The following is a 115343-nucleotide window of genomic DNA, read 5'->3' on the forward strand; positions in this document are numbered from 1 at the left end:
GAAACCTACAGCAATGAAATCACAGGCAAAGCGTTACTAGAAACGCTTGAGCAAATTGCGGACAACCTATTCGACCCCGACCCTTACCTTCAATCTGGTGGCGATATGGTGCGTGTTGGTGGATTGGATTACACCATCGACCCAAGCAAAAAGCTTTACGAGCGCATTACTGATGCGCGTCTGGATAACGGTGAAAAAATCGAACCGGACAAAAGCTACAAACTCGCCGGCTGGGCAACGGTTAATCGCACCCCAGAAGGGCGTTTAATGTGGGATGTTGTGCGCGATTATATTCTGGCTGCAAAAGGTAAAGACGATAGGCTCAACTTACCTAAAATGAATCGCCCGAAGATCGTTGGGATGAACGACAATCCTGGTTTAGCTGACTATACAGGCGAAACAGGTTAATGGTGAAAGCGTCAATACAGTAACCGCTGTAACCACAACATCCGTTAAGTAGAAACAATCTGAACTTTTAAATTCTGTGCTAGTCTTTATAGTAATCCCTTTTGAGTTTACATAATGAGACTAGCTACAGTTTTTAATACCAAAAAGAAAGCGCTCTATACGTTTCTACTGAGTTTGATATTACTTTCAACTCAGGCTGCTCAGGCTTTACCTAAAGCTTTTGAAGCTGACTATTCAGTTGCCAAAGGCAGCATGAGTCTGGGTAATCTGAATGCGTCACTCCAGTATTCTGGCAATCGTTATATCTATTCAAAATCGACAAAAGCCACTGGTATTGCCGCTATGTTGACAGGAATTACGATCACCGAAAAAACAGATGGCCTATTTTCTGGGCAAACCATCGTGCCCCAAAATTATCTGTTCAATCAATCGCGTCGCAGTAAATCACGGATTGACAAAATACACTTCAATGGCAAAAGTGCCGTTGGTAGTTACAAAGATAATAAATTCAATCTGGCAGTACAACCGGGCATTCAAGATAGAGCTTCGTTGGAGTTAGTGTTAGCGAATGATATTGGCAGCAATAAGCAGCAGCTAAACTATACCGTTGTCGAACGTGGAAAAGTGAAGCAATACAACTTTCAGAAACTAGGCAATGAGCAAGTTCAAACACCAGCCGGAACCTTTAACACGGTTAAAGTAAAAGTGGTTAGAACCGGCAATAAACGAGAAACTGTTTTCTGGCTAGCAAAAGAAATCGATTTCGTACCGGTAAAAATACGCCATCGCGAGAAAGATGATGTCATCACAACCGTTATCAGAAGCTACAAAAAGATCTGATCGAACGACTAGGCACTTAATTTTTTAAGGCCTAGCCGACCTAAAATCATTTAAAAACAAGAATCTTCAAACTTCCGTTATTTCTCTTTGGGCGCTTGTTTTTCGCTATATTTGCCTACTTTCTATACAAAGTCCTAACAATTCTGTGACATTAGACACAGAATGCTTCATTTTCATATGACAAACTGTCTTTAAGCTTTCGCATTTAAAGAACAAAAAAGCACGGGGTTAATATTTAGGGAATTCTTATTAGGAAGACGATTCCCATTAACTATGGTGAGTAAAATGAAGAAACTTGCAGCAGCAGTATTATCCATTTCTTTCATGATCGCATCACAAGGCGCAATAGCCTGCGATGACAAAGCTTGTGAAAGAGCGTATCTATCATCAACGTCTCAATACATCTCAAACCATGGTCGACAGGCAAACACCGCACGCACCGAACGTGAAGCACATGCGTTAAATCGTGAGCGTCGTGATTATGCCGTACAAAGCCATTTGCATAGAGCGAAACAGTTCTTATCAAGTACTAAATAAGCCGTTTAAAAGGGCAAGTGATTAATTACTTTGCTCTAACTGTCTATGCAGAACATTTGAGAAAAACCGCCCCAAAGTGGGGGGGTGTATTTTGCGTTTAACGCATTAATGCCTATCGGATTTCGCGGGCCCTAATATTGCGGCCTTTCACTTTGCCATTCCTAAAGTGTTGCAATGCTTTTGCCGCCACACTTTTATCAATGGCGACGTAACTCATCGTATCAAAGATATTGATCTTACCGATCTGAGAGCCGTCTAAGCCCGCATCTTTGGTCAATGCACCCAGTAGATCACCTGGTCTGAGCTTGTTCTTTTTACCTGAGTCTAATTGCAAGGTGGTCATTGGTGCTACCAGACTAAAACTGATGTTGCGATTGAGCGATTCAACCTCTTCATTGACACATTCTGTTTCCAAGAAATCTTCAATCGCAATAATGCGCGATACTTCATCTTCAAGATAAATACTCAACGCCAAACCATTTTCGCCAGCGCGACCGGTACGACCGATACGATGCACGTAAATTTCAGGATCGTGTGGTAATTCATAATTGATAACTGCCCCGAGTGATTTAATATCCAGACCACGAGCTGCAACATCCGTCGCGACCAATACCGAACAACTGTTATTCGAAAAACGCACCAATACTTGATCACGTTCACGTTGCTCTAAATCACCGTGTAACGCCAGTGCATCAATATCGTGTTCTTGCAGGAATAATTCGATTTCTGCACATTGAATTTTGGTATGACAAAAAACCACTGTGTTTTGCGGAGCGTAGTGCTCCAATATTCCCAATAACGTATCTTTACGCTGATAAGGATTCGTTTTATAAAACACCTGCTGGATCACATCTGCTTCATGTTCAGCATCTACTTTTACCGTAATAGAATCCTTTTGGATCGAACGGCACATTTTTTTGATTGAATCGGGGAATGTTGCTGAGAACAACAGGGTTTGTCGACTTTCTGGGGTTTCTCTAACAATGTGATTGATCTCATCCTGAAAACCCATGTCCAGCATTCGGTCGGCTTCATCCAGTACCAGAGTTTCCAGCTGGGAAATATCCAGCGTTTGGCGGCTCAGGTGATCTTGAATTCGCCCTGGTGTGCCAACCACAATATGTGCGCCATGCTCTAAGGAATCAGCCTGAGGTCTTAGTTTGGTGCCACCGCACAGGGTAACAATTTTAATATTGGGAATACAACGCGCTAACGAACGTAACTCTTTCGCCACCTGATCAGCGAGCTCTCGCGTTGGGCAAAGCACCATAGATTGAACACCGAAAAAGCGCGGATTGATTTTATCCAGCAAGCCCAAACCAAATGCGGCGGTTTTACCGCTACCGGTTTTCGCCTGAACAATTAAATCTTTCTCATCCAGAATTTGCGGCAAGCTCGCCGCTTGCACTGGTGTCATGCCGACGTAACCTAGTGAATCCAGATTATCGAGTTGTGGCTGAGGGAGTTTGAGCGTTGCAAAGCTATTATCTGACATGGTATTTCTAATTCAAATCTTAAAAGAGCTATTAAAACACACCCCCCCACTTATACGAGGTTTTTTGATTAAAATCTTGTGACTTAATTCTCGTAAAAACAGGGGTATTTACTCGAGTACATCTCTCTACCTTCCTGTGTTGATAACTAAACGGTTCCTTTTTGCTAAACATTTCCTCTATCAGGAAAGCGTGATTCCCTTAGAGAGTTACCGGAGTAACAAAACCTTCAGGTTTTAGCGTCAGCACAGAACAGTTGACCTGGTCGAGTACTACTTCAGCCGTGTTGCCAATCAGAAAACCGGTAATTCCCGTTCGGCACACTGTACCCATGACCAGCAAGTCAATGTCGTCCGAGACTACTAACTCGGGTATACGCTCAACAGGATTTCCATCGACTAGGTGCATCTGAGGATTTAGTCCTGCGAAATCAACCTGTTTTAGCAAGTTATCAATGCGTTGATCATATTCACTTTCAAGGCGAGATATCAGCTCTTTTACATCTTCTTTTGTCATTCTGCGAACATAGCGCCTATCCATAGAATCCTTCACACCGATAATATGTAACTCAGCATTTTCTTTACGCGCCATATCGGCCGCCAATTGCAGGATTAGAGGATTAAGTGAGTCTTTCTTTACATCACTCTCTGTAGGATCAACCGCTGCGAGAATGCGTTTATACGGCTGCGGTTGATTTCGTTTAACCACCCACACAGGACAGGGACATTGGCGCATCAAATTCATAGAGGTCGTACCGAACAAACGCTTACGAATACCCTTATTTTCTTCTGTTGAAGTAATCACCAGATCATGCTGTTCACGCAATACCTGACGAATAATCTCCAGATATCGTATGCCTTCTATGACATGGATCGTAACGTCGATATCGTCATATTTAACCATTAAACCTTGTAGCCATTCACGACGTTCTTCAATAGCTGAAGCAAGTAATTGGGGTGCTAATGTTTCATTACGAAACAAACCCAAGGGTTCTTTCAATACCGAAAAAAGTGTCAGTTTTGACCCGTTTTTCTTAGCCAGAGTTATCGCTTTATCCAAAGCCACTGACCCCTTTACTTCCGAGTCTTCAGGCTGAATATCCAGAAGGATATTTTTAAATTGTTGCATGATATCGAACTCCTCTGTTTAAAGTACCCCAATCAATATTAGCACCAATAAAAAATGTTCTGCAGGCAAGTTCAGGCGTCTTCTGTTTATTCATAGGAAAGCTTGATAAACATCAACTCAGTGGATATTGAGCAGAAAATTCTGAAAATACCCTTCTCCATTTTTGGAGATATCCGTGAGGGTTTGCTTGCGGGAAGTGTCTTAACTCCGCCGCTAAAAAAGTCTTAAAAGCACCAAACCAGCCATAGCAAAACCGATACCTAATAACTCCAAAAATCGAAACGGTATGTGCAAGAAAAAGCGCGTATAGAGCAATACAACAACCAGGTTAAGCGCTGAGAGTGCCGAAACCATACCAGTGGGACCAGTTGCAAATGCCGTTAAAATAGCCACCATTCCGGCAATATTGGTTATTCCAACCAACATTCCGAGATTAAACGTTCGAACCGTAGACCAGGATAATTCCTCAGTATTCTGGTTACGGCTATGTCTATTGGCGAGCCAACTTAGTAAAAACAACAAACTCCCCACGCCAAACATTAATAGCAAGGTGACAAACATATCCGCCTCAACCCGTGTAGATTGTTTACCCATAATATCGTTTAAGCCAAAAAACAAGGCTGCAAGCAAGCCCCATTGAGCGCCTTTTAAGTCCGTTAGGCTTAAGTCATTAGAATAACGAATCAGATAAATGCCAACAAAGATAATGAAGAAAGACCATAACTGAATGGTCGTGAGGGTTTCATTCCACAGCAGGAAAGCCAATATAACCACAATTAACGGCGGCAGACCTGCTAACACACTCACAAGCGAAGCCTTACCAACGGCATAACCTTTATATAATGAGGCATTTGCCGAAAATGATAGAACCCCCATGCTGGCACCCACAAAAATATGACTAGTAGATATATCTAACGGCGCTTTTTGAAAAAGTAAAATAAAGATACTGACCAAAAAGCCCGTGAAAAATACACCGCATAACATCAAATTGCGGTTCATGGTCTTTTGCGAGGTCCATTGATATAAAACACCACGCAAACCAAAGCACAACGCCGATAATAGCGCGTAAAAAATCCAACTCATTGAAAATCTCCAGATCCGATCTATTCGCTGCAAACTATGATAAGAAATCTACCAAGGATTATCCCATGATCTATTTTTAATATGAGTGATCAGCTCGGGAATCCTTTACGACAGAACTACCACATCAAATCATCGGGCACTTCAAAGTCTGCGTACGGATCGTCCTCATCTTTTGTATTACTCTGATCTTTTGCCTTATCTTTAGAGGCATACTCATTCAATAACACGATTGATTCATTATCACGTTCGCTGATTTTTCTCGCAGCTTCAGCAGGGATCAAAAAGTAGTCTGCTTGCTCCTGATCACTATCGTCAGTATTTGCAGACTTCGCTATTTTAGCTATGGCGATAATTCCTCGTGAGATCAAAGTGTGATTCTCAGCAGAAACCAGCATGGTTTTAATTTTATTATTATCGGTAAAGTTATAAGTGAGTTCGCTATCTTCAGGTGCTTTTTTATCTAGCTTAGTAATCGCATTCATTTGAATCATCTGACGAATCTGTGCCTGCACTTCTTTCTGTTGTGCTTCCTGCTTGCGCTGTTCGTTTAATGCCTGGCTCTTTTTCTGCTCTTCAAGACGTGCTTTCTCCGCTAACTCAGCAGCGTCGTTTTTAAGCTCTGTGTTAGTTGCCTGACTTTGTTTCTTTGCTTTTTTCTTGGCAGTCTGGATATTCTTGGCTTCCTGCTTTTTGATTAAACCTGCGCCTAGAAGCTGATCTTGAAGTGAACCTTTCATGTTATTCCTGCAGTAATTGTTTATCCTAACGAATTTAGATTATGCCATTCTATAACGCGCCCGACAGCTATTTAGTTAATATTTCTCGACGTCTAAACCTAACAGCTGAGTAAAACCTTACATAAAAGTCTCTGCTAGCAGATATGAGAAAATCTCATAAAGAATACAATATTAAATCATTGGATAAAAAACTTATGGGAAGGCTTAATCATATAAAAACTCATAATCTGAGTTTTTATATAAATCATCTACTATCATCAGTAGGCACAATTATTACTAATTAAAATACCACTATAAGGAAAATGTAATATGTTAAATATAAAACATCTACTCCTAGCTGTTTGTGTCACAAGCAGTTTTGCCGCTACGACAATCTCTCACGCTAAAGATTTACGCTGGAAAATGCCAACCGCTTTTGCTACCAAGTTACCTGGACTAGGTTCGCCAGCGGCGTGGGTCACTGAAAAAATCAATGTGGCAAGTGATGGTTCACTTAAAATAAAATTATATGAGCCAAAAACACTCGTTCCACCTTTTGAGATTCTTCAGTCTGTTTCTGATGGTAAAGTAGGCGCAGGTTACACCTGGATTGGTTACGACCAAGGTAAAATTCCAGCTGTTCCTTTATTTGCTGCAGTTCCATTTGGCCTAAAGCCACCAGCATTTACAGGTTGGTACTACTATGGTGGTGGTCATGAAATGCTTCAGGAAATATACGCAAACAAGGGATTTAAAGTTTACGCACAATTGTGTGGAATCGTCGGTCCAGAAACAGCGGGCTGGTATAAAAAACCCATTGAGACTCTTGAAGACTATGATGGTATGAAAATTCGCTTTGCTGGTTTAGGCGGCAAGGTTCTCGAGAAACTAGGTGCGTCAGTTACTATGCTTCCTGCTGGTGAACTATTCCAGGCTTTAGAGAAAGGCACTATCGATGCTACTGAGTTTTCGATGCCTGCAATCGATCAGATTTTAGGCTTCAATAAAATCGTTAAAAACAACCTTTTCCCAGGTTGGCATCAACCATTTACTGCGCAATACATGTTAATCAACTTAGACGAGTGGAATAAAACAACTCCAGCTCAAAAAGCATTAATTGAATCAACTTGTACTGCTGGTGTTATGAGAGGCTTAGCTGAAGGCGAGTACAAAAATGGTGCCGTATTAGCTAAATTACAAGAAGAAGGTATCAACATAGGACAAATTCCTGATGATATCCTGAAAGAGTTGAAGAAAATTTCAGACTCGGTTTTAGCTGAGCAATCAGCTATAGATGCTGACTTCAAACGCGTTAATGATTCACAAAAAGCATTCCAGAAAGAATACATTCTTTGGGATGAGCGTGCATACCTTAACAATGAAATCTTGAAGTAACTTAGTAATCTTAAGTAAAAGGAAAGTGAGTGCCATGTGCACTCACTTTTTCGTAAAAGAAACCCAAATTCATACCCATTAACTATTTTTAACGCTTTAATTTTGAAGAGAGTGAAGCATGTCTATTCCAGCTCAAAATAATGAGAGTATCCCTTCCAGAGGCGACTTACCTCATACAAAAACATCAGCCCGTCTTGATAAGTTTGTAACCAAAATAGGAGAGTACAGCTCTTGGTTATGGGTCATAACGATTGGCTTTATTTTGTATTCTGTAATTTCGCGATACTTATTTGGCCAAGGCTCGGTTATGTTGGAGGAAATCCAATGGCACCTGGCAGGCGCAGCATGGCTTATAGGCTTATCTTATACACTCGTCGACAATGAACATGTACGTGTTGATGTTTTACATGAACGACTTTCACGCAGAACCCAGGCATGGATCGAAGTTTTTGGCATAACATTATTACTACTCCCTTTTTTATTCATCTCTCTAAATGAGATGATTCCTTATGTTTACAGCTCATACGAGCAGGGTGAGGTGTCAATCTCCCCCAATGGTCTGCCTTATCGCTGGCTAATTAAGCTGTTCTTACCATTAGCTATTGTCCTTTTGATAATCGCTTCATTCTCTAGATTACTAAGAGTTATAGCTCTTCTATCCAATAAAAAAGGTAAGAACTAATGGAAATCGATACTCTATTCGTCATTGGTATGTTTTCTACCTTTGGCCTACTACTGGCGACAGGCTTTCCTGTTGCGTGGGTACTGGCGGGCACGTCTGTAATCTGGACCATAATAGGCATCTATGCCGTAGAATCTTTTGGTGTGGATCTTTGGTTTGACTGGGGAAGCTCCCTTGGTCTTGTACCAGAAAGATTATGGTCGCTAGTCGGAAGTGAAACACTGGTCGCTCTGCCCATGTTTATATTTATGGGGATTATGCTGGACCAATCAGGTGTTGCCGAAAAGCTCATGAAAAACATGGTGAAGCTGTTTGGTAATGTAAGAGGTGGCTATGCAGTTACCGTAATTATTATCGGAGTATTACTGGCTGCCACTACGGGAATTATTGGTGCATCTGTTGTTTTATTAGGAATGCTATCTCTTCCCGTTATGCTTGAAAATGGCTACTCAAAAGAGTTAGCGGTTGGAACATGCTGTGCGACAGGCACACTGGGAATTTTAATTCCTCCATCAATTATGCTGGTTCTTATGGCTGATCGTTTGGCTACGCCTGACGCATCTGTTGGCAACCTGTTTATGGGCGCATTTTTCCCAGGAGTTATGCTGGGAGCCATGTATATAGCTTACGTGCTAATTATCTCTGCATTAAAGCCTGAAATTGCACCACTGCCCAAAAATCAGGAAAAAGTAAGTTTTAAAATTGTATGGGATGTAATTAAGGCAGTTTTACCTACTTTAGCTTTGATTCTATCTGTTTTAGGTTCAATCTTTGCCGGCATAGCGACACCTACTGAAGCATCAGGCGTAGGCGCATTTGGTGCAATGTTATTAGCGCTCTTTAACGGACGTCTAAGCCTTAAAGTACTAAAAGAAACGGCCTATCAAACCACGAAAACAACCTCATTCATATTCGCTATATTTGTTGGTGCAACTGCTTTTTCGATTGTATTACGTGGTTTAGGTGGCGACGAGGTAATCACTCGCACACTAACCGGGCTTCCCTTCGGCCCGGATGGCGTTTTGATCGTGATATTACTCACTGTTTTCATGCTTGGTTTCTTCCTCGACTGGGTGGAAATTACATTAATCGTGTTGCCTCTTGTTGCCCCTGTGGTTCAGGCACTAGGGTTTGACTTGGTCTGGTTCACCATATTGTTTGCTGTGTGCCTGCAAACGTCATTCCTTACTCCGCCGGTTGGATTCGCACTATTTTATATAAAGGGTGTTTGCCCACCGAATATCAGAGTAACCGATATTTATCGTGGTGTTGCCCCATTTATTCTTCTGCAACTTACTGGATTAGCCCTTATTTATTACTTCCCCGCAATTGTTACCTGGTTGCCAGAAGTTACTTACGGGGCAAAGTAAAAACATCTATCTATTTATTATTTAGCCAAACATCTTCTACAGCTGTCATAGCGGCCTCAATCGAGGGGTTGCTATGACAATCTTTACGGCAGATAAAGCATAGCCCTGCATCCAGAGAGACTTTGTCTGCAATAACAACTCCGTGGGCATGCGATGCGTCCAAAGCATTACTATGACGCGCCAAAGACAAACCAACCCCTGATAATACCAAGTTCATCATAGATTGCTCCAAGTCAACGCTCGCCACGATGTTTTGCCTTGCATCGATTGATGCAAACTTCTTGGATAATAGCTGGTTGTGTACGGAGTTCGGTGGCGTTCCAATCCAGGGGAGTTTTGCTAACTCTTCCCAATTCATTCCTTCTACACGACTCCGCCAACCGAGTGGTGCAATCACTCGATATGAAAACTCACGTAACTTAATTAGGTGATACTTATCACTCAAGTCGGCCAAGTCTGGAGGACCTAGTGTAAATGCCACATCCAGTTGATCATTTTTAACCAACTCAGCAACTGTTCCTGACATACCATGCGTAAGTTCCAGCATCAAAGCAGGATGTCGTTTAGTCAAAAGACTTAAATAATCCCCTAAACGAAGAAACTCAGGATCAAGAATAGTACCAAGACGTAGCCGCCCACTTACAGCATTATCAAGTCCAGCAGCCTCATTACTAAAATCATTTTCGGCCTGTAACGCACGCTCGGCAGCAGGCAATAATCGTTGACCTGCTTCAGTTAATCTCATCCCGTGAGGCGTCCGCTCGAACAACACTAGATTTAATTGTTCCTGTAATTTTTTTATCTGCAAACTCAAAGCTGACTGAGTTAAAAACAAACGCTTAGCTGCGCGAGTTAAATTCCCCTCACGAGCTACATATACGAATGCTTTAAAATTGTAAGTTTTCATTTAGATATAATCTTCCCTCATAACCTAAACAAGATTAAGTCATTAGACCTCATACAGCAAGTCACGTCTAATAAGGAAATAGAATATTAAATAACTAAAATCTTAATCTGGATATAAGCAATACTTAAATCAAAATACGATTTATAGGCCATCCAATTATTAGTGTTTTTTAATAACAACAAACTTTTTATACCCTGTTTACGGGGTAATTTTACTATTTACGCATGAACTGGATTAGAACCTATGACGAATATTGGCAAGTTTGATTATATTATTGCAGGCGGTGGAGCAGCAGGCTGCGTTCTGGCAAACCGCCTTTCAGCTGATCCTGACATCACTGTATTATTGTTAGAAGCAGGCAATGACGAAAAATGGATTTGGACCAAAATTCCTGTCGGTTATCTGTATTGTATAAATAATCCGCGCACGGACTGGTGTTTTAAAACCGAACCTGAAGCCGGATTAAATGGCCGCTCTATCATTTATGCACGCGGAAAAGGGTTAGGCGGTAGTACGCTGATTAATGCGATGTTGTACATACGTGGACAAGAACGTGATTACAATGAATGGGCGACTTTAACAGGGGATAGCAGTTGGTCGTGGGAACATTGCCTCCCTGTCTTTAAAGAAGTAGAAGATCATTGGCAAGGTGACAGCAAAAACCACAGTAAAGGTGGCGAGTGGCGAGTTGAACAGCAACGCTTATCATGGGAAGTTCTGGATCATTACACAACCGCAGCTCAGCAGGCTGGCATTCCTTTAAGCAGCGACTTTAATGGTGGAGACAATCTGGGTGTCAGCCAATTTGAAGTTAACCAAAAGAAAGGAACCCGCTGGAGTTCGGTACGCGGATTTCTTGACCCAATACGCTCTCGCCCTAACCTTAAAATCGTTACTGGGGCACTATCAGACAAACTTATTCTCGATGGAAAGCGTGTAACCGGGATCGAATATACTCAAGGCGGGGAGCAGTTCTCGGCTAGCTCACGTATTGAAACGATCCTATCTTCAGGTTCAATCGGTTCTCCTACGATTTTACAACGCTCAGGCATTGGCGACCCGAAAACGCTAACCGAACTGGGTATTCCTGTTGTGCATGAACTACCTGGCGTAGGTAACAATTTACAAGATCATCTGCAGCTTCGTACTGTATTTAAAGTAGAAGGAATTAAGACCCTCAACCAGACAGCTAATAGCTTATGGGGCAAAGCAATGATGGGATTAGAATACGCCTTATATCGACGTGGACCTTTAACCATGGCTCCAAGCCAACTAGGTTTATTTGCCTACTCAGACGAAAGCGTAGAAACACCCGACCTAGAGTTTCATGTACAACCGTTGTCTCTGGATAAGTTTGGCGACCCGTTACACAAATTCCCTGCGATTACTGCCAGCGTCCTCGATTTAAGACCTAAGTCTCGTGGCACTGTAACCATTTCAGATAGAAACCCAAACAGTGCGCCCAAAATTGCCCCAAATTACCTTTCTCATGAAGAAGACCAAATTAAAGCAACCAAGGCATTACGTTTAGCGAGAAAAATCTCAGAACAACCCGCATTAGAGCCCTATAAACCTAAGGAATACGTGCCGGGCGTAAGCTTTCAAACGGACGAAGAATTGGTACATGCAGCAGGTGATGTTGGTACCACAATTTTCCACCCTGTTGGAACCTGCAAAATGGGGAAAAAAGATGATCCAACCGCTGTAACAGATAGTCGTTTATGTGTTCTTGGAATGACCGGATTACGCGTGGTGGATGCATCTATTATGCCGACGATTACTTCAGGAAATACCAGCTCACCGACAATTATGATTGCTGAAAAAGGATCACGAATAATTCTGGAAGATAGAAAAAAGGCCTAAAAGCCTGATATTTCTTTAGATAATGGAGCCTTCAGGTTGTCAAATATGCAACCTGAAGGCTCGCTAAAGTAAGATAAGAAATGTGATAACTGTTTAAGATTTATTACTTAGCAAACAACTCAGATTCAATATTCTTAAACGCTTTAAACTCTAATGAATTACCCGAAGGGTCGGCAAAGAACATCGTACCTTGCTCCCCTACTTCTCCTTCGAAACGGATATAAGGTTCGATAATAAACCCATCGATAAACCCCTTAACCTTTTCAGCCAGCGCATGCCATTCATCAAACTCTAATACGACACCAAAATGCGGCACCGGCACACCGTGACCATCTACAGCATTATTCAATGCATTCACTTTTCCTTCTGGCCCTAATTCCTTATTGCAATGAACAACCAGCTGATGACCAAACATATTAAAATCAATCCAGTCTGCTGTGCTTCTGCCTTCTGGGAAGCCCATTTTTTTCCCGTAAAAATCACGTGCTTCTTCAATATCACGTACTTGAATGGCTAAATGAAAGGGCGTTAATGTCATGGTTAATCCTTACTAAATGTTGAATAACGATATTATAGAATAATCCCTTATTCTGTTTCCGACCAGACAAGAATTAAACTAAATAACGCGAACGTTTAAATGTAAATTAATGTTGCTGGAGTAATCACATACGTGAAATAAAACTACTGATGACTGTCACAATTATTAAGACACTTCCCGATACGCGAAGCACTTGATTCTTTTTACCTGTTAACAAAAAAATAATTATCAAGAGTACTCCCAAAGTTCCACTAATCAGGGTTATCCAATTAAACAATGTAAGATTCATCAAACTTTCTCCATACTAAATTTTAAGTGCTTCATTACTAAATAAGCTAAAAGAGCAGGTGTAAAACATACAGATCCCATCTGTAAGTAATTTACCCAGTCTTAAGACTGGTATCTCCCTTAACCTTTTCTAACGATGAAGGCTTGGCTTTATAAAACACAATGACATTCCCCAAAAGTGCTAGCACCAAGCCGATGATTGCAATTGGCGTAAAAGTATAACCTTCAACAAAGGCAGAAATTGTCAGTGCAACTATGGGAAATAATACCGTGGTATAGGCCGTTTTGTTTGCGCCTATTCGTGCAATCAAGCTTAGGTAAACAGCAAACGCAAGAATACTACCGAGCAAGACTAAAAACGCAAAGGACCATAAATATTCAGGACTAAAATCAAAACTAAATCCTCCTACGCGCACCAGGCTAATCACAAACATGATAATTGAACCGTACAACATTCCCCACGCCGTCGTAGTAGACATTGCCAGTTTATGTTTATTGTGGCGTACCGTTATCATGTTTCCTGAGGAGAATAAAAAGGTACCAGTAACAGCAAATGCGACACCTAGTAATCTAGAATGAGACTCATTGGATTGCATGCTTACGAAGTCTGGATAAAACAGTAAGGTTATGCCTATAACGCCTATAATCGCACCGATGACTGTATTTCTACTTGGCTTGAATTTGTGCCACATAAGGTTGTTTAACACATTGAAAATTGTCGCCATGGAAAAGATCACCGACAACAAGCCGCTTTCGACATCCAAAGTGCTGGCAATATAGAAAAAGTAGAAATTAAGACAAAATAAACAGGCACCTTGAAGCATGCAAAAGAAGTGATCAGCAAGTTTTAAAGGCTGTAAACGCTTAGTCAGTAGCAAGAAAATAAACATGATTACAGCTGCCGTAAAAAAACGATAGAACACCGAATTTTCAACGGGTACAACACCTGTCTGAAACGTAATGGCGATCCAGGTTGTACCCCAAACGACTACGATAAGTAGGTAAAATAGTGCGGTGATCATAACTTCTATCTCATTTCATCTTCTATTAAATCAGCATTTACAGAAGCGCCAAAGAAACGAAGTATAGGAGCCTTAAATTGATCTGGCATTATTTATTTGGCTGAAACCAATATTCTTTAAACGACCAGCACTCCCTGAGTTTTACTTACAGATATTGTCGCGCTGACACCTGCACTAAAATCAAGATAGTCATTTTCAAGGCCATCTGAAAAGATCACACCATTCTCCGCCATCTTAGAGGTGAGAACTAACGGCTTCTTCTGATCCACTCTACCGAATACCAAATCGGTTTGAGATTGCTGACTAGGGAATGGCTCCCGAACGGTGTAATACAAATACTCACTATCCCATTCAAAACCGTTGGCGATCTTTTTTTGCACCGGTCTGCCTGCAATTCCTGAAGCGCCTGCGATTAAACTTTTAAACCAACCCGTCGAACCTAGACCAGTGCTGATGATAACTCCACTGGAACTGTGGCTTTCTTTTTTGCCATTCCATTCCACATCATAACGTGCTGAAGTGTGCGATTTAGGGCCAACAAACAAATCATTAACCGCTAATAAACTGTCGCCCAAATTTGTTGTTGCTTCAGCCATAGTGATAGTTTTGAAATTCATCTTCTTTGCTAAAACATCAGCTAAAACTAACGGTAAATCCCCAGCAGTAAATGGCAATAACACACCATCAAAGCTCTGCGGAGAGGGATTGATAGCTATCACTGATTGACCTGTAAGGTATTTTAACGTGTTTGCTACCAATCCATCTTGGCCAAGTACAACCACAATGTCATCTCGAGAAAATTTATAGGTGGGTAAGTACGAACGATCTAACTGCTGCACCCTGCCCGATGCTTTTAAAAAACTAAGCACTTGTTTATGCACGGTATGAAACAAACCATCTTCCACCTCATACTGCTCAAAGGATTCGCCTAAATGCTCAATGTAAAACTTAGCTTGCCCTAAGGTGCCGTACTTCTGTTTCAACTCGTGCAAACGAGTGTGACGGGTTACCAATATTAATTTTCTGTCAGTTTCCATTGTGATCACCTCTTTCTTTTAAATAAGCTATTTGCTATTTGATAAGTGACTGCAATAACTCTGGCGAAATATTCAAGTTGCCCACCTTATTGCCTTCCTGAGTCAAGTTTTCAAACGATTGAGCGATTAACTGTGCTGGCGCCATCTTGCTCATTGCCAATGCTTTCAACACTTCAGCAGGAACCGAATCATAAGCTTTAAGCTGCTTTTCGATGCTGTAGGCAGACGTATCTGCCTTCGCTTTCTCATTGCCCGTTTCAAGCTCTATCAAACTTTGACGCTGCTCTTCTTCGGCGATGGCGGCTTGCATGTTTTCTTCATTTAACACATTACGTTTTTTCATCACCGCACGCTCAGCTTCGATTTTCGTTTCCTGAATCTCCTGCTCTTTGCGCTGCATCGCGACTTCTGTTTCGAGCTCCGATTCCTTTACTCGCTTTTCCTGGTCAATACTGGCTAAGCGACGTTCGTAAATCGCATCATCCGCTTCTTTCAATAATTGCTCACGAATCTCAGCTTCTAAGGCTTTTTCAGTTTCAGGTGTCGGCGAAATGGCGACGATCGATACATCGACAATGGTCACGCCTAAATCAGCCAGTGCTTTATTGCTTTGTAAGGCCGTATCAAGCTCTTTCACCAACTTCGGCGCCATGCTTAATGACGCTTTCAATTGTTGCTGCTGGATATTATCCCTAAGCAACACCTGCACGCTTCTCAACACACGCTCATCCAGTTTTTGCGGATCTTCTGACAAGTATTTACCTTTCTTATCGATAGTGAAGTTAAGCATTTTCGATACCGCTTCGGCGTCAGAAATACGATAAGTCACCTGCCCTTGCACCGTTACTTTCTGGAAATCTTCCGATTGCAAACGAAACGCAAACGGCAATTCCTTGCTGGTTACAGGTACGGCAACCAGTGATGTTTTTGGGCCGAAATAATAAAAGCTCATACCGACACCCTGTTTAACTGCTCGACCTTTTTGATACTGAATCAAGTGAGTTGAAGGGTCTGATTTTATGTAGTTAATTCCAAACATGATTGACCTCCTGTTAAATGAAAAATAGATTAATTGTCTCAGAGACATTTAATGCTTAGATAGATAATTGTCCTTGAGACACTAATTGTCAAATGTTTTTTTTAACTTTTTTAATTATTTGCTTTTTAAACAACGACTTGCTATTTTGTCTTTACGACAAATAAACTCGTTTTTATAAGATTTATCCAAAATCTATGACAAAAGAAAACTTCAAATCCCCCTTACTTACCGTTGATAGTGTGTTATTCACCATTAAAGATAACTCGCTGAAAATTCTATTGTTAAAGCGGAAGAATTCACCATTTCAAAATAGCTGGGCGCTACCGGGTGGGTTTATCGATGTGGATAAAGATAATTCTGCAGAAGACACGGCAAGTCGTAAATTAACGGATAAAACCGGCGTGACACCCCCCTACTTAGAGCAATTAAATACGTTTTCATCCAAGAGTAGAGACCCGCGAGGCTGGAGTGCTTCAATCGCCTATTTTGCGTTGATAGCACATGAAGAAACTAATTTAGATGTAACACCTAAAAACGATGAAAATGCGCAATGGGTGGATGTTGAAAACCTGCTGGATGAAACGGCTGATTACCAGCCGTTAGCCTTTGATCACCAGCAGATCTTTCAATTCGCATTGGAACGCTTAAAGCAAAAGGCGCTGTATTCGATGCTACCCGTGTTTTGTTTACCCAAGGAATTCACACTTGGTGAATATCACACATTGATTGAAATAATTCTGGGAAAGTCCATTCAGAAAAAAACCTTATATCGCCGCTTTGAAGCTTCGAATATGTTCGAAGAAACCGGAGAAACAGTAGCAACAGGCGCAAGAGCAGCAATGTTATACCGATTAAAAGAAGATGCGGAACTGGTGAATTTTGAAAGAAATTTAGGTTAATCGATCACACATTTATCTAACGCATCAAACAGAAACAAACTGAAAAAACAATTCACTCTATAATTATTTCATACCCACCCCCCTACTTTGGAGGGCTTTTTTTAAGCGATGATTTACTCTGAAAAGTGATTGGCTAAATATTCACTGAACGCCTCATATATTGTTTCTGCTATTTTCTAATATGCAGCTCAAATAGTATTTTCACACTACGTATTTGTAACAATTCAACTACGTTTATCTACGGATTATCTAAACAACTGAATCCGAGTATCTTCATATCTCGATAAAACGAACAATGAGGAAATTGAAAATGACTAGTATAAATATCGGAATTAATGAAGAAGGCAGATTGAAAATAGCCGAAGGCTTAAAAAAACTTTTAGCTGATTCATACACCCTTTATTTACAAACCCATAACTTCCATTGGAATGTAACAGGCATGCAGTTTCGCGAATTACATTTGATGTTTGAAGAGCAGTATACTGAATTAGCGACTGCGGTCGATGATGTTGCAGAGCGTATTCGTACTCTGGATGTTCCTGCTCCCGGAACTTATATTGAGTTCTCAAGATTAAGTTCTATTGCCGAAGTTGAAGGCGTGCCAAGCTCTATGGAAATGGTTGAATTATTAACCAAAGGTCACGAACAAGTGATCAAAACCTGTCGAGAAGTATTGAAGATTGCTCAAGAGTTTGAAGATGAATCTACAGCGTCTTTGGTTTCTGATCGCATGGTCATTCATGAAAAAACAGCATGGATGCTAAGAGCAACAACTAAAAATTAATCAACAAACCAAGATAACTTAGGACAATGCAGGACGGGTGAGAGGCAAATAAAATGCTTAGAAATATCAAACTGAGCCTATGGGGTTTTCTCATTGGATTGAGCGGTTTGTGGATACTGGCAAATTTGTCTCTCCCGGAAGCGCTGAACTTCAAATCCATCCGCGATCTGTTTATTCAGTACTCTGGTGTTATCGCCATGGGCGCTATGAGTATCGCGATGATTTTAGCCCTGCGTCCGGTTTGGCTAGAACCCTGGTTGGGTGGGCTGGATAAATCCTATCGCTTGCACAAGTGGCTGGGTATTTCCGCACTCACCGGTTCGGTTTTACATTGGCTTGCCAAAAATGTGCCTCACTGGGCGATTGATCTGGGTTTGATGGAACGTGGCGCACGTGGACCACGACCAGATCCCGCTACATTAAGCGCAGCTCAGCAATTCTTTAATGAGCTGCGCAAACCCGCTGAATTTGTTGGTGAATGGGTTTTCTATGCGGTGGTGCTTCTGATCGCGCTCGCATTAATTAAACGCTTTCCTTATCGACTCTTCGCCAAAACCCATAAGCTGCTTGCTGTTGCTTATTTAGCGTTAGTATTCCACACAATCGTGCTATTGGACTTTGCTGCGTGGACCAAACCACTAGGCATTTTTATGGGACTTTTATTATTGGCAGGTACGGTGTCGGCGGTTTTAGTTCTGACAAATCAAATAGGCAAGAAGCGACAGGTAGAAGGGACAATAGAAACGCAACTCCACTTCCCTGAAATGAAGGTACTTGAAACATCCATTCTGCTGAAAGACGGCTGGAAAGGTCACAAAAGTGGGCAATTCGCTTTTGTTAATTTTGATGCCAAAGAAGGACAACACCCTTTCACCATTGCCTCTGCATGGAACGCGAAAGATCCTCATATTACTTTCATCACCAAGGGATTAGGCGATTACACTGATTTACTTCCTGAACAATTACACAGCGGCAATAAGGTAAATGTTGAAGGCCCTTATGGTTGTTTTACATTCGACGATAATAAAAAACGCCAGATCTGGATTGGCGGTGGCATTGGCATCACGCCCTTTATCGCTCGTATGAAACAGCTCGCTCAACATCCAGGCGGACAAGCCATTGATCTTTTTCACAGCGCGACAGAATTAGCACCCGAGGCGCTGGAAAAGCTAACCGCAGATGCCGCGGCGGCGAATGTAACATTGCATGTGATGATCGACAGTCGTGACGGTTTTCTAACCGGAGAAAAAATACGAAATGCTGTTCCCGAATGGCAGTCAGCCAGTTTCTGGTTCTGCGGTCCTGCGGGATTCGGCTCAGTATTACGTAAAGATATGTCGGCTAATGGTTTGCCCAAAGGTGCTTTTCATCAAGAATTATTCAATATGCGCTAGGTAGACGCACATCGCCAACAACGGAAAAAATGATAGCGGCTAAAACCGCTATTATTGCGCGATCAAGCAATGCTTAGAGAATTCTCTGCCCCCACTACTTTTACACAATTTTACATAGCAGCCATATTTTCTTTTACTTTAGTCTTCTAAACTTATTGTATAAAAACTGAAAGTTCTTCAAAGGCAATAGACACACTATGAAATCACATATTATGACAAAGTACTCATCTACTGGTGCAATCAGATTCGCGACAACGGTGGCGATGATGACAGCAATTACAGCTGCGATGTTTGTATCCGCATCAGCAACAGCAGAGCAACCAAGCTTTACAACCGGTGTTGCCACTCAAACCAATGCGGGTCTAATTGATTGTGGAGATAGGTCTCGAGTTAGTGCCGTAGGCGAAATAAAATCTGAAGATGGAAAAACCTGGACTGTTCCCGCTGACACCCAATTTACAACGGCAACAAAAGCCACAGACCTATACAACGAATGTGGTGGCAAAAAATTAGACTCTCTGGCAGATTTGGACTTATCAACAGTACCGGTAGTTGATGCAAGTGGGAATGGCGCTGGTAAGGAAATATTCACCGCCTACATATTCCCCGATAACTATTTTGAGCTATACATCAATGGCGTTTTAATTGCTGTCGATCCCGTTCCATTTACACCGTTCAATGCCAATGTAGTGAGATTCAAAGCCGACTACCCATTCAACATCTCCGTAAAAATGGTGGATTGGGAAGAGACCCTTGGACTAGGCATGGAAAGTAATCGTGGCACAAAATTTCACGCCGGTGATGGAGGTTTCGTCGCACACTTTCAAGATGCTGATGGTAAAACGGTTGCACTTACTGACAGTAGCTGGAAAGCACAAACCTATTACACCGCTCCTATTGTAAATAGAAAATGTTTAGTGATAAACGGTGAAGTAAGAGACAGTTCTGCGTGTAATCAACAATCGGTTACCAGCTTTGAAACTGCTTCGGCAGCGCATTGGGCTATTCCTGAAAACTGGATGAAAACAGACTTTGACGACAGTGCATGGCCTGCCGCTTCAATCTTTAGCAACGACACAGTAGGTGTAGATAATAAAAAATCCTATACCAATTTCACTGAAATTTTTGACACAAAAGGTGCTGATGCAGAATTTATATGGTCATCAAACCTGGTGCTGGATAATCTGGTATTGCTTCGAAAAACAGTAAAATAAATTCAATAGAAGAGACCCAAATCATGCGCAATAATATTTTATTCTCAGTGACTATTCTCATTCTAATGGTTAACACTGGTATTTCTGCACAAGACAATTCAACCTATGAAAACCCAATCAAAGCCAATGAAAATGACAAACAACGCCCGCCTAAAAAGCCTGATGTCCAACTAAACGTTCCTAGCGTAAGTGAGAGCATAAACAGCGAAGCTTGCTCACGCATTAAAGCATCAGTGGCGACAGCTGGTTTTAAAGATGTCACGGTAACGTGTGATAAAACTTACGCCTATGTGCAATCAGACACTTATCCCGATCATAGCTTGATGAATGGAATCACCGGAACCAATGAACAAATTCCTGTGCCAGCGCTAAATTATGCAGCCCCGATTCTATTACACCCTGAAATATCTGACACCAAAACAAGTATTGATGCTGCTTTAGGCGTGGCGATTAACGGTGTGCCAATCTACGATTATTCAGCGCAAGGTGAGATTGATTTACACGGTTACGATGCGACTAAAGATACAACAAAACTTGGTCAGCTTGATGAATGTGGTGGCCATGCCGGTCGCGGTGATGATTATCACTATCACGCTAAACCCACTTGCATGATTGATTCAATGGAGAATGTCACCGACGCAACAATCATCGGCTGGGGTTACGATGGCTTCCCATTATATGGTGATGCAAACCCAGACGGTTCAGCCATTACAAAAGGTGACCTGGACGTATGCAATGGCCAAGCAGATAAGCAATTCGGCTATCGCTATCACACCTCAGTTGAAGCGCCCTATATTATCCAATGTTTAGTGGGAAAAGTAGATACCAGCATTTTACCCAGAGTCGCGCCATTAAAAGGTGCTGCAGCGCGAGCAGACTTAAGACCACCTAGAGAAGGTGTCGAAAACCTTAAACATGTTAAAAAAGAAGACGGTACTCGCACGCTCAATTACACCTACAAAGGTACTGAGTATTACACGCGCTTCAAGCCTTCAGAAACCAAGGCGAATTGTTATGATTTTGAGCAAAAAACGATTAGTAATAACGGTGCAGTTGAATCAGGTACCTACTGTCGTTAATGGGTAAATTATTAGAAAGTTAAATAAGTCCTAGGGGGATTCGTAATGCCACCCCCTACTTACAACCGTTTTTTCATATTGTTTGCACATTTGATGCTTACTATTCGATTATTATTAAACAGCGTTTATTACGAGTTTGGCTGTAAACATATATTAATTAACAGTATTTAAATAACAGAGTTAATTAACAGAATATTGACTATTGCAGGTCGTTGATTGGTAGCTTCTAAGTTAAAAATTAAAATAAGGAAACGGTTAGAAATAAGATTTACTCTCAAAAAAACTTACTAAATGATTTTTAGAATAAACTCAGGGCACTTTTCTTGTACAATCCTGTCTCATCCTATAATTTCATTTATCATTTATTCATCATTAACCGGATTAAACTAGATTTAAGTAAGAACTATATTATGTCGAATATACTAAACACAGAATTTCAACAAGTAAGAACTGGAAACTCCAACTCCTTACGCACATTAATCAGCCGTACATTAACGATTGCTTTTCTCGCGGTGTTTTTACAGGGCTGCGAACTTGATGATGGCACTGATAGCGATGATGATGAGCAAACCGTTGTTTATAGCACTGACGGTGGAACAGATACTCTGGATAATGACGACAAATATGAATTGATTTTAAGAGCTGATAGCACTTATTTGATTCTGGAAGATAATCTCACCGAAATTAGTATTCAAGGTGATGATAACTACCTTGTGATAGACAGTGATACCAGCATTGCTTCAATAAGCATAAACGGTGATGACAACATCATTACTGTCGAAGATGATGTCAACTTAACCGTGGATCAACTGACTATTCAAGGCAATGGTAATTCTGTGACCGTTTACGATATCGGTACTTATACCGAAACAAGCGATACCGATGAAGCTGATAACCTGGCATGTGAAGTCAGCCAGAATGGCGCTTGTTTGTAAGTCATTACACTCACATTTAATATAAAAAACCGAGCGTGTCTCGGTTTTTTATTGCCTGTAAATTATACAGAAACAACTATCTCCACAAAAGTTACGTAACTTTACATTCGCTACAAACCTTTCACATTACTTCCATAATGCTTCCATTTTCTGGTTTTAAAGTACCTTCCATGTTTCGAAGAGAAGCAATTTATTAAATTTTATACGTAAGCATTCTTTTCAATATTTTAGCTTTTGATAGCAAGGTATTGATAACGAAAAAATGATTACGTAACGCTAATTAAATAACAAGGGTTACAAAAAAGTAACCATAGGAAAACAAGATGAAAATGAAAACCAAAATTATATATTCACTCTCAACCGTGGTTTTAGCAGGTATGGTTTTTAATGCTCAAGCTACTGATTTTAATTACAACTTCATAGAAGGTTCTTACGAAAATTACGATCTGGATGGTACTGATGCCGATGCAGGCAAACTTTCTGGATCTTATGAATTAACACCAAACATTAATATCATTGGTGATTACGCTGCGGGCAACATTGATAGTTCTAACAACTCTGCGGGTGACTCTGAGCTCGATTTTCAGAACTCAGCCATTGGTTTTGAATACCACGCCCCAATTGCTCCAAAAACGGATATCACTACCAACATTAAATACATCAATCAGGACATTGATACGCTAGACGATGATGATGGTTACGGCGTTGGTGTGGGTGTCAGACATAAGGTTACTGACAAAGTAGAACTCGATGCAAATCTGGACTACTACGACATAGATAATAGCGATGACACTAGATTGAAAGTCGGTGCACGTTACTACTTCAACAAATCGATTTCTGCTGGCATAGGTTATTCCGCGTCACAAGAAGATACAGACACTATCTCCGGCAATATTCGTTGGGGTTTTTAAACAGATAAATAAAAAATCTCTCTCCTTACGGTTCATAGGCCTTCCTTCCTATTGGACCCTTCCACACCTACTGATTTATCAGTAGGTGTTTTTTTTCGTTAAACAAACACCACTTTATTTCTATTCTTAAAAAAGTGCCTGTAAGTGGGGAGGTGCCTTTTATTTTTTGATGACCTTAGTCACATTCTTCTCATTTGCCTAACAAACATAAAACAAACATAAAACAAACATAAAACAAGAATAACACAGCATTCAACGGTCACTTTATTAGCTGTTTGGCGTCTTTATTTGCATAAAACCATACGCACATCAATAACCCTAGCATCGACTATTGATATGGTTAGTTTTCCTTATCAAACAGGTAAAACAAAGCATCACTTTTTACATAATTTTACATTTTGCTGAAACATATTTGCATAGTTCGAGAATAAAATTCGCCTATGCAATGCAGGAAAACAACCCAGCATAAAATTACCGTAAAAAAATCGTAAGTAGGTAGGAAATGAATCTAAGAAAATCTACATCGATGATAGCCGTCATCATAACAATTCTATCATTGAGCGCATGTTCTTCTGAGCGTTTACTCAATGCCAATAATAAAAATACAGCATCCGGCAGCAGTGTACACACACCTGAGCAAAAACGTTCACCTGTGCTATCAACCTGGTGGCAAAAATTTAACGACCCGTTAATGACGTCTCTGATTGAAGAAGCCTTGCAAGCTAACCCCGACATTAAAACGGCACAAGCCAGTTTACGTTCAGCAAGAGCTCAAACCGTTATCGCCAGATCGAGTCTATTACCGACCTTATCAGCGAGTGGTTCTGCGGGCCGGGTTAGCAGCGAACAAAGTTATGGCGCAGGTCTTGATGCCAGCTGGGAGTTAGATTTTTTTGGTAGCAACCGCTTTGCCAGCAATGCGGCAGAAGCAAACTTAAAAGCCTCTCAGGCAAGCCTTGAAGATGTAAAAACATCGCTAGCCGCAGAAGTTGCCAGTGCTTATGTTAATTTACGCCTCGCGCAGGCGCAGCTTGAAGTATCAAAACAAAGTCTGGCGTCACGTGCTGAAACATCTCATTTAATTACGCTAAAGCAACAGTCTGGTCTTGCCAGCGGCTTGGAAGAAGAACAGGCCAAACTCAGTCTTGGTCAGGTGAAAGCAGAAATCCCCGCTTTGGAAAACAGCATCATAAGTTCTCAGCATGCCTTAGCACTGTTGCTTGGCAAAGAACCTGAGGCGATTAAATCGCGCCTCACCAGTATTAAGCCGATTCCATCAGCAAACCTTAAACTTGCAACTAAAATACCAGCGAATACGATTCGTCAGCGCCCTGATGTGCGCGCTGCTGAATATCTGGTTACCGCTGCTGAGTTGCATGTTGGCGAAGCAAAAGCAAACCTATACCCCAGTTTCAACCTGACAGGTTCACTCGACTACAGCAGTAGCAAACTGTCTGATTTATTCGACCCTTCAAATATTGCCAGATCGCTTCTGGCTTCGATTAGCGCTCCGTTGTTTAACGGAGGCAGCTTAAAACAACAGGTCGTGGTGCAAGATGCAGAGCGTGAACAAGCTGTCGCCACTTATCAAAAAACACTATTAACCGCCCTGCAAGATGTTGCTAATGCCTTTGCCAGTTTGCAATCACTCGCCAAACAAACCCCGATTTTGCAAAACAATATAAAACTGGCGCGTAACACAGAGCGTTTGTCGAACTTAAGTTATAACGCCGGTACCGATGACTTTCAGAATGTACTGGAAGCACAACGAACCGTATTAACTTCACAGCAGAGCCTACTTACTGCTCAGGCAGAGCAAAGCTTATCCCTAATTAGTCTTTACAAAGCCGTTGGCGGCACATGGTAGGAGATACCAAAAATGAAAAACAGAGAAACAATAACAACTCCTTCTATAACTGATATCGTGAATCAGAACACGAGCAATAAACGCTCTTCCTGGAAAAAATGGCTGCTCACCCTGATAGTACTCACAGTAGTCGGCGCATTGGCCTGGAACTATGTGAATCAAAGCAGCTCTCCTAAACAAGCGGTTTATCAAACGGTGAGTGTTAACCGAGGTGATCTGACGGTAAGTGTTACGGCAACCGGAAATCTGGAACCCGTCAATCAGGTTGATATCGGTACGGAATTATCGGGAACCGTAGAAAAGGTTTTTGTCGATAATAATGACGTGGTTAAAAAAGGTCAGGAGCTGGCGCGCTTAGATACAGATCAACTCGAGGACACCATTGCCAAAAATCAAGCAGCGCTTAAGTCTGCTGAATCTAAAGTCGCTCAGGCAAAAGCACAAATAACGCAAGCTGCGGCTAATGTTCTGCAAGCGACCGCAAGCGTTAGCCAAACCGAGGCTAATGCCTTACAGGCCAATGCGCTCGTCGAACAAGCCAAAGCTACGACACTGGAAGCTCGCACCCACCTCAATCGATTGCAACAACTGAATAAAAGCAGTAACGGTAAACTCCCTGCCAAAGGCGATCTTGATACTGCCATAGCGAGCTGGAAACGCGCACTCGCAGCAGAGAATGCGGCAAAAGCCAGTGCGGAGTCTGCCAAAGCCAATATAAGCGGCACCAAAGCCAGTGCAGAATCCATAAAAGCCGAACGATTAAATGCACAAGCTAATTTAGAATCAGCAGAAGCGGGCGTATTAGAAGCCAAAGCAACATTACGCTCTTCACAGACCAATCTTCAAAAAGCGATTATTACCTCGCCTATTGATGGCGTGGTGTTAGATCGCGCGGTTGAGCCCGGGCAAACTGTTGCTGCATCGCTCTCAGCGCCGACGTTATTCACGCTGGCTGAAGATCTATCAAAAATGGAACTCGAAGTCAGTGTCGATGAAGCGGATGTGGGTCAGGTAAAAGAAGGGCAAGTAGCCAATTTCACGGTTGATGCATGGCCCGGACGAAATTATCCAGCAGAGATTACCCGTGTCAGTCTAGGTTCAACCCTTACCGATAATGTCGTATCTTACCTTACCGAATTAGCTGTGACTAATACCGACTTAACCTTAAGACCTGGCATGACTGCAACGGCAACCATCATTACCCAATCACGTAAAAATGCGATGCTAATCCCTAATACTGCTTTGCGTTTCAAACCAGACACACAGACTAACGGCTCAGCAAGTGAAAAAAGAGGGGCAAAATCTTCTTCCGATGGTGGCATTCTCTCCAAACTAATGCCCGGCCCACGCTTTCCTCGTCAACAGAAGAGAAAAGGCACTGAAGAAACTACAACGCTGCAAAAGTCTGAACAAACCATCTGGATTCTGGAAGGCGGAGCACCTAAACCGATTAAGATTAAAACCGGTATTACTGACGGCAAAAATACCGAAGTTGTTGCAGGTGACTTAACCCCAGATATGCAAATAATCACAGCCAGTAGCGAGGCGAGCAAATGAGTGCTTTGATTGAACTGAGCAATGTCACCAAAACCTTTGGCCATGGGCAAGCGAGTTTTCAGGCGCTACGTGGGGTCGATTTACAAGTCGAGGAAGGTGACTTTATTGCCATTATGGGACCGAGTGGTTCGGGCAAATCTACCGCGATGAATATAATCGGCTGTCTGGATGTTCCAACCAGTGGCGAATACCTGTTTCAAGGCGCTCACGTTGAATTGCTCGACCGCAATCAGCGTGCATTGCTCAGACGACACTATCTCGGTTTTGTTTTTCAGGGGTTCAATCTACTTGCCCGAACTTCAGCAAAAGAAAACATCGAACTGCCTCTATTGTACCGTGGTGAATCCGCCGCTGTACGCCATAAAATGTCCACGGCTGCATTGGAGCAAGTTGGTCTAACAGGCTGGGGACATCATACGTCAGGAGAATTATCTGGCGGTCAACAGCAACGTGTTGCAATCGCGCGTGCCATCGTCACCAACCCGACGTTATTACTCGCCGATGAACCAACGGGTAATCTGGATACCACCCGCAGTCACGAAATTATGCAATTACTGCGGTCACTCAATGAAGACAAAGGGATCACAGTCCTCATGGTGACTCATGAGCCAGATATGGCAGAGTATGCAAAACGCTCGATTGAATTTGTAGATGGCAAGGTAGAAAGTGACACAAAAAATCCAGCACTCGATCGCGCTGGAATAACAACGGAGTCAAAGGATGACCAAATAGATCAAACAGATGTAATACAAGGAGACTTCAATGCTGTGGAGTAGCTTTTTATTAGCCATCAAAGGAATTCGTCGTAATCTGATGCGCTCATTCCTCACCATTCTCGGTGTTGTGATTGGCGTCGCCGCAGTAATTACCATGGTAACGCTGGGTAATGGAGCGACTCAGGCGGTCAAAGATCAAGTTTCCAGTCTTGGCAGCAATCTATTGATGATTCGACCCGGAACACGCATGAGGGGCCCCCGCGGAGATGGTACTCCTGACTTCAAACTCGATGACGTAAAAGCTATACGCGAACAGATTTCCGGACTGGCTGCTGTGGCTCCCCAAGTGAATAAATCAGAAACAGTAGTCGCGATGGCAAACAACTGGTCAACCTCCGTAACAGGCAGCAATAATGACTTTTTTACTGCTGGGAGCTGGAGTATTGCCGAAGGGAGAAAGTTTACCGATGCCGAAGAAACAGCAGGACAAGCAGTCTGTGTGATTGGCAGTACTATTCGCCGAGAGCTTTTTGGAACATCAGAAGTTTTGGGCGAAAACATAAGGGTTAAGAATTTTTCCTGTCAAATCATCGGTGTCCTGAAAAGCAAAGGTACCTCGAATATGGGTCAGGATAATGATGATATTGTCCTAATGCCAATCAGCACCGTGCAAAGACGTATAGCAGGTAACCGCGACGTATCAGGCATTCTGGTATCTGTTGAAAATGAAAGTGACATAACTCGGGTACAAACCCAGTTGACTCAACTGATGCGTGAGCGCCGCCATCTAACCGATAAAGAAGAAGATAATTTCAACATACTGGATACGCGGATGATTGCGGAAACACTTTCTGGCACTACTCAGGTGATGACAATGCTTTTAAGTGCAGTGGCTTCAGTGAGTTTACTCGTCGGCGGCATTGGCATCATGAATATCATGCTGGTCTCAGTTACCGAACGTACTCGTGAGATTGGTATTCGACTTGCAATCGGCGCGCTGGAAAAAGAAGTCTTGCTGCAATTCTTGATAGAGGCTGTGGTACTCGCAGGACTTGGCGGTATTATTGGCATTATTCTTGCGACGATTACATCGATAATATTATCTCAGGTTATGGGGGTTCCCTATACCTTCAATGTGATGATCAATCTGGTTTCATTTATATTTTCTGCGGGCATAGGCGTATTGTTTGGTTTTGTTCCGGCGCGTAAAGCGGCGCGCCTTAATCCTATCGATGCATTACGCCACGAATAAATACAGCTTTCACATTTATTCCTTTATTCATCCCTATTTCTGCCTCAATTGTTTTTCATAATTTGTCCTCTCTAACAATGATCCAGAAAAATTTTGAGGAAGCAAATATGTATAAAAAAATAGTCGCATCATCGCTATTAACGATTCTAGGAACGGTAGCATTATCAACTGCCAATGCTGCCGAACGACAAGGCCCTCCAGGTGGTGGAAAACCACCTGCAGAAGCATTTGAAGCTTGTGCAGATAAAAGTGCTTCTGATAGCTGTTCTTTTAGTGGAAAAAAAGGTGATGTCACTGGCACCTGCATAACGCCACCACGTGGTGAAGAGGAATTAGTCTGTGCACCTGAAGGCGGACGCCCACCACAATAAAAACTGATATGCCTAGCTAGAATAAAAAAACCTTCAAGGACTCTCTCCTTCTTGAAGGTTTTTTTATGAGCGATGTAAAGTGGCCCAACCCTTCTCGTCCTCTCACACTAGTGCTATCACGCTAGCCCTGGAAAACTTGCTATCACCTGACACTATGAGCGATAAAAACATGCAAAACACAATCATCAGAAAAGCACATTTCACTAAATCTGCGGCAACGCTTATTAGTCGAACTCTGGCAATCACTTTCCTCGCTTTGTTTTTACAAGCCTGCGAGTTAGATGACGGCACTGACAGTTATGATGATGACGTAACCATCGTTTATAGCACCGATGATGGCACCGACACACTCGATAATGATGACGTTTATGAATTGTTGTTAAGAGCAGATGGAGCCTATCTAATTCTAGAAGATAACCTTTCCACGATTACGATTCAGGGCGATGGTAATTATCTGGTCATAGATAGTGATACCAGTATTGATGAAATCAGTATTACAGGCGATGACAATATTATTACCACTGAGGACGATGTTGACTTAACCATTGACCTGTTAAATATCATCGGTAATGGCAACTCGGTGACTGCATTTGAAATAACCACCTACAACCAGACCAGTGATGCCGATGACTCAGAGAACCTTGCCTGTGAAGTCAGCGATAATGGCTTTTGTTTATAAGGCACGCTAAGCAGGTTTATAAAAAAACAGCCCATAAGTAGGGGGGTGCCTTAAGCATTCATCGGTATTCAAAAAGATACTCTTATCTTTACAAATCCCCCTTATTTCTTGCACATTCATCGCCTAAACTGCTTGTGCAAAGAATAATTGCATGTTTCATATTTTTTGCACATTCCTGACTTATATTGCCGTTTCAAATGACAATAACAGTAAAAAGGAAACAATATGCGCTACTTATCTATTCTAGCAATCGCACTTTTTTTAAGTGCTTGCGGAGGGTCTTCTTCCAGCAGCTCAGATGCAACTGACAGCACCGATACGACCGACACATCCGATACCACAGAAACCAGCGAAACCACGAATACCGCACCTGTAGCTAATGCCGGCGTTGACCAAAGTGTCAATACGGGCACAACAGTAAGCCTGGATGGCAGCGCTAGTTCTGATGCCGACGGTGATACGTTGACATACAACTGGGCGATTATTACTTACCCCGTAAACAGTGCCGTTGCACTCGATTCTTTCACTAGTGAGAATCCTACATTCACTGCTGATACTGATGGCAGCTACACCTTTGAGCTTGCAGTGAGTGACGGCTCTGAAACAAGCACGGACCAGGTTATAATCACAGCGAGCACCGTGGATGTATCGGGTACCAGTTCTACAAATGGCATCGAGTGTGCTTATAGTTACAGCGAATTTAATGATTCAGCGTCTGTAAACACCACCAGCACATCAGATTGGACATGTTCTGATACCACCCGAGATTTAGTCGCTAACGGTATTCCTGATCATGAAGTAGGTACATTCCCGAATACTGGCAATCCCAATACAATCTCAGAACAAGATGTATCTGCTAGCTTCACGTTAACACCCGTTGAGACCGACACTGTTACCGAACTTGGCGGTCCATCTGGCCCTCAAGGTTATGTCCTTAATGGCGTTAAAATAGATTCGAGCACTGCAGGTTCTTGTGATGATTCGGGCGATTCGTGTAGCTTAATCGACAATAGTGGTAATTGGAGCATTGAAGCATTAGGTCAAGATAGCTTTGACTTCGGAACGGACGATAACAACGCCCACGTCCAGCCAGATGGGGCTTATCACTATCACGGCATGCCAGAAGGATTCATCGAGCAACAAGGTGGCGATGCAAGCAAAATGACATTGATTGCCTGGGCATCTGATGGCTTTCCGATTTATGCGCGATACGGTTATAGCGTTGCCACTGACGCGAGCTCTGCGTTGACGAATATGACAGGCAGTTATCAGTTATCGACCACAGTAAGTGATTCTAGACCATCTACAGATACCTATGCCTTAGGCACATTTAGACAGGACTGGGAATATGTTGAAGATTCAGGTGATCTGGATGAGTGTAACGGACGCTTTGGTGTGACTCCTGAGTTTCCTAACGGCATTTACCATTACTATGCGACAGATACCTATCCTTACTTTCAACGTTGTGTGAAAGGCGAAATTGAAAGCGCTGGTGGCCCTCCTGCTGGCGGACCTCCTCAGTAATTGTTACCGAGGAAAGCGAACTTAAAATGACTCAGCAACGTTTTTATAAAAGCCTAATGCATTGGGCAAAAACTCTGCTTTCAAGTCTCGTGATAAGTGCGGCCATTGTGCCGCACGTATCTGCACACTTGATGGTGGCTCAGCGAGGCACTTTGAATTTCAAAGGCAATAGCGCCTTTATGGTGCTTTCACTGCCCGTTTCCGGCTTTAGTAATGCCGACGATGATGGTGATGGAAAAATGTCAGCCGCAGAATTCAGCAAACATCGCCTTGATATTATCGACACTGTGAATAAAAACGTAATGATGTCAGATAACGAAGGTCAGAAACCGCTTCGAGGTTTGATGCTTACGCCTGTTGAATCGCATACAGACGCGAATGCACCAAGCGATCAATTAATTATTATGGGACGTTTTGCGCTATCGAAAAACACCGACAAGCAACAAGCTATGATGACACCTAATCTCAATGAGCTTAAATTTTTGGTGAATATATTCGGCAAAAAAGAGAGCGAAAAAATCTTCACCATTTCTACCAAAAGAAAGTTAAAAACGGACGAAAAGGTCCAACAATACAAGATAGAGTTAACACCTGAAACCCCTGAGAAAAAGTTATTTGCTGCCCTTTAAACAGTACGTAAAAAAACACATCCAGTGCACAATAATAAAAAAACTGCCTGTAAGTAGGGGGGTGCCATTAAACTGGATCAAAAAGCTCTATCAATGAGCTCTATCAATGAGCTCTATCAATGAGCTCTATCAATGAGCTCTATCAATGAGCTCTATCAAAAACCTGCCTGAATAACGTTTCTAGATTCTCAATGTTGCAGATATAATTCGCACTTCAAAAAACAAAACAATTTTCAAAATGAAAAACTTAGTCAAAATTTGGGATTCTCCTACACGCCTTTTCCATTGGTTACTGGTGATTCTTTTTGGATTTATGTGGTATAGCGGCGAAACGGGTAACTATCTCGACCTTCACATGAAATCAGGCATGCTGATTTTGTCGTTGATTTTATTTCGACTCATTTGGGGGTTTATCGGCAGTACTAGTTCTCGCTTTAGTAATTTCATCTCCCCTGTTGGCGCAATTAAGCATGCGCTAACGCTGTTCAAACGAGACCCTGAAGTCAATGCAGGGCATAACCCGCTGGGTGGATTAATGGTGATTGCGATGCTGGTAATGTTGGCCTTACAAGCCGGAGTTGGCCTATTCAGCAGTGATCTGGTCCTTACTGAAGGTCCATTATTCAATTTAGTTGATGAAGAAACCGCCGAAGAAATGACAGATTATCATTACCTGGGTTTTGAAATTTTATTGTATTTAACGGGACTTCACGTTGCCGCTATTGTGTTTTATCGAATAGTTAAGCGCACCAATTTAGTAAAACCCATGATCACCGGAAAAGCTGACTGGCCACAAGATCAGGCTAAACCAAAGCTCATGTTTAAGAACCCTCTTATCGCACTGCTTGTATTGATAGTGTCGATTGCCACTGTCTTTGGCGGCGTTACTTACTTGAGTGGTCTTTAATTTATCGCTTGTTTATCATTAGTCATATATACATCATCAGGTAAGCGATCAGGTACAAAAAAACCTGACAGCAACACTATCAGGCTCTTCTAAACGCATGACTTAATCGATTACTTAAGCGATGTTATTTTTTCTTTGCGCGGTAGCTTTTATGGCACTGCTTACAGTCATCTGCCACTTTAAGAAAAGCTGGCTTGATAGCCGCCATATCGCCTGACTTAGCTTGTGTTGCGAGTGCAGCAGTATTGTCAGCAAACATCTTGATGCCTGCATCGAACTTATCTTTTTCTTCCCAGATTTTCTTCTTCGCACGCGATCCTTTTACCGTACCTTCAACTTCGAAACCATTTTGTGCAAGCACTGCAAGTGATGCTAGAGCATCTGCATTTTTTGAGAATGTATCTTTATTGTAATCAGACTTTCCCTTGATCATGTCGCCCATTGGGCCGAAATGATAACCAATCATACCGAATACATTATGGCGGTATTTTGCTGCTTGTCCTTCTGGTGATTTATCTTTTTTATCACCGTGAGCAGTTGCTGTAAAAGCGACAGCGGAGGTTAAAGCGATAGTTAGCAATATTCTTGATAGTTTCATTGGATGCCCTCTTATTTAATTAAAAATGGGTTTATTATTTAATTTATCTATCACTTAATTCAAGAGAATAATTGTAAATTTTTGTAATAAAGTAAAATACAGAAACATATCTTGTTCATTTAATCTAAAAAAACGCCCCTAAGTAGGGGGGTGCCTTACAGAATATTGACCTTTATTTTGTCTGTAACATTACAATTTTTTTGTAACTTTCATATTTCTTGCACATTACCCGATTACAATTTTTGTAAAACTATAAGCACAACCAGATTTTACGGGGACACCAGGCATCAACGCTGAATAAATTTGCGGCGATTCATTTGCCGCCGATTTTATAAAGCAATTTCATTCACTCAGAGGAGTAACAAGAAAGATGAATACTAAAGTAGTTATAGCATCATTATTTTTAACAGCATTTAGCAGTAACGTTTTTGCATTTGAAGCAAAATTTGCGGATGCTACATGGGACGGGGTTAAAGTTCCTGACGGTCAACAATGCCAGAAGTTTGGCGGTAAGAGCCCGACAACACCAAAATTGATTATCAGTAAAATACCTGCTGACACTAGCTCTATCGTTTTAGAGTACAGCGATCGTGACTCTGAAAAGATGAATAATGGTGGTCATGGAAGAATGAGTTACACACTGGCTACTGCTGTTACAGAAGTGGAGATTCCTTCCATTCCGGGTCATTCGTTTGATATTCCATCTACCTTTAAAGTGATTGAAGCGCAACGTAGTCCAGGTTGGGATACCGCGGGTGCTTATATGCCACCATGTTCTGGCGGAAAAGGGCATGCTTATTATGTCACCATTAAAGCGATTACTGATGATCAGGTGACTGCGACTACAACGCTCGAAATGGGCAAGTATTAAGCCAAATCCAACAACGACTTATGCACTAACTAAATACGCACTAACAATATCGCACTAAAGAATAATTAACTTGTTTTAGGGGCCTCCTGTTTACATCTAGATACAACTAGAAAAAGCGGACAGGTCCCTAGACAACAATTCAAGTAAACCTCTTGATCCAAAACGCAGTTATCGTGCTTTGTAAAACAACAATAAACCGTAACATGCTACTCTTAACCAATGCTAATCTTAACCAATGACACTCTCGCTACACATCACACGCTCTTCTACCCAGTTACTTTTACCGATAGCTTTTCTGCCAAGATACCAGCAGACAACGTGGACGAATTAGCGTGACTTTTAAGCTTTGGCATAAATTGGTATTAACGATCGTCTGTATTACCGGGATAGTGTTAATTCTGGCGATCTTTCTTTCCAATCAAAGTGTCAAATCCGGCTTTTTGGCGTATTTAAACGATGTTGAAGAACGTCGATCAGATAGTTTCTCCGTGGTTTTATTAAGGCAATACCATAAACACGGAAACTGGGATTTTATAAAAGGAAACAGGAGACTTTGGGAACGTTCTTTTTATCAATCACGTGATATCAATGTTCGTAAAGAAGAAGCACAACCAGTACTTGATGTTAATATCATAGGAAAAAGGGCAAAAGAAAGTGAAGGTCCTGCAGAACGCCCCGAAGGCAGGCGCCCCCCTCCGGGAAAATTTCCACCTCCTCCGCGTAAAAAACATCTTGAAGCTATTGGAAACCCTCCTCCATTATTCATCGAGGACAATGAGTTTCGCTCAGAACAACCTAGATCAGTGAGCAGAGGAGCAACGAAGCCACCGCCAAAGTCGATGGCTCTATTGGATGCCAATAAATCATTCCTGGTGGGTGGAACACAGGCATCGGAAAACGCTACCTTAAAACCACTAAAATTTAGTGGCAAAGTGGTGGGATATATTCGCTCTGAACCATTTAATGAAATTACTGATGAATTAGATCAACAGTTTGTACAACACCAAAATCAAGCATTCATTAAAATTTCGCTATGGGCATTGGCTATCGTATTAATCGGAGCCGGTTTATTTGCCGCTTACTTACGTTCGCGTATCAATAAAATCGGCGATCAGGCTGGTTTATTAACATCTGGCGACTACCGTTGCCAAAGCATAGATAAAAGCCAGGACGAATTAGGGCAGCTGAGTAAAAAACTGAATATTCTGGGCGAGACACTCGAAGAAAACCGCTCTTCCAGAAGACGCTGGATTTCGGATATTTCACACGAACTAAGAACACCAGTCACCGTGTTAAAAGGCGAAATAGAAGCGATACAGGATAAGGTTCGTGAACTAACGCCATCATCCATCGATTCTTTGCATCAGGAAGTGTTGCGCCTAAGCCGGTTGATCAGCGATTTGAATGAGCTATCGTTATCAGACCTTGGCGCATTGAGCTACCACAAAGAAACCTTGAACATTGTAGAACTGGTGGAAGATATTATTACCCAGCATCAGCACCAGTTTGATGAAAAGAACATCAGCGTTACTTTTAACAGTTCAAATGAAAATATCGAGATTGATGGTGATGGCCAAAGACTGGAGCAGCTATTTGCGAATCTGGCAAACAACAGCCAGCACTATACCTGTACGTCTGGACAGCTAGAAATTAACATTAAAAAACAAGCCGACAGTGTCATAATAGAATGGTCTGATTCTGAGCCAGGTGTCAGCGATGAAGAGCTAGGGCGATTATTCGAACGTCTTTATCGTGTTGAAGCTTCCCGAAACAGAAATGCAGGCGGCTCTGGTTTAGGCTTATCAATTGCCCAGAACATTGTGGCGGCTCACGATGGTAACATCGAAGCGAAACACTCTCCGCTAGGTGGTATTTCGTTTGTAATAACATTCCCTATAAATCGTCATTAACTTTTCAAGAAGATCAAACATGTCTGAAAAACTGCCAATTTTAATCGTTGAAGATGAAATCAAAATCGCTGAATTACTCAGAGATTATTGTACCGAGGCGGGTTTTGAAACCAAAATGATTCATAACGGCCGCGAAGCACAAGAATGGCTTGAGAATAATGAGCCCAGAATGATTCTGTTAGATTTAATGCTGCCAGAAGTTGATGGCATCAGCATTTGTCGCGACTTCCGACGACAGTCTAATAACCCGATTATTATGATCACCGCGAAGGTTGAAGAGATTGATCGCTTAATCGGTTTGGAACTGGGCGCGGATGATTATATTTGCAAGCCGTTTAGCCCGCGTGAAGTAGTTGCCCGCATTAAATCTGTGTTCAGACGTACCGATACTCTGGAGCACAATACGAAAGGCCAGTTAACACTCAATGACAAAAGCTATCAGATTATTTATGAAAACCTTAAAGTTGATTTAACCGCTGTTGAATTCAAATTATTTCAGGTGATGTATCAGCATCCGGGACAGATCTTTTCGCGCGATCAATTAATGTCTAAAGCCTATAACGATGACAGAATAGTCACTGATAGAACGGTTGATAGCCATATTAAAAAGCTACGAAAAAAACTCACTGCGTTAGCGATTGAAGAAGAAATTATTCATTCCGTTTATGGCGTGGGTTACCGTTATCAAAAACCGCATTAATCTCTGATTACCATCTTAGCCACCCCCCTACTTATAGCGACATTTTTTAAGATACGGCTACAAGCTGATAGAAATCAATTTATTTTTGACAAAAAAAATCCCCACACCACGATGAACATGGTGTGGGGATTTCTGTAGCTAAAATCAGGCTAGATCATAACGATCCGCATTCATTACCTTGGTCCATGCTGCAACAAAGTCATTCACAAACTTTTCTTTGTTGTCATCTTGCGCATAAACTTCAGCGTACGAACGAAGGATTGAATTAGAACCGAACACAAGATCTACACGTGTTGCCGTCCACTTCGCTGTATCAGTGGCACGATCGCGAATCTCATACGAGTTGCTACCTGTAGGAATCCATGAGTAATTCATATCCGTGAGGTTAACGAAGAAATCATTGGTCAACGCGCCTTCACGATCTGTGAACACACCGTGCTTGCTATCACCATGGTTGGTACCGATAACGCGCATGCCACCCACAAGTACAGTCATTTCAGGAGCAGTTAAGCCCATCAACTGAGTGCGATCGAGCATCAGCTCTTCAGCGTTAACCACATAATCGGCTTTCAACCAGTTACGGTAACCATCGTGGATAGGTTCTAAAACATCAAACGCATCGACATCGGTCATTTCAGCTGTCGCATCACCACGCCCAGCTGCGAAAGGTACGGTTACATCAACACCCGCCGCTTTGGCAGACTGTTCAACACCTACGTTACCTGCAAGCACGATCACATCAGCAATACTTGCGCCACTTTCTGCCGCAATACCTTCTAAAACAGACAGTACCTTGGCTAAGCGTGCTGGCTCATTACCTTCCCAGTCTTTTTGTGGATCAAGCCTGATACGAGCACCGTTAGCGCCACCACGGTTGTCTGAGCCACGGAAAGTTCTCGCGCTATACCATGCGGTCGAAACCATCTCGCTAACACTCAAACCACTGGCTGCGATTTTCGCTTTAACCGCTTCAACATCGTAGTTAGTGCTGCCTGCAGGAACAGGGTCTTGCCAAATCAATTCTTCTTGAGGTACATCTGGACCGATATAACGATCTTTTGGACCTAGGTCACGATGAGTTAATTTAAACCAGGCGCGGGCAAACACTTCTGAGAAATAAGCAGGGTCGTTGTAGAATTTTTCTGAGATTTTACGATACTCAGGGTCCATCTTCATCGCCATGTCAGCATCAGTCATGATTGGGTTATGACGTGTTGACATATCTTCAACATCAACCGGCTTATCTTCTTCTTTAATATTGATCGGTTCCCACTGCCATGCACCTGCCGGGCTTTTCTTTAGTTCCCATTCGTAGTTAAGCAATAGTTGGAAGTAGCCGTTATCCCACTGCGTAGGATTTGTCGTCCATGCACCTTCGATACCGCTAGAGACAGTGTCACGACCAATACCGCGCTTGGTCTTATTCAACCAACCAAAGCCCTGATCTTCTAGTTCTGCACCTTCTGGTGACTCTCCTAGTATCTCAGCATCACCATTACCGTGACATTTACCGACTGTGTGACCACCGGCGGTTAACGCGACTGTTTCTTCATCATTCATTGCCATACGTTCGAATGTAACGCGTACATCGTGAGCCGTTTTTAATGGATCTGGGTTGCCATCTACACCTTCAGGATTTACGTAGATGAGTCCCATCATTACTGCCGCCAATGGATTCTCTAAATCGCGTTCACCAGAATAACGAGAACCTTCACTGCCGCTTGGCGCTAACCATTCTTTTTCAGAACCCCAGTAAATATCTTTTTCTGGATGCCAGATATCTTCACGTCCAAAAGCAAAACCAAAGGTCTTCAAGCCCATAGATTCATAAGCAATAGTGCCCGCGTAAGCGATTAAATCTGCCCAGCTCAATTTATTGCCGTATTTCTTTTTGATAGGCCAAAGGATACGACGTGCTTTATCCAGATTTACATTGTCAGGCCAGGAGTTTAATGGTGCGAAACGCTGGTTGCCGGTTGATGCTCCACCACGACCGTCAGAAATACGATAAGTACCTGCCGCATGCCAGGACATACGAATCATTAGTCCACCATAGTGACCCCAATCTGCTGGCCACCATGCCTGACTATCTGTCATTAGTGCATGCATATCTTTCTTCAGTGCTTCGACATCAAGACTTTTCACTGCTTCGCGGTAATCGAAATCAGCACCCATTGGATTCGTCTTTTTATCGTGCTGGTGTAGGATGTCCAGGTTTAGGGCTTTTGGCCACCATTCCATAATAGAATTACTTGTTTCTGTTGCGCCACCGTGCATTACGGGACATTTACCTTGTGACATTTTACGTCTCCTGTTCCTTGAATTAAAAAGTTGTTTTATTAACAACGTGGGTTACATAGTTGAATATTTAATACGCACTGTAAAACAGTATTTCTGCATGATAACGATAGTTTTTAGCTATCGATGTATAAATATAATTGTAAAAAATAGATTAACACATCACTAAAACAACGTATTTGGAGCCTTTAATTCGCACTAAGAAAAGCGTGCTGGATACAGTGTCGATCGAGCCATCAACACAACAAGAAATAACCACCAAACCACTGATTAATAATCTATTTATTATTTTAAAAATGAACTAAGAAGCTTTTGAAACGTAGTTGTCATAGACCTCATTTTCATGAATAAATGAGCAGATAATTAGCATTCTATTTTTTGTGTTGATAAGAGAGTCTTTTATTTCTAGAAAAAGGGATTAAGCACAAATTAAATCACCAATAAAAATAAATGGTTTACGACTTAACAGGCAATTAAAGGGGCAGATACTTGGAGATAAGTTGTGGAAGCGAGTTATTTTTCAGTAAAACCGTATTTCTTTTTCCTTATTATTTTCACATTTATTACTCATTTATCGATCAATATCTTTTCTCAACATCAAATAAATATAAGGAGTAGAAACATGAAGCCCATCATATCCATGTGTTTAATCGCGTTACTCGCGACAACCTCTGTTTATGCCGATATATCGGATGGAACAGAAAATAAAAAAGGCCCCAGACAACCCGATATTGATCAAGTTGTTTCTAGTTTGCAATTAGAAGATTCCAAGGCGCAACAGTTAAAAATGTTACTGGAAAGCCATCAGCAAGAAATGAAAACATTGCGTGAGCAGAGCGAACAAATTCGTGAGATACACCGAAATATTAGAGAACAGCATCAAAAGGCATTGCTGGCTTTATTAGGTTATGAAAACCTGTATAAATTTGAAGAGACAATGAGTGAATATCGCCCTATGCGCGGAAAGAGATAACCGTTAAATGTAAATACTATTGCTTAGCTAAGCATCAAGCTGACAACTGAAAAAACCCCGAAAAGTGGAGGGGTGTATTTCGCCCTCCCCCCTGCTTCCGTAAAAGTCGGTTTACAACATTTACCTTTATACTTTTTATGCTGACTGCTTTTTAAGTGCTACAGCATTCATGCAATAGCGTAAACCACTCGGCTTTGGTCCATCTGGAAAGACATGACCGAGATGCGCATCACAAGTACTACACGTGGTTTCTACACGACTCATTCCATGCGAATTATCTTCGATATAATTAATCACATTGTCTTCTAATGGCAGTGTAAATGAAGGCCATCCGGTACCCGACTCAAACTTTTCATTCGCATCGAATAATAAAGTGCCACAGCAAACACAGCCGTAAAGGCCCTCTTCAAAAAGGCTACACATATCAGAACTGTTTGGCATTTCAGTACCGTGTTTACGCGTGATACGAAACTCTTCATCGCTAAGCACTGATTTCCATTCTTCTTCAGTTTTTTCGACTCGTTTGGCCGGCTTTAAATTACCCTCACGGGCATATTTCAAAACATCATTCCAGTTCAACATACTGTTTTCCTCTTAACTTTTTCTGTTTGTGATAGATTAGAAATTCATCTGATCTAACCTAAGCTTATACGCTAAACACGCCTGCTAATATGACCTTAAACATTAGGTACCGCAGAACGTTTGCAGCACAACCTCTTCAGGTTTCGGCGGTAACATATAGTTTTCCTTGCCCTCTTGAAACTCAAAAGGGTTTTGTAACACCTCGTGCAATTCATTAAACACGCTAAAATCGTTATTGTCTTCAGCCGCTCTTATCGCTGCTTCGACTTGATGATTACGTGGAATGTAAACCGGATTAACACTTTGCATCAGCGCTTGTTGCTCTGCGGCTGTTGTGTCTTCCTGCTTTAGGCGATATAACCACTTCTTTGCCCACGCATCAAAATCATCTTGGTTTTCAAACAAGTTACGCGCATTGTCCAAATTTTCAAGGTCTTGTGAGAGATGATAAAAAGTCAGCGTGAAATCTGCTTTACCGCTTTGCATAACATCCAGCAATCGTGCAATTAAGGCATGATCGTCTGCATTCGTTTGTTGTGCTTTAGCTATTTCAACAAGGTTTTCTTCAATCTCTTCTTGTGTAGGAGTTTGTGCCGGCTTATCCGAAGCACTTTGAGGAGAGCCTTCAGCAGCAGCTTTTGCAGCGCCTTCAGCTGAAGCTTTCTTAAGCTTTTGTTCCATGATTTTTTCAGGGGTTAACAAAAACTCTGTGGTCTGCAAACCCAGCTTTTGACGCATTTCATTTAGCCAATAGTGTTTGTAGATAGCTTCATACTCATTCAAAACTTCCTGTGCAAACAGCACCACCACTTCTTCTGGTTTACCTTGTTCTGGCGTGACATATTCGGCAAATAACGGCAGTAACGTTTCGGCAAATCGAATTAAATTCCATTGACCAATTTGTGGCTGGTTTTTATACGCATAACGACCTTGCTGATCTATGGAACTGTATACGCGGCTATGCGAAAACTCATCCATAAATGCGCATGGTCCATAATCAATGGTTTCGCCCGCAATCGACATATTGTCGGTATTCATCACGCCATGAATGAAACCGAGTGACATCCATTTAGCGATTAATTTAGCCTGCGCATTCACAACCTCTTTCAAGAAAGCAACATAAGGCTTTTTCACTTCTTGCTCAGAGCCATCAGCTGCAGAAGATCCATTAGCCGGAGAAAACCCTCTCTTAGCTTGCGGGTAGTGACGTCCAATCTCATACGCTGCGAGTTTTTTCAAATCATCAATATTTCCTTGGCTTGCAAAATACTGGAACGTGCCGACGCGCACATAACCGGTGGCAACACGTGTCAGGATTCCTCCAGGCTTCGGCATCTCACGCATCACTTTTTCACCGGTGGTGACAGCCGCGAGTGCACGTGTCGTCGGCACACCGAGTTTATGCATGGCTTCGCAGAGCAAGTATTCGCGGATCACAGGGCCCAGTGCCGAACGACCATCGCCACCGCGCGACCAAGGTGTTTTTCCCGAACCTTTCAGTTGAATGTCGTGACGAATTCCATCTTTGTCTTTTACTTCACCCAGTAAAATCGCGCGGCCATCTCCAAGTTGCGGAGAAAAACCACCAAATTGATGCCCTGAATAGGCCATTGCAATGGGCTCTGCCCCTTCTGGAATCTTATTACCGGAAAAGAATTCAACCGCTTCTGCTTCATCAGCAAACAAGCCAGTCACACCAAGTTGTTCTGCCAGTTCGTGATTAAATTTTATCAAGCCTGGTTGTTCAACAGGGTCTGGATGTGTGTTGCTGTAAAAGCTCTGTGGTAGCTTGGCGTAGCTATTATTAAAATCGACTTTCGACATTCTTTACCTTTCTTCGTATGTAATAAAAAGACCGTTGCTCGAAAGTATGGCCTCAATTGATGATTGAATATAGAGCAATGCTGTCATCCTGAAAAAAGCCCTGAAAGTGGGGGGGTGTATTTTCCAGTTAGCTTTATCTGATGACCCGCTCTTATAACGGGAAGTTCACTTCCCGTTTTTGAATGATAGGATCTTTTTGTTTTGTTAAATGCAAAAAGAATTAATACAGTACTAGCGGTTTTGTATCGGGTATCACTTAACTTCGATATAGACTTCTTTTCGGTCCCAGTTTTCAGTACCGTGAACTTTTATACGGATGATATAAGCTCCAGCTGGCAAACGATTATCGGTCGCGTAGTTTTTTGAAGACACAACACCCGAGCCATCAACAAATACATCTTTAGATTTTGACAATCGCGCAACGGTAGATTTTCTCTGACCTTCCAGTGCGATGAAAGAGACTTGAGGTTTACCTTTAATGGTGCCGATGGTATTTGCTGATCGTGCATTTTCTCTCACACGAACAACTATTCCACCGTCTACTTTACCCGTCAGTTGCCAGCGAACATTGTCATAACGAATGTAGTTTTTCATCTTTGGCTTTGATGCTTTGTTCTTTAATGGAACAACATTCAATCCGCTGATTGCCGCATCGAAGAAATAGCCAGAATAGTAATTGGCAACCGACTCTTTTTTAGCAGATGCGTTATTTGTACCGTCGCCTTTGGTCTCGACGCTTCCACAAGCGACAAGACCCAAAGACAATGCAAGACCTAGCGTTAAATTTATCGCCGCTTTCATTATTTAACCGCAGCTGTCACACAAATTTCTACAAGGATTTCTTCGCGCGCCATTAAGGCCTGAACACACGCTCTTGCTGGTTTTTCTCCATCAGCAACCCATGCATCCCAGATTTCATTCATCGCTACAAAATCTTTCATGTCTTTGATGAAAATGGTCGTTGATAAAATGTGATTCTTATCGCTACCTGCTTCTGCAAGTAATGCATCAATTTTGTTTAAGCAACTTGTTGTTTGCTCTTGAATGCCTACCGTTACATCATCTGCAACCTGGCCTGAAAGATAGATATTGCTGTTATTGTTAATAACGATTTTGCTCATTCTATCGGTAGATTGTTTACGTACTATGCTCATTCTTTTTCATGCTCCATAATTATTCATTGCGGCGTGTTGTAGACAACAACACAAACGCAAGTCAGATAAAAAAGTAAGGGTAGCGCAATCTTGAGATATTTGCTGATTTAAAACCGACAAATTATGAATCGTAAAAAGTCGGTTTAGTGCAATTGTTAACTATATTTTGACGTAGGGGAGTTTAAACTAAAAGTCACCCCCCTACTTTGGGGGCTTTTTTTGTGATACCACTATAAACAGTGAATATCTAACTCACTGAAATTGATATTAATCTTCAACCATCTGAGTCAAAACAATCGGATCGTTCTCCAGCGTTCTATGCACTGGGCATTTGTCTGCAATTTCGATCATCTTCTGTTTTTGTTCGTCTGTTAAATCACCTTTAAAACTGATAAAACGCGTGATGCGGTCGACTTTACCCTTACGGCCTTCGCATTCCTCGCAGTCTTCCGCGTTAATTTTTTCATGCTTTAAACGAACCGTGATGTCATCCAGTGGTAGTTTTTTGAAGTTAGCGTACATGCGAATCGTCATCGAGGTACATGAACCCAGACTCATGAGCAACAAATCATACGGTGCAGGACCTTGATTGGTGCCGCCGACGCTGATTGGTTCATCGCTCAAGAATTGATGACTATCGCTGTATAAACCACGTAAGAATTTCTTATTCTTCTCGGTTACAACTACTTCGCCATGCTCTACTTTTGGTGCGGTTCCTTGTGATGCTTCAAACTCGGCTGAATCTATTTCCAGATAGCGACTCGCCCATGCAGCTAGGGTCAAACCTACGTATTCCGAATCGTGGCGATTACTCAATAAGTGATCCGCATTATCCAGCGATATAAAACTCTTTGGATGTTTAGCAGCGCGATAGATCTTTGCTGCTTCGTCAATTGATACGATAGTATCAACAGGCGAATGAAAAATTAGCAAAGGACGTTTCAAATTAGCAATATGATCGGAAGAAGCATTCTCGTTTAAATCATCGAGTAATTGCTTTTTGATATTGAATTCTTGTACACCAATTTTTACGCGCGCTTCACCTTTTGCTTCCAGTTCTGGCACTGCATTTAAAAACAGGTGCTGAACATGATCTGCCGTGGCAGGTGAGCCAATCGTTGCAATCGCTTTAACCAGCGGTAATTGATGTGCTGCACTAAGTACGGCTGCACCACCTAAACTATGCCCTATCAATAAACTAGGTGCCTGGTATTCGTCTTCCAGCATTTTTGCGGCAGCCAACAAGTCATCGACATTAGACGAGAAGTTGGTATTGGCAAAATCACCATCACTATTTCCCAGTCCGGTGAAATCGAAACGAAACACCGCAATGCCTTTGGCTGCTAATGAGCGACTAATCCGCGATGCGGCGGCGACATCTTTACTACACGTAAAACAATGGGCGAATATCGCATAACGTAGCGCTTGTTGATTTGAATCTGGCGTTTCTAATAATCCAGCAAGGGTTTCACCCTGCTTATTTTTAAATTCTACTTTTGTACGTGCCATTGGTTTTTCCTGTTGTGTTTTATTGTGCTTTAACTACGTCTGACTTTTGTTAATAGAGGCATGTTGCAGAGGCATGATTAAAAATAAACGAATTAACTTCTTATTTTCCTCTTTTCCTGGTTCTTTTTTTTAGGCTCTTTTTTAACTCTGGCCACCCCCCTACTTTGGGGGCATTTTTCTTCATTTTAAATGTTAGGGAATTAATTACCCCGAATCGCCACTCTATGAATAGACCATCGATGCTTTCTCCCTCATTTTCCACTAGCAGGAATTAATTAGGGTTTTTATTGTCGTTTTTAACCTAAATTACCACTTTATTGTTTTTGCAGGATTCATTTCCCACCTGAATATTGAAAATAAACTTCTGTTTATAATATTTTCTCTGCAATCTTTTTTACCATTATTTTGAATATAACATTATTTCATCATGCCTGCGTTTATCGCCGTTTCAAGCCTGTTCTTACAGATACTCGTGCGGTTAATATCTTGCTCTAATCTCTCACCGCTCGTCATCAAACATTCAGATTTGCATCTACTCACAATTCTTCTGCGTTAATTAGGACAACTCAAATTTAAATAGGAAACAACATAATGAACACATTTGCACACTGGTTTATCCGCATACCATTTGCGGCTACTTTTATTTTTCATGGCGCTGGTAAATTTGCCAACCTATCAGGTTCTGCCGAAATGATGGGCATGCCCGTTTTTCTTCTAGCGTTAGTTGCTATTGCAGAAGTTTTAGCAGGTGTAGGCGCCATTGTAGGAGGCGTAGCAAGTTTTCCAAAGAAAGATTTAGTAACACGTCTGGCTGGTTTAGCAGCGGCTCCTGTGATGCTTGGCGCAATCTTCATGGTCCATTTCCCACGCTTCTCTTTTGTCGCGACGGAAGAGTTCCCAATGGGTGGCTTTGAATTCCAGTTATTACTGTTAGGTGTTGCAATTAACTTTATCCTTACGGGCAATAAAGAAAGTGCAGATAAATAAGTCTGCACTTGATCAAATGATTGATTATTTCATTGATTAAATGAAATAACAGAAATCTCCATTTCCATGTTTTGGGCCAGTTTTTACTGGCTCTTTTTTTGCTTAAAATAATCAAAACGCCAACTCATTTTCAATAAAATCGCTTCGTAATGGCATTCAAAAAGACTCATTTATTCATATTTAATTTGACAAATACAATACTTCATTACTATAGTTCGATATATGTCGAACTATAGTAATGATATTCATAAACGCGCCGAAATGTTTAAAGCTTTGGGCAATCCACATCGTCTGGCTATTTTTCAACGCCTATCGACCTGCTGTGTTCCGGGAACAATATGCTCGGTCGAAGATGCGATTCGTTTTACCGTGGGAGAACTGGGCGAAGATTTAGAAATAGCGCCTTCGACCGTCTCTCATCATCTCAAAGAATTGCTCCGTGCAGGCTTAATCCAGTCACGGCGCAATGGTAAAAACATCGAATGCTGGATTGAACCGCAACTGCTTGATCAGCTCTCCGATTTTTTTAAAGTGAATAGTGATATTCAACAGATGACTTGAAGCGCCATGATAAAAACTGGCTCGCTTGAAGAACAACTTACTCAATAATGTTTTGAATAGCATATCGAATAATGTCTCGAACGAACGAACGATCAAACGAACAACAAAAGGTGAAACCATGAGTGAAAATGAAAATTGCTGTGCTCCAAGCTGTTGTGATGAAACACAGCCTGACACTGCGGCAAAAAATAATACTTTCCGCGAAAATGTCCGTGAAAAATACGCAAAGGTTGCCAACGCAGTCACCGAAGATGATTGCGATGCACCAGCAGCGAGTTGTTGTGGAACCTCCGATGATGAAGCCATAAACACCCTAATCTCAACCCGCCTAGGTTATTCACAGGCTGAACTTAATGCCGTCCCTTCTGGTGCTGATATGGGACTAGGTTGTGGTAATCCGCAGGCGATTGCCGCACTGAAAGCTGGCGAGACGGTTGTCGACCTTGGTTCTGGCGGTGGTTTCGATTGTTTTCTGGCATCACCCGCAGTCGGCGAGACGGGGCACGTGATCGGCATCGATATGACACCCGATATGATCAGCAAAGCACGCAATAATGCCAACACGGGTAAATTCAGCAATGTTGAATTTCGCCTGGGTGAAATCGAACACCTGCCAGTTGCCGATAATAGTGTTGATGTGATTATCTCTAACTGCGTGATCAATCTCTCACCCGACAAAGGTCAGGTCTTCAAAGAAGCGTATCGTATTTTAAAAACAGGCGGCAGACTTGCCATATCTGATGTTGTCGCAACGATTGAACTACCAGAAGAAATGCGTAACGACCCACTATTAATAGCAGGCTGTATGGGCAATGCCGCACTTATTGATGATCTAACGAATGATTTAGAAGCAGCAGGCTTTAGGGATATTGCGATACAACCAAAAGATTCCTCTAAGGAATTTATTCAGGACTGGGCACCGGGAATTGGTGTGGAAAATTATGTGGTTGCGGCAACCATTGAGGCGGTTAAAGTTTAACCCCCTCCTACTTAAATGAGTTCTCGCTTTGTTTTTTAAAGCGCTATAACGAATTTATGCCAGAGCTTAGTTATAGCTCGACTGAAAGGAGCCCCTAGAATATAGCGTGTATAAGGGCACTTTTTTCAATGTTTATTCCTATGATAAAAAGAGGCAGACTTACTAACTGCCTCTTTTTAATTGTTCTCTTATAAACTGAGTAAGGATCAATTACTGAACCCAAGCAGGCAATACTGGCATATCGTCTTGGTCTGGTGGGTTTTCAGCACCATTGGCTTTCAAGTTATTGGAAAGCTTTGTCAATAACCCAGCTTCACCTGCGGCAACTGCTATTTCATTAAACGTAGCTTCACCCACACCATTAAATCTTCCATCATCAGCAAAGTCATCTGCCAATAATAAGAGCTTGGTAGCATCGCCATCAATGGCTAGAAAGGCACCTGAAAATAACAACAAGTTTGCATTATCTTCGCTAAAGCCTCCTTCGCCACCTAAAACGCTTAGTTCTTCAGCACCGCGATCGATATCATCGGTTACTCGTTTTAAACCGAAGACTTCTCTCAGGTCAGTTTGCGCTCTACTCCATGCGTTATACATACTTCTGCCGTCTCGAAGCCTTTCGAAGATTCGCGCCGCGGCCAAATGTGTGAATAGGTTGATATTCGCTTTATCGTTAAAACTGTCTTTTTCTGTTATCGCATCTAAAGCTAGCGCTTCATCGCTATGACTGCCTGTGTATTCATTAAAATAGCGACCAGAAACTCTCAGTTCAATCCAGCCGTTTGATACATTTTTAAACGAAAACCTTCCTTGATCATCGGAAACTTGTCTATCATCTTCATCGTAACCATCACGATACCCTTCATAATCAAGACTGTATAAATAAACCGTCGCCCCTTCTTTGAACGGACCTTTTTGCGCCGACCCTGCCATTCTATCGGTTAAATTACAGGCTGAAATCGAAACAGCTAAACCGAGAATACAGAGTGTTCGAATAAACATAGTCATATCCCTTATCTAAAATGATGTGAGTAAAAGTGAGCCGGTTAGAATCAATCGACAATAGCCTATATTTAAAAACAACTATTCAAAATAACGTCTGTTAAAAATAGCTTCTATAAAAACTTCACTCTAACAAATATTAGATGGAAAACTACCAACAGTCTAGGAAAGGGCTTCAATGAGCGTAGTAGAATCAGGCAGATGCAAGCTTCAAAAAGCTGATCAACACACTTAAAAATCAGCGAAAATCATATATTATTATGATTCTTAACTCATCCTAAACGGGCAAACCAATGAAGTGTTACAACCACCATAATCATGATGCCGTTGGCGTATGCAAAAGCTGTCTTAAAGGCATTTGCACAGAGTGCGCCACCGATATTGGTGGCGGCATTACTTGCTCTGATGAATGCGCGACCAATGCAAAAGATTCGATAGCCTTACTCAAGAGCACCGTTGCATCGCAAAAAGATTTTAAAAAGGGAGGTGGCTATGTCGCCCCTATTTTCTTTTTACTCATGGGTCTTGGTTTTATTGGCTTCTCATTATACAAAGAAGGCTTTGGTGAGTTTGGGTACCTGTTTGGAGGTCTATTCACCTTATTCGGCATCGCTATCGCTTTTCTGAATTATCGTCACGTCAAAAGGCAACGATAATATTCGCACACTTAATGGCAACAGACCGAACCATTTCTAACTAGCTCTTTTGACTTTCGTTTTTTTTCAACAGCCTTGTCACTCTTTGTGCTAATTGTGTTTATTGCCTTAACAGTATGACTAGAGGCATTTGCGGTTGTTGCCGTTAGCTTTGCAAACACTCTCTGTAGCAGGCTGTTTTTTCTTGGTTCGACACCTTTAGCTTGCTGCTCCAAAATCTGCCTATCGTTTTCGCGTATTTCCGAAAGCGTTGGCTGACGACCATTCCGTATCGGCATTCCAACAAAGCCGGATAAGTGATTCACTTGTCTTTCAAACTTTCTCTGATATTGTTGATTATTGTTTTTCATTTTAGATATTCTCCTCATTGTGCCTTACTTAATGTTTGGCTTTTCGTTGCCATGTGAGAATAATCAAGGAATACAGTGCGCTTAACAAACGATTAGATCTAAGCTATACTTTAGAAATTCTATTGCGAAAAGGATTGAGAACACCGAAATCATGCGTCGTCTTCCGCCACTCAATTCAATTCGAGCCTTTGAAGCCACCGCGCGTCATTTAAGTTTTTCAAAAGCCGCTGAAGAGCTCAACGTCACCCCTGGCGCGGTTAGCCAGCAAGTTAAAGTGCTGGAAGATTATCTAAATATCAAACTTTTCAAACGCAGAAATCGACTGATACTGTTGACCGATGAAGCGCAAATCTGCCTGCCTTTACTGACACAAGGCTTAGATAATATGGCGCACGCCATCGATTTAATTCGTAAACAAAACGACGATAAGCCGCTAACTATTACGGCATCTCCGACATTTACTTCGCGCTGGTTAATGCCGCGACTGAGCAGCTTTCAGCACGAATTTCCCGATATAGATGTGAGAATTGATGCCAGTAATGATCTTGCTGATTTGATTAATGACGATATTGATGTCGGAATCCGTTTTGGCACTGGAGAATACCCGGGACTAGAAGCAGACTATCTGTTCTCCCAGAGCGTAATCGCTGTCTGCAACCCTGAACTCCTAAAAAGAAAAGACAAACTGAAAACCCCTGAAGACCTCAAACACCATACACTGCTGCATGCGCATGGCGATTATTTCTTCATCGACAACACGCATGTAGATTGGGAAATGTGGTTTGCTACCGTTGGTGCCAAAGGAATAGACGGCCGTCATGGCCTGCATTTTTCACAACATAATCTCTTAGTGGAAGCTGCTATCCGCGGACAAGGCGTTGCTCTGGTTGGTGATGTGGTGGTCAATGACGAGCTAAAAACCGGGCAATTAGTAAAACTTTTTGAAGATACCGACATCCCACTTAAATTTTCTTATTATCTGATTTACCCCAACGTTAAATCTAATTTGCCGCGTGTGAAAATATTTAGGCAATGGCTGTTAGATGAAGTAAAAAAAGTAAGGCGCAAATAACGCTTTTGTAAATCCTCTAGCAACTGTTTTTCCATCAATAAAAGTGATTAGCAACATACTACGCTACTTTCCTTACGCCAGAGGCGCCTTACACAGCATAATCTATTGCAAAAAGTATTATTATTTAATTTTAAGCCTAATAAACTCAATATATACGGTTTTTTATACTTATTTTTAAAATTCTTACAGAGTTTTAGAAAATCTTTACTATAGTTTTATTCAATGTACTGTCTTGCGCATTTTAATAGATAGTATTTTCGACTAATTTAAAAACCACAGTGATTACTTCTGTATTAATTCTACAGTTGTATTCGTTTTCACCCTACACAAAAAACTAAAGGCTGTTATTTATGAAAACACTCAATCGATATCTCATAGGGATATTTTTAACAATACTATCATTCGGAGCATTTGCTGCTGAAGAAGAACCAAGCTCATTCAGTGCATTGCTTACTGGAGTCAGTAGTGGGGTTGATACATTTTTTAACGATTATTTAGGTTGGTTTGTTAATCTTATTTTCTATAGTTTACCTGTCGCAGGCACCAAGTTCCCATTAATCGTTGGCTGGTTATTTATCGCAGCGATCATTTTCACCTTCTATTTCGGTTTTGTTCAATTTAGACGCTCTGGTTTAGCGCTAGGGATTGTAAGCGGCAAGTATTCTGACCCTAACGCAAAGGAAGATGGTGAGGTTTCTCACTTTCAGGCCTTAACAACGGCACTATCTGGTACGGTTGGTCTGGGTAACATCGCTGGTGTTGGTGTCGCGGTCGCTATTGGTGGACCTGGCGCTACGTTCTGGATGATTATGTGTGGCCTGTTAGGAATGGCTTCTAAATTCTTTGAATGTACTTTGGGGGTTAAATACAGAACCATCTTACCGTCAGGTGCAGTATCTGGTGGACCCATGTACTACTTGCGCGACGCCATGGCTGAGAGAGGCTTCGGCGGCTTGGGTAAAGTACTGGCAATCGGCTTTGCGCTGATGTGTATCCTTGGTTCGTTTGGTGGCGGTAACATGTTCCAGGCTAATCAGGCACACGCAATGTTAACGTATGCGTTTGATGTTCCACCTGAGTACGGAATTATCACAGGTGTGGTACTTGCTGCATTAGTATTCTCTGTAATCGTGGGTGGTATGCCTTCAATTGCATCAGTGACTGAGAAAGTAGTTCCTTACATGGCTGCGCTTTATCTTGGTATGGGTATCATCGTCATTCTAATGAACCTTGATCAAATCGGTGCGGCATTCTCTGCAATATTCGAAGGCGCATTTACCGGTGCTGGTGTTGTCGGTGGTGTTCTTGGTGCGTTAATACAAGGTTTGAAACGTGCTACATTCTCTAACGAAGCGGGTATTGGTTCTGCGGCAATTGCTCACTCTGCGGTTAAGACAAAAGAGCCAATTACAGAAGGCTTGGTTGCGACGCTTGAGCCTTTCATCGATACCGTTGTTATTTGTACAATGACTGCATTAGTCATCACAATCGCAGGCTTAAACGTTGCTCCATTTGATGGCGCTGGTTTAACCGGTGTTCAATTAACTGCTGCTTCGTTCTCAGACTCGGTTGGTATCTTTAAATACTTCCTTGCTCTTGCAGTAATCATGTTTGCATTCTCAACAATGATTTCATGGTCTTACTACGGTCTTAAAGCCTGGACTTACCTTTTTGGTGAAGGCAAATCAATGGAAATGATTTTCAAACTAATCTTCTGTATGTTTGTAATCGTTGGTGCAACTATCCAGTTTGGTGCAGTAATCGACTTCTCTGATGCGGCAATATTTGCAATGTCTATCTTCAACATCATCGGTCTTTACTTCTTAATGCCGATTGTTAAAGAAGAATTAGCGTCTTTTGTAGCACGTGTAAAATCAGGTGAAATCAAGAAGTACAAGTAATCGAGACTTATTAATAAGCATTAATAAATATTGATTCATGTAAAATTAAAGCCCACTTCGGTGGGCTTTTTTTTGAGCTTAAATTGATCTTCAACTGAGCTATAACTGGGTTTCAATATACAAACGAATCAAGAATTAGCTAATTAGGAGGAGTAACTAAAATGAAGATAAAAGATACGCCTATAGACCTGAATAAAGCCATATTACAGAAAGGCCCAAAATTCAGGTCTCACACCGTTATATTTCAAAACAATGTTGCTGACCTTAAGCCGACGATGAGTTCATTGGCGTTTTGTCTTGTGTATATTGTGGTTGGCTTGTTTTTATTGGCCCTTGCCGCCATCGTTTACCACAACAAAAAACAACTCGACTTTACGCTTTTCCTTGGAGGTGTGGGTATAGCTATTTTGACGTTTGGCATCACCTTAGTCATGCCGTTTGTCAAACAGGTTACTTTTGATAAAAACACAGGCTCTTACAAAAACAATATCGACCGTAAGGTAAAACTTGAAAATATTATCTCACTTCAGATACTGAATAAAATGGTTACAAGTAAGCATGGCTTAAGTTACCCATGCTATGAACTCAATATGCTAACCAAAAATGGACGTCGAATTAACGTACTTAACCACAACGATATAGACCAGTTATTAAGTGACGCTGAAAAACTGGCTGAATTCTTATCCGTGGAACTCATCGACTTACGACATGAAATAATTCTGTAACCTACTGAAAAATGCACTGGGAGAATGTGCACCATATTCTATGAATACCCAAGGTAAAAATGCATACTCCCAAGGTATCAGATTAAATCAAAATAACATCAGGAATTAAATGACAAACCGTCAATCGAACATCATTTTTTATAGCATTATCTCGATAATAATTTACGCAATAATCATCAGCTATACCAATCCGGAATTTTTCGATAACTTCTCAAAAAGCAAAGAAGAAATTGCCATCAATGAGGCGATGAAAAATGGAGAGCATAAAAAAGCGCTGACCATCTACCAGCAATTGGTCGATGAAAAAATAAGTGATGGCGAAGAAAACACCGCTGAAACAGCCAGCATCTATGAAGATATGGCAGACCTTTACTACAAACTAGGAAACGCCGCGGAAGAAAAAAATTATTATCTGAAATCTTTAGCGATCAAAAAAAAGCTGAAGAAAAATGACATGTTTGGCTTTGCCAAAACCTATTTTAAATTGGGGCTGATTGCTGAAGAGGAAAAGCAATACGACCAGGCGCAACAATATTTCGAGCTATCCTTGTCAAAAAGACTCGGAAAAAAAGACAATGAAGAAGCGCAGGATGAACGTGAAGACAAAGGCATGATTAACGGCATGCATGAATCCCGCCTCAGCTATATCAGGCTGAATAACGAAGTGACTATCGATACATTTAAAAAATTAGGCGCGATACATAATGTCAAAAAAGAATACGCTCTGGCTAAGCAATATTATGAAAAAGCCTTAGCCGCCAGCAAAATCACGCATGGGGAAGATGCACCTGAAACTGCAGAAATAATGGATCTGCTAAATAAGATAGAACAGTAACTAAAAAAAACAAAGTCACCCCCTACTTGAATGAGCTCTTCGTTTTGTTTTTTAAAACGTTAGAGCAAATTTATACCAAAGCTTAGTTATAGCTCGACTAAAAGGAGATACTATAACTTAGCGTGTATTCAGGCACTTTTTAAAAAAAGCCCTGTAAGTAGGGGGGTGACTTTATGGTTACTAGTGGCTACTAGTGCTTATTAACCGAGATTTACATTTAACTCAATGATCATCCAGCATCTAGATTAAACGTAATACCTGCCCAACCACCAAGCGGTTTAAATTTCTATTGTTAATACGATTCAATCTTGCAAGTCTTTGAACACTCACACCTGTTTTATACGAAATTTGAATCAATGTATCACCAGGGCGAACCGAATAGGCAATCTGCTTGCTCACACGTTTCTGGTTATAGCGCTTGTTACGATTGTCATAACGAACACGCTGTTGGTAACGGTTGTATTGCTTATTAAATCTTTTAACGTGCTGAAAACGTTTGGTTTTCACATGTTTATTGGCAACAGGCTGTCTAAAGCTCGTTTTGGTAACAACCACTTTTCTAGTCGGCGTGTTTTTTACGACCACTCTTTTCGTTATCGTTTTGTTATGTGCATATTTCTTATGCTTAACCTTTTGGACTTTGCTTTTATTAACCTGACGTTCGAAACTATTATGATTTCTATCGCCATCTGCAAATGCGTTACCGGTGAAGGCTAAAGCCATAACTGAAAGTGTGGTTGCTAATGTTAATTTAATGTTTTTCATGATCCTCATCCTTAAAATAGTTATTAAAATAATTAAAACAGTAACCGTTTGAAGTTGTTTTCAATCGATGAGTAAAGTTTGCATCAGGCAAATGAAAATTTGGGTAGCGACCACGTAAAGAAATGTAAATGAATGTCTACTTTTGTTGAAGCTGAATGGCAAAGTCGACGAAAAATGAAGCGCGGCAAATCTAAAGACGCATCATGTCTTCGTTTCTACATGATAAAAAAAGTGCCCCAAAGGTGGGGGGTGGCTTTGGGCTTTGGGCTTTGAAATTTGGGATTTGTAATCATTAATAGTGATTAACCATTATTTAGAGTTTTTCATAACATTCCAGAACGGCTTCCCACTCGTTCTTTATCATCCAGAAGCTGCGACGATTCATCCAGCGTCGAAAACGATTGGGGCGCTTCGCTGACAAAATTGCATTAACCACCCATTTCTCATCAAAACCGGCCCACTCTCCCGCGACTGAATGCAAGTTCGCAATACAAACGGGAAACACTTCGAACATCAGGATATCGTTTATTTCATCCAGCGAATAGCCGGACTCATGCATTCTCCGTGCGATAAAGGCCAAATCATGTTGTTGCAGTTGTGTATCCAGAAATAAATCAGACAGAGCCACCCACAGTGGCTTTCTAATCGTTAATGTAGCGCTATCGAATCTCATAGTGATACGAATTATACATGGGTAAATTCACCTAAAACTAATCTCGAACCAGGCTCAAAATAAGCCCGCTTTTTCAATGATTTCTAATTTAGCCTAAGACTTTCATGTTTCTGTAATATTTTTTTCCTATAATCCCTATGTTACGCAATAACTTTTATCTTTAAATTAAGACCTAACAAATAAAAAGGAAATTTATGAAAAGCCTAAAACTAAAAAAGATACTTCTTACATTACCCCTTATCAGTGCAACATTATTTGCAGGAACTTCTACCTACGCAGAAGAATTAAGACTTCTAACATGGGGCGGATACGCGCCAGATGAAGTGATCAAACTGTTTAAAGAAGAAACAGGCATCGATGTAAAAGTTACCAAATCAAACAACGAAGACATGATCTCAAAGCTTCGTGCTACTGGCGGTTCTGGATTCGACCTAGCGCAACCAAGTCAGGACCGTGTAACAGGCGCACAAGAAAATCATGATATTTACAAGCCAATGGATTTATCAAAGATAAATGGTGGTTTATTCATCACTTCAATGTTAGATGCAACCAAGGCAAACACCACGTTTAAAGACAACGTTTACAGTGTGCCGCACATTTGGGGTACTAGCGGATTAGTGGTAAACACTAAAACGGCAGGCATGGTTAAAGATTACACCGACCTTTGTAGCAAAGACTTAATGGGCAAAGTGTCTTACCGTTTAAAGCGTCCAACGCTAATCGGTTTTGCATTCGCAATGGGCTTAGACCCTTTCGCAGCGTACGCTGACAAAGAAAAATACACAGAACTCATGTCAAAAGTTGAAGCGAAACTGGTTGAATGTAAGCCAGTTGTTAAAACGTACTGGACAGGTGGCGACGCACTCTTAAACCTACTACGTTCAGGTGAAGTAACAGCGGCGATGGCTTGGGATACAGGCGGATGGAAGCTAAACAAAGAAAACAAAGACATCACTTTTGTTGCACCTAAATCTGGCGCTCTAGGCTGGATTGATACCTTCACACTTCCACGTAAAGGCAAGAATGACGAAGCGGCTTACAAATGGATCAACTTTGTAATGAAGCCAGAAATCGCGGCTAAAATCACTGCAGTTGCGGGTAACTTCACTGCATCTAAAGGTGCTGATGAATTTGCTGATGACGTACTAAAAGCACAATTCCAGGATAGCTTCCCACAAGCAGCACTGGATAATGTTAAATGGTACCCACCAGTGCCAGCAGGCCTTGAAGAAATAGAAGGTAAAGTTCTGGATCGCGTTAAAGCGGCAAAGTAACAGTTAAAAAAACGTCAGAAATAATTCTCTAAATTATTTCTTTATACAGGACGAATCGCCTCTCTCAGGTTTATACTGAGAGGGGTATTTTTTATTTCTGAGCCAATCGATGACACAAAACGTAACTGCGAAAAATTCAAACAATAGCACCATAATTGACCTGGAAACCCGCAATGTAAATAAGCATTACGGTGACTTTACAGCTGTCGATGACGTTAGCCTAAAAATCGAAAAAGGCTCCTTCTTCTCTATTCTTGGTCCATCAGGTTGCGGCAAAACCACCCTGCTTCGGATGATTGCCGGATTTGACGAGCCAGACTCTGGCGACATACTTATTCAAGGCAGTTCGGTACTCGGCGTTCCAGCGAATAAACGACCTGCCAATATGGTGTTTCAACACCTTGCACTATTCCCGATGATGTCCGTGGCGGATAACGTCGCATATGGTTTAAAACAGCGTAAGGTTGCCTCTGCCGAAATCAATAAACGCGTCAAAAATGCACTCGAAAGCGTGGATCTTGGCGATTCAGGAAAAAAGAAAATCTCACAGCTATCAGGCGGTCAAAAGCAACGTATCGCCATCGCTCGCTGTCTGGTTCTCGAACCCAAATTACTCTTGCTTGATGAGCCACTCGGTGCGCTCGACCTGAAACTGCGCGAGCACATGAAAGTCGAACTCAAGCAAATGCAAAGCCGTGTCGGCACTACCTTTATCTATATCACCCACGACCAGTCAGAAGCACTGGTGATGTCGAATAAAGTCGCGGTGATGAACAACGGCGCCTTCGAACAGGTCGGCACACCTTCTGATTTGTACTATCACCCAGAAACCTCCTTTGTTGCAGGCTTTGTTGGCGATGCGAATAAATGGCAAGCCAAAGTCACCCAAGTCGATAACGTCAGTTGCACCACCCAGGTTGCTAATGGCCCTGCGCTACGCGGGAAGATCAACGGCACGGCACCTATTGCAGTGGGCGAAAAAGTTGATGTGTTTGTACGTCCCGAAGCTATCAAAATCGTCCAGAATGGGCAAACAGCCGATCCAAACGAAAACAGCCTGCAATGCACAGTCGTCGACCTACTCTTTAACGGCGCAAATAGCACGGCACTACTGGTCGACGTTGCTTCTGGTAAAGAGCTGCACGTCGCTTTACCTCAAACCGGTGAATTTATAGGTTTACAGAAGGGAGAAGCCCTCACGATTTCCTGGTCTCAAGACCAGACTCATTGCTTTTCGAGTAAATCTTTACATCCCAGGGCTGATACGTGAAGCAACACACTTCCATATTCTTCTGGTTGTTATTAGCGCCTTTCGCGTTATGGCTAATACTGCTGGTTATCATTCCGCACATCGATATGCTTGGCATCGCGCTGCGCGAGCAAACAGCCCCCAGAGAATACGCTTTCAGCTTTAAAAACTTTATCGAATTCTTTACCGAACCGCTGTATTGGCGCACCTTTATGCGCACCGCGGTTATGTCGATACTGGCAACCGCACTCACGCTTTTAATCGCATTTCCCGTCTCCTACTACATCGCTAAAATGTTACGTGGCAGATCGAAATCATTCCTGTTTTTACTCTGCCTGATTCCATTCTGGGTGAGTGAATTAGTACGTACTTACGGCTGGATGATTCTACTGCGCGAAACCGGTGTTATCAGTAATGCGCTGCAGTGGGCAGGCTTGGTGTCTGGCCCTGTTGAATTACTCTATAACGACGCCGCAATTATGGTTGGGCTGGTTTATACCTCGATGCTGTTCATGGTGGTGCCGCTAGTGACCGTTTTGGAAAGCCTGGACGATGACATCATCGAAGCCAGTTACGACCTTGGCGGCAATATGTGGACGACCATGCGCCAAATCGTTATCCCGCACGCGATGCCTGGTATCGTTTCTGGTTGTATCATCGTGTTTATGATGACCTTGGGTAACTACCTCACACCGAATTTGCTTGGTGGTAAGGATAGCCTGTGGTTTACCGAACAAATTTACACCCAGTTTATTACTCGCTTTAACTGGGAGCTTGGCTCAGCCTTCGGTATTTTGCTGTTATTGCTGTCCTCATTGATTGTCTGGCTTGGGCTTAAACTCAGCAGACAAACGCTAACGAGTACCATGACATGAGAATGTTTTTAATCGAGACAAGAAGGACATGATACCGTCAATCTCACAGCCCGCCTCGCTTCGCTGGACGTATCGCGCGTATATATTGTTATTCTATATATTCCTGATTGCGCCATTAGCTGTGGTCGCCACCTTTGCCTTCAATGACTCGCTATTCCCATCGCTACCGTGGAATGGTTTTACTCTTGACTGGTTTACCAGCGATACGCCCCAACGTTTAGGCGTGTTTAGCGATTCGGCGATGCTCGAAAGTGTCGGCGTTTCTGCCTTTATTGCCTTCTGGGTAACTACCTTGTCGATCTTTGTCGCCACCACCAATGCGTTTCTGTTTGAACACTACGACTTCCGTTTCAAAGAATTTCTCTACATGCTGATGCTATTGCCGCTGGTTATTCCGGGCGTAATTTTAGGCATCTCGATACTTATCTCATCCAACTCCATGGCGAATTATATGGATGAAGTATTTAACCTCGAAGTTGAATTCTTAAGGCCAGGTTTAGTACTGGTAATACTTGGACAATTCGCTTTCATTACCACCATTGCCACGATGGTAATCGGCGCGCGCTTGCGCAAAATGGATCGTTCATTAGAAGAAGCTGCTTACAACCTTGGCGCGACTAAAACGTCGGTGTTACGAACCATCACACTGCCCTATTTAAGACCGGCAATGATCGGCGCAGGCATCGTTGCTTTTCTCATGAGTTTCGAAAACTTCAACACCACGTTGATGCTGACAAGTTCCGATTCGCCACTTACCATCACCATGTTCGATCGCCTACGCGAAGGCTCTACACCTGAGCTGAATGCGGTCTCGTTATTGTTAATGATCGTTTCCGGAGTACTGGCACTGATTAGTGTGTTTGTGCAGAAGAAGGAAGATAGTTAGCTATTTTCAAATAACAGCTAAAAAAAGTGCCTCAAAGGTGGGGGGTGCCTTTACAAAGCACCATGATCTTTTAGTAACTGCTGTATCTCTTCGGCCATCTTCGAATAGCCTGCTTCATTGAAGTGGACGCTGTCTGATTTAAATTTGGGTTTGCGAATTAATGACGAGATAATTTCAGCTTCGAGCGGTACTCGATGCTCTTCTGCCAGCTCGGAATATAATGGCGCAGCATCTGAGAATAATTGTTTTTTCGGCACGCCGACTAATACCACTTGAATCCCTTCTGCTTTGGCTAAATTGATCATCGCAGATAGGTTTTTCTTGGTTTCTGAAAGGCTCTTATTACGTAAAATATCATTGCCACCTTCCAGCAGAATCATCAGTTCTGGATTGGTTTTTTCGATCACTGCTGCCAAACGCGCCAAGCCATCTGCGGTTACTTCGCCGGATATTCCGGCATTGACTACCTGCCTACCGGTAAGTCTGGCTAAAACGCTAGGATAGCTATTCTCGGGTTTTACGCCAACACCCGAAGTTAGGCTATCGCCGAAAGCGAGAATAACGCCCGACTCTGACACCCTGCTGAGCAATTTTTCACTGCCACATGCCTGCAATAGTAACGTTACAAACAATAACGCAAAGATACTGACCCATGATCTTTTCAGATCGACGCTTTTTGAAATGAGAATTCTGTTTAGCATCGTTCAAGTATGAAACATCGTTGGTTTAAAAGAAAACCGAACCGACAAACGCAGCAAGGCATTTACCCGTTTTTTACCTGTTTTTTTTACTTGCCTTTCACCCCTTATCGCTCAATATTTACTTTCGTAATCACACATAAATAACAGGCAAAAAAACACCCCCAAAGTGTGGGGGTGCCTTATAAAACGTTGATGAAATTATTGTAATTCCAGATTCAGTTTTTTAGTCTTCTCAAGTGTATTTTTAACGGCTGTTTTATCAACCGTCGTCTCAGCCACATTAACGTTAGCTTTTTTTGCGCTCATTGACAGACTGCTACCCACTGAAGTTTGACTTGCCTGGTTCGTCGCAGTCCTGTTACCAGGGCCAAAATCAACACCCTCACTGTACTGGCTAGCCTTATCAGTCTCTGTCGTTTTGCTCACGCCATTCTGCAGAAGCTCACTATATTGAGTACTCTTATCCGCAAATGCTACGCCAGCAAAAGACAAAGCCAATACCGATAGTGTTCTCGCTAATTTTAATTTTACGTTTTTCATAGTCATTATCCTCTATTTAACATGATGGCTTTAAGCCGTTTTAAAGTCTCTGTTGAGACCATGAAAATAGTTTGACGAAGTAACATGCAAAAAATAAGCATCAAATGAGTAAAGAACAGGATGTGCCAACACGCAAAAAAACACCCCCAAAGTGTGGGGGTGCCTTTTAGCTATTAATACGTCAGCTATTGATAATTAAGCATCTTGTGAATTATGAAAGTCTTAAAATCTGGCCGATACGAATATTATTGATATTCCAGTTCGTAATACGGTTCAGTTGTGCCAGTTTATTCACGCTAACGCCTGTTTTTAAAGAGATTCGGTACAAGGTATCACCTGAGCGAACTTTGTAAGAATGCGTCTTTACCGTTCTATTTACGTTTCTGTGCACATTAGTTTTAACAACTTTTTTAGTATTGTAGCGATTCTTCGACACATACTGCGATTTTGCGGGCTTCTTCACGATATTCTTGGTGACGACTACCTTCTTCGGCGTTGCTTTTTTCACCGTCACTTTTTTTACTGTGACTTTTTTAGCCGCCATATTTTTAGCATGAAAAGTTTTATTGGTGACTTTTTTATTACTGCTCTGCTTTTTATTAAAAGACACTTTATCTTGTTGCTTCTGATTGTTGTATCGCTTGCCATTATCAGCAGATGCTGCACTAGCAAATGTTAAAGCCAATACCGAAAGTGTTGTCGCTAATGTTAGTTTTACGTTTTTCATGATATCCATCCTTTAGTTAATTATTAGGTGTTAATCCGTTTGCTGTGTTTGTTCAAACGATGGATGTAGTTTGCATCAGCTAAATGCAAACTTGGGTATAGACAAAGTAAAGAAGTGTAAAGTGGTGTAGCGCTAGTGTTGCAGGCACACTGAAATGTGCAAATTTAACCCTATTCTGCTGAATTTGCTTACACTGTTGATAATTATTGCTGAATGATGCTGATTGATATTAATTGATACTAGAGAGAAGTAAGCGCTAAAAAAGTGCTTATAAGTAGGGGGGTGTGTTTGCAATGTTTAAATAACACGTTTTACTCACCATACAAGCGATCAAGGCAGTGAATAATTATTGCGTTATTATCCACTGCTTTAAAAGTACGAGCGTAACCGCCAATGAATGACGGTTACGCTGCACCATCTCCCAATCGCAACCTAGTTATAGCAACGCGTCTTTCAACTTGGCAAAATCTAATTGCTCTAGGTATTCCTTTAGCACGGCATCGTCTTCTAGCTGTCTTCCCTTCAGGGTTATGAGTATTTGACCAGCAAGCACTAAGGTAATTTCTGATCTATTCTTTTCCGTTTTAATCATGCCTTTGGCTTTTTTATAACGAAACGGTTTGGTATTTTGTTGGCCCGCCATCATTGCAGGATTTTTAAGCATCATCGTCATCATGCCCATCATGGGTGAATTCGCCATGACCTCGACAATCACGTTTTCTCTATTACGCGTAAACTCACTTTTCATGCCGGTGCCGCCGCCCATTCCACCCAGCATCGTCATCGCCGCTGCGTTATTATTTTTTTGCTCTCTCTCCTTCCAGCCGTCCAGAGGTTTTGGCATCAGCTGTTGAATTTCCGCCTGATAAAGTTGCTGTACCTGAGCCGTCACAAACTTTAACTCCTCAACTGCCGACTTATAATCTTTCTCGTTATACGCTTCCAAAGCCACCGTTATTTGATCAGAAACTTCATCCGCGAAAACAGGCGCACTCAGCATTGACAGGGTTGATGCCAGTGACACCAATGCGGAAACTTTCAATAACTTTATGAATTTCATTTCGACTCCTAACGTTTCAGTAAGCAGATATTATTGAAACATTTAAAGCCGTCAAAATCTGTGAAGAAAATCACATTTATCAAATATCGATGAGAAAGCTCATTATAGAAAGTCCCATTTTATAAATGTCTCGTTATAGAAACGCACAACATATAAAAACCGCTGATCGAAAGTGAACGAAAGTGAACAATGTAGCGCTGACACTCAAGTCATTAATCTATAAAATGCAGTAAATTCTCTATCACACCACTCAAAAGTATGGACCAACAAACACACGTTATTGCCGACCAGCAGGCTTATGAAATCAACTTGCGTTCGACGCCCTGTGACCCTGAAAAAGGACATGACATAAGCGCAAAGGATTTGATCAACAAAGCCTTGTTGTTTGCCGAACTTTCCATGATTGCTTATCTAAAGCCCGAAGAGACCGAAAAAGCAGCGTTGCGTCTTGGGTTTACCCGAACCACTTTCTACAACAACGACGGCTCCCAAGCCTACTCATTTGCCAACGATCAGGACATCGTGATCGCCTTTCGTGGCACCGAACCCAACGAATGGAATGATATAAAAGCCGATATCGATGCAACCAAAGCATTGGCGGAAACCGTTGGGCACGTACACCGTGGCTTTAAAAAAGAAGTGGATGATGTGTGGCCGCTATTAGAAAAAATGCTGATCTCACACAAACAAAATCTGGATAAAAAACTCTGGTTTACCGGCCATTCACTGGGTGGCGCGATGGCATCTATTTGTGCGGGTCGTTGCTTGTTGTCGCATATCGATACACGACCAGAACAAGTACATACCTTCGGTAGCCCGCGAGTCGGCACAAAACGCTATATAAACCACGCTAAAGTCGATTATTACCGCTGGGTAAACAACAACGACATTGTGACGCGCACGCCACCTGTGTGGCTCGGTTATCGTCATGCGGGTAAAGAAATGTATCTTGATGCACAGGGAAGACTAAAAGAATTAAACGCGGTACAGCGCAAAGCTGACCTGTGGAAAGGTTTTGTGACAGGTTTAAAGAATAAACAGATTGATCACTTCAGCGATCACCTGATAGATAACTACGTTGACTATATTTACCAAGAGACCTTATAAGCAAATAAAGTCTGGTTAACACAGCATGCTTAAATAAACGTATTAATTAGCACGAAGCTTTTCGTCTACCTGACGTTTTAACAATTCCAGTTCAATTGTATTGCGCTGCGATTGTTTTATTTTCTCTTCGAGTAATGCTGAGGTTTGCTGCAAATCTTTACCGGCTAATGAAGATGGCATTGTAGAAGTAGAAGTAGAAGTAGAAGTAGAAGTAGAAGCAGACTTAGCTTCAACGACCGAACTTGGTTTTTTCGCCTCCAAAGCATCGTATGAACCCTTGTTACCGCTAAATAATCCCGGACCCTGCATCATTGAATCTGCTGGTAATAATTCAGGAGAGTCAAAACTAGAAGACAAATTAGAAGACAAACTAGAAGGCGAACTCGAACAAGCAATCGTCAATATTGATAGTGACGCAATGCTAAGCAACTTCATCGACAGAGTCAGAGTAGCAGTCTTAGTCGATCTATCAATCGCGCCAGCATAATGTTTTACTTTCATTTCGAATCCTTGTGAATAAATAAGGGAGGCTCTTGCCTATTGTCTTTGTAAACTACTGTAATTAAGGATGTTGACTAACAGAGAGTTAATTTTCGGGGTTAACTCAGGTATTTATAAACCATGCAACGTTCAGTAATTTATACAATAAACAAAAGCCTCGCAGCTTTTATAAGCTCTACTTAGAACTTAACTCGTGAACCAATAGAGAACAGGTTCTTGTCTTCTACGCCATCAGCATCAATCTGAGCATTTTCATAATCAGCAAATAACTCAACACCTTGTTTCAGATGATAAACGTACGCAAGGTTAATACGTTCAGCTTCCACATTGGATGCAACTTGATCTTCAGTAAGGGTGTAAGACACAGACAGGTTATGTGCGCCAAGCTTTTGACCAATTTTGATGTAAGCACTCGTTGGATCTAACGGAGAATCATTAAGGTATTGCTCACCATAGGCACCGGTAATGTTAAAACCGTTAGATGCAAGGTAAGAGGCAGACAAACCCAATTGCTGGAAATCATCAGCATCATCAGTAACATAACCGATTGCCGCGCCCACTTTAGAACCACCCGCTAGTTTCTGGCTATAACGAGCCGCGATTTCACCTTTATCTGTTCCCGCACTCACTGCAAAACCAACAGGACCAAAGTTTAAAGAATCATAGCGAATACGATCGTTACGGCTTAAACCGTCAAAGTTATCAAATGCCTGACCGTTAGAAACAACCGCGTTACCTGCAGAATCAACAAAACTGATGCCATCGTACAAATCCTGACCTGAGTAATCAGCAATCGTAGTACCAGAAAAATCGACCTCAGAAGTACCGTTTGCAGCGCCATCGCCCTGACCAAGACTCAACTTACCAAAACCACCCTGGAAATATAATTCACGCTTACGTGATCTAAACGCAGAACTGGAATCCGAATCATTAATATCAACCTGATCAGAAGCATTGTCCTGATATTGTGTTTCAATGTTGAAACCAACCGTAATACCAGCAACCGCATCGGTCTCGCCGGTTATACGAAAACGTGTTCCGCTGTTCGTGTTGTCAGTGAATAAAACATCATCATCCACGCCGTTATCAGCAAAGGTTAACGCACGACTCACTTGACCAGAAATCTTCACCTCAGACTTGGCAAAAGCATGAGGAGCAATTGCAAAAGAACCAATGAGCAATGCGCCCGTTGTCATTTTTATACTTTGTTTGATTACCATAATATTTATCCTTAATTTCAGGCCTACCCCGCTGGAATCCTGATTTTATTTAATCCAAAAACCGCTTTTGAACGTAAAGAACAGATATTCAATACACAGCGCTTTAAGAAATTTGATACGCACGAATACTTCTCGAAAACAACACTTGCCAAAGGAGTTCAGCGGCAAATTGAGTATTTGCGATCTACGATAAATATAATAATCACTACGTTTTTTTTGATAAGTAGGCGAAAAGGGAACACGATGTTCGGAGTTACAGACCAATGAAAAATGATCACTTATCTTCATTAAAAAACCTGGCAATGTTTGCCTTGGTTGTTGATGAAGGTAATTTTAGTCGTGCCGCTAAATCCCTAGGGATCAGCCGATCACGCGTGAGTGAGCAGGTAGCATCACTAGAAGAAAGTTTAAACAGACGATTATTTCACCGAACGACACGCAGCTTAACCTTGACGGAAGATGGCAAATCTCTCTATCCGCACGCTGCCAACCTACTCAAAGAACTGGGCGATATTGATGAACTACTCAATCAGGACCAACTATCAGGATTAATTCGAGTGACCGCCACGGTAGATTTTGCGGGTCAATGGTTGCTACCCGCCTTGCAGGAATTCAATGTGATTTATCCAGAGATAAAATTCGATATCATAATTTCGAACAAAAGCCTGGATTTGATAGAAGATCAGATAGATCTCGCGCTAAGAATAGGCAAACTAAAAGATGAATCGTTTATAGCCAGACCGCTATTCGAGCAAGAATTAATCGTTGCCGCCAACCCGGAATATATAGAAAAATACGGTCCATTTAATTCAATTGACGACCTCAAAAAAGCCACCTGGTTATTACTGCCGCAACTCCATGAAAAAAACCAAGTCACCTTAATCAATGGCGATAAAAACATCACCTTCAAACCCGATAATTACCACATCACAGACTCACCCGACCTATGCCGAAAAATGGTTGAAAACGGAATGGGCATAGGAATCGTATTACCAATAATGGTAAAAAACGAATCAAAGCAATACTTTCAACGCCTATGTCCTGAATGGCACAGCGGTAATATGAATTTTTCATTGATATACCCTTCACGCCGCCAGGTTTCATTACGCACACGAACGCTGATTGATTATCTAATGAAAAGGCCTGTTGGGTGTTTGAATAGCTTTGCTGGGTGTTGAATAAATTGCCTAGAAAGTAAGTTGAAAAGCGACTTTTACATTCATTTAATTGGCTTGAACCCACCCCCCACCTTTGGGGCACTTTTCCTGATGGGTTAAACCAAAGCTATTATTTTTAGTAGGCCGGATAAACAGTGCGCAATCCGACACACGCGTGAAGTTACCTAGGATAAATACCAAAGTGTGTTTGTTTAGGGGAAGCAATCATACTAGTCCTTCCCCGCTATAAACCATTCTTTAGGAATATTACAATTTTTACTATTTGGCTCTGGGTCAGCTTTGTGAATTCTCACATGCAAGGGCATCGATACACAGTTACCAAAAACAAGAGCCTCACCAGGGACAGATTGCTTTATCTTATTGGAAAAATCGTCTGAAAAATATGGAAGAATAGCGTGAACATATCGCATATCAATTTCATTCTGAATACGATGAATAATAAAATTAGAACATTGTGATAATACAGTCTCTGATAACTCTGAAGGTCTTTGAGAGGAGACTAATAAAAATATTGAATACTTCCTCCCTTCTCTCGCAATTTTCTCAAATATATTTTCTTTTATAATATATTTGTAGTCTTTCTTGATGTATCGGTGAGCTTCATCTAACACAAGATGAACTGGTTTTTTTCGGCGTTTGTTGCCTTGTAATTTCTTTCTTTCAGAGAATAACAACCTTGATACAACAGAAGTCAGCGTCTCCAAAGCATCAGGACTAAGCTCACTCGTATCAATAATAACTAACTGGTTTTTATGTGAGCCTTCCTCAATTCTCCAAATTTCTTCCAAATATTCTTTACCATTTTTAGCCTTACCTAGAGTTGAACGCATAAACTCACAATCTGTATTATCCAAAAAGTAATCAAGCCTAGTCATCATGGTTGATGTATATTCACGAATACGCTTATTCCCTCGAGCATCCTCCTCTAATAATGTTATATTTGCTGCAATTCTTAAAAATTCATAATCAAAAAATTCTCCGTGAGGAAGCTTATGTTCTAAGACTTTTTGATAGTCTTCATAGTTAAGATTATTAAATATTTCTTTTACAGCACTATCTAATTCTTGATTATTAGAGCCATATGATATGTCACAGCTATTCTGAAGAGTATCGAGATCATCAGTTAATCCAAATTCTTTACAACTACTTGAAAGCTCTTGGTCAGATTCAAGAATAGATCTAATACTAGAAATCACACTTGAAGCCGCTGTAATATTTGCAGTATCAGTATCTACATTACTAAGGATACTAGAAACCAACTGACAAACTTTATGTTTGAGATAATTTACGAAGATAGACCTTTCTTCTTTTTTTACTCCACCTATTTTATAAAACCGATAACTTTCTTGAAGCACTCGATCCCAAAAAGGTCGCTGAGTTGCCTCAGTAGCAAGTAAAAAGGCACTCCACTCATCTAAATTCATTAAGAAGTGAGGGAGCTGAAATGGATTATTTCCGTTTGTTTTTTCAGTTATGTTTGGTTTATAAAACTTAACACCAATATCTTTATTGTGATGATTCTTTTTAAAGGCATGCTTATATTCACCATTTACATCAAAGATAATTATTTTTGACCCAAGAGCAGAGTGAGAGGATTTTTTATGGATATCTTGAATTATATGAGCAATCGTATTGGACTTGCCACTTCCAGAATTCCCCAAAACAGCAGAATGGATATTGAAGAAAGAATTGATACTAATATCAATTGGATAATTTATTAGATTCTTACTAACGCCTAAAGAAAAGCTACTATGAACTTGATTATCTTTACCTTCATTCTCGCGAATGTTGAGGATCGTTTTCATATCCTCAAATGTAACAATACTTACATCACTATAAATACTTGGGAAGATCCCTACTCCAAGATTAAATATTCCATCACGTGAAATTGTCCCAATAGGTTTTAATAAAAGCTCTCTGTTGCCTTCAATATCAAAAGCTTGGTTATCTTTATTACTGTCAATATCAAATATTGATATTACTTCACAAAGTAGAACCTCACCGACAGCATTTGTGGTTTTTAAGTAGCTTCCAATATTGCCGAAATAATATACTGTACCCGCTAAATTTACTGTATTTCCACGTATCTCAGATGATATTTTTACATGGAACTGACTGTAATTTACTGATGTAATCTTCCCAACCTTCATTAGGATGTTTCCCCATTAGGGTTGTTTAGCTTCTTTATATTTCTCAAAAAATCCTTCAATAAATCAGCATCCTTATTCTGATCAAGATCTGGGATTAGATTATTAATTATATACTTAAAATAATGAATCCTTTCCTTATCTCCATTTTCATCAATCTCACCAGAGTATCCAGATATTTTATAAACCCGACGATCTTCAACTTTAAAAAGGTTTTCATTTTTATAATCACCAAAAACTACAATACTAATCGATGGGTTAGAAGCCATGGCTTGGTAAATAATATTGTTTATGTGTTCATCACTAAAGCTATAACCGATGACAAATAAAACGCTATTAGGAAGTAATAGTTTTTTCTGGAATTCCCTAATTAAATCGGCATAAGGAGAACCTAAACTTTTATTTTGTTTTAATGGAGTAGGATAGATCAGTACATTTTCATCTGGTCGCCTATCTCCATGTGTTACCGCCACTTCTTTTATATTGAAAAATGAATTATCCTCGCTTTCAACCCAACTTATCGAGCCATGTAACTTATAGAGATAGACCATATTCACTAATGGTTCATACTTCTCAAGGTTCGTATCCACTTTTCTGGAAAAGGTATAACTAAATCTCGCAGGATTAAACACCCTCGTTAATCCGCCTCCAAAACCATTATTGTAATTAATATTAAGATAATCTAGTGCTTTCTCACTAAGTAAATCATTGTTTGTGGTAAATACATTTACTCGAGCTAGGTCTTTATTCCGTAGTGAAAGTTTCTGATAGAGGCGCTGATATATATTCAAGGATTCCGCAGCAGAATCAGTCTCTAAATCAATATTTATCTGATCATAGATTTCTGTTTCTATTAAAGTAATAAGCACAATTACCCCATTAGTTTTATATCCAGCTCCTTCTCGATATGATCTAAGAGAATAGAGTGTGCCCAATATTTTCTCTAAATTACCACTTTCTTTTTTATTGATTTTTTCAAAAAGTAATTTATAGTTTTTAACTTTTTTATCAAGATCATCACCTTTATAACTTTTGCTAAGCTCTTCCTTTAATTGCTTACTTTCTAACCTTTTTATGATTTTGTCCAACATGGTTTTCATTGCGGGAATTGATCCTGAACTAGCACCTGCTCCTAATAGAAAATGAACATTTTTTATATTAGATAAGTCAGAAACTTTATTCTTTATCTTTAAAATACCTGCATTTAAATCATCTTCATCAGTTATTAAGTTATCTTGCCCTTGAAAAAAACTGATGTAATCTTTTGCTAGTTTTTCTTCTTCACCTTTCATCTTCCACTACCTAATTTACATGTCATTAACTTAGCTTATACCATTTATTTACATACAATAGTGTTTTTAAATTAGTTTTATTTAAAAGGTAAGTTTTAGGGTATTTAATTTAAAAAAGCTTTATTAATTTACATAAAAATGTTTAAAAGCAGGGAATGACTCAGAGCGATTCTCTTAAAAACGCAATAGTCCTGTACTAGACTAATACCGCAGCTTTTACAGCATAGCGTCCTGTTTAATCTTTATGGAAACCATGATTTACGACTTCGTAAATGAGGATTTGATAATTTACTTTTAAGGCTTTGTCATAATCGGATCATGTGGCGTTGACTCGCTTGTCACTTCAGCATAACTTATCGATTTGACTATTTCTCGCATCAGCGGATATACGACAACGACAGATACCAAGAGTGCAAATGCCAGTATCGCTAAATAGATGATCATATAGTGTTCGTAGTCCATGATTGGGGCGACGACTCGCGCAGCGCCTACTAACGCGGCATAAATCCACGAGCTGGTGCTGATGGCGGTGAAAAGGCACGAGACGATGACTATGCGTTGTGCTTTTTGGCGTGATTTAAAACTCGGGAAGACTAATAGATGCAATAACAATCCGTTGATGGTTAGCACGCTGACTACTGTAATTTTTGCTGCTAATTTGGAGTTGGCAAAGATTAGCTCTATATCCAGTCCTGGTTTAATCGCTAACAGCGCTACTCCGGTAAGCCAGAGTAAAACGAGTAAGGTGGTGATTTTTTTACCCAGTTGATGCACTTCTGTTACATCTAGTTTTCTTGATGTGATTATTTTCACATCTGTGCTGACGATCATTACGACAGCAAATGCAAAGGCGAATAAATGTACGAAAATGAGGAGTTGCTGACCCACAGAAGTGATTTCATGTAGGTACAAACTTATAAAACTTTGCATATCTAATATGAACAGGGCTTGTTAGTTATTCAGTCGTGTCCATTCTACATTAGAACAAGAAATTCTGAGGTGTTTTATGATGTTAGGGGGGGAATTTATGGCTGAGTTGCGGTAAATAAAAAGTGCCTATAAGTAGGGGGGAGGTGACCCTTTTAAACTATTTATTTGAATTGTAAGACTATGTCTTATATATTCTTTGTAAGAATATTTCTTACATTTACTAAATAGGATGTAATCATGTCACGAACAATTACTGTCGATACAGGTAAAGAGCTACTTGGTTTCATTGATAACCTTGTTGAGTCCGGCAGTTATAAAACCAAGAGCGAAGTAGTGCGAGAAGGTTTACGTTTACTTAAAGAGCAACAGGCCAGTTCAAAGCTTGAAGCTTTACGTCAACTTATTGATGATGGAGAAAATAGCGGGAATTTAACAGAGTGGAATGTTGATACCTTCCTTGATCGTATGAAAGCAAAAACTTAAGAATGGCAAACAGAGAAATTCTCCTTCGACCGCTAGCCGAGGAAGATTTAGAAGCTATTTATGACTACAGTTATCAAGAGTTTGGTGAAAAACGTGCCGTTGAATATATTCATAATTTGAACAAGGTCTTTATCAAAATTGCCGATAATCCTAACTTAGGCAGCCAATGTAATTATGTAAAACCAGGCTTGTTGAGTTTTCACGTTATTTCTCATATTGTTTTCTTTAGAGCAACTAAGACCCGAATTTCCATAATACGAGTACTGCATAAATCTATGGATTATCCGCGTCATTTTTAATTATTTTTTAAAAATATGCCTAGCTCTATATAAATATCACTCAAAAGTAGGGAGGTGACCTAGAATGGTTCTTATCTCAAGCCACCCTTCCCTATTCATATGTATTTTTTTAACACCACTTTTTATGCGTCCAGATGTTCTTCAAAAAACGCAATGGTACGCGACCAGGCTAGTTCTGCGGCTTTTTCGTCATAACGCCCTGTTGAGTCATTGTGGAAACCGTGATTTACGCCTTCGTAGATGAATACCTGATAGTTGGCTTTGATCGCTTTGAGCGCTTTTTCGTAATCGGGCCATGTGGCGTTGACGCGTTTGTCTAATTCGCCCAGCTGTATCATTAGTGGCGCTTTGATATTAGGGATGATATCAGCGCTTGCGGGTGTGCCGTAAAATGGAACCGCGGCATCGACCACATCAGGAATTCTGGCAGCGAGCATATTGGAGATATAGCCACCAAAACAGAAGCCAACGACGCCAAGTTTGCCATTACCTTTTTCGTGACCTTTGATGAATTTGGCGGCGGCGATAAAGTCTTGTTCAATTTTACCTTTATCCAGCGATTTTTGCATCGCTCGGCCTTCATCATCATTGCCCGGATAACCACCTAAGGTATGCAATGCATCGGGGGCGAATGCGATAAAGCCTGCTTTTGCGACGCGTCGTGCAACGTCTTTTACATAAGGGTTTAAGCCACGGTTTTCGTGAACGACTAGTACCGTAGGTGCTTTGTCATCGATGACTGTAGGGACGACTAAATACCCTTTGCCTTTGCCGTGTCCTTCGGGTGAATCGAATTCCTGATAGGTGGCTTTTATAGATTCATCGTTAAAGGAGACTTGTTCGGCGAGTGCGTAATTTGGCAGTAATGCACTTGAAACCATACTCATGGTCAAGCCTGCGACACCGAGTTTGCCGAGGCGCGCTAAAAATGTGCGGCGATCGATAAAACCGTGAGCGTATTCGTCGTACCAGTCGAACGCTTCTTGTGGGATTTGTAGCTCTTTGCTGTTTGTATTTTGGCTTTCTGTGGTCAGATTTGGTGTTACTCGATTTTGCATTTTTAACTCCTGTGCTTATTTTTAAAGTCGTGGGGCCTGGAGTTAAGTATAGAATATTGAAATTCGTTTTGAGCTTATAGGGAGTCGTTTGCGTGTAAAAGTATGTAAAGATAAAGCACGAAAAGTGGCGATCTGCGTGAGATTTAGTACATCTTCGCAATCTGATTAGTCTTTGCCTACTTTAAAACTGGGGATGTTGGTTGTGCCAATAACGATTAAAACCAACGCGACAAACATGAAGAAAAAAGTAGATGCTAATAGACTGGCGCTGATTGGATTTTGCCAACCGAGTGTATCAATTTCTATAGACAGATAAATCACACTGGCGATCGCCAAAATAATACTGCCCGCGGCAAAGTACAGTGCTGACTTCTGAAATGCACTCTTTGTGGTTTTCTTTACGGGAGGGTATTGTGGCTCTACAATGTCTTTGGATGGGTTCATCAGGCTAGGATACCCTTTCTTGGTATGAAAGTAAGAAAAACCGCCCCAAAGTAGGGGGGTGGCTTTTATTATTCACAATTCCATTTGTTTAATAAGAGGCTGCTTGAGATGCACCACTGCCCCATTCGGATCGGCTATTACCGCAATCCATCCTTCATCTGGTACATGCTGTGGTGGCACCATGATTTTGCCGCCTAGCGCTACGGTTTGTGTGACGCTTTCCTCTATGTCGTCAACCGCGATATAGGGATGCCAGTAAGAGTCTTCATTTTTATCATTGCTTGTACTGCTTTTACCTACAGTATCTAAATTTGCATCCATCATGCCGGCGATGCTTACCCCATCTTTCTTAAATATCGTGTAATTGCCATAGTCGTCCGCATCGACCTGTTTTGTCGTCCAGCCAAACAGCTTGCTATAGAAATCTCCGCTGGTTTTCTGATTTGGGGTGATCAGCTCTTGCCAAATGAAAGGGTTTTGCTTTGCCATAAGTCTTCCTTACTGGGTAAACGGGAATGTGTGTTGTGTCATGAATATACGTTGTTTTGGAAAAACGATGTTAAAAAAACATTGTTTGTCTTTGTCTTCGATTAGTCTTTAATTAGTTTTTTAATTAGGTATTGGATTGAATATTGAGCCGTAAATCACCAAATAAAAATAGGAGCGTTTTTGTAGGACTTGCCTTTGGTCTTAGGCTTTTGACAGTTACGGCATAGGTCATTACTATCATGAGTTAAACAATAATTTATAAAAATAATAATAGTTGCAAATAAATGCCCCTATCTAAACTATATGCCCACAGTTTTAGCCAGACTACTAAAATAGTTTTCTTGGTCGGATTACTGTTGCTGGTCGTTGGCGTTTCCGGGTATTTCGTGATGATTAAATCCGAGAACACAATCATTGAAAATCAATCAGTTAGCGTTGCCGAGATTGTTGCTCGACAAGCGTCAGCTGCTCGTTCCGTTTACACCTCCCAGATTCTGGATAAAATCAAAAAAGACGAGATTGGCTTTTCCGACAGGGATTATCACAATAAGCATGGTGCACTCCCCATACCTGCGCAATTTCTGAAAAATATGGCGACTAAAGCGTCTGAAGATGCCGAAGGTCTATATAAATATCGAGCGGTGAGTAAGTGGAACCTGGATGATCATCAGGATTTAAACAATGATTTTCTTAAAGATGCCTGGTCGAAACTGGAACAGCAGGATCAAGCAAACCCTGCTAAAGCGATAGACTGGAAACCCATATATCGTGTGGAAGAATTCGAAGGCAAGCAAACCTTGCTTTACCTGAAAGCAGACCCTGCGACACAAGTATCCTGTGTGGAATGCCACAACGATTATGAGAAGACCGAAGAGATTCTCCAAAGACGCGCCTCGCAGAATATTGTCGGTGGTAAAGTCTGGAAACAGCATCAATTACTGGGTGCTATCTTCGTACAGATCCCTGTGGACAAAATGCATGCAATTGCGTCTAAAAACAGCAAATTTACCATTTTATGGATACTAAGTTCTTTGATCATCGGTTTGAGCGGTTTGGCTTATTTCTTTTCCCGAGACCTCGTCAAAGCCAGAGGGGTGACAAAACTACTGTTTTGGCAAGCCAAGCATGACAACTTAACCAAGCTACCAAACCGTATTAGTTTTGAAGAAAGATCGCGTGAATTGATTAGCGAATCCAGAAAGAAGAATTCTACCCATGCCATGTGTTTTCTCGACCTTGATCAATTCAAGCTAGTCAACGATACCTGCGGTCACGCAACGGGTGACGACTTACTGTGTCAGATCAGCGAGGAGTTACTAAAAGAGCTGATTAAACCCGATATGTTGGCGCGCCTTGGTGGCGATGAGTTTGGTATTTTATTAACCAATTGCAGTCTGGAAGAAGCGAAAGTAACCGCTAAAAGACTGTGTGAGAACGTTAAAAACTATCATTTCGTTAAAGACGAACATGCGTTTGATATTGGCGCAAGTATAGGCGTTGTCGCGATTAATAAAGATTCGCAGAGTGTCGATCAGCTGATGAGAGCTGCTGATTTAGCCTGTTATATGGCTAAAGATAATGGCAGAAATCGCGTTCAGATCTACCGTGAGAATGATGAAGTATTGAACCTTAGAAAGGTTGAAATGAAGTGGGTTTCCGGCATTTCAAGAGCCTTGAAAGAAAATAGAATCATTATCTACAGCCAAAAAATCGTCGCTATTGAAATAGGCAGTAATTACACGCATCACGAAATATTAGTGCGCCTGATTGGCGATGATGGAGAAATCGTCCCACCGAACGAATTTATCCCTGCCGCAGAAAGATACAACCTGATGCCGAAACTGGATCTGGCTATTATTGATCGATCTTTTTCTGCATTGAGTAATAAGTATTTCAAAGATTTAAGCAATGATGGCTTCATTTCAATCAACCTTTCCGGTCAATCGCTGAGTGAAGCAGACTTTTTGGTGAAAGTTAAACAGCTGATGATGAAACACCGTATTAATCCTGCACAGGTATGTTTTGAAATTACCGAATCAGCAGCGATTGCGAATCAGGATTTGGTGAAGCGCTTCATGAAAGAGATGAAAAGTCTCAACGTTAAATTCGCGCTGGATGATTTTGGAACAGGCTTGAGCTCATTGACCTATTTGAAGGAATTCCCTGTCGATTATTTGAAAATTGACGGCAGTTTTATCAAAGATATTTTAACGGATTCTGTGGATAGAACATTGGTGGAAGCGATTAATGATATGGCGCATACCATGGGTTTGAAGACCGTTGCGGAGTATGTTGAATCTAAGGAAATTTTGAATTTACTCAGCATATTGAATATCGATTATGCCCAAGGGTACTTCATACAAAAACCTACCGAAGTCACACAAAAGTTTTAACAGATTTTTAACAAATTAAGAGGCGATAAGGTTTTGCCACTAATCTGAAATATTTTAGTTTCGCGTTAAATACAATTAGGATCGAACCATTAATAACAATAATCCAATCGCATGATAGCCAAAACTCTTTTTACGAAAACGCCCTTTTCCCGAGCGTTGCTATACACAGGACTGAGTCTTTTGGCGTTCTTCCCGTTATCGCTGAGTGCGGCTTCGGCTGATACTTCTGTTGCTACCAGTCTATCCGAAAAAATAATCGGAAACTGGTGCCTGAATGAAGAGAAGTTTATGGATGATTCAAGCTTCAGCGGCGAAATATGGGAATTTACCGAAGATGGCAAATACACCTTCAACAAGCTAGGCGATAACGCTTACACGGTTACAGATGACACGGTAAAACTGGATAATTTCGGCACCTTGAAAGTGTTAACAATTAGCGATACCGAAATGGTTGCGAAGGTTTATTCGACGTATTACTTCTCTAAAGACAGATGTGCTGACGAGACCTTGCAAGCGCTTAAATTAACGCAGTTAAATAATGCCATCATCATGAATGATTTAGGGCGTGTTGAAGCGTTAATTAAAGAAGGTATTGATGTCAGCAAACCAGACACACGTGGTGGAATGCATTCAACACCATTAATGGTCGCAATCCGTCAGGAAAATGAAGCAGCGATTGAGCTTATTCTTAAACAAAAACCCGATTTGACGGTAACCAATTTTCTAGGCAAAACCGCGCTTGATATCGCGATGAAATCAAAATCAATCAAAATAAAAAATAGGATAAATGATGCATACTAAAAAAACACTTTTCATGCTGATATTAGGATTAGCGATAAGCACCTCTGGTTATGCCAAAATCTATAAATGGACAGACGCTAACGGAAAGACGCACTACACTGCCACGCCACCACCTGCGCAGAAAAAAGTGATTTCCAATGAAGAGTTTAAAGTGCACAAAACACCAAAATCTTCATTGAGACCTTCTTCAAGTTACGCTAAATCGAGTAATTCAAACAGTAGTGATAATAGTAAAAGCTCAAAAAAGACGAAAGCCAAGAAAAAGCCTATTACCAAAATACATGCACGCGCTCAATGTGGCAAAGCGATAAACAAAGCCCCTGCTCTTATGTCGAAAATAAGAAGCCAACTGAGACAAGCGATCAGTGCTGGAAAAGTACCGGCATCGAAGATGGAAGAATTTGAAAAACAGGAACGAGCTGGAAAATTCAAAGCGCCCTCAATGGATAAATGTGTAAAAGACTATATGGCTGGCGGCCGCCGACAAACCGATACTATCGCCGACAATAGCGCATCGGACGCCATTGCGTGGATACAGTTAGATGCCGCATTTGGACAATTCAAATAAATAACCCCCCCCTCGTAAGTTAGGGGGGTGTCATTAAGCCTAGTCGCTCTATCAACTAATCATAAAAATAAATGAGTGGGCCAAATGGAAACTAAACAGTGTATCGCCTGTAAAGAAGATATTTTACAAAATGCCCTGAAATGTAAGCATTGTTATCAGGTTCAAAACAGATCTGCGAATCTAAAGAACAAGCCGTGGTTTAATCATTTCGGTGCTTTAATAGTTGGGTCATTGCTTTTATGGTTAGTTGCAGAACTAATCATACTCACGACATCGGAAGGGCCTAAACCTGTTTTTCAGATTGAATCACCTAAGCTACAACTTTCAGAAACCAAAGAAGGGTTGAATATCCGTTGTATTGCAACGGCAGAGAATACTTATCTTGAGAGCTGGAGTGATTTTTCGATTCAAGCCAAATTTAAAAATGCATCGGGTGATGTTATAGACATTATGCAAAACGAACCAAGCATGACTGTATTGCCATCGTTTAACTTTGAAGTCATGGCTTCTGGTATGGCTAATGCGGCTAAAGAAGAATATAGCTCATGCGAACTCACTGTTCTTTATGCAGATTAGAATGTGAAAAACCCCTCGTAAGTAGGGGGGTGTCATTAAGATATAAAAAAGCCCCTGATTCAGGGGCTTTTTTATAATCAATACTACTTGTAGAGCGTTTAGGTTTTGGTTCAAATCAAGGCGCGACCGCACGGAGAATGTTTGAGCGTACAATAAGTACGTGATTCATTCGAGTACGGTCGCAACGCCGAGTTGGGCCGAAAGATGAATGCCCTACTTCATTGTGACTAATTCTTCTGCTGAAACTGGATGAATCGCGATCGTATCATCAAAGTCCGCCTTCGTTGCACCCATGCGAATCGCTACCGCAAAGCCTTGTAGCATTTCATCTGCCCCTAGACCGATGATGTGACAACCAACGATTTTCTCGTTTTCGCCCTGCACGATTAGTTTCATGTGTGTTTTTACTTTGTGACGTGTCATGGTGTGGTACATCGGTACGAAGTCTGTTTTGTAGACTTTTATTCCACCATTGGCAACATCATCACCGTACACTTCTAATGCTTTTTCTTCACTCATTCCAATTGTACCAATCGGTGGATGTGTGAACATCACAGTAGCGATATCGTCGTATGACATTTTACGTTCTGGCTTACCTCCGTATAGGCGATCACCTAAACGACGACCTGCTGCGATTGCAACTGGCGTTAGTGGCGCTTTACCGATGATGTCACCGATGGCGTAAATTCCATCTACGGTGGTTTTTTCGTAATCATCTACAACGACTGTTCCGCGTGGAGAGACTTCTACATCGGTATTTTCCAGGCCAATATTGTCTGTGTTTGGACGACGTCCGATTGCCCAGATAAGTGAATCTACATCTGTAATTTTTGTGCCGTCTTCAAATTCGATTGTGACTTGCTTGAGACCGTCTGGTCCTTCGCCCTGATCAACCACTTTGCTGATGATTTCATCGTGATAGCGTTTTAGGCCATCATCCTTCATTTGCTGTGAAAGCGCTGCCTGAATAGTGCTGTCGAAACCTTCGAGTACTGGCCAGCCCTGATGTAATACAGATACGTCTGAACCGAGTCCATCCATTAGCATCGCTAGTTCTAGTGCGATATAACCGCCACCGACGACAACGACTTTTTTAGGTTGTATATCGTGTAGTTCCTGGAAAAAACCATCTGAATTTAGGCCAAGCTCTGAACCTTCGATATTTGCCGGGATAATTGGGCGCCCACCAGTAGCGATAACGATGTTATCTGCGGTGTAGGTGATTTTTTCGCCATCGACATCAACTTCGATTGTTTTGTTATCGAGGAATTTTGCTCCACCTTCAATCACTTCAACGCCAGCACCACCTAGGTAGCCATCGTACCAATCGAGGATTCCGCCGATGTAGTTTTCACGCTTGTCGACTAATTTTTTCCAGTTTAATTTGCCTGCGCCACCTTCTAGGTCGACGTCAAAACCGTAATCCTGAGCATCCATTAAGCCTTGTGCGACACCTGCGGCATACCACATTACTTTTTTTGGTACACAACCAACATTGACACAGGTTCCGCCAAGTTCTTTATTTTCAATGACTGCAACTTTTGCGCCGTATGATGCCGCACGCTCTGCGATTGATAATCCGCCGCTGCCTGCACCGATTGAAATTAGATCGTAATGGTTGCTCATAATTCTTTCCTTTATCAACTGCTTCTTAATGACTATCAGCAGTTATTTTTTGTTTGTTAATGGAGTTTTTATACACCCCCCCACTTATAGGCATTTTTTGAGTTATCTCTTTGAATCATTCTTTTGATTCAATGCACGAGGATGAAAGTCACCCAACATCTGCACAGATAGATATAACGCATCACTGTTTAAAACAGATGCTGACCATCTAAAAAGAATGGTCAGCATGTTAGCAAAACCTTTGAGGCTCTGCTTCTTAACTATTTTTTCGAGCTCTGATTCCGAGCTATGTAAGTTCCCCTGCCAGTAACCTATTGATTAGCTGACAGGGAGAAATACATGGATCAAATAATAATTAAGCTTTTAACCAAGCTTCAAGCTCAGATGCACCACCGATGTGATCACCGTCGATGAATACTTGTGGAACGCTTGATGTACCAACCATAGCACGCAAGCTGCGGTCTGTGTAATCACGGCCCATTACTAGCTCTTCGTACTCGTAACCTGATTCTGTAAGCATTTCTTTTGCTTTTGCACAGAAAGGACAACCTTTACGAGACATTACTGTCACGCTAGATGGTACTTTTGCATCAGATGCGATGTAAGTAAGCATTGTGTCTGCGTCTGAAACGTCAAACGGGTCGCCATCAACATCTGCTTCGATGAACATTTTCTGAACTACGCCGTCTTTAACAAGCATAGAGTAGCGCCATGAACGCTTACCGAAACCTAGTTGCTCTTTGTCTACTAGCATACCCATACCTTCTGAGAACTCACCGTTTCCGTCAGGGATGAATTTAATGTCTGCAGCATCCTGGTTTTCTTGCCACTCGTTCATTACGAATGTGTCGTTTACTGATACACATAATACGTCGTCAACACCGTGCTCTTTGAATGCAGGGATCAACTGGTTGTAACGTGGAACGTGAGCTGATGAACATGTAGGTGTAAATGCACCTGGTAGTGAGAATACTACGACTGTTTTACCAGCGAATAATTCATCAGTAGTTACGTCTACCCACTCGTTGTCTTTACGTGTGTGGAATGTAACGTTTGGGACGCGTTGTCCTTCTTTGTTTTCAAATGGCATTTTTGTTTCCTTTTGTTAAATAAATCAATAATGGTTAAAGAATAATGTTTACTAAAATTGATCAGTTAATGATATGGGATGAATATGACAAAACAATGATTAAAAGATCAATTTCCTAAGAACTTGACGCGCATCATATAGAGACATATTCAATCCGTAAATTATATTGTTTTAATCGTTGTATTCTATAAAATAGATCGTAGTAATAAACGTAACAGCGGAGCGGCATTCATGACCTTACCAACCATAAAACAACTTCGATATTTTGTTGCATTGGAAAAACACCAGCACTTTGGCAATGCGGCAAAAGCCTGTTTTGTCTCTCAATCGGCTTTTAGTGTGGCAATCAAAGAGCTGGAATCTCATCTGGGTGCGCAACTGGTAGACCGCACCAATAAAAGCGTAACGATCACCCGCACAGGTCGAGAGATCGCGAACCATGCAAGACTGTGTTTAAGAGATCTGGAATATCTTGCAGAAGTTGCTCATAGCGATCAAAAACCACTCACAGGACGTTTAAATCTCGGCGTAATTCCCACTATTGCGCCATTTATACTGCCGGACTTGTTGCCTAACCTGAGATCATCTTTTCCTGATTTAAGGTTGTATTTACGTGAAGACACCACGCGTTCCTCGCATGACTTACTGATAGAGGGTGAGTTAGATTTAATTATGATCGCTTTACCTTATAAACTCAGCAATGTTGAAATCATGCCGCTATTTAAAGATCACTTCTCTTTGGCTTGTCATAAAAATAGTAAAATTATCGATCCCAATAATTATTCCTTAAACAATTTACCCAAAGAGAGTGTGTTGCTATTAGAGGATGGGCATTGCCTGCGTGATCATGCGTTGTCAGCGTGTAAAATTCGAAATCAGGATACGGTTAGTCGTTTTGCTGCGAGTAGCTTATTGACTCTAGTGAGCATGGTAGATTCTGACATTGGTATCACCTATCTGACTGAAATGGCTAAAAACTCATCACTGCTTCAAAATACTGATATTGAAACCTATCCTCTGGATGAAAAAAGCTACCGCGAGATTGGATTAGCCTGGAGAAAAGGCAGCGCAAGAGAGGAAGAGTTTAAACTTTTAGGTGAATGCATTAAAACGATGCATGCCTCACAAGACTAGCCAAGTTAAGCCCAGCGAACTCACTTAAGGGTACGTTAAGGATGATTATCATAATATCGAGACTATAAAATAGTGATGTTTTGTACTTGAAGATTCGTTTTTAGAAATGAATCTTCACGCTAGAGTTTCGATTCATCAAATAAAAAATAACAGACAAAGAAGAAGAATAAAAAGGAATCTATATGTCTTCAGCTGAGGCTAACTCTCGCAATTCAACGATGCATCCGGCATTACCGTTGATTTTCCCCTTGCAAGATTTATCTAAATCGGATGCTCAAGCGGCAATAAAAAAAGTCGATCCTGATACTGCCTGGCATTTTTATTCTCATTCTATTCGAAGAAATCCAAATGATTTAGCACTCCATACCCATCGTGTGTTTTTCGCTATGCAACATAAAGATGCGGAGTTATTGGCGGGATCTTTGCACGACCTCTTCTACGTTTTAAAAGACGCTGGCACCCAATTACGCATTCGCCTGTTAAAAGCATCGATGCCCTATCTCGATAAAAAAGACACCTTGTATTTTGCGATGTGGATTAAAACCGGCATCAAAAAAGGAATGGGATACAAATGGGTTCCGGGCTCGGTACTTTCCGATGGTTTACACGGACCTGATCACACTTTGATACATATTGAGAAAGACGATTCTGAGGATGCAAAACTTTCTCCGCTTGAAGAAGCGAGATCATGTATGGAATTTGGACAGCTAGATGTCGCCAAGAAAATTCTGCAAGAAGCATTAGCTGAAGATAGCTACAATAAGCAACTACTGGAAGAACTCGACTATTTAGAACAATACAGTAAAAGCAGAGAAATACAGCCCGAAGTTGAGCCAAAAAAACCATTTGGCAGTGCCTTAAAAAAGTTAAAAGAACAAATATTTAGCTAGGACGGACCCACAAGAACTAATAAGAATAAAAAGACTATGTTCAATAAAAATACCGATAAAATTCGTATCGCTATCCTTGAAATTAGCGACCAGAATGATGCAATTCTGGATTATTATTTCAGTACGGCAGGCAAGTCGCTCTATACACTTGTGGATAAAAATGAGGCCGATGCGTTTATTACTGATTATGATTATCCAGGCGCAGTAGATCACTGGGAGGAATTAAGAAAAACCAGTAAGAACCCAGTGATAGTGCTTTCTATCAGTGAAAAGAATCTCCCTAATTCCGTTTGGTTAGCAAAACCATTATCGTCAAAAGCGATTACGGATGCCGCAGTTGAAATAAGAAAATTACTTGAGTCTGTTGAGTCTGTTGAGTCTGTTGAGTCTGTTGAGTCTGTTGAGTCTGTTGAGTCTGTTCAAGATGAAACCCTTGAAAGTCACATCGCACAAGAGCAAGTACCTGAGATACAAATACTTGAAAATACGACATCAGAGAATATCGAAGAAGAATCTGCCGAAGATTTGCTTATCCAGTCACTGAAGTTTGAAGATGAGTCAGAATCTATTCAATCAGAATCACAGCAAACATTGTATGCACAATCATCAAAACCTGCTGAGGAAAAAGCTGAAAGCAGTAAGACTAGCTCCATACCTGTCAAAGAACTTGCCATGTCTGGCAGCGCACTTAGCTTTGATTTCGATGATTTCTTCGAGACTGAGACCGAAGAACAGCTTGAAAAAGGTGGAGAATCAGTAAAACACGATGACGTTGAAAAAATAGAATCCGATTTCGATATTTTCAACGAAGTTATCGAAGCAGGAGAAAGGCCTTTTGCTACTACTGATTCGTCTGGTGATGATATTTCTATCGAAGACAACTCTGTTGCAGATGACAGCCTTGTTGCAGAGAAAAGCCTTGTTGCAGATGACGACCTTGTTTCCCTTGAAGAGCCTGTGGCTGAAGAATCTGTAGCTGAAAACCCAGTCATTGAAGATAAACCCGAAATTCAAGATGCATCTCATGAAAATATTGAAGTCTTAGAAATGACGGATGCTGATGAGGTTGATGCACTATTAGCATCACTCATACAAGGCGAAGGCACTAAGAAACACGAAGAAGAATTCACTGATGAGCTCGATATCACAAGCTTTGAAGATACCAAAGCAAATGACATTGCTGCTAATTTAGAAGAAAGCATTGAGCTCATCAATCCGGAAACTCCCATTGATGAAGACTTAATAGAGTTAGATGATGAGAAAGAGCAGAAGAAAGCTAATCAAACCAATCTAAGCAAAGAAGAAACTCTGGAAGAGAGTTTATTAACTGTAGAAGAATCGCTGACTCTGGCTGAAATATCACTTGAAGAAGCTGAGGTAGAGGCATTAGCTGAAGATTCTTTATCTGTCGAAAACTCGTTACCTATTGAAGACTCTTTGACTGTTGAAGGCTCTTTGACTGTTGAAGGCTCTTTACTTACCGAGGACTCTTTAACAGAAGAACTTTCTCTTAGCCTAGAGAAACCTTCAGAAGAACCGGCCCCTAAAGCTGAAAAACCGGCAGTAGAAGTTAAAGATTTTCTAGCACATGATGATTCAATGGATTTTGAGGAGCCTTTTGTTATCGAGGAATCTCTGGATGCTGTTGAGCCAAAAGAATCGTTAATCATTGAAGATGTTGTGATGCAGGAAGCTCCTGTACTTGACCCTGACGAAAACACGTTTGTCGATACACTCGAGATAGAAACAAAAGACATTTCTGCTGATATACATACCATCGAGACAGAGACTCAACCTCCCAGCGAAGAAGAAATGGAGGCGAAACTCGAAGAGGATTTATTTAATTTTGATCTTGATTCATTACAACTGGATGAATCATCTAAAAGAGTTTCAGTAGAAGAAGATGGCTCTTCAATCAATCTTATGGATGTTCATGTCGATGAGCTGGACGAAGAAGATTTGCCAGATAACTTAGATATTAATATCGATAACACGATTAAAAAATCGACGGCTAAAGCAGAGAAAGCACTTATTGATATTCAAATGGGTGAGATTACTGATATTGGTTTGAGTACAGATGCACTTATCCCTGACACTGAAATTTCCAGTGAGGATAAATCAAACGCTGCTGAGATCGAGCTGCAATCTTTATTAAATGAGATAAGAAAAGAAGCTGATAAATCATCAGCACCAGCATCTTCGTCGACCCAAGAAACCAAAATTGAATACGATAAAACAGTCGCCGAGAAGCGCTGGGCACTGCTATGTGGCGATAAAGATAACAAGGACTCAAAAGACAACTACTACAGACTGAATCAACACATGTTGGCAGTATTACTCGATCAAATTGAAGTTGCGAAGGAAGACAGCAAAAAAGTACTAAGACTTAAGCATAATGACATTATCATTGTGATAAATGCTGGTAGTGAATCAATTTACTGTAATTACTCTGTTGATACAGAAGAGTTTGTTAATTTTTGTTTCAATACGGTTAATCCGGATAACTTTAAAATTCATGATCTGGATTACAGCGAAGTTAAACTCTACCAGACTAAATCTGTAGAAAACCCGGAAAATGCACACTCGTTTGAATCGTTTATCTGGACGGTTAGTTTACTTACTTCTCGCGGTAGGCTTTTAGAACACACGGATCTTAATAAAAAAATAGGTTTAAAAACCTGGCCAAATATCACGCGTATAGAATCCTTCCCGCACCTTATGAACATCGCTGCAGTATTCAGCAAACACCCTGGAAGCCTTAAAGATGTTCCGCAATGGTTAAACATTCCAGAATGCTATGTCTATGCTTTTTACAATGCTGCCATGGCATTGAATATGATCGAGTTTAATAGCAATAACCTTAAGCCTTCAAAATTTGCTTTCAAATTAAATGCTTCAACAGAGAAGAAAAAAGAACGCGGTTTCTTTGGAAGATTAATTCAGAAATTGAAGTCCTAATCAGGAAAACACTGACATGTCTAAAACAGAGATGATTAACAAAAAGATAATTTTTACCGGGCCTGTCGGTGCAGGTAAAACCACGGCTATTCAAACGATGAGCGATATACCTATCATCTGTACCAATGAAGAAGCAAGTGATATGACCAAGGACCGTAAACCGCAAACGACGGTAGCGATGGATTATGGTCGCATCAATATTGGTAACAAAGAGAAGATTCATCTCTATGGTACGCCAGGACAGGAACGCTTTAGCTTCATGTGGGATATTCTGACTAAAGGAGCGCTCGGTTTAATTTTATTATTAGATAACTCCAGGGATAACCCGCAGCAAGATCTACGATTTTACCTTCAATCTTTCAGTAAATTTATTCAGGAAGGTGACTTAATTATCGGTGTTACCCGTATGGATGAACAGCAAACACCCAATATCAATGACTATAGAAAATGGCTGAAAGAGTTTTCTGTAGCAGCACCTGTTTTTACTGTTGATGCGCGAGAACGTCAGGATGTTTCATCATTAGTACAGGCTTTACTTTATTCACTTGACCCAGGGATAGCGGCTTAATGAGTAGTTTTTCACTTAATAGTAATTTATACATCAACATAACACCGCGTGGTGCTTATTACGCAGTTCAAGATAATGCTGAAGATGTCACACGTCATATTTTAATCAAACTGCTTAAAATGGACGATAGCCCAGAACTTACTGATAGGTTAGTGATTGAACTCTGCGAGATGGAACTTGAGGATGCTTCAAATCTGATGCATAGAATGCAGACCTTAGGATTAATTTCTGGCCAACAAGAAATTGAAACAGCACCAGAGCAAAACCTTGAAGATATTCTGGAAGAATTACTGGGCTCATTATCGGACTCCAAAAAAGTATTGCTCGCAGAAAATAGCGGACTTTACCTTGGGGCATCAGGATTTCCACACGAAGCTGCAGAAGAATTAGCCGCTATCAGTGCCAATCTTTCTGAAGTTTACCAAAGACATAAACGATTACTACACGGCAATTTACGCTTCAATCAACGCGCCTGGGGATTAATAGACGCGGCAGGTAATAGTGAGGTAGGTTTTTGGCCTTTGTACATTGGTTTAAATCAGTTTGCTTTGGTGATTCATGGAATGCCGCAACTGAATAGACCTGCTTTTAAACAACTGATGTGGTCACTGATGAGACGGTATGGGGCGACTTCTTAGCACCACAAAAAACAGAAAAAGAGAGGCAGTCCATGCATAGCAGTCTATCGGACTAAGCAGATTTTTTTCATTAACTAATTTATAGTGTGTATTCAAAAAGAACGATGACACACATAATAACAAATAAAATTTTTACGAGGGATACACAACATGCGTTCTGAAATGCTTAGCTCAATTTTGAGCGACCTAAACGGTTCAAGTGCTGATATTGAAGCATCTGCAGTTTTATCGACAGATGGGTTAATGATGGATTCTCTGCTTCCCGCAGGAATGGATGAAGATCGTGTTGGCGCGATGAGTGCTGCAATGCTTTCACTCGGTGATAGAACCGCTGAAGAATTGGCTCGTGGCAAGTTAGAGCAAGTGCTGATTAAAGGCGATCACGGTTATATTTTAATGACTTACGCAGGGCCTGAGGCAGTGGTTACTGTTTTAACCAAACCAGAAGCACGTCTGGGCTTGATCTTCCTTGATGTGAAACGCGCAGCAGATGCTATCCAAAAAATAGTTATGTAATCACACCCGCAAAACAAATTGTTTACGAAAAGCAGACCTTCCCTCGTCTGCTTTTCGTGTGTCTGACGTATTCATAAATACGTTTTACTATTCTTAAAACAACAAAGTCACCCCCCTACTTTGAGGCACTTTTTTCGATTAACTTTTTTGTAGTTAGTACTTATTTGATAGTACTTAGTAGTTAGTACTTTGTTAATAGTACGAATTAAGAATACTGGCTCTTGATTTCATTGAAGCGTTTTCTAAGCCTTTTCTCAGATACCGGATACGCTGTTCCCAGATCTTGAGCAAATAAAGATACCCTGAACTCTTCCAGCATCCATCTAAATTCAACCAAGTCCTGACTTGATCCATGCTTTTTCAACAGCGCCTTATAATCATCCCACAACGATTGAATCTGTAAGCGCAAGCCGCGATCTTTATGTGCATCACCAGCGAGCTTATCCAAACGTTTTACAATGGCTTTAAGATAGCGAGGATATTGACGAATCTCTTCAATAGTTAAACTATCGATAAAGCCAGGGTAAACCAATGCATTAAGCTGATCGGTGACGTCATTTAAGGTTTCTAGCAAACTTAAATCGATCTTTCCTTTCAACTGTTTTCGGATATCGTGGTTTAACGACAAGACAGTCAGCAATTGCTGGCAAAGCTCTTCAAGGTTTTGTTTAAGCGTGGGCTCCTGTTTTTTTAATTGCTCAGAAAATTGTTGCTGAGAAAGCTCACTGCCGTGCTTTTTGTCCAATAATTCATCAGTCACAAAAGTTAAGCGAAACGTATTTTCGATAATGCTTTGGGTTAATTCGTCACATTTGCCTGTCGATGCATAGTACAAACACATTTTCTGGATATCCGGTATTTGCTTCGACAATTCTCTTTGTTTGTCTTTGTATTCCAACAAAATCAAACGCAATAAACCGCTTTGCTGCTGGGCTTTTTGTGGTGAATCGAACAACTTTATTTCGACTGAATCACCTTTATCCACAAGTGCTGGCCAGGCTTTGATCTTCATTCCCGACACATCCATTACGACGCTTTCTGGCAGGGTGTCAAAATCCCATGTTTCTATGCCTTTTCGCTCTAGCTTACTCGATGCGCCTTTGGATTTATGCGCAACTTTTCCTGAGCCTTTATAAGAAACTGTCTTTTTCAGTTTTTCTATATTACGCCCAGAGCCAATGACTTTTCCTGACTCGTCCATCACTTCAAAGCGCATGAGCATGTGATCACTAAATTCATAGTCTTCGAGCAAATCTTCGCTGATTCGATGACCTGTGATTCTATGAAGCGCTGTGCTTATCGCTTTTACGATAGACTGTTTTTCCTGGTTCTTCCCAGCTTGAGTTTGTTGCTTAGTCTTTTCTAGATTTGCGATTGCGTTTAATGAATCTAAACAGGCTTTGGCGTATTCAGGAGCTGGCACAAATTGCTTCCTGACCTGCTTCGGCAAGCTACGAATAAATTCGGTGATTTTCTCTTCGAGCATTCCTGGCACTAAATAATCAAAATCTGAGCTAGAGAGTTGATTAAGCGCTGCAGCAGGTATTTTCACGGTCACACCATCGTCGCTAGCACCAGGCTCAAAGTGATAACTGAGTGGCAAAATCATATCCGCCACATCCAGATGATCTGGGTACAACTCACCTTGGACATGTGAATCATCACGCTTCATCAAATAGTCGCGTGTCAGTTTTAGGGCATCGGCATTACCTTTTTCATAGCTTTTACGCCACTTTTCAAAGGCTGGGCCGTTGTAGATATTCTCTGGAATAATCTGATCGTAAAAATCGAAGAGTATTTCTTCATCCACCAGAATATCTCGACGACGTGATTTCGCTTCCAGATTTTCAACTTCCTCAATGAGCTGTCGATTGTGCTGGAAGAACTCGGCATTACTCGCATATTCACCGTAAACCAGTGCATGACGAATAAATAACTGCCTAGAAACGACGGCATCAATAGGACCATAACTGACACGCTTTTTAGGTGTAATTGTTAGTCCGTACAATGAGCTTTTTTGATCAGCCACAACCTGCGCCGCTTTTTTCTCCCAACGCGGTTCGGTGTAATGATGCTTGAGTAAATGCTTGGCAGAATACTCCACCCATTCTGGCTGGATTTTGGCAACCGTTCTGGCAAATAAGCGTGAAGTATCAACAATTTCAGCGGACATAATCCACTTCGGCGGCTTTTTATAAAGTGCAGAACCGGGGAAGACGAAAAACTTCCGATTATTAACGCCCTGGAACTCATTATTTTCTTCTTTAAAACCAATATTGCTCAGTAACCCGGTGAGTAAGCTTTGGTGGATAACGTTATAACTAGCGCTGTATTTGTCGTCTTCGTCAACGCTATCATTTTTCTTTTTCTGTTGATTATTTTTACCGGTCTTCTTGCTTAGCTGTTGCAGTTTCGCTTTTTTGGCTCTATCCGGTTTTGGAATATTTAAGTCTGTTTCTTTAAGACTCATTTTCAGCTGTCGATAAGTCTCATTCCATTCGCGTAATCGCATGAAGGACAAAAACTCTTTGCGGCATAACTTTCGTAATTGCCCCTGAGAAAGCTCGCCGTTTTTATCGTGATAATAATCCCAGAGTTTCAGTAAACTGATGAAATCTGAACTTTCATCTTTGAAACGACTATGTTTTTGATCGGATGCCTGTTGCTTGTCTAGTGGACGTTCGCGTGCATCTTGTATCGACAACGCACTGACTATTACCAACACTTCCTGAAGTACACCAAGCTCCTGGGCGGCAACTAACATTCTCCCCAGCCTTGGGTCAGTCGGAAGACGCGCAAGCTGTCGACCCACAGGAGTGATTTTTATATTGTCACCCTTGGGTTTATTGACTGCGCCTAATTCGAAAAGTAACTTATAGCCATCCCGAATCATGCCCGTATCAGGCGCTTCTAAATAAGGGAAATCGTAAACATCGCCCAGATTGAGTGACGTTAATTGCAAAATGACAGAAGCAAGGTTGGTACGCTGAATTTCTGGCAGGGTAAACTCTGCCCTGGACTCATAGTCTTCTTCTGAATACAGTCGAATAGCAATACCACTGCTGGTACGTCCACAACGCCCTGAGCGCTGATTTGCGGATGCTTGGGATACTTTCTCTATGGGAAGGCGTTGAACCCGTGAGCGCCACGAATAACGCGATATACGCGCCATTCCCGCATCGATCACATATTTGATTCCCGGAACGGTCAATGACGTCTCTGCTACATTAGTCGCGAGTACAATTCTTCGTGCACCTGTTGGATGAAAAATTTTATTTTGCTCAGCCGCTGACAACCTCGCAAACAGCGGAAGTATTTCAACACTGGCTTTGTGGTGCTTGGTCAGAGCTTCGGTTGCTTGACGAATTTCTCTCTCGCCAGACAGGAAGATTAAAATTCCGCCTGGTTTTTCTAGCATTAATTCATCAGTCGCATCCACAATCGCCTGCAACATGTCTTTTTCTTTCGCTTCTTCCTGATTTCCTTCTGTATTTTTTGCGTCAATACCCTTTGTATCAGGAATTAAAGGATTGTAACGAATTTCAACCGGAAAGGTTCTTCCAGAGACATTGATGATTGGCGCGTTGCCATCTTTTTTACCGGTAAAATTGAAGTGTTTGGCGAATCGTTCTGGGTCTATCGTTGCGGAGGTAATGATGATTTTCAAATCTTTACGGCGAGGTAGTAACCAGCGTAAATAACCGAGTAAAAAGTCGATATTTAGACTGCGTTCGTGCGCCTCATCAATAATCAGCGTATCGTATTGATTGAGATAACGATCGTTGCGAATTTCAGCCAGCAAAATACCGTCAGTCATCAGCTTTACATAACTATCGTCTTTAAGCTGATCGTGAAAACGAACTTTGTAGCCAACCACTGAACCCAGCTCTGTTTTAAGCTCTTCGGCGATACGCGCTGCCACACTTCTAGCCGCTATTCGACGGGGTTGAGTATGACCGATAATGCCATCCACACCGCGCCCAAGCTCCAAACACATTTTGGGTAACTGAGTCGTTTTACCCGAGCCTGTTTCACCACAAATAATAGTGACCTGGTTCTCGCTGATGGTTTTTATGATTTCTTCGCGGCGTTCTGCAACCGGTAATTCTTCTGGGTAATCAGGCTTAGGCAGGTGCCTTAATCGACTCTCTCTTTTTTCTATGGAAGCATTGATATCCGCTTCTAATTTTTTTAAACGGGAATCAAAGGATTGATCAGCATTTTTTAATCTGGATAACTGCCTGATTTTATTTGATAGAAAAAAGCGCTGGGAACCCCTGCACTTGCTTAGCAAATCATAAAGGTATTTTTGCTTAGCACGACTCAAACCACTGTTACTGTGACTTGGCTTGCTCTGTTCTGAGGATTTCATAACTGTTTTTGAGCACTACTTTTGGCACGACACTTTACGAGAGCTTGCTTATGGAATGGTAAAATTCTGCTCTCAAAAAAAAGGGCTGTAAGTGGGGGGGTGGCTTTAAGATTAAACATTGCCGCGATTTTAACAAAAACTTGTCGTTTTCGTTAGCGAAGATGCAAAAAAGGGATCTCTAATTCAATCCCTTATGCGATAGGTATATTTTCTTCTTTCTGCTTCTGTAGCACTTTAGACATTTTTTGATCGCCACAGCCCTGCTCTGAAATCTGGTTGCGCCCCTGCTCTTTAGAAACGTATAGCGCATTATCAGAAGCAGTTAACAGCATGGCTGGGAAGGTTACTTTCTGTTCTTCATCTGGGGTATTTCCGGTGAAGTCCCACACTGGTTTACAACACGACACACCAACACTGATGGTCACAATGCCGAATTCAGATTTGGAGTGTTCAATTTTCAGCGACTCTATTTTCTTACGTAAACGCTCAGCGAGCATTGCCGCATTTTCCTGAGACGTTACCGGCAGTAGCACGGCAAATTCTTCACCACCATAACGAGAAGCTAAATCAGCAGGACGGTGCGAAACAGATTCCAATGCTTTAGCAATCTGCTGCAAACATCGGTCTCCCGCTTGATGCCCATAGGTATCGTTATATTTTTTGAAATGATCAACATCAATTAACAATAATGAAATCGGCGTTTGCTCACGCATTGCTCTGCGCCATTCGACTTTAAACTTTCTATCGAAATGTCTGCGGTTGGCAATACCCGTTAACTGATCTGTATCTGCCAGCGCCTGCAACGCAATTTGCGCATTCTGTAGTTCAAATAATAAACTGTAAATATAACCAGACACCAAAACCAAGGTACCGGCCATGACGATAACAGATAGTGCAAATAAGTCGTGCCCCATATCTTTACTTAAGAAAAGCAACAGGGTGGTTGGAACCAAAGTGACGATTATCTGAAAATAGTAAGCAATTCTAGATGCTGCCAAGGTAGGAATGGCAGATAGAAGCACACTGAAAAGTATGAAAATCAATAAGCCTAAATGGGCTAAATCGTTAGGGAAAAAGACAATCCCTGTCAGCCCCCAGATGGTGCTTAATAGTGTAGTAAAAAATACGTGCCTATTGGCCCAGCTGGTTAATTCTTGTTGAGTATACTGACGCTTCGGTTTGAAACTTTTGCCCATCAAATATCTGACAAGACTGAGTGTTACAACCAAGCCAAACCATATTAATAGAGATACTTTTTTTGCGGGGAAATGTAACCAGAAAAACACGATGAGGACACCGGCAAGTAATATATTACTCCAGATGCCGAGTGTTTTATTTTTATACAGGTACTCGATTTGTCCCTGCATCAAACTTTGCGCGTCAGCTTTCTCCTGACTAGAGTCTAAAGGTGTGTTTTCAAAAACTGATTCAACCTTTGCCAAAACTCACTCCAAAATTATCTAACTGAAATAACCAGAGGTTTATGCCCTAGTTTTTCTGCAGTATGTTTCCAGTTATCAACACTTATCTGATCAACAGGACCAGCAACCACACGATACCAAAATCTGCCTTTAACTTTTTTCTTTTGAACGTAGGCATCAATCCCTTGGTTATTTAAACGACCGCGAGTTTTATCTGCCATGCTTTCTTTTTTGAACGAAGCAACCTGAAGCAAATAATCTCCGATATTGTTCTGTTCTGCCTGAGTTTCTTCATTTGATGTATCTGCGACTGCTATCGGTTCAACTTGTTGCTGTGAGTTTACATTTTCTACGTTATTGATTGCAGCCGGTACAACCTGTTGGCGCGTGTCAATCGGGCGAGAAGAATTAACAGGTACATCTAATGTCGGTAATACCGCATAGTAACTAAATTTACTTTCGTTGCTTTGCTTAGCTGGCTCAATTCTTTTAGCAGGAGGCAACGTACGTTGAGAGTAATTATTCAGTGATGGTGCTGATTTTTGTGCTGATTGAGTACTTTCAATTTTCTTTTGCAAAGAATCAACTATACGAATTCTTGAGCTCTTGTCGTTTGAAAAGTAGTACATCCCCATGCCTACCAATAAACCAAGAACAATTCCTGAGAACATCCAGATGATACCGCTACCGCCCACGAATCCTGTGTCCAGTGATTCGCTTTGCTTAAAATCCTTATACATTTAATTCACTCTTTAGCTTTTAAAAGCCAGCTATAATTATTTAAATTCTTTTTAGAGCAAGAAATCCCCGTTCGCAATAATGCCATTGATTTCGTACACTTACAAGAACCTTCTCATGAAACTTAGCAATAGCAAGCCTATGTTTGCTACGTTTTTATCTGTTTTTTAACCAATTTTATAAAAAATCTACCGGGTCAACATCTATCACCCAGCGTACGCCACCCGTTTTTCTAATTTTGCTAATAATACTCAAAACACTGTGCAAAAAACCATGTAAATCTCCCCTTTTTTCAGCAGAAATTAATAGTTGAAAACGGTATCTTTTTGCCCTTCTCGCTAAGGGAGAAGGCATGGGTCCTAGCAACATTACTTTTTCGCTGTTAATCGCTGTTAAGTCAGCCCCTAAGGTACTAATAAAGTTGTGCGCGAGCTGTAAATCCAGAGCATTAACACGTACTAAAGCCTGACACCCTAGGGGTGGGTAGTTCCATAACTTTCTTTCGTTCAATATTTGTTGGGCAGTATTGGCGTATCCTTGCGACAATAAACTTATCAACATTGGATGTTGAGGCTGGGATGTTTGTAGTATTACTTTGCCTTTTGCCGCTCCTCTACCCGCACGTCCAGCGACTTGTAACACTTGCTGGGCTAAACGCTCATGAGCGCGATAGTCCATGCTAAATAAAGCCTGATCTACATCTAAAATGCCAACCAAGGTCAGTTTTGGAAAATCATGCCCTTTAGTGAGCATTTGTGTACCGATCAAAATTACGGGTTCACCACTGTTTACCAGTTCTAATTTTTCTTCCAGAGAACCTTTTCTTGAAGTGCTATCGCGATCAATTCTAATCACCGGAGTATCTGGAAAATGCGTATTGAGGACTTCTTCGATGCGCTCTGTGCCTTGACCTTGTGTTGTTAATTTCGTGCTATTGCAATCAGGGCAAGTGGATTTCACCCGCTCTTCATAGCCACAATGATGGCAAATAACCTTGCCCATCGATGCATGGTAAGTCATGCCCATATCGCAATGGGAACAAACGGCATGCCAACCGCAATCCTGACACATCAAAACCGGAGCAAAGCCACGCCGATTTAAAAACAACATGACCTGATTGTTATTATCCAGGTGCTGTCTTATATCAGTCATCATCAAACTGCTGATACCGGCATCTAACGGCAAAGTACGAATATCTTGCAATGCGATATCTGGTGGATTACTCGCGCCAGGTCGATTGTTTAGACGCAAATAGTGGTAGCGCTCTTTCTCAACATTATATAAAGACTCTAACGAGGGAGTGGCACTACCCAGTAAGATGGGTATTCCCAGATCATGAGCGCGCTTAATCGCCATATCACGACCTTGATACAGAAACCCTTCTTGCTGTTTAAACGAAGCATCATGCTCTTCATCGATCAATATCATCCCCGGATTAAACAAAGGGGTAAATACTGCAGAACGAGTACCTATTACAATATCGATACTACCCGTTTTCGCTCCTAGCCACACTCGAGTGCGCTCCCCATCAGCAAGACCCGAATGCAAACAATCAATATTACTATCAGGAAAATATTGTCTAAATCTAGAGAGCAATTGAGGGGTCAAACCAATCTCGGGAATCAGCACGAGAACCTGTTTTTTGGCCTTCAAGATTGGTGCAATGACACTCAGGTAAACTTCTGTTTTTCCGCTGCCAGTAATACCATGAAGTAAAATGGGACGCAGTTTAGGCTCATTAAAGTGTGCATCAATATCTGTTAAACACTGCTGTTGCTCTTCGGTTAACTGGTGTGGAGGGTTAACTGAAAAAACATGGGTAGCAGGAGCTGTTAATTTTTGCGGGTCAATTTCTTCAATCGCAATCAATTCTTTTTTGATGAGTTCCCGCGACGTGTTTCTCCAGTTATCCCCCAATAATTGTTTAAGGTTATTTGCGTCCGCCCCATCCTTTTGAATCACATAATCAAGCATCGCCTGCTGTTTAGGCGCTCTTATCAATACATCCTTGGGTAATTCCAAACCTGCGCTTGTAGCATTCCAGATTTCGACCTTGGGAACACTTTTACCTTTTCTCAGATCTACTGGTAGCGCATGAAATAACACTTCGCCCAAGGGATGAAAATAATAACTGCTAGACCAATGTAGCAACCCCATGAGCTTCTCATCTATCACTGGGCTTTCGTCTATTAATTCAAGAATTGGTTTTAGCGTTGCAAATTCACTTTCAACGTCTGTTTCTACAATTATCCCCGTGATGACAGAATTACCAAGAGAGACTTTAACTCTACAACCTGGTTTAGGATGAATATCAACATCACACGCATAATCCAGAAGCTTATATAAAGGCCTTTGAATTGCTACACGGACAGCTTTTGTAGGGTGTTCTTTTGACACACATGGATCCTGATTTGATGTTGACTAGCCTGATTTTCTTTTATCTTGCAAAACAAGAAAAATGTAAGAGAGACTGACATAGATGGGTATTCACTAAACAGTATTGTAGCTGTTCTTTAAAGTGATCATAAGCGTCAATTTAAAAAAACGTACTACCTGTGGATAACTTTGTGGATAAGCTTCTTTTTTTGCTAGTTAAAGAGGCATTAAATTTGCTATCTAAGTTTGCTAACACAAAAAGAAGAAACGAATTGATATCTATTATCAACAAGTTAGATAAGCTACATTTGGTTCAAATTTTATATGGGAAATTCTTAATCACTCAGAATCCAGACTGTTAATAACATGCAAAATAAAAGCCTCATTTCAAGAGGCTTTTATACTTTTTATTCCCTAATATTTTAATACTAGAGATAAGAAAATAACTACAATTCTTTTATATTTGATACCAATTCACTGGCTACTGCCTGCCCATCGCCGTATAGCATGCGCGTATTATCAGCAAAGAACAGATGATTCTCTATTCCTGAGAAACCAGCACCTTTTCCGCGTTTCACTACGATAACATTTTTAGCGTAATCTGCATTTAATATCGGCATGCCATAAATCGGGCTGTTAGCGTCAGTTCTCGCTGCAGGATTTACGACATCGTTAGCGCCAATAACCAATACAACATCAGTTGTGGCAAACTCATCATTTATCTCATCTAAGTCATAGATAATATCGTAAGGCACACCGGCTTCTGCCAATAGTACATTCATGTGTCCTGGCATGCGTCCGGCAACAGGGTGAATTGCAAATTTCACATTTACTCCGCGCTCTTGAAGTTGCTTTGTCAACTCCCAAACTTTGTGCTGAGCTTGTGCCACTGCCATCCCATAACCTGGAATTACAATCACTTTTTCCGCAAATGCCATCATAACCGCGACATCGGTACTATCGATCTCTTTCATGCTACCAGAGACTTCAGCCGCTTCGCCTTCTCCACCATCACCAAAGTTACTAAATAACACATTAGTGATTGGACGATTCATTGCTTTAGCCATTAACTGGGTAAGTAAAGTACCCGCAGAACCTACGACAATACCCGCAATCATCATCGCCGGATTTTCCAGCACAAAGCCTTCAAAACCAACAGCCAAACCTGTTAGCGCATTATATAACGAAATAACCACAGGCATATCTGCGCCACCGATAGGCACCGTCATCAATACACCAAATACTAGTGCCAGAACGAAAAAGATTGCGAGCGAGCTCATTTCATACTGAGTACCGCTGAGTATGATTGCCAAACCAAAGGTTAATGTAATGACAAATACCAACGCATTTATCCATTGCTGCATAGGGAAACGAATAACACCCTTCAAAATCCCCTGAAGCTTGAAGAAAGCGATGAGAGAACCAGAAAATGCCACCGTACCGATCAATGCGCCAAGAACTGCCAAAGTCTGTACGGTCATACTCATGGGCTGCTGCTGAATTAAAACAACGGCAGCTATGGCTGCTGCTGCACCACCGCCCATGCCATTGTAAAGAGCAATCATTTGCGGCATATCAGTCATCGCAACTTTCTTACCACTGACAAAAGCAATGATTCCGCCAATCGCGATCGCCACGGTCATTAGAATATAGTTGTGATTTATTTCATGATGAAAATAGGTAATAAGTGTGGCCAAAACCATACCTACCCCAGCCCAGACTATTCCTCTTCTGGCGGTAACAGGTGAACTCATCTGCTTCAAACCAAGGATGAAGAGCAAAGCACCAAGGAAATAAGTAGCTTGGATAATGAAATCAGGCATGACTTAACCCTCCTTCTTATCGTTATTTTTATTATCGTTGCTAGATTTAAACATCTCTAACATACGTTCAGTAACCACATAACCTCCGACAGCATTGCCAGCTGCCAAGAGCACAGCGATAAAGCCAATAACAGTTTGTGTCGTAGTTTCTGCATGACCCATTGCAACCATGGCACCAACCAGAACAATACCGTGGATAAAGTTAGAACCAGACATTAGTGGCGTGTGTAGAATTACTGGGACTTTTGAAATAATTTCATATCCAGTAACAGCTGCCAGCATAAAAATATAAAGTGCAACAAACCCTTCCATTATCTTTCCCCTAAGGTTTTATTCAATAACTCTACTGTTCCTTCGTGCATGACTTCGCCATCTTTCGTTAGTAATGCCCCAATCACGATTTCATCTTCATAGTTCGGCACATAATTACCACTCTCATCGATGAGTAATTGCGTAAAGTTAAATAAGTTTTTAGCGAACATTTCACTCGCGTGTATTGGCACTTGGCTAGCCACATCCAGTGGGCCATGAATCACAACACTGCCGTGTTTGATGGTTTCACCGGGTTTAGTTAATGCGCAGTTACCACCACCTTCGGCTGCCAAATCAATGATTACCGCGCCTTCCTTCATTCCTTCAACCGTGCTTTGAGGAATAATTTTTGGTGCTGGCTTACCAGGAACTTGAGCCGTTGTAATGAGTACATCTGCCTGAGCAATATAGGTAGCTAGCTCTTGCTGCTGTTGCTCGCGCTCTTCAGCCGAAAGCTCTCTCGCATAACCGCCTTTACCGACTGCTGAGATTTTAAGCTCAATTGCTTTTGCTCCCAAAGATTCGATTTGCTCTTTCGTTTCTGGGCGGACATCGTAAGCTTCTACAACAGCTCCAAGTCTTTTAGCTGTAGCAATTGCCTGAAGTCCTGCAACCCCAACACCAATAACGATCACTTTTGAAGGCCTGATTGTGCCTGCTGCGGTAGTTAACATGGGGAAAAATCGAGGAGCAATGTCTGCACCCATAATAGCGGCCTTGTATCCTGCAATAGCTGCTTGAGACGACAATACATCCATCGATTGCGCACGCGAAATGCGAGGAATTAGCTCCATGCCATAGCTGGTGATTTTCTTGTCCTGCAGGCTTTTTAGCATGGCAATATTATTATGAGCCATTAAATTGCTGATCAAAACCGTCCCTTCACGCATTATCTTAACTTCATCAGATGTTGGTGCTTGAACACGCCAGATAATATCTGAACTTGCGCAGAGTTCTTCAAAGTTAGAAACTAAAATAGCTCCTTTAAACTGTGAATCTGGAATTAATGCAGATTCGCCCGCTCCCTGTTCCACATAAACCTCGACACCTAACTTGGTTAGTTTCGAAATAACAGTGGGATCGATAGCCACACGACGTTCGCCTTTCGCTGTCTCGCGTGGTACCCCTAATTTCAGTGGCATTGAATTTTCCCCTTTACTATTAAATGCTTGAGCCAGTTAAAACAAGCTCTAAACATAAAATCAAAATGATGCGCTACTTTACCAGAGCTAAACATAAAATTCTTTATCCTATAAGCACTAAAGATAGCTATCGATACAGAAGCTTAATTGCATTCATTAGTTAAATGATGAATTAAATTGGCACCCCCCTACTTTGAGGGGCTTTTTTTATGATTTATTAGTGATTAGTTTTCAAATCTCATTGACAGGTCAACCGCTGCGATATCTTTGGTAATCTGACCTACAGAGATAAAATCGACCCCTGTCTCAGCAATGCCTCGGACAGTATCAAGATTCACCCCACCTGATGCTTCTAAAGAAATACGCCCATCGTTTTCCACAACGGCTTCTCGCATCGTTTTAAGATCAAAGTTATCCAGCATGATGACATCCGCACCAGCTGCTGTAGCCTCTCTAAACTCTTCTAAACTTTCAGTTTCAACCTCAACCCGAATCTCTGGGTGAAGCTGTTTGGCTTGTTTAACGGCTTCGGTAATTGAACCCGCAGCCATAATATGATTCTCTTTAATCAGAATCATGTCATATAAGCCAATACGATGATTCTTTCCGCCACCACATAATACTGCGTATTTTTGAGCATCACGCAAGTTGGGAATGGTTTTACGCGTATCTAAAATTCGAGCATTTGTGCCTTTTATTTTTGAAACGAATTTTTGTGTTTGTGTTGCCGTCGCCGACAATGTTTGTAAAAAATTTAATGCTGCGCGTTCGCCACTTAAGATTGATCTGGAATTACCTGTTAGGGTGCAAATAATCTCATTTGCTTCAACTCTTTCACCATCCTGAAAATGCCATGTGATTTCAACATCGGGATCTATCTGTTGAAAAACTTCATTAAACCAATGGATTCCTGAAAGCGTCGCATCATCGCGGCAAACGACATTAGCCTTAGATTGATTCTCTTTTGGAATTAAGTCAGCAGTCACATCACCACTGCCTATATCTTCTTGTAACGCGAGTTTCACATGGGCAGAAATATTTTCAGGAAGTTTCATTTAAGTCCTTATTACATTAATCAAAAAATTTTCATAAAAAAACGGGAAGCAAAGCCTCCCGTCTATTCTATCAAATTACTTTTCCTATTAACTAGGTTAAGTTTTATGCATTTAGCAACTTTTACTTACTTTAAACGAGTAACTCCCATCATTTTAAGCACAGACTTCTCATAAAACGGCTCTGAGCTACCCTTCTTCATTTTACGTATAAAGTATTTTTCGAATGCTATTTTAGCAAGATGCACCCATTTCCCTTTCTTGAACCAAGCCACGTTGCGAGGTGGTATTTGCGGAATTGCTAGGAAAGCTGCGCCAGTGTCACCCATATCTGCCAAACATAATGCTGTCCAGGTTCCCTTCGCATAAGGCTCTTTGCCTTCTAGAGAAGCCTTTATATTATGCACCGCTGAAGTCACCATAGATTCGATCATATAACCTGTTTTAGGTGCACCAGTTGGAACAGGCGTAGTCTCAACAGGAGGAATTGCAATACATACACCCACTGAATATATATTCTGATATGTTGGGTTACGATGAAAATCATCGACCACAACAAAACCACGTGGATTACAAAGACCTTCTACCGCAGCGACAGCATCAACTCCAAAGAATGCAGGAAGCATCATGGCGATATCAAATTCAATTTCATGGTTATCGTAAATTTCGCCTTTAGCGTCAAGCTCTTCAACGAAAAGTTTACCTTCTTCAACTTTCGTTGTTTTAGCGTTAACAACCCATTTAATGTGTTTGCTTCTTAATTCTGACTCGAGCATGCCTTTTGAGTCACCAACACCACCAAGACCAAGGTGACCGATATAAGGCTCTGAAGAAACTAATGTGATATCGAACTTATCTCGAATTTTACGTTTACGTAAGTCAGAATCGACAATTAATGCGAATTCGTATGCAGGACCGAAACAACTCGCAAATGGCATCGCGCCAACGACAATGTGGCCACTCCCTTTTTCAATCTGTTTTTGATAGTCCGCATAAAATGCTTCTGCATGATCGACTGTACAAACAGAATGAGTAAAACCTTTAGGACCGCTACCTTCAACTTCATCGAAGTATAATTTAGGGCCTGTTGCGATAATTACATAGTCATAATTCAACGTATCGCCGTTTTCCATTGTTATAGCATTGTTTGCAGGATCAATTTTATCTACGCGGCCTGCGATGAATTTAATGCCTTTTTTGCTGACATATTTATCAATTGAAAAAGTAATATCATTTCGTGAACGCCAACCGACTCCTACCCAGGGATTTGATGGAGTAAACTGAAAATAATCTCGCTCGTTAATGAGCGTTATTTCATGGCCTTCGCCTAACTCATCTTTTAATTCATACGCGGCTGGCATTCCACCCGTTCCAGCTCCTACTACCACGATATGTGCCATAACTTTTTACTCCTTATTATTTTTCAATAGACAATGAATCTAAGAATTCTGGTAATTAACAATGGGTTAATTTGACTTGAAGTACCGTTTTCCATTGAAATGGAGATTACCTACAAATCCTAGGGGATTTATTAATAGAATCACATTAATCAACATCAGTCAATTTAAAACAACCTGACCACTACTTAATGGGTATTAGTGTTTTGGCAGGCTAAAACTGATCTTTACAAACACTTATTAAGTACGAAATTATTTTCGGGTATAATTTCATTATGAATACATATTTAGTCGGCGGTGCCGTAAGAGACAAATTACTAGGACTTCCTGTCAAAGATCGAGACTGGGTTGTGGTTGGCTCGAATCCTGAAGAAATGATAGAGAAAGGCTTTACTCCTGTGGGTAAGGATTTTCCGGTTTTTTTACACCCCAAAACAGCTGAAGAATACGCACTCGCACGCACTGAGCGCAAAACTGCTGCAGGCTACACCGGATTTCAATTTCATGCTGATAGTGATGTCACCTTAAAAGAAGACATTTTAAGAAGAGACTTAACCATCAACGCCTTAGTTGAAGATGAAAATGGCAAAGTCATTGATTATGTCAATGGACTGTCTGATATCGAAAATAAGATTCTCAGGCATGTGTCTCCGGCATTTAAAGAAGATCCAGTCAGAATTCTTCGCATAGCTCGCTTTGCTGCACGCTTTGCAACTCTGGGATTTACGGTTGCTGATGAAACCATGAAACTGATGAGTGAAATGGTAGAAGAAGGTGAGGTAGATTCACTGGTTGCCGAACGTGTCTGGCAAGAAACTGTTAGAGCCTTAGCTGAACCCTCTCCAGATATATTTATTGAAGTTTTGAGAGAATGTGGCGCACTTAAAGTTTTGTTCCCAGAAATTGATCGTTTGTTTGGTGTACCTCAACCTGTAGAGCATCATCCGGAAATTGATACTGGCGTTCACACTATGATGGTGCTTCAACAAGCATGTATTCTAAGTGAAGAACCTGTAGTTCGCTTTGCCGCGTTGACACATGACCTTGGCAAAGGCACAACGCCTAAAGATATATTACCGCACCATTATGATCATGAAGAAAGAGGGCTTCATTTAGTTAAAGCATTATGTGAGCGTTATCGTATTCCTAACCAATTCAGGCAGTTGGCAGAAATCACTTCAAGATATCACACACACGTCCACAGGGCTTTTGAAGTAAAAGCCAATACATTACTGAAAGTCTTGAACAATACGGATGCTTTTCGCAAACCGGAACGCTTTGAGCAATTTTTACTTGCGTGTATCGCAGACAGTCATGGTCGACCAGGTTATGAAAACTATGATTATCAGCAAGCGCCTTTTTTCAGTCTGGCGCGTAAAACTGCCGCAGATGTCGATGTACAAAATATAATCAAAGATGGCTTTAGCGGTGAAAAAATCAAGGAAGAGCTTTATAAACGTAGACTAAATGCGCTAAAATGTTTAAAAGAGAGTGTTACACAACAGTAACTTTCAACACTTTATAGACAAAGAACTCTCTATAATAATTACAATTAGTTGATAGAAAATTTACAAGAAAAGGTTCCTTAGGTGTTTATAAAGCACCTACTTGAAACCAAATAATAAAGCCATACGTTAGTATATATAAATAGCGACATTAGTAGTTGTGAGATTAGAGTTAGAACAACAATACAAAGTAACGATTTAAAACAACCTTTTAAAACACAATAGTTACACACAAACGCTAGAGCAAAAACACATCAACGAAAGGGGCATGACATGAGCATATTAACAACAGCAGGATTCAATATTGGTGATGTAATCATTCATAGAAATCAGAAATTCCGTGGAGTCATCGTAGACGTCGATGCCGATTTCCAGGGTTCTGATGATTGGTACGATCAATACACAACCAACCAACCTTCAAAAGATGCACCTTGGTATCATGTACTTGTAGACGAAGAAGGGTCCATGGCATACGTTTCAGAACAGAATATCTATACTGATTCTTCTAATATGGAAGTTGAACACCCGATGGTAGACGATATTTTTGAAAACTATGAAGCTGGGCATTACATGCCGCGCCAAACCATCAATTAATTACGGCTGCACATGCCAGAATGGCTAAACCACTCCCAGTACCTGGTTGCTTTTATTACTGGGTTACTGGGTGGCGTTCACTGTTTTGGCATGTGCGGGGGTATTGTCGGCGCTCTCAGCCTCGGCAATATCAACAATAAGAACACCTCACAAAAATCCGCATTTATCATTTCACTCGGCTACAATTTTGGCCGCATCACAAGTTACACTATTGCCGGAGCGATCGTTGCTTTTATCGGCTCTTCCCTCATTGAATTAACCGGCTTACAAACAGCTCAAAAAGTACTCGCCACCATCGCTGCTATTTTTATGGTTGCGCTAGGATTTTATCTGGCAGGATTCTGGAGCGGACTCGCAAAAATTGAAATCATTGGGCAAAAATTCTGGAAGTATCTGCAACCGATTGGCAAACGCTTTATCCCTGTCACGAACTTTCAGCAAGCTGTGCCACTGGGATTCATCTGGGGATGGCTACCTTGTGGCTTAGTCTATACAGCTCTGATATGGACATTATCTGCAGGAAGCGCATTAGAAGGCGCGCTGATTATGCTATTTTTCGGATTAGGCACATTACCCAATTTGCTCGCAATGGGGGTAATTGCCACTCGACTATCCAAATGGGTAAAACTACCCGCCGTTAGAGTCGGCGCAGGCTTATTGGTCATCGCTATGGGACTGTATACACTGCAAAGAGCTTTAGTGTTTTAACAACATTTATCGAGCAATCATTAAGCCACCCCCCTACTTTGGGGCACTTTTATTGAGCTATCTGTACTCTGCAAGTTTTAACGCTAAAAGCTTAGTGTTTGATTATTTGACAATCACACCATCAAGCAGGATATAAAGGCTCAAGTCCATTTTGTTTCTGAGGTAAAGGAACAGGCTTTCGATAGAGTCCTTCAATCACTAACTTATCCAATTCACTGCCATCCCAATCGCTCGAATCAGCTGAGTACAAACTCTTTTCAAGCGCTTCTATTACTTCGCGCCCTTTTCCTAGTGCTTGCTCAAGAATACCCAGATTTTGAATAGATTGATCATTCCATTGCGCTCTAACCAATTTGAGCAAGAGCCGTGCAGCCATATGCTTATCGTTTGATCTGCATGCTTCTGTAAGCGATGTTTTTAGTGCCTCCACATCTACCAGTTGAACAGCCTTTTTCGGTTCCGCTTCTAAACTTTTTGCCTTACTTGTGCGCTTTTTAAAGCCAAACACCACAAACAGAATTGCCATCAAAGCCAAGAACAATAGCGCTAGTGTTTTCCAACCCCAAATTTCAGGGGTCTCAGTAGCACCTGTCTGCCCGGTTATATTTTGCTCGGTTTCGTTTTCTGTGGTTTCAGCATTTATACCTGCTGTTGTTTCTGCGCTATTGCTATTTTCACTTACTGCTGCTGGATTGCCCGCAACCGTTAAATCCCATTCTGGTAGGGTAAAAGTCTTCTTTACTTTATTTTTAACATCCCACCAATCCACATTTATCTCAGGAATGGTGACTTTACCTGCTTTGCCTGGAATATAGTTGATATCTATCTGTCGAATACCATAAATGGTGTTTCCATCATTTGGCGTTTCTGATTTTGCCTGATCGGTATAAACCTTCATCCCAGCAGGTTTAGAAATATTGATATCCGGGATTTGCGAACTTGCCAAACCTTTGACTTGAAGAATAAGCTTTCTGGTAACGGGCTCACCCACTTTGAGTTCAGGTGGAGACTCTGCCCAGCTATCAGTCATCAACAACTCTTCAGCAGGCAACCAGGCATCTCCTTTGAAACTGCTTGGCACTGGGAGCACATTAACGTCGATAGCTTCACCACTGATACTAAATGGACGGCTTGGTCCTAATGAACGACGACCAAAAAATTCATCAAAAGGCGTATTGAAAAATGGATTTCTATTTTGCCCTCCAAAAAACTGATTGAGCATATCTGTCTCATCCATGCGTTTTCTAAGGTTTGGCGAGTCTCCGCCCGATAGCGCAATTCGTCCTCGAACAATCGTTGGTGGAATATGCAACACACCACTTTTCTCAGGAGATATCACAAAGCGTTTTTCTACCACGACATACTTTTTACCTGCACGAACTACCTGATATTTTTTATCATTGCCTAACGCACGAATATTGGCATTTTCAATCTGTGGCGAGAATACCTCTCCGGTTTGCATCGCCGAGTCGTAATAAAGCTTAACCGTATACGGTATCTGCTGTTGCACATAGGTCTCTTTATTATCCAGATCAACCGATGATTCGACGAAAATATGTTTACTGGTTTCAGCCGCAACCTCTGGCGGAAGATTGGCAATCGTCACTGTTAAAGGATCTGTTTTATCTGCGCCAACGGTAATTTCCGGAATAGTCAGTTTGCCTACCGCTTTCGGCATCAACTCAATCGTCCAGGTTTTTCTGAAACTGCGATTTCCATTGATGATATTGATCTGCGAACTGGTACTAGTACCCTGCACTTCAAAATCTTTTTGCAGTATCGATAAATCAGGCTGCGCATCGTTGTTCTGGTCACTCTGAATACTCAGTGTAATCTGATCACCTTCGAAGACGCTCGATTGATTTAACGTTGCTTTTACTGCTGCTTGCGCAGGCAGATTAACTAACATCATTAAAGCTAGTAACAGTGACGTTATTGATATCTGGAATTTCATTACCAAGGTTGCTCCGAATTATCTATATTTCCGTTACGTTGTTGATACTGACTTCTAAATTTCCTTCTGAGTAAGCCGCCCGGATCATCGGGTATACGTCTTAACCATTGTTCCGCAGCCATTTTCTCTTCTTCTGTCAAGTCATCGGCTGTTTCGTTACTTCCTTGTTTTGCAGCTTTTTGTTTTGCAGCTTTTTGTTTTGCTTGCTCGTCGAGCTCTTGCTGGCTTTTTTCCTGCCCTTTTTCTGCTGAAGCATCGCCTTGTTGCTGATCTTCTGGCTGTCCTTCTTTTTCTCCTTTCTGGCCTGAGTCTTGATCGTTTTGATTTTGCTGATCAGCTTGTTTACTGTCAGGGTCAGAAGCTTCGTCTTTCTGCTGCTCCTCATCTAATGCTTTATTCGCATCAGAAAACTGGTTTTTGTCACTTTTTTTCTGCTGATCGTCTTCACCCGATTTTTCAGACTTTTCTTTGCTGTCTTGTTGTTGCTGATCTTCCCCACTCTGGCTTTTTTCAGATGATTCCTGTCCTTGTTCAGATTTTTTCTGACCTTCCTCACCCTCTGAGTTCTGCTGGTCTTTTTGATCTTTCGACTCAGAATCACTCTGTGAGTTATTTTCCGAGTTTTCCATTGAATCCTCTTTGGATTCGTTTCCAGACTGTTTTTGCTCTTGTTGTTTCTTCAGCAGTTCTTCAATCGCTTTTTTGTTTTGTTCAGCATCCGTCATATCAGGGTTTAAAGAGAGCGCTTTTTCGTAAGATTTAATCGCCTCTTCGTACTTTTTTAACTTAGCCAGTGAATTGCCTTCGTTATAGCGCGCATCTGCACCTTTAGATTCTTTAAAGTTCTGCAATGCTTCTTCGTAATTACCTTGCTTATATTCTGCGGCTCCGCGGCGCAATGGCTCTTTACTAAGATCTCTGGCTTTTTCGTATTGTTGACTTTTAAGAGCCTTGTCCGCTCGCTGCTCTTTATTTTGCGATAGGGTTGTCCAAAGCTCGTCTAAGCTAAATGCCATGACTGGTTGAGGTTGTAATAGCACCCCCCCACTTACAGCCACAAATGCAATATTCAATAACCAGCCACGCCTAAAGGCCAACGCTGCCAAAGGTAGCAGTAACAGCACGATAAGTGGACCGATTGAATACCATTCTTCATTATTGATATCCTGTTCTTGCAAGGCGTTTTCAGTCGTATCATTTGCCGTCTTATGTTCGATTAGCACTTGAGACAGGTCTTCATTATTGGCGCTGATTAAATGGTATTTACCACCGCCCTGCATGGCTAATTCAGTGAGTTTATCTGCTTCTAGCTTCACCAGAACATTATCGTTATTTCTAAACCTAAGCTCACCGCCCGCTTCTGTTCCAACACCTAAAACGGATACGGCATGACCCGCATTTTTCAACTCTTTAACGGCATCTATGGCGGCTGCGCTTTTGCTAACACCATCAGCAATCAGCAACACCTGACCCTTCATAATGCCCGACTGCTTGAATAATTCGTGCGCTTTTAGTAAGCCTAAATCAGCTCGACTTCCCTGCGCTGGCATCAGTTGAGGCGTTAAAACTTTTAACATGGATCGAATCGTTTCGGCATCTCGTGTCAGTGGCGAAGCAATAAATGCATCTCCGGCAAACACCACCAAACCAGTCTGACCCTCTTCATCCATAGAGAGAATGTCTTCAATTTTAAACTTTGCTCTAGCTAGGCGACTGGGTTTTAAATCGTCCACCAGCATAGAGTTTGATAAATCCAATACCAATACTCTGGCGGCATTGGTTTGAAAAATTGGGCGAGGGATTTTTTCCCATACAGGATCAGCCAGTGCAATGACAGCAATTAACCACCCCATGGCGATCAATGATTTGGCAAATCGGTCTGAACCAGATTGTTTACCCTGGAGTAAAACCGGCAATAAATTTGGATCAATAATTTTATCCCAGGCTTTTGATGATGAAGCCGATCGAAACCCTAAACCCAACAACATCAAGAGAGGAATAAGTGCTAACAACCAAAGCGGCTGAGTAAAGTGAAATTGCTCTAACATCAGATCACTTCCTTGGGCTGAACAGGTTTTTTCTTTCTGAACCCTGGTAACAAAGACAGAAGTGGAGCCAATAAACTGCTCATTAGACTGCTGCTAAACAACACAATTAAGCTGCTTAAGCCTAAGGCAATAGCCAGTGGATAATAAAAAAGCTCTTCCACTGGGCGATAACTCAACTCATCCTTTGAAACGGGTTCTATCTCGTCCAATGCCTTGTAAATTTTCAATAAACCTTCAACGTCGCGAGCACGAAAATATTTGCCACCTGTCTTTTCTGCTATGGCTTGAAGCGTTGGCTCATCCAGATCTCGACTTCTCATAGAGCCTACACCAATGGTGTAAATTTTCACTTTTTCCTGAGCTGCCAAATCAGCAGCTTTTAGTGGTTCGACATTACCCGCCGTATTTGCACCATCCGTAAGAAGGATCAGTACCCGGTTCTTCTCATCTTCATTTCTTAATCGTTTGACCGCGAGGCCTATCGCATCACCAATCGCAGTAGCTCTTCCTGCAAGACCTAAAAAAGATTCTTCGAGGAGTGTTGAAACGGTCTTTCTATCAAAGGTTAACGGGGCTTGTAAATATGCCTGACTGCCAAACAAAATGAGACCAATTCGGTCACCTTCGCGATTCTGAATAAAATCGCTAGCCACCGCTTTTACTGCAGAAATTCGCGTCATTCTTCTGCCAGAAATGATCATATCTGGCTCGTCCATCGACATCGAAATATCAACAGACATCATCAGGCTACGACCTGTCACTGGTTGACGTACTGTATCGCCAACCAACTGTGGTCGTGCTGCCGCAGTCACTAAAAGTATCCAGCAAATAACCGCCAGCAATACTCGCACCCAGGAAGGACCTTTTTTGCTCTGTTGCAGACTGGGTGATAACTGCTTATAAAACGGGACTCTCAAAGCAGCACTGCTATTTACTGGCGCTTTTGGTAGAAAGTACCATGCGATCAACGGCAAAGGTAATATCCAGAAGACCCACAGCGAAGCAAATTCAATACTTGATAGCATATTAATCAAATCACACCCCCCCACTTTGAGCCGTTTTTTTGACCCAATGCCTTACCAGAGGAATAAATTCATCGATATTGAAATTCTGCACTTTTCCAGTCTGATAAGGCGCTTCGATGAGTATTCGACCTGCCCCCCGACTAAATCCATGCGTGTCTCCAGACTCATCCAGAAAGTGCAACCAATCCCCACCCGTGAGGCTTGCTATCTCTGAGCGTGGATAATAATTTACCGCCAATTGGCGCAATAATATATTCACGTCGGCCAGCGTTTCGCTACTTGGATCTTTTCTTAACTTATTCTCTAGATCACTTAAGGTTTTGAGCAGTTCTCTTCTTCTTTTTCTTAATCGTTTACGTTTTCTTAATACGATAAACAGCCAGAATAAGGCTAAAAATATCAGAGTAAATAATAACCACCACCCCATAGCCAGAGGCCACAAATCAGGGCTTCCGGGAAGATGTATGTCTTTCAGTTGTAAGGCTTCTTGCGGATCCATTTACGCAACCTTGCTGTTATTTGATGTGCGGCTTGCGTTGGTGGATTTAGTGGAAGTCACCCCCCCACTTATAGGCGTTTTTTCCTGTGTACTTTCTTGCGCCTTTCCTTCTGAATGAACATCCAGCGACGAACTCATCGGCTTTCTTCTTTTGCTATTGCCAAAGTTACGTTGCAGTTCTAGCAAGACATCATCCGCGGTTGATAGCTGTATCAACGAAAGATTATATTTACGGGCAAGTTGTTGAATATTCTGATTATGCTGGCTGATAAACTCACGAAAATCCTCTCGACCTTTTTTAGATCGGGTATTTAACATTCCCGTGTCTTCGCCGTTGGTAATTGCATAACGCGCTGGAGGCGGAGGCACCATTTCCAGAGGATCAACAACCTGTATCAACTGAATATCACTATGGCGCGAAATAAACTGAATGTGGTTTGCGGTATCCTGATCGATATCGTAGAAATCGCTTATCAAGAAAACCAGCGACCCGGGGCGAGCAATACGTCTTAAGCGCTTAAGCTCATCATTCAAACTGGTGTGGCTTTGCTCTGTTGATAAACCTTGCACTGGATCACTGTGTTTAACCAATTCACGGATTAGCTGTAGCACACCACGTTTACCGGTTTTAGGCGGTAATTCGTGATGGCTGGAATTGATAATTAACGCGCCGATTCTATCGCCACGAGAGGCCACCGACCAGGCAATTAGAGTTGCAGCTTTGGCGGCAACGACTGACTTCAATGATTTGATTGAGCCAAAAAACATACCGGGATTGAAATCGACCAACAACACCACTGGGCGTTCTCGTTCTTCTTGATACAATTTCGTATGCGGCTGACCAGCACGCGCCGTGACACGCCAGTCCATATTGCGGATATCATCACCAGCCTGATAAATTCTTGATTCTTGATAATCCATTCCACGACCGCGAAATGAAGAATGATGGGTTCCGGTAGTCGATGATCGCGCGTAGCTACGACGACTCATATCCAGTTTATGTGCTTGTTGCTGTAAGCTAATCAGTTCTTTGGCAGTAATGTGCGTTCCTGTACCTACAGGCGCACTTTCAACAGGTTCTGCTTCAGAGCGTTTGAGACCTTGAAACCAGCGGTTAAGCAAACTCATAGTTATGAGACCGGTACTTGTTGAATCAGTTCCTCAATAACGTTGTCAGCGGAAATGCCTTCGGCCTCGGCTTCGTATGAAATAAGTAAGCGATGACGCAAAACATCATAAGCCACTGCTTGAACATCCTCTGGTGAAACATAGTCTCGACCTTGTAACCATGCATGCGCACGTGCACAACGATCTAAGGATATTGTCGCACGTGGGCTTCCACCGTAACTAATCCAGCGCGCTAATTCCTGACTGTAAGCGGCTGGTTTGCGACTCGCCAGAATCAGTTGAACCAGATACTCTTGAACAGGCTCTGCCATATGGATTGAGAGTACTTCTTGCTGGGCTTGTTCTACATCAGCTTTACTCAAATTAAATGATGTTTTAGTAACATCCTCGTACTCTTCCCGCGCTTGTTGGCGCGCGAGTTCTAAAATCAATTTTTCTGATTTGGCATCAGGATAATCGATGAAAACATGCATCAAGAAACGGTCCAATTGCGCTTCAGGTAACGGATACGTTCCTTCTTGCTCTATTGGATTTTGTGTCGCCATGACCAAAAAGGGTCGCGGCAACTTATAAGTAGTTCCACCAACGGTGATTTGATGTTCACCCATCGCTTCAAGTAATGCTGACTGCACTTTTGCAGGTGCACGATTGATTTCATCGGCTAAAACCAGATTATGAAATAAAGGCCCTTTCTGAAAAACAAATTCGCCTGTTTCTGGTCGATACACATCACTACCGGTTAAATCACCAGGTAAAAGATCTGGGGTAAATTGCAAACGATGGAAATCGCCTTCTAAAACAGCGGATAATTCTTTAATTGCTGTCGTTTTGGCTAAACCGGGCGCGCCTTCAACTAGCAGGTGCCCATCTGCCAGTAGTGAAATCAACAAACGGTCTACTAGCAATGCTTGTCCGATGATTTTAGTTTGCAGATGCTTGCGCACTTTACTAAAAGCATCATAGCTACTAATATTTTTTACTTCTTCTGGCAGGGTGTCTACGCTCATAATTTACTTTTGATAGGATTTATTTATTAGTAATAATTTAGGTATATTTTACACCTATACGCTACCAAGAAAAAATTAATTATAGTTAATCTAATTATATCAACTCCCTATATATGGCTACATAGGGGGATTTCCGCATTCTAACAACACTAATAGGGTATCTATTCTATTGTGCGTAGGTTTCTGTATAATCGCGCGTCTGTTTGATTATTTATATGGATTTGCCATGAGTGCAAGTGAAAGCTGTAACGATAACAGCTGCAATTTACCAGATGTTACGAATGAACCACATTCTGGACCGAATGCCACGTTAAATTGGGTAGGCATGAGTGAGATCGAATTGCCCGTGCACATGCTGACAGGAAAAGGCAAAGAAATCCAAACGGTTGCCAGTGTGCAAGCGTATGTAAACCTGATCGACCCAGAGAGCAAAGGCATTCACATGTCACGTTTATATTTGGCGGTAGATCAGATATTAAGTGACAACACAATCACTCCTGATCTTCTACACACCGTTGTAGAACAGTTTGCCAACTCTCAAGATGGCAAGAGTGATAGTGCTTATCTCGAATGTCGTTTTAACTTCTTTGAACGTAGAGATTCACTCATCAGTGACAATACGGGTTGGAAGAGTTACCCAGTGAGAGCTATTTCTTCTTTGCGCCAAGGTGAATTAACCACCGAATTAAGTATTGAAGTCCCTTATTCATCGACTTGCCCATGTTCGGCGGCACTCGCGCGAGATATTATTCAGCAGGGCTTCCAGACTAAATTTGGAGATAGCGGCCAAATTGATGCAAGCCAGGTTCACCAATGGCTGGGCACAACAGAAGGCATTTCTGCAACACCTCATAGCCAGAGAAGCATTGCTCAGGTTAGGGTAAAACTGACAGATCAAGTTAAGGACATGCCTATTTCACGTTTGATTGATCAGATCGAAGATGCGCTTTCTACCCCTGTACAAGCAGCAGTAAAACGTGAAGACGAGCAGGAATTCGCGCGTTTAAATGCAGCTAATCTAATGTTTTGTGAAGATGCGGCAAGACGTGTACAGGCAGCATTAGAATCTGACAATACCCTTGAAGACTTCTGGATTCGTGTGAATCACATGGAAAGCTTGCACCCACACGATGCAGTTGCGATTGTGACTAAAGGCCTGAAAGATGGTTACCGCGATGATCCGCGAGAGTTTCCACACTAAGTCCTAATAAACCAGCCAGTACTATTCCTTTTTCTTTAAAGGTAATTCGTCATAGCGTATGAGTTCGCTTGCGTCCTCGTACCAGTCTGCTCTTGAGCCATAATAGATATTTTGAAAAGGCCTAAGTTCTGGATCACCATCCAGCGTTCCTGCAGGAATAACGACCGCCTTTTCACTGTTGGTAATCCACGGTAACGACGAACCACAGTTGGTACAAAAGGATGTGGCAAAATGCCTAGCTTCAGGGTATTCGAAACGACCCAGCATTTCTTCACCTGTTATCCATTGAAACTGATTTGGAGCGACTATGATATTTGCACTGTATGCACTGCCAGAGAATTTTCTACACCGCGAACAATGACAATATTGAAACACACCTAAGCTACCGGTGATTTCATACTCCACTGCTCCACAGAGACAACTCCCCTTGGTTTTCTTTATTTTAGGTTTAGACATCAAAAACTCCTCACCTGAAAACTTAGTACATATCAATGAATAAAGCTGAGAAAAAATTTGATTCGATATTAAACCGTCAGTAAGTTTATTAGAATAATCCCAGTCTGGTATTTCAGAGCAGACTGATCAATTTTTACAGATTTTCATTTTTTGTTTCATGCATCAACCAATCTCTAAGCGCTATTACTGATTTATTCTGTCTCTTAAGTTGCGGCGTAACGAATCTATATTTTTTCCCCGATAATAAAGTCTGAGGGACGGGTTGCACTAAACTCCCATCTGCCAACTCTTGTCTAACTAGAAATGAGGGAACAAGCGCTATTCCGTTACCTGATATACAGGCAGCGATTGATATATAAAAATCCTGAAAATTTAATC

General features: G+C 41.4%; 108 protein-coding genes (2 of these 108 only partly in view). 57 read left to right on the forward strand and 51 right to left on the reverse strand.

The window, feature by feature from the left end:
- The 3 genes from OO007_RS02350 to OO007_RS02360 all read left to right on the forward strand — a co-directional run.
- A protein-coding gene (locus tag OO007_RS02350) for a 5'-nucleotidase C-terminal domain-containing protein (protein WP_325807591.1) crosses the window boundary here: on the forward strand, positions 1-408 show its final stretch. Its footprint begins 1512 nt before the window's first position; 408 of the gene's 1920 nt are visible here — the last part of the coding sequence; its start codon lies beyond the left edge, outside the window; it ends in the stop codon at positions 406-408.
- Positions 409-522: 114 nt separating this feature from the next.
- Entirely contained in the window at positions 523-1248 is a 726-nt protein-coding gene (locus tag OO007_RS02355; protein ID WP_325807592.1) for a DUF3108 domain-containing protein, read from the forward strand.
- Positions 1249-1533: 285 nt separating this feature from the next.
- Positions 1534-1785: a hypothetical protein gene (locus OO007_RS02360; RefSeq protein ID WP_325807593.1), complete on the forward strand. Its 252-nt coding sequence runs from the start codon at positions 1534-1536 to the stop codon at positions 1783-1785.
- Between the two features lie 112 nt (positions 1786-1897).
- Here the strand turns inward: OO007_RS02360 and dbpA are convergent, their stop codons facing one another.
- The 4 genes from dbpA to OO007_RS02380 form a co-directional block, all read right to left on the reverse strand.
- The gene (dbpA, locus tag OO007_RS02365) at positions 1898-3280 is read right to left on the reverse strand and encodes an ATP-dependent RNA helicase DbpA (RefSeq protein ID WP_325807594.1); all 1383 of its coding nucleotides are present in this window, start codon (positions 3278-3280) and stop codon (positions 1898-1900) included.
- Positions 3281-3479: 199 nt separating this feature from the next.
- On the reverse strand, positions 3480-4406 hold the full coding sequence (locus tag OO007_RS02370) for a universal stress protein (protein WP_325807595.1): 927 nt from the start codon (positions 4404-4406) through the stop codon (positions 3480-3482).
- A gap of 213 nt (positions 4407-4619) precedes the next feature.
- Complete coding sequence (locus OO007_RS02375; RefSeq protein WP_325807596.1) at positions 4620-5489, reverse strand: DMT family transporter; 870 nt, start codon at positions 5487-5489, stop codon at positions 4620-4622.
- A gap of 116 nt (positions 5490-5605) precedes the next feature.
- On the reverse strand, positions 5606-6226 hold the full coding sequence (locus OO007_RS02380) for a DUF2058 domain-containing protein (protein WP_325807597.1): 621 nt from the start codon (positions 6224-6226) through the stop codon (positions 5606-5608).
- A 309-nt stretch (positions 6227-6535) separates the two neighbouring features.
- Here OO007_RS02380 and OO007_RS02385 point away from each other — a divergent pair, with 309 nt between their 5' ends.
- The 3 genes from OO007_RS02385 to OO007_RS02395 all read left to right on the forward strand — a co-directional run bounded on the left by OO007_RS02385 (position 6536) and on the right by OO007_RS02395 (position 9652).
- Entirely contained in the window at positions 6536-7600 is a 1065-nt protein-coding gene (locus OO007_RS02385; RefSeq protein ID WP_131904426.1) for a TRAP transporter substrate-binding protein, read from the forward strand.
- Between the two features lie 118 nt (positions 7601-7718).
- Complete coding sequence (locus OO007_RS02390; protein WP_131904427.1) at positions 7719-8282, forward strand: TRAP transporter small permease subunit; 564 nt, start codon at positions 7719-7721, stop codon at positions 8280-8282.
- Positions 8282-9652 carry a TRAP transporter large permease gene (locus OO007_RS02395; protein WP_325807598.1) on the forward strand — a complete coding sequence of 457 codons (1371 nt, stop codon included), beginning with the start codon at positions 8282-8284 and terminating at the stop codon, positions 9650-9652. The genes OO007_RS02390 and OO007_RS02395 overlap by 1 nt, the downstream gene beginning before the upstream one ends.
- Positions 9653-9662: 10 nt before the next feature.
- Here OO007_RS02395 and OO007_RS02400 read toward each other — a convergent pair whose 3' ends face one another.
- Entirely contained in the window at positions 9663-10559 is an 897-nt protein-coding gene (locus tag OO007_RS02400; protein ID WP_325807599.1) for a LysR family transcriptional regulator, read from the reverse strand.
- A gap of 243 nt (positions 10560-10802) precedes the next feature.
- Here OO007_RS02400 and OO007_RS02405 point away from each other — a divergent pair, with 243 nt between their 5' ends.
- Positions 10803-12422: a GMC family oxidoreductase gene (locus tag OO007_RS02405; RefSeq protein WP_325807600.1), complete on the forward strand. Its 1620-nt coding sequence runs from the start codon at positions 10803-10805 to the stop codon at positions 12420-12422.
- Between the two features lie 103 nt (positions 12423-12525).
- Here OO007_RS02405 and OO007_RS02410 read toward each other — a convergent pair whose 3' ends face one another.
- From OO007_RS02410 to OO007_RS02425, 4 genes are all read right to left on the reverse strand, one after another.
- Positions 12526-12960, reverse strand: a complete 435-nt coding sequence (locus tag OO007_RS02410) for a VOC family protein (RefSeq protein WP_131904430.1) — start codon at positions 12958-12960, stop codon at positions 12526-12528.
- Between the two features lie 380 nt (positions 12961-13340).
- Positions 13341-14270 carry a DMT family transporter gene (locus OO007_RS02415; RefSeq protein WP_325807601.1) on the reverse strand — a complete coding sequence of 310 codons (930 nt, stop codon included), beginning with the start codon at positions 14268-14270 and terminating at the stop codon, positions 13341-13343.
- Between the two features lie 116 nt (positions 14271-14386).
- Positions 14387-15307, reverse strand: coding sequence for a sugar kinase (locus OO007_RS02420; RefSeq protein WP_325807602.1), 921 nt, complete (start codon positions 15305-15307; stop codon positions 14387-14389).
- Between the two features lie 34 nt (positions 15308-15341).
- Positions 15342-16346: an SPFH domain-containing protein gene (locus OO007_RS02425; protein WP_299879053.1), complete on the reverse strand. Its 1005-nt coding sequence runs from the start codon at positions 16344-16346 to the stop codon at positions 15342-15344.
- Positions 16347-16540: 194 nt separating this feature from the next.
- Here OO007_RS02425 and OO007_RS02430 point away from each other — a divergent pair, with 194 nt between their 5' ends.
- The 16 genes from OO007_RS02430 to OO007_RS02505 all read left to right on the forward strand — a co-directional run bounded on the left by OO007_RS02430 (position 16541) and on the right by OO007_RS02505 (position 33064).
- Positions 16541-17245 (forward strand): NUDIX hydrolase, encoded by a 705-nt coding sequence (locus tag OO007_RS02430; RefSeq protein ID WP_325807603.1) that lies wholly within the window; start codon positions 16541-16543, stop codon positions 17243-17245.
- Between the two features lie 310 nt (positions 17246-17555).
- Complete coding sequence (locus OO007_RS02435; protein ID WP_131904435.1) at positions 17556-18029, forward strand: Dps family protein; 474 nt, start codon at positions 17556-17558, stop codon at positions 18027-18029.
- Positions 18030-18082: 53 nt separating this feature from the next.
- Positions 18083-19423: a ferredoxin reductase family protein gene (locus OO007_RS02440; protein WP_325807604.1), complete on the forward strand. Its 1341-nt coding sequence runs from the start codon at positions 18083-18085 to the stop codon at positions 19421-19423.
- 197 nt (positions 19424-19620) lie between these two features.
- Positions 19621-20637, forward strand: a complete 1017-nt coding sequence (locus OO007_RS02445) for a hypothetical protein (RefSeq protein ID WP_325807605.1) — start codon at positions 19621-19623, stop codon at positions 20635-20637.
- 23 nt (positions 20638-20660) lie between these two features.
- Complete coding sequence (locus OO007_RS02450) at positions 20661-21716, forward strand: YHYH protein (RefSeq protein ID WP_325807606.1); 1056 nt, start codon at positions 20661-20663, stop codon at positions 21714-21716.
- A gap of 410 nt (positions 21717-22126) precedes the next feature.
- Positions 22127-22651, forward strand: a complete 525-nt coding sequence (locus OO007_RS02455) for a hypothetical protein (RefSeq protein ID WP_325807607.1) — start codon at positions 22127-22129, stop codon at positions 22649-22651.
- 329 nt (positions 22652-22980) lie between these two features.
- Positions 22981-23562: an outer membrane beta-barrel protein gene (locus tag OO007_RS02460; RefSeq protein WP_325807608.1), complete on the forward strand. Its 582-nt coding sequence runs from the start codon at positions 22981-22983 to the stop codon at positions 23560-23562.
- A gap of 502 nt (positions 23563-24064) precedes the next feature.
- Entirely contained in the window at positions 24065-25429 is a 1365-nt protein-coding gene (locus OO007_RS02465; protein WP_325807609.1) for an efflux transporter outer membrane subunit, read from the forward strand.
- Positions 25430-25441: 12 nt separating this feature from the next.
- A complete protein-coding gene (locus OO007_RS02470; RefSeq protein WP_325807610.1) occupies positions 25442-26986 on the forward strand; it encodes an efflux RND transporter periplasmic adaptor subunit in 1545 nt (514 codons plus the stop codon).
- Positions 26983-27762, forward strand: a complete 780-nt coding sequence (locus OO007_RS02475; protein WP_325807611.1) for an ABC transporter ATP-binding protein — start codon at positions 26983-26985, stop codon at positions 27760-27762. The genes OO007_RS02470 and OO007_RS02475 overlap by 4 nt, the downstream gene beginning before the upstream one ends.
- Positions 27749-28954 (forward strand): ABC transporter permease, encoded by a 1206-nt coding sequence (locus tag OO007_RS02480; RefSeq protein WP_325807612.1) that lies wholly within the window; start codon positions 27749-27751, stop codon positions 28952-28954. The genes OO007_RS02475 and OO007_RS02480 overlap by 14 nt, the downstream gene beginning before the upstream one ends.
- Before the next feature lie 107 nt (positions 28955-29061).
- A complete protein-coding gene (locus tag OO007_RS02485; RefSeq protein WP_325807613.1) occupies positions 29062-29325 on the forward strand; it encodes a hypothetical protein in 264 nt (87 codons plus the stop codon).
- Between the two features lie 154 nt (positions 29326-29479).
- The gene (locus OO007_RS02490) at positions 29480-30004 is read left to right on the forward strand and encodes a hypothetical protein (RefSeq protein WP_325807614.1); all 525 of its coding nucleotides are present in this window, start codon (positions 29480-29482) and stop codon (positions 30002-30004) included.
- Between the two features lie 225 nt (positions 30005-30229).
- Positions 30230-31528 carry a YHYH protein gene (locus OO007_RS02495; protein ID WP_325807615.1) on the forward strand — a complete coding sequence of 433 codons (1299 nt, stop codon included), beginning with the start codon at positions 30230-30232 and terminating at the stop codon, positions 31526-31528.
- Between the two features lie 26 nt (positions 31529-31554).
- Positions 31555-32157, forward strand: a complete 603-nt coding sequence (locus OO007_RS02500; protein WP_325807616.1) for a hypothetical protein — start codon at positions 31555-31557, stop codon at positions 32155-32157.
- A gap of 238 nt (positions 32158-32395) precedes the next feature.
- Positions 32396-33064 carry a cytochrome b/b6 domain-containing protein gene (locus OO007_RS02505; protein ID WP_325807617.1) on the forward strand — a complete coding sequence of 223 codons (669 nt, stop codon included), beginning with the start codon at positions 32396-32398 and terminating at the stop codon, positions 33062-33064.
- A 124-nt stretch (positions 33065-33188) separates the two neighbouring features.
- On the opposite strand, the gene OO007_RS02510 is transcribed toward OO007_RS02505, so the two are convergent.
- Positions 33189-33662, reverse strand: a complete 474-nt coding sequence (locus OO007_RS02510; RefSeq protein ID WP_131904450.1) for a c-type cytochrome — start codon at positions 33660-33662, stop codon at positions 33189-33191.
- Positions 33663-34032: 370 nt separating this feature from the next.
- On the opposite strand from OO007_RS02510, the gene OO007_RS02515 reads away from it, so the two are divergent.
- From OO007_RS02515 to OO007_RS02525, 3 genes are all read left to right on the forward strand, one after another.
- Complete coding sequence (locus OO007_RS02515) at positions 34033-34533, forward strand: hypothetical protein (protein ID WP_325807618.1); 501 nt, start codon at positions 34033-34035, stop codon at positions 34531-34533.
- Between the two features lie 332 nt (positions 34534-34865).
- Positions 34866-36443, forward strand: a complete 1578-nt coding sequence (locus OO007_RS02520) for an ATP-binding protein (RefSeq protein WP_325807619.1) — start codon at positions 34866-34868, stop codon at positions 36441-36443.
- Between the two features lie 19 nt (positions 36444-36462).
- The gene (locus tag OO007_RS02525; protein ID WP_131904453.1) at positions 36463-37143 is read left to right on the forward strand and encodes a response regulator; all 681 of its coding nucleotides are present in this window, start codon (positions 36463-36465) and stop codon (positions 37141-37143) included.
- A gap of 144 nt (positions 37144-37287) precedes the next feature.
- Here OO007_RS02525 and katG read toward each other — a convergent pair whose 3' ends face one another.
- Positions 37288-39444 carry a catalase/peroxidase HPI gene (gene katG / locus OO007_RS02530; protein ID WP_325807620.1) on the reverse strand — a complete coding sequence of 719 codons (2157 nt, stop codon included), beginning with the start codon at positions 39442-39444 and terminating at the stop codon, positions 37288-37290.
- 619 nt (positions 39445-40063) lie between these two features.
- Between katG and OO007_RS02535 the strand changes: the two genes are divergently transcribed.
- Positions 40064-40414: a hypothetical protein gene (locus OO007_RS02535; protein WP_131904455.1), complete on the forward strand. Its 351-nt coding sequence runs from the start codon at positions 40064-40066 to the stop codon at positions 40412-40414.
- Between the two features lie 135 nt (positions 40415-40549).
- On the opposite strand, the gene msrB is transcribed toward OO007_RS02535, so the two are convergent.
- From msrB to OO007_RS02560, 5 genes are all read right to left on the reverse strand, one after another.
- Positions 40550-40996 carry a peptide-methionine (R)-S-oxide reductase MsrB gene (msrB, locus tag OO007_RS02540; protein WP_325807621.1) on the reverse strand — a complete coding sequence of 149 codons (447 nt, stop codon included), beginning with the start codon at positions 40994-40996 and terminating at the stop codon, positions 40550-40552.
- 102 nt (positions 40997-41098) lie between these two features.
- The gene (locus tag OO007_RS02545) at positions 41099-42820 is read right to left on the reverse strand and encodes a protein adenylyltransferase SelO (protein WP_325807622.1); all 1722 of its coding nucleotides are present in this window, start codon (positions 42818-42820) and stop codon (positions 41099-41101) included.
- Positions 42821-43072: 252 nt separating this feature from the next.
- Positions 43073-43621: a hypothetical protein gene (locus tag OO007_RS02550; RefSeq protein ID WP_325807623.1), complete on the reverse strand. Its 549-nt coding sequence runs from the start codon at positions 43619-43621 to the stop codon at positions 43073-43075.
- Positions 43621-43974: a RidA family protein gene (locus OO007_RS02555; RefSeq protein WP_325807624.1), complete on the reverse strand. Its 354-nt coding sequence runs from the start codon at positions 43972-43974 to the stop codon at positions 43621-43623. Before OO007_RS02555 ends, OO007_RS02550 begins: the two co-directional genes overlap by 1 nt.
- Before the next feature lie 267 nt (positions 43975-44241).
- Entirely contained in the window at positions 44242-45483 is a 1242-nt protein-coding gene (locus OO007_RS02560; protein WP_325807625.1) for a bifunctional alpha/beta hydrolase/OsmC family protein, read from the reverse strand.
- Positions 45484-46074: 591 nt separating this feature from the next.
- On the opposite strand from OO007_RS02560, the gene OO007_RS02565 reads away from it, so the two are divergent.
- The 3 genes from OO007_RS02565 (at position 46075) to OO007_RS02575 (ending at position 48010) form a co-directional block, all read left to right on the forward strand.
- A complete protein-coding gene (locus OO007_RS02565) occupies positions 46075-46470 on the forward strand; it encodes a DoxX family protein (RefSeq protein WP_325807626.1) in 396 nt (131 codons plus the stop codon).
- A 222-nt stretch (positions 46471-46692) separates the two neighbouring features.
- Positions 46693-47031 (forward strand): ArsR/SmtB family transcription factor, encoded by a 339-nt coding sequence (locus OO007_RS02570; RefSeq protein WP_325807627.1) that lies wholly within the window; start codon positions 46693-46695, stop codon positions 47029-47031.
- A gap of 118 nt (positions 47032-47149) precedes the next feature.
- Positions 47150-48010, forward strand: a complete 861-nt coding sequence (locus OO007_RS02575) for an arsenite methyltransferase (RefSeq protein WP_325807628.1) — start codon at positions 47150-47152, stop codon at positions 48008-48010.
- A 210-nt stretch (positions 48011-48220) separates the two neighbouring features.
- Here the strand turns inward: OO007_RS02575 and OO007_RS02580 are convergent, their stop codons facing one another.
- Positions 48221-49012, reverse strand: a complete 792-nt coding sequence (locus OO007_RS02580) for a hypothetical protein (protein WP_325807629.1) — start codon at positions 49010-49012, stop codon at positions 48221-48223.
- Positions 49013-49305: 293 nt separating this feature from the next.
- On the opposite strand from OO007_RS02580, the gene OO007_RS02585 reads away from it, so the two are divergent.
- The gene (locus tag OO007_RS02585) at positions 49306-49668 is read left to right on the forward strand and encodes a hypothetical protein (protein ID WP_131904465.1); all 363 of its coding nucleotides are present in this window, start codon (positions 49306-49308) and stop codon (positions 49666-49668) included.
- An 11-nt stretch (positions 49669-49679) separates the two neighbouring features.
- Here the strand turns inward: OO007_RS02585 and OO007_RS02590 are convergent, their stop codons facing one another.
- On the reverse strand, positions 49680-50018 hold the full coding sequence (locus tag OO007_RS02590) for a hypothetical protein (RefSeq protein WP_325807630.1): 339 nt from the start codon (positions 50016-50018) through the stop codon (positions 49680-49682).
- A 151-nt stretch (positions 50019-50169) separates the two neighbouring features.
- Here OO007_RS02590 and OO007_RS02595 point away from each other — a divergent pair, with 151 nt between their 5' ends.
- From OO007_RS02595 to OO007_RS02610, 4 genes are all read left to right on the forward strand, one after another.
- Positions 50170-51090: a transcriptional regulator GcvA gene (locus tag OO007_RS02595; protein ID WP_325807631.1), complete on the forward strand. Its 921-nt coding sequence runs from the start codon at positions 50170-50172 to the stop codon at positions 51088-51090.
- 350 nt (positions 51091-51440) lie between these two features.
- Positions 51441-52991, forward strand: coding sequence for an alanine/glycine:cation symporter family protein (locus tag OO007_RS02600; protein WP_131904468.1), 1551 nt, complete (start codon positions 51441-51443; stop codon positions 52989-52991).
- A gap of 161 nt (positions 52992-53152) precedes the next feature.
- Positions 53153-53716 carry a hypothetical protein gene (locus OO007_RS02605; protein ID WP_131904469.1) on the forward strand — a complete coding sequence of 188 codons (564 nt, stop codon included), beginning with the start codon at positions 53153-53155 and terminating at the stop codon, positions 53714-53716.
- A 109-nt stretch (positions 53717-53825) separates the two neighbouring features.
- On the forward strand, positions 53826-54551 hold the full coding sequence (locus tag OO007_RS02610) for a tetratricopeptide repeat protein (RefSeq protein ID WP_325807632.1): 726 nt from the start codon (positions 53826-53828) through the stop codon (positions 54549-54551).
- Positions 54552-54791: 240 nt separating this feature from the next.
- Here OO007_RS02610 and OO007_RS02615 read toward each other — a convergent pair whose 3' ends face one another.
- The gene (locus OO007_RS02615) at positions 54792-55316 is read right to left on the reverse strand and encodes a LysM peptidoglycan-binding domain-containing protein (RefSeq protein WP_165874601.1); all 525 of its coding nucleotides are present in this window, start codon (positions 55314-55316) and stop codon (positions 54792-54794) included.
- A 313-nt stretch (positions 55317-55629) separates the two neighbouring features.
- The gene (locus OO007_RS02620) at positions 55630-55989 is read right to left on the reverse strand and encodes a DUF7079 family protein (RefSeq protein ID WP_325807633.1); all 360 of its coding nucleotides are present in this window, start codon (positions 55987-55989) and stop codon (positions 55630-55632) included.
- Between the two features lie 194 nt (positions 55990-56183).
- Between OO007_RS02620 and OO007_RS02625 the strand changes: the two genes are divergently transcribed.
- The 4 genes from OO007_RS02625 (at position 56184) to OO007_RS02640 (ending at position 60273) form a co-directional block, all read left to right on the forward strand.
- Positions 56184-57263: an extracellular solute-binding protein gene (locus OO007_RS02625; RefSeq protein ID WP_131904473.1), complete on the forward strand. Its 1080-nt coding sequence runs from the start codon at positions 56184-56186 to the stop codon at positions 57261-57263.
- 109 nt (positions 57264-57372) lie between these two features.
- A complete protein-coding gene (locus OO007_RS02630) occupies positions 57373-58533 on the forward strand; it encodes an ABC transporter ATP-binding protein (RefSeq protein ID WP_325807634.1) in 1161 nt (386 codons plus the stop codon).
- Positions 58530-59387 (forward strand): ABC transporter permease, encoded by an 858-nt coding sequence (locus OO007_RS02635; protein WP_207906932.1) that lies wholly within the window; start codon positions 58530-58532, stop codon positions 59385-59387. The genes OO007_RS02630 and OO007_RS02635 overlap by 4 nt, the downstream gene beginning before the upstream one ends.
- 28 nt (positions 59388-59415) lie before the next feature.
- Positions 59416-60273: an ABC transporter permease gene (locus OO007_RS02640; RefSeq protein ID WP_325807635.1), complete on the forward strand. Its 858-nt coding sequence runs from the start codon at positions 59416-59418 to the stop codon at positions 60271-60273.
- 50 nt (positions 60274-60323) lie between these two features.
- Here OO007_RS02640 and OO007_RS02645 read toward each other — a convergent pair whose 3' ends face one another.
- The 4 genes from OO007_RS02645 to OO007_RS02660 all read right to left on the reverse strand — a co-directional run bounded on the left by OO007_RS02645 (position 60324) and on the right by OO007_RS02660 (position 63301).
- A complete protein-coding gene (locus tag OO007_RS02645; protein ID WP_325807636.1) occupies positions 60324-60974 on the reverse strand; it encodes an arylesterase in 651 nt (216 codons plus the stop codon).
- A 198-nt stretch (positions 60975-61172) separates the two neighbouring features.
- On the reverse strand, positions 61173-61514 hold the full coding sequence (locus tag OO007_RS02650; protein ID WP_325807637.1) for a hypothetical protein: 342 nt from the start codon (positions 61512-61514) through the stop codon (positions 61173-61175).
- A gap of 211 nt (positions 61515-61725) precedes the next feature.
- Positions 61726-62241 (reverse strand): LysM peptidoglycan-binding domain-containing protein, encoded by a 516-nt coding sequence (locus OO007_RS02655; RefSeq protein ID WP_165874602.1) that lies wholly within the window; start codon positions 62239-62241, stop codon positions 61726-61728.
- 436 nt (positions 62242-62677) lie between these two features.
- On the reverse strand, positions 62678-63301 hold the full coding sequence (locus tag OO007_RS02660) for a hypothetical protein (protein WP_325807638.1): 624 nt from the start codon (positions 63299-63301) through the stop codon (positions 62678-62680).
- Between the two features lie 258 nt (positions 63302-63559).
- Here OO007_RS02660 and OO007_RS02665 point away from each other — a divergent pair, with 258 nt between their 5' ends.
- Positions 63560-64408 carry a lipase family protein gene (locus tag OO007_RS02665; RefSeq protein ID WP_325807639.1) on the forward strand — a complete coding sequence of 283 codons (849 nt, stop codon included), beginning with the start codon at positions 63560-63562 and terminating at the stop codon, positions 64406-64408.
- Between the two features lie 42 nt (positions 64409-64450).
- Here OO007_RS02665 and OO007_RS02670 read toward each other — a convergent pair whose 3' ends face one another.
- Both OO007_RS02670 and OO007_RS02675 read right to left on the reverse strand, forming a co-directional pair.
- On the reverse strand, positions 64451-64909 hold the full coding sequence (locus OO007_RS02670; RefSeq protein ID WP_325807640.1) for a hypothetical protein: 459 nt from the start codon (positions 64907-64909) through the stop codon (positions 64451-64453).
- Positions 64910-65088: 179 nt separating this feature from the next.
- The gene (locus OO007_RS02675) at positions 65089-66129 is read right to left on the reverse strand and encodes a porin (RefSeq protein WP_325807641.1); all 1041 of its coding nucleotides are present in this window, start codon (positions 66127-66129) and stop codon (positions 65089-65091) included.
- 263 nt (positions 66130-66392) lie between these two features.
- Between OO007_RS02675 and OO007_RS02680 the strand changes: the two genes are divergently transcribed.
- The gene (locus OO007_RS02680; RefSeq protein ID WP_325807642.1) at positions 66393-67307 is read left to right on the forward strand and encodes a LysR family transcriptional regulator; all 915 of its coding nucleotides are present in this window, start codon (positions 66393-66395) and stop codon (positions 67305-67307) included.
- Positions 67308-67516: 209 nt separating this feature from the next.
- Here OO007_RS02680 and OO007_RS02685 read toward each other — a convergent pair whose 3' ends face one another.
- The 3 genes from OO007_RS02685 to OO007_RS02695 form a co-directional block, all read right to left on the reverse strand.
- On the reverse strand, positions 67517-69457 hold the full coding sequence (locus OO007_RS02685; RefSeq protein ID WP_325807643.1) for an ATP-binding protein: 1941 nt from the start codon (positions 69455-69457) through the stop codon (positions 67517-67519).
- Entirely contained in the window at positions 69457-70746 is a 1290-nt protein-coding gene (locus OO007_RS02690) for an SIR2 family protein (RefSeq protein ID WP_325807644.1), read from the reverse strand. The genes OO007_RS02685 and OO007_RS02690 overlap by 1 nt, the downstream gene beginning before the upstream one ends.
- A gap of 294 nt (positions 70747-71040) precedes the next feature.
- Complete coding sequence (locus OO007_RS02695) at positions 71041-71676, reverse strand: hypothetical protein (protein WP_325807645.1); 636 nt, start codon at positions 71674-71676, stop codon at positions 71041-71043.
- 237 nt (positions 71677-71913) lie between these two features.
- Between OO007_RS02695 and OO007_RS02700 the strand changes: the two genes are divergently transcribed.
- Together OO007_RS02700 and OO007_RS02705 are read left to right on the forward strand one after the other, a co-directional pair.
- Positions 71914-72159, forward strand: coding sequence for a type II toxin-antitoxin system ParD family antitoxin (locus tag OO007_RS02700; RefSeq protein ID WP_131904488.1), 246 nt, complete (start codon positions 71914-71916; stop codon positions 72157-72159).
- A 2-nt stretch (positions 72160-72161) separates the two neighbouring features.
- A complete protein-coding gene (locus OO007_RS02705; RefSeq protein WP_325807646.1) occupies positions 72162-72458 on the forward strand; it encodes a type II toxin-antitoxin system RelE/ParE family toxin in 297 nt (98 codons plus the stop codon).
- A gap of 122 nt (positions 72459-72580) precedes the next feature.
- Here OO007_RS02705 and OO007_RS02710 read toward each other — a convergent pair whose 3' ends face one another.
- The 3 genes from OO007_RS02710 to OO007_RS02720 form a co-directional block, all read right to left on the reverse strand.
- Entirely contained in the window at positions 72581-73516 is a 936-nt protein-coding gene (locus tag OO007_RS02710) for a dienelactone hydrolase family protein (protein WP_325807647.1), read from the reverse strand.
- Positions 73517-73681: 165 nt separating this feature from the next.
- Positions 73682-73960 (reverse strand): hypothetical protein, encoded by a 279-nt coding sequence (locus OO007_RS02715; protein WP_325807648.1) that lies wholly within the window; start codon positions 73958-73960, stop codon positions 73682-73684.
- Positions 73961-74032: 72 nt separating this feature from the next.
- Entirely contained in the window at positions 74033-74449 is a 417-nt protein-coding gene (locus OO007_RS02720) for a VOC family protein (protein ID WP_325807649.1), read from the reverse strand.
- Positions 74450-74733: 284 nt separating this feature from the next.
- Here OO007_RS02720 and OO007_RS02725 point away from each other — a divergent pair, with 284 nt between their 5' ends.
- The 4 genes from OO007_RS02725 (at position 74734) to OO007_RS02740 (ending at position 78787) form a co-directional block, all read left to right on the forward strand.
- A complete protein-coding gene (locus OO007_RS02725) occupies positions 74734-76842 on the forward strand; it encodes an EAL domain-containing protein (RefSeq protein WP_325807650.1) in 2109 nt (702 codons plus the stop codon).
- A 111-nt stretch (positions 76843-76953) separates the two neighbouring features.
- Positions 76954-77643 carry an ankyrin repeat domain-containing protein gene (locus OO007_RS02730; RefSeq protein ID WP_325807651.1) on the forward strand — a complete coding sequence of 230 codons (690 nt, stop codon included), beginning with the start codon at positions 76954-76956 and terminating at the stop codon, positions 77641-77643.
- Positions 77633-78211 (forward strand): DUF4124 domain-containing protein, encoded by a 579-nt coding sequence (locus OO007_RS02735; RefSeq protein WP_325807652.1) that lies wholly within the window; start codon positions 77633-77635, stop codon positions 78209-78211. The genes OO007_RS02730 and OO007_RS02735 overlap by 11 nt, the downstream gene beginning before the upstream one ends.
- An 84-nt stretch (positions 78212-78295) precedes the next feature.
- Positions 78296-78787 (forward strand): hypothetical protein, encoded by a 492-nt coding sequence (locus OO007_RS02740; protein ID WP_325807653.1) that lies wholly within the window; start codon positions 78296-78298, stop codon positions 78785-78787.
- A 213-nt stretch (positions 78788-79000) separates the two neighbouring features.
- Here the strand turns inward: OO007_RS02740 and gorA are convergent, their stop codons facing one another.
- On the reverse strand, positions 79001-80416 hold the full coding sequence (gorA, locus tag OO007_RS02745; RefSeq protein ID WP_442784328.1) for a glutathione-disulfide reductase: 1416 nt from the start codon (positions 80414-80416) through the stop codon (positions 79001-79003).
- A 352-nt stretch (positions 80417-80768) separates the two neighbouring features.
- Complete coding sequence (locus tag OO007_RS02750; RefSeq protein ID WP_131904497.1) at positions 80769-81503, reverse strand: glutathione peroxidase; 735 nt, start codon at positions 81501-81503, stop codon at positions 80769-80771.
- Between the two features lie 231 nt (positions 81504-81734).
- On the opposite strand from OO007_RS02750, the gene OO007_RS02755 reads away from it, so the two are divergent.
- The 6 genes from OO007_RS02755 (at position 81735) to OO007_RS02780 (ending at position 88207) form a co-directional block, all read left to right on the forward strand.
- Positions 81735-82637 carry a hydrogen peroxide-inducible genes activator gene (locus tag OO007_RS02755; RefSeq protein ID WP_131904498.1) on the forward strand — a complete coding sequence of 301 codons (903 nt, stop codon included), beginning with the start codon at positions 81735-81737 and terminating at the stop codon, positions 82635-82637.
- A gap of 182 nt (positions 82638-82819) precedes the next feature.
- Positions 82820-83527 carry a hypothetical protein gene (locus OO007_RS02760; protein WP_325807655.1) on the forward strand — a complete coding sequence of 236 codons (708 nt, stop codon included), beginning with the start codon at positions 82820-82822 and terminating at the stop codon, positions 83525-83527.
- Between the two features lie 36 nt (positions 83528-83563).
- Positions 83564-86485, forward strand: coding sequence for a hypothetical protein (locus OO007_RS02765; RefSeq protein WP_325807656.1), 2922 nt, complete (start codon positions 83564-83566; stop codon positions 86483-86485).
- Between the two features lie 16 nt (positions 86486-86501).
- A complete protein-coding gene (locus OO007_RS02770; RefSeq protein WP_243651448.1) occupies positions 86502-87053 on the forward strand; it encodes a GTP-binding protein in 552 nt (183 codons plus the stop codon).
- Positions 87053-87691: a hypothetical protein gene (locus tag OO007_RS02775; protein WP_325807657.1), complete on the forward strand. Its 639-nt coding sequence runs from the start codon at positions 87053-87055 to the stop codon at positions 87689-87691. Before OO007_RS02770 ends, OO007_RS02775 begins: the two co-directional genes overlap by 1 nt.
- A 150-nt stretch (positions 87692-87841) precedes the next feature.
- Complete coding sequence (locus OO007_RS02780; RefSeq protein ID WP_131904503.1) at positions 87842-88207, forward strand: roadblock/LC7 domain-containing protein; 366 nt, start codon at positions 87842-87844, stop codon at positions 88205-88207.
- 205 nt (positions 88208-88412) lie between these two features.
- Here the strand turns inward: OO007_RS02780 and hrpA are convergent, their stop codons facing one another.
- The 9 genes from hrpA to OO007_RS02825 all read right to left on the reverse strand — a co-directional run bounded on the left by hrpA (position 88413) and on the right by OO007_RS02825 (position 102843).
- Positions 88413-92579: an ATP-dependent RNA helicase HrpA gene (gene hrpA / locus OO007_RS02785; RefSeq protein ID WP_325807658.1), complete on the reverse strand. Its 4167-nt coding sequence runs from the start codon at positions 92577-92579 to the stop codon at positions 88413-88415.
- A 191-nt stretch (positions 92580-92770) separates the two neighbouring features.
- Positions 92771-94021, reverse strand: coding sequence for a GGDEF domain-containing protein (locus tag OO007_RS02790; protein ID WP_131904505.1), 1251 nt, complete (start codon positions 94019-94021; stop codon positions 92771-92773).
- A gap of 14 nt (positions 94022-94035) precedes the next feature.
- Positions 94036-94740, reverse strand: a complete 705-nt coding sequence (locus OO007_RS02795) for an SPOR domain-containing protein (protein WP_325807659.1) — start codon at positions 94738-94740, stop codon at positions 94036-94038.
- A 175-nt stretch (positions 94741-94915) separates the two neighbouring features.
- Positions 94916-97135: a primosomal protein N' gene (locus OO007_RS02800; protein WP_325807660.1), complete on the reverse strand. Its 2220-nt coding sequence runs from the start codon at positions 97133-97135 to the stop codon at positions 94916-94918.
- A 425-nt stretch (positions 97136-97560) separates the two neighbouring features.
- Positions 97561-98937 (reverse strand): NAD(P)(+) transhydrogenase (Re/Si-specific) subunit beta, encoded by a 1377-nt coding sequence (locus tag OO007_RS02805; RefSeq protein WP_325807661.1) that lies wholly within the window; start codon positions 98935-98937, stop codon positions 97561-97563.
- Between the two features lie 3 nt (positions 98938-98940).
- Positions 98941-99249 (reverse strand): NAD(P) transhydrogenase subunit alpha, encoded by a 309-nt coding sequence (locus OO007_RS02810; RefSeq protein ID WP_131904509.1) that lies wholly within the window; start codon positions 99247-99249, stop codon positions 98941-98943.
- A complete protein-coding gene (locus OO007_RS02815) occupies positions 99249-100391 on the reverse strand; it encodes an NAD(P) transhydrogenase subunit alpha (protein WP_325807662.1) in 1143 nt (380 codons plus the stop codon). Before OO007_RS02815 ends, OO007_RS02810 begins: the two co-directional genes overlap by 1 nt.
- 224 nt (positions 100392-100615) lie before the next feature.
- Positions 100616-101446 (reverse strand): carboxylating nicotinate-nucleotide diphosphorylase, encoded by an 831-nt coding sequence (gene nadC, locus OO007_RS02820; protein ID WP_325807663.1) that lies wholly within the window; start codon positions 101444-101446, stop codon positions 100616-100618.
- A 125-nt stretch (positions 101447-101571) separates the two neighbouring features.
- Positions 101572-102843: an NAD(P)/FAD-dependent oxidoreductase gene (locus tag OO007_RS02825; RefSeq protein ID WP_131904512.1), complete on the reverse strand. Its 1272-nt coding sequence runs from the start codon at positions 102841-102843 to the stop codon at positions 101572-101574.
- A 272-nt stretch (positions 102844-103115) separates the two neighbouring features.
- On the opposite strand from OO007_RS02825, the gene OO007_RS02830 reads away from it, so the two are divergent.
- From OO007_RS02830 to OO007_RS02840, 3 genes are all read left to right on the forward strand, one after another.
- Positions 103116-104348 (forward strand): multifunctional CCA addition/repair protein, encoded by a 1233-nt coding sequence (locus tag OO007_RS02830; protein ID WP_325807664.1) that lies wholly within the window; start codon positions 103116-103118, stop codon positions 104346-104348.
- Between the two features lie 270 nt (positions 104349-104618).
- Complete coding sequence (gene hspQ, locus OO007_RS02835; RefSeq protein WP_131904514.1) at positions 104619-104939, forward strand: heat shock protein HspQ; 321 nt, start codon at positions 104619-104621, stop codon at positions 104937-104939.
- Between the two features lie 12 nt (positions 104940-104951).
- The gene (locus OO007_RS02840) at positions 104952-105647 is read left to right on the forward strand and encodes a sulfite exporter TauE/SafE family protein (protein ID WP_325807665.1); all 696 of its coding nucleotides are present in this window, start codon (positions 104952-104954) and stop codon (positions 105645-105647) included.
- Between the two features lie 121 nt (positions 105648-105768).
- On the opposite strand, the gene OO007_RS02845 is transcribed toward OO007_RS02840, so the two are convergent.
- From OO007_RS02845 to OO007_RS02870, 6 genes are read right to left on the reverse strand one after another with little or no spacing between them, the layout of a single operon-like run.
- Complete coding sequence (locus OO007_RS02845) at positions 105769-107601, reverse strand: BatD family protein (protein WP_325807666.1); 1833 nt, start codon at positions 107599-107601, stop codon at positions 105769-105771.
- Positions 107601-109649, reverse strand: coding sequence for a vWA domain-containing protein (locus tag OO007_RS02850; RefSeq protein ID WP_325807667.1), 2049 nt, complete (start codon positions 109647-109649; stop codon positions 107601-107603). Before OO007_RS02850 ends, OO007_RS02845 begins: the two co-directional genes overlap by 1 nt.
- The gene (locus OO007_RS02855) at positions 109649-110674 is read right to left on the reverse strand and encodes a vWA domain-containing protein (RefSeq protein ID WP_325807668.1); all 1026 of its coding nucleotides are present in this window, start codon (positions 110672-110674) and stop codon (positions 109649-109651) included. The genes OO007_RS02850 and OO007_RS02855 overlap by 1 nt, the downstream gene beginning before the upstream one ends.
- 10 nt (positions 110675-110684) lie before the next feature.
- The gene (locus OO007_RS02860) at positions 110685-111173 is read right to left on the reverse strand and encodes a DUF4381 domain-containing protein (protein ID WP_325807669.1); all 489 of its coding nucleotides are present in this window, start codon (positions 111171-111173) and stop codon (positions 110685-110687) included.
- Positions 111174-112301 (reverse strand): DUF58 domain-containing protein, encoded by a 1128-nt coding sequence (locus OO007_RS02865; RefSeq protein WP_325807670.1) that lies wholly within the window; start codon positions 112299-112301, stop codon positions 111174-111176. It lies immediately after the preceding gene.
- 2 nt (positions 112302-112303) lie between these two features.
- Complete coding sequence (locus tag OO007_RS02870; RefSeq protein WP_325807671.1) at positions 112304-113308, reverse strand: AAA family ATPase; 1005 nt, start codon at positions 113306-113308, stop codon at positions 112304-112306.
- A 226-nt stretch (positions 113309-113534) separates the two neighbouring features.
- Here OO007_RS02870 and folE2 point away from each other — a divergent pair, with 226 nt between their 5' ends.
- Positions 113535-114509, forward strand: coding sequence for a GTP cyclohydrolase FolE2 (folE2, locus tag OO007_RS02875; protein WP_325807672.1), 975 nt, complete (start codon positions 113535-113537; stop codon positions 114507-114509).
- A 21-nt stretch (positions 114510-114530) separates the two neighbouring features.
- On the opposite strand, the gene OO007_RS02880 is transcribed toward folE2, so the two are convergent.
- Positions 114531-114965, reverse strand: a complete 435-nt coding sequence (locus OO007_RS02880) for a GFA family protein (RefSeq protein WP_325807673.1) — start codon at positions 114963-114965, stop codon at positions 114531-114533.
- Between the two features lie 133 nt (positions 114966-115098).
- On the reverse strand, positions 115099-115343 hold the end of the coding sequence (locus tag OO007_RS02885) for a LysR substrate-binding domain-containing protein (RefSeq protein ID WP_325807674.1). 658 nt of this gene lie beyond the right edge of the window; only the last 245 of its 903 coding nucleotides appear in the window; its start codon lies beyond the right edge, outside the window; it ends in the stop codon at positions 115099-115101.

The organism is Cocleimonas sp. KMM 6892, from assembly GCF_035798195.1.
Taxonomy (GTDB): Bacteria; Pseudomonadota; Gammaproteobacteria; order Thiotrichales; family Thiotrichaceae; genus Cocleimonas; species Cocleimonas flava.

Coding starts and splice junctions, on each gene's coding strand:
- OO007_RS02355 (WP_325807592.1), top strand. CDS start 523: ATGAGACTAGCTACAGTTTTTAATACCAAAAAGAAAGCGCTCTATACG.
- OO007_RS02360 (WP_325807593.1), top strand. CDS start 1,534: ATGAAGAAACTTGCAGCAGCAGTATTATCCATTTCTTTCATGATCGCA.
- dbpA (WP_325807594.1), bottom strand. CDS start 3,280: ATGTCAGATAATAGCTTTGCAACGCTCAAACTCCCTCAGCCACAACTC.
- OO007_RS02370 (WP_325807595.1), bottom strand. CDS start 4,406: ATGCAACAATTTAAAAATATCCTTCTGGATATTCAGCCTGAAGACTCG.
- OO007_RS02375 (WP_325807596.1), bottom strand. CDS start 5,489: ATGAGTTGGATTTTTTACGCGCTATTATCGGCGTTGTGCTTTGGTTTG.
- OO007_RS02380 (WP_325807597.1), bottom strand. CDS start 6,226: ATGAAAGGTTCACTTCAAGATCAGCTTCTAGGCGCAGGTTTAATCAAA.
- OO007_RS02385 (WP_131904426.1), top strand. CDS start 6,536: ATGTTAAATATAAAACATCTACTCCTAGCTGTTTGTGTCACAAGCAGT.
- OO007_RS02390 (WP_131904427.1), top strand. CDS start 7,719: ATGTCTATTCCAGCTCAAAATAATGAGAGTATCCCTTCCAGAGGCGAC.
- OO007_RS02395 (WP_325807598.1), top strand. CDS start 8,282: ATGGAAATCGATACTCTATTCGTCATTGGTATGTTTTCTACCTTTGGC.
- OO007_RS02400 (WP_325807599.1), bottom strand. CDS start 10,559: ATGAAAACTTACAATTTTAAAGCATTCGTATATGTAGCTCGTGAGGGG.
- OO007_RS02405 (WP_325807600.1), top strand. CDS start 10,803: ATGACGAATATTGGCAAGTTTGATTATATTATTGCAGGCGGTGGAGCA.
- OO007_RS02410 (WP_131904430.1), bottom strand. CDS start 12,960: ATGACATTAACGCCCTTTCATTTAGCCATTCAAGTACGTGATATTGAA.
- OO007_RS02415 (WP_325807601.1), bottom strand. CDS start 14,270: ATGATCACCGCACTATTTTACCTACTTATCGTAGTCGTTTGGGGTACA.
- OO007_RS02420 (WP_325807602.1), bottom strand. CDS start 15,307: ATGGAAACTGACAGAAAATTAATATTGGTAACCCGTCACACTCGTTTG.
- OO007_RS02425 (WP_299879053.1), bottom strand. CDS start 16,346: ATGTTTGGAATTAACTACATAAAATCAGACCCTTCAACTCACTTGATT.
- OO007_RS02430 (WP_325807603.1), top strand. CDS start 16,541: ATGACAAAAGAAAACTTCAAATCCCCCTTACTTACCGTTGATAGTGTG.
- OO007_RS02435 (WP_131904435.1), top strand. CDS start 17,556: ATGACTAGTATAAATATCGGAATTAATGAAGAAGGCAGATTGAAAATA.
- OO007_RS02440 (WP_325807604.1), top strand. CDS start 18,083: ATGCTTAGAAATATCAAACTGAGCCTATGGGGTTTTCTCATTGGATTG.
- OO007_RS02445 (WP_325807605.1), top strand. CDS start 19,621: ATGAAATCACATATTATGACAAAGTACTCATCTACTGGTGCAATCAGA.
- OO007_RS02450 (WP_325807606.1), top strand. CDS start 20,661: ATGCGCAATAATATTTTATTCTCAGTGACTATTCTCATTCTAATGGTT.
- OO007_RS02455 (WP_325807607.1), top strand. CDS start 22,127: ATGTCGAATATACTAAACACAGAATTTCAACAAGTAAGAACTGGAAAC.
- OO007_RS02460 (WP_325807608.1), top strand. CDS start 22,981: ATGAAAACCAAAATTATATATTCACTCTCAACCGTGGTTTTAGCAGGT.
- OO007_RS02465 (WP_325807609.1), top strand. CDS start 24,065: ATGAATCTAAGAAAATCTACATCGATGATAGCCGTCATCATAACAATT.
- OO007_RS02470 (WP_325807610.1), top strand. CDS start 25,442: ATGAAAAACAGAGAAACAATAACAACTCCTTCTATAACTGATATCGTG.
- OO007_RS02475 (WP_325807611.1), top strand. CDS start 26,983: ATGAGTGCTTTGATTGAACTGAGCAATGTCACCAAAACCTTTGGCCAT.
- OO007_RS02480 (WP_325807612.1), top strand. CDS start 27,749: ATGCTGTGGAGTAGCTTTTTATTAGCCATCAAAGGAATTCGTCGTAAT.
- OO007_RS02485 (WP_325807613.1), top strand. CDS start 29,062: ATGTATAAAAAAATAGTCGCATCATCGCTATTAACGATTCTAGGAACG.
- OO007_RS02490 (WP_325807614.1), top strand. CDS start 29,480: ATGAGCGATAAAAACATGCAAAACACAATCATCAGAAAAGCACATTTC.
- OO007_RS02495 (WP_325807615.1), top strand. CDS start 30,230: ATGCGCTACTTATCTATTCTAGCAATCGCACTTTTTTTAAGTGCTTGC.
- OO007_RS02500 (WP_325807616.1), top strand. CDS start 31,555: ATGACTCAGCAACGTTTTTATAAAAGCCTAATGCATTGGGCAAAAACT.
- OO007_RS02505 (WP_325807617.1), top strand. CDS start 32,396: ATGAAAAACTTAGTCAAAATTTGGGATTCTCCTACACGCCTTTTCCAT.
- OO007_RS02510 (WP_131904450.1), bottom strand. CDS start 33,662: ATGAAACTATCAAGAATATTGCTAACTATCGCTTTAACCTCCGCTGTC.
- OO007_RS02515 (WP_325807618.1), top strand. CDS start 34,033: ATGAATACTAAAGTAGTTATAGCATCATTATTTTTAACAGCATTTAGC.
- OO007_RS02525 (WP_131904453.1), top strand. CDS start 36,463: ATGTCTGAAAAACTGCCAATTTTAATCGTTGAAGATGAAATCAAAATC.
- katG (WP_325807620.1), bottom strand. CDS start 39,444: ATGTCACAAGGTAAATGTCCCGTAATGCACGGTGGCGCAACAGAAACA.
- OO007_RS02535 (WP_131904455.1), top strand. CDS start 40,064: ATGAAGCCCATCATATCCATGTGTTTAATCGCGTTACTCGCGACAACC.
- msrB (WP_325807621.1), bottom strand. CDS start 40,996: ATGTTGAACTGGAATGATGTTTTGAAATATGCCCGTGAGGGTAATTTA.
- OO007_RS02545 (WP_325807622.1), bottom strand. CDS start 42,820: ATGTCGAAAGTCGATTTTAATAATAGCTACGCCAAGCTACCACAGAGC.
- OO007_RS02550 (WP_325807623.1), bottom strand. CDS start 43,621: ATGAAAGCGGCGATAAATTTAACGCTAGGTCTTGCATTGTCTTTGGGT.
- OO007_RS02555 (WP_325807624.1), bottom strand. CDS start 43,974: ATGAGCATAGTACGTAAACAATCTACCGATAGAATGAGCAAAATCGTT.
- OO007_RS02560 (WP_325807625.1), bottom strand. CDS start 45,483: ATGGCACGTACAAAAGTAGAATTTAAAAATAAGCAGGGTGAAACCCTT.
- OO007_RS02565 (WP_325807626.1), top strand. CDS start 46,075: ATGAACACATTTGCACACTGGTTTATCCGCATACCATTTGCGGCTACT.
- OO007_RS02570 (WP_325807627.1), top strand. CDS start 46,693: ATGTCGAACTATAGTAATGATATTCATAAACGCGCCGAAATGTTTAAA.
- OO007_RS02575 (WP_325807628.1), top strand. CDS start 47,150: ATGAGTGAAAATGAAAATTGCTGTGCTCCAAGCTGTTGTGATGAAACA.
- OO007_RS02580 (WP_325807629.1), bottom strand. CDS start 49,012: ATGTTTATTCGAACACTCTGTATTCTCGGTTTAGCTGTTTCGATTTCA.
- OO007_RS02585 (WP_131904465.1), top strand. CDS start 49,306: ATGAAGTGTTACAACCACCATAATCATGATGCCGTTGGCGTATGCAAA.
- OO007_RS02590 (WP_325807630.1), bottom strand. CDS start 50,018: ATGAAAAACAATAATCAACAATATCAGAGAAAGTTTGAAAGACAAGTG.
- OO007_RS02595 (WP_325807631.1), top strand. CDS start 50,170: ATGCGTCGTCTTCCGCCACTCAATTCAATTCGAGCCTTTGAAGCCACC.
- OO007_RS02600 (WP_131904468.1), top strand. CDS start 51,441: ATGAAAACACTCAATCGATATCTCATAGGGATATTTTTAACAATACTA.
- OO007_RS02605 (WP_131904469.1), top strand. CDS start 53,153: ATGAAGATAAAAGATACGCCTATAGACCTGAATAAAGCCATATTACAG.
- OO007_RS02610 (WP_325807632.1), top strand. CDS start 53,826: ATGACAAACCGTCAATCGAACATCATTTTTTATAGCATTATCTCGATA.
- OO007_RS02615 (WP_165874601.1), bottom strand. CDS start 55,316: ATGAAAAACATTAAATTAACATTAGCAACCACACTTTCAGTTATGGCT.
- OO007_RS02620 (WP_325807633.1), bottom strand. CDS start 55,989: ATGAGATTCGATAGCGCTACATTAACGATTAGAAAGCCACTGTGGGTG.
- OO007_RS02625 (WP_131904473.1), top strand. CDS start 56,184: ATGAAAAGCCTAAAACTAAAAAAGATACTTCTTACATTACCCCTTATC.
- OO007_RS02630 (WP_325807634.1), top strand. CDS start 57,373: ATGACACAAAACGTAACTGCGAAAAATTCAAACAATAGCACCATAATT.
- OO007_RS02640 (WP_325807635.1), top strand. CDS start 59,416: ATGATACCGTCAATCTCACAGCCCGCCTCGCTTCGCTGGACGTATCGC.
- OO007_RS02645 (WP_325807636.1), bottom strand. CDS start 60,974: ATGCTAAACAGAATTCTCATTTCAAAAAGCGTCGATCTGAAAAGATCA.
- OO007_RS02650 (WP_325807637.1), bottom strand. CDS start 61,514: ATGAAAAACGTAAAATTAAAATTAGCGAGAACACTATCGGTATTGGCT.
- OO007_RS02655 (WP_165874602.1), bottom strand. CDS start 62,241: ATGAAAAACGTAAAACTAACATTAGCGACAACACTTTCGGTATTGGCT.
- OO007_RS02660 (WP_325807638.1), bottom strand. CDS start 63,301: ATGAAATTCATAAAGTTATTGAAAGTTTCCGCATTGGTGTCACTGGCA.
- OO007_RS02665 (WP_325807639.1), top strand. CDS start 63,560: ATGGACCAACAAACACACGTTATTGCCGACCAGCAGGCTTATGAAATC.
- OO007_RS02670 (WP_325807640.1), bottom strand. CDS start 64,909: ATGAAAGTAAAACATTATGCTGGCGCGATTGATAGATCGACTAAGACT.
- OO007_RS02675 (WP_325807641.1), bottom strand. CDS start 66,129: ATGGTAATCAAACAAAGTATAAAAATGACAACGGGCGCATTGCTCATT.
- OO007_RS02680 (WP_325807642.1), top strand. CDS start 66,393: ATGAAAAATGATCACTTATCTTCATTAAAAAACCTGGCAATGTTTGCC.
- OO007_RS02685 (WP_325807643.1), bottom strand. CDS start 69,457: ATGAAGGTTGGGAAGATTACATCAGTAAATTACAGTCAGTTCCATGTA.
- OO007_RS02690 (WP_325807644.1), bottom strand. CDS start 70,746: ATGAAAGGTGAAGAAGAAAAACTAGCAAAAGATTACATCAGTTTTTTT.
- OO007_RS02695 (WP_325807645.1), bottom strand. CDS start 71,676: ATGCAAAGTTTTATAAGTTTGTACCTACATGAAATCACTTCTGTGGGT.
- OO007_RS02700 (WP_131904488.1), top strand. CDS start 71,914: ATGTCACGAACAATTACTGTCGATACAGGTAAAGAGCTACTTGGTTTC.
- OO007_RS02705 (WP_325807646.1), top strand. CDS start 72,162: ATGGCAAACAGAGAAATTCTCCTTCGACCGCTAGCCGAGGAAGATTTA.
- OO007_RS02710 (WP_325807647.1), bottom strand. CDS start 73,516: ATGCAAAATCGAGTAACACCAAATCTGACCACAGAAAGCCAAAATACA.
- OO007_RS02715 (WP_325807648.1), bottom strand. CDS start 73,960: ATGAACCCATCCAAAGACATTGTAGAGCCACAATACCCTCCCGTAAAG.
- OO007_RS02720 (WP_325807649.1), bottom strand. CDS start 74,449: ATGGCAAAGCAAAACCCTTTCATTTGGCAAGAGCTGATCACCCCAAAT.
- OO007_RS02725 (WP_325807650.1), top strand. CDS start 74,734: ATGCCCCTATCTAAACTATATGCCCACAGTTTTAGCCAGACTACTAAA.
- OO007_RS02730 (WP_325807651.1), top strand. CDS start 76,954: ATGATAGCCAAAACTCTTTTTACGAAAACGCCCTTTTCCCGAGCGTTG.
- OO007_RS02735 (WP_325807652.1), top strand. CDS start 77,633: ATGCATACTAAAAAAACACTTTTCATGCTGATATTAGGATTAGCGATA.
- OO007_RS02740 (WP_325807653.1), top strand. CDS start 78,296: ATGGAAACTAAACAGTGTATCGCCTGTAAAGAAGATATTTTACAAAAT.
- OO007_RS02750 (WP_131904497.1), bottom strand. CDS start 81,503: ATGCCATTTGAAAACAAAGAAGGACAACGCGTCCCAAACGTTACATTC.
- OO007_RS02755 (WP_131904498.1), top strand. CDS start 81,735: ATGACCTTACCAACCATAAAACAACTTCGATATTTTGTTGCATTGGAA.
- OO007_RS02760 (WP_325807655.1), top strand. CDS start 82,820: ATGTCTTCAGCTGAGGCTAACTCTCGCAATTCAACGATGCATCCGGCA.
- OO007_RS02765 (WP_325807656.1), top strand. CDS start 83,564: ATGTTCAATAAAAATACCGATAAAATTCGTATCGCTATCCTTGAAATT.
- OO007_RS02770 (WP_243651448.1), top strand. CDS start 86,502: ATGTCTAAAACAGAGATGATTAACAAAAAGATAATTTTTACCGGGCCT.
- OO007_RS02775 (WP_325807657.1), top strand. CDS start 87,053: ATGAGTAGTTTTTCACTTAATAGTAATTTATACATCAACATAACACCG.
- OO007_RS02780 (WP_131904503.1), top strand. CDS start 87,842: ATGCGTTCTGAAATGCTTAGCTCAATTTTGAGCGACCTAAACGGTTCA.
- hrpA (WP_325807658.1), bottom strand. CDS start 92,579: ATGAAATCCTCAGAACAGAGCAAGCCAAGTCACAGTAACAGTGGTTTG.
- OO007_RS02795 (WP_325807659.1), bottom strand. CDS start 94,740: ATGTATAAGGATTTTAAGCAAAGCGAATCACTGGACACAGGATTCGTG.
- OO007_RS02805 (WP_325807661.1), bottom strand. CDS start 98,937: ATGCCTGATTTCATTATCCAAGCTACTTATTTCCTTGGTGCTTTGCTC.
- OO007_RS02810 (WP_131904509.1), bottom strand. CDS start 99,249: ATGGAAGGGTTTGTTGCACTTTATATTTTTATGCTGGCAGCTGTTACT.
- OO007_RS02815 (WP_325807662.1), bottom strand. CDS start 100,391: ATGCCACTGAAATTAGGGGTACCACGCGAGACAGCGAAAGGCGAACGT.
- nadC (WP_325807663.1), bottom strand. CDS start 101,446: ATGAAACTTCCTGAAAATATTTCTGCCCATGTGAAACTCGCGTTACAA.
- OO007_RS02825 (WP_131904512.1), bottom strand. CDS start 102,843: ATGGCACATATCGTGGTAGTAGGAGCTGGAACGGGTGGAATGCCAGCC.
- OO007_RS02830 (WP_325807664.1), top strand. CDS start 103,116: ATGAATACATATTTAGTCGGCGGTGCCGTAAGAGACAAATTACTAGGA.
- hspQ (WP_131904514.1), top strand. CDS start 104,619: ATGAGCATATTAACAACAGCAGGATTCAATATTGGTGATGTAATCATT.
- OO007_RS02840 (WP_325807665.1), top strand. CDS start 104,952: ATGCCAGAATGGCTAAACCACTCCCAGTACCTGGTTGCTTTTATTACT.
- OO007_RS02845 (WP_325807666.1), bottom strand. CDS start 107,601: ATGAAATTCCAGATATCAATAACGTCACTGTTACTAGCTTTAATGATG.
- OO007_RS02850 (WP_325807667.1), bottom strand. CDS start 109,649: ATGTTAGAGCAATTTCACTTTACTCAGCCGCTTTGGTTGTTAGCACTT.
- OO007_RS02855 (WP_325807668.1), bottom strand. CDS start 110,674: ATGCTATCAAGTATTGAATTTGCTTCGCTGTGGGTCTTCTGGATATTA.
- OO007_RS02860 (WP_325807669.1), bottom strand. CDS start 111,173: ATGGATCCGCAAGAAGCCTTACAACTGAAAGACATACATCTTCCCGGA.
- OO007_RS02865 (WP_325807670.1), bottom strand. CDS start 112,301: ATGAGTTTGCTTAACCGCTGGTTTCAAGGTCTCAAACGCTCTGAAGCA.
- OO007_RS02870 (WP_325807671.1), bottom strand. CDS start 113,308: ATGAGCGTAGACACCCTGCCAGAAGAAGTAAAAAATATTAGTAGCTAT.
- folE2 (WP_325807672.1), top strand. CDS start 113,535: ATGAGTGCAAGTGAAAGCTGTAACGATAACAGCTGCAATTTACCAGAT.
- OO007_RS02880 (WP_325807673.1), bottom strand. CDS start 114,965: ATGTCTAAACCTAAAATAAAGAAAACCAAGGGGAGTTGTCTCTGTGGA.